The 115,343-nt window shown below is 43.9% G+C and carries 95 protein-coding genes, 2 pseudogenes and 1 riboswitch (1 of these 98 running past the window's edge); of the genes and pseudogenes, 29 read left to right on the top strand and 68 right to left on the bottom strand.

The window, feature by feature from the left end:
* Positions 1-154, bottom strand: partial view of a transcriptional repressor LexA gene (gene lexA / locus B3V56_RS14680; protein ID WP_286305153.1) — the beginning only. Its footprint begins 458 nt before the window's first position; 154 of the gene's 612 nt are visible here — the first part of the coding sequence; it begins with the start codon at positions 152-154; its stop codon lies off the left edge, out of view.
* Positions 155-458: 304 nt separating this feature from the next.
* Here lexA and B3V56_RS14675 point away from each other — a divergent pair, with 304 nt between their 5' ends.
* Positions 459-1,991 carry a SulP family inorganic anion transporter gene (locus B3V56_RS14675; protein WP_286305154.1) on the top strand — a complete coding sequence of 511 codons (1,533 nt, stop codon included), beginning with the start codon at positions 459-461 and terminating at the stop codon, positions 1,989-1,991.
* Between the two features lie 474 nt (positions 1,992-2,465).
* Here the strand turns inward: B3V56_RS14675 and B3V56_RS14670 are convergent, their stop codons facing one another.
* The 14 genes from B3V56_RS14670 to lepA all read right to left on the bottom strand — a co-directional run bounded on the left by B3V56_RS14670 (position 2,466) and on the right by lepA (position 15,938).
* Positions 2,466-3,575 carry a DNA alkylation repair protein gene (locus B3V56_RS14670; RefSeq protein WP_289284470.1) on the bottom strand — a complete coding sequence of 370 codons (1,110 nt, stop codon included), beginning with the start codon at positions 3,573-3,575 and terminating at the stop codon, positions 2,466-2,468.
* A 54-nt stretch (positions 3,576-3,629) separates the two neighbouring features.
* Entirely contained in the window at positions 3,630-4,211 is a 582-nt protein-coding gene (locus B3V56_RS14665; protein WP_286305156.1) for a VPLPA-CTERM sorting domain-containing protein, read from the bottom strand.
* Positions 4,212-4,228: 17 nt separating this feature from the next.
* A riboswitch (cyclic di-GMP riboswitch) is annotated at positions 4,229-4,307 on the bottom strand.
* Between the two features lie 227 nt (positions 4,308-4,534).
* Positions 4,535-5,869, bottom strand: a complete 1,335-nt coding sequence (gene rlmD, locus B3V56_RS14660) for a 23S rRNA (uracil(1939)-C(5))-methyltransferase RlmD (protein WP_286305157.1) — start codon at positions 5,867-5,869, stop codon at positions 4,535-4,537.
* 83 nt (positions 5,870-5,952) lie between these two features.
* Positions 5,953-6,561 carry a YdbL family protein gene (locus tag B3V56_RS14655; RefSeq protein ID WP_289284469.1) on the bottom strand — a complete coding sequence of 203 codons (609 nt, stop codon included), beginning with the start codon at positions 6,559-6,561 and terminating at the stop codon, positions 5,953-5,955.
* Between the two features lie 9 nt (positions 6,562-6,570).
* A complete protein-coding gene (locus B3V56_RS14650) occupies positions 6,571-8,637 on the bottom strand; it encodes a hypothetical protein (protein WP_286305159.1) in 2,067 nt (688 codons plus the stop codon).
* Between the two features lie 2 nt (positions 8,638-8,639).
* Positions 8,640-9,524, bottom strand: a complete 885-nt coding sequence (gene cysM, locus B3V56_RS14645; RefSeq protein ID WP_286305160.1) for a cysteine synthase CysM — start codon at positions 9,522-9,524, stop codon at positions 8,640-8,642.
* The gene (gene acpS / locus B3V56_RS14640; protein ID WP_286305161.1) at positions 9,524-9,907 is read right to left on the bottom strand and encodes a holo-ACP synthase; all 384 of its coding nucleotides are present in this window, start codon (positions 9,905-9,907) and stop codon (positions 9,524-9,526) included. Before acpS ends, cysM begins: the two co-directional genes overlap by 1 nt.
* Entirely contained in the window at positions 9,904-10,635 is a 732-nt protein-coding gene (pdxJ, locus tag B3V56_RS14635; protein WP_289281483.1) for a pyridoxine 5'-phosphate synthase, read from the bottom strand. The genes acpS and pdxJ overlap by 4 nt, the downstream gene beginning before the upstream one ends.
* Positions 10,636-10,647: 12 nt before the next feature.
* The gene (gene recO, locus B3V56_RS14630) at positions 10,648-11,361 is read right to left on the bottom strand and encodes a DNA repair protein RecO (RefSeq protein ID WP_286305163.1); all 714 of its coding nucleotides are present in this window, start codon (positions 11,359-11,361) and stop codon (positions 10,648-10,650) included.
* A gap of 7 nt (positions 11,362-11,368) precedes the next feature.
* Positions 11,369-12,277 (bottom strand): GTPase Era, encoded by a 909-nt coding sequence (era, locus tag B3V56_RS14625; RefSeq protein ID WP_414673352.1) that lies wholly within the window; start codon positions 12,275-12,277, stop codon positions 11,369-11,371.
* Positions 12,274-12,954: a ribonuclease III gene (gene rnc, locus B3V56_RS14620; RefSeq protein WP_289243825.1), complete on the bottom strand. Its 681-nt coding sequence runs from the start codon at positions 12,952-12,954 to the stop codon at positions 12,274-12,276. The genes era and rnc overlap by 4 nt, the downstream gene beginning before the upstream one ends.
* On the bottom strand, positions 12,954-13,331 hold the full coding sequence (locus B3V56_RS14615; protein WP_286305166.1) for a DUF4845 domain-containing protein: 378 nt from the start codon (positions 13,329-13,331) through the stop codon (positions 12,954-12,956). The genes rnc and B3V56_RS14615 overlap by 1 nt, the downstream gene beginning before the upstream one ends.
* A 10-nt stretch (positions 13,332-13,341) precedes the next feature.
* On the bottom strand, positions 13,342-14,118 hold the full coding sequence (gene lepB / locus B3V56_RS14610) for a signal peptidase I (protein ID WP_286305167.1): 777 nt from the start codon (positions 14,116-14,118) through the stop codon (positions 13,342-13,344).
* Between the two features lie 23 nt (positions 14,119-14,141).
* Positions 14,142-15,938: a translation elongation factor 4 gene (gene lepA, locus B3V56_RS14605; protein ID WP_289243827.1), complete on the bottom strand. Its 1,797-nt coding sequence runs from the start codon at positions 15,936-15,938 to the stop codon at positions 14,142-14,144.
* A 293-nt stretch (positions 15,939-16,231) separates the two neighbouring features.
* On the opposite strand from lepA, the gene B3V56_RS14600 reads away from it, so the two are divergent.
* Positions 16,232-17,560 (top strand): MATE family efflux transporter, encoded by a 1,329-nt coding sequence (locus tag B3V56_RS14600; RefSeq protein ID WP_286305169.1) that lies wholly within the window; start codon positions 16,232-16,234, stop codon positions 17,558-17,560.
* A gap of 142 nt (positions 17,561-17,702) precedes the next feature.
* On the opposite strand, the gene B3V56_RS14595 is transcribed toward B3V56_RS14600, so the two are convergent.
* The 8 genes from B3V56_RS14595 to rpoE all read right to left on the bottom strand — a co-directional run bounded on the left by B3V56_RS14595 (position 17,703) and on the right by rpoE (position 25,914).
* Positions 17,703-19,685, bottom strand: coding sequence for a TonB-dependent receptor domain-containing protein (locus B3V56_RS14595; RefSeq protein WP_286305170.1), 1,983 nt, complete (start codon positions 19,683-19,685; stop codon positions 17,703-17,705).
* 102 nt (positions 19,686-19,787) lie between these two features.
* Positions 19,788-21,128, bottom strand: a complete 1,341-nt coding sequence (locus B3V56_RS14590; RefSeq protein ID WP_289284468.1) for a sensor histidine kinase — start codon at positions 21,126-21,128, stop codon at positions 19,788-19,790.
* Positions 21,125-21,808, bottom strand: a complete 684-nt coding sequence (locus B3V56_RS14585) for a response regulator transcription factor (protein ID WP_286305172.1) — start codon at positions 21,806-21,808, stop codon at positions 21,125-21,127. The genes B3V56_RS14590 and B3V56_RS14585 overlap by 4 nt, the downstream gene beginning before the upstream one ends.
* 143 nt (positions 21,809-21,951) lie before the next feature.
* The gene (locus B3V56_RS14580) at positions 21,952-23,367 is read right to left on the bottom strand and encodes a DegQ family serine endoprotease (RefSeq protein WP_286305173.1); all 1,416 of its coding nucleotides are present in this window, start codon (positions 23,365-23,367) and stop codon (positions 21,952-21,954) included.
* Positions 23,364-23,789 (bottom strand): SoxR reducing system RseC family protein, encoded by a 426-nt coding sequence (locus B3V56_RS14575; protein WP_289282243.1) that lies wholly within the window; start codon positions 23,787-23,789, stop codon positions 23,364-23,366. The genes B3V56_RS14580 and B3V56_RS14575 overlap by 4 nt, the downstream gene beginning before the upstream one ends.
* The gene (locus B3V56_RS14570; RefSeq protein WP_289284467.1) at positions 23,786-24,772 is read right to left on the bottom strand and encodes a MucB/RseB C-terminal domain-containing protein; all 987 of its coding nucleotides are present in this window, start codon (positions 24,770-24,772) and stop codon (positions 23,786-23,788) included. Before B3V56_RS14570 ends, B3V56_RS14575 begins: the two co-directional genes overlap by 4 nt.
* A 6-nt stretch (positions 24,773-24,778) precedes the next feature.
* Positions 24,779-25,339, bottom strand: a complete 561-nt coding sequence (locus B3V56_RS14565; protein WP_286305176.1) for a sigma-E factor negative regulatory protein — start codon at positions 25,337-25,339, stop codon at positions 24,779-24,781.
* Positions 25,336-25,914, bottom strand: coding sequence for an RNA polymerase sigma factor RpoE (gene rpoE / locus B3V56_RS14560; RefSeq protein ID WP_007145701.1), 579 nt, complete (start codon positions 25,912-25,914; stop codon positions 25,336-25,338). Before rpoE ends, B3V56_RS14565 begins: the two co-directional genes overlap by 4 nt.
* A gap of 127 nt (positions 25,915-26,041) precedes the next feature.
* Here rpoE and nadB point away from each other — a divergent pair, with 127 nt between their 5' ends.
* Positions 26,042-27,661: an L-aspartate oxidase gene (gene nadB / locus B3V56_RS14555; protein WP_289284466.1), complete on the top strand. Its 1,620-nt coding sequence runs from the start codon at positions 26,042-26,044 to the stop codon at positions 27,659-27,661.
* Here nadB and B3V56_RS14550 read toward each other — a convergent pair.
* Complete coding sequence (locus B3V56_RS14550) at positions 27,621-28,010, bottom strand: protein YgfX (protein ID WP_289284465.1); 390 nt, start codon at positions 28,008-28,010, stop codon at positions 27,621-27,623. The genes nadB and B3V56_RS14550 overlap by 41 nt on opposite strands.
* Positions 28,011-28,139: 129 nt before the next feature.
* Here B3V56_RS14550 and B3V56_RS14545 point away from each other — a divergent pair, with 129 nt between their 5' ends.
* Positions 28,140-29,081 (top strand): YgfZ/GcvT domain-containing protein, encoded by a 942-nt coding sequence (locus B3V56_RS14545; protein ID WP_289282976.1) that lies wholly within the window; start codon positions 28,140-28,142, stop codon positions 29,079-29,081.
* On the opposite strand, the gene B3V56_RS14540 is transcribed toward B3V56_RS14545, so the two are convergent.
* The 5 genes from B3V56_RS14540 to suhB all read right to left on the bottom strand — a co-directional run bounded on the left by B3V56_RS14540 (position 29,082) and on the right by suhB (position 34,995).
* A complete protein-coding gene (locus tag B3V56_RS14540; RefSeq protein ID WP_289243836.1) occupies positions 29,082-30,437 on the bottom strand; it encodes a sigma-54-dependent transcriptional regulator in 1,356 nt (451 codons plus the stop codon). It lies immediately after the preceding gene.
* 14 nt (positions 30,438-30,451) lie between these two features.
* Positions 30,452-32,038 (bottom strand): sensor histidine kinase, encoded by a 1,587-nt coding sequence (locus B3V56_RS14535; RefSeq protein ID WP_289284464.1) that lies wholly within the window; start codon positions 32,036-32,038, stop codon positions 30,452-30,454.
* The gene (locus tag B3V56_RS14530) at positions 32,035-32,253 is read right to left on the bottom strand and encodes a PP0621 family protein (protein WP_289284463.1); all 219 of its coding nucleotides are present in this window, start codon (positions 32,251-32,253) and stop codon (positions 32,035-32,037) included. The genes B3V56_RS14535 and B3V56_RS14530 overlap by 4 nt, the downstream gene beginning before the upstream one ends.
* 63 nt (positions 32,254-32,316) lie before the next feature.
* On the bottom strand, positions 32,317-34,146 hold the full coding sequence (gene typA, locus B3V56_RS14525) for a translational GTPase TypA (protein ID WP_289284462.1): 1,830 nt from the start codon (positions 34,144-34,146) through the stop codon (positions 32,317-32,319).
* Positions 34,147-34,203: 57 nt separating this feature from the next.
* Complete coding sequence (suhB, locus tag B3V56_RS14520) at positions 34,204-34,995, bottom strand: inositol-1-monophosphatase (protein ID WP_286305184.1); 792 nt, start codon at positions 34,993-34,995, stop codon at positions 34,204-34,206.
* A gap of 234 nt (positions 34,996-35,229) precedes the next feature.
* Here suhB and B3V56_RS14515 point away from each other — a divergent pair, with 234 nt between their 5' ends.
* Positions 35,230-35,529 (top strand): Lpp/OprI family alanine-zipper lipoprotein, encoded by a 300-nt coding sequence (locus B3V56_RS14515; RefSeq protein ID WP_007145710.1) that lies wholly within the window; start codon positions 35,230-35,232, stop codon positions 35,527-35,529.
* A gap of 75 nt (positions 35,530-35,604) precedes the next feature.
* Here B3V56_RS14515 and B3V56_RS14510 read toward each other — a convergent pair whose 3' ends face one another.
* Complete coding sequence (locus B3V56_RS14510) at positions 35,605-36,768, bottom strand: L,D-transpeptidase family protein (RefSeq protein ID WP_289282982.1); 1,164 nt, start codon at positions 36,766-36,768, stop codon at positions 35,605-35,607.
* 146 nt (positions 36,769-36,914) lie between these two features.
* Between B3V56_RS14510 and B3V56_RS14505 the strand changes: the two genes are divergently transcribed.
* Positions 36,915-37,700, top strand: coding sequence for an outer membrane protein assembly factor BamD (locus tag B3V56_RS14505; RefSeq protein WP_289284461.1), 786 nt, complete (start codon positions 36,915-36,917; stop codon positions 37,698-37,700).
* Between the two features lie 65 nt (positions 37,701-37,765).
* On the opposite strand, the gene B3V56_RS14500 is transcribed toward B3V56_RS14505, so the two are convergent.
* The 4 genes and pseudogenes from B3V56_RS14500 to sucC form a co-directional block, all read right to left on the bottom strand.
* Positions 37,766-38,104, bottom strand: coding sequence for a P-II family nitrogen regulator (locus B3V56_RS14500; RefSeq protein WP_289282985.1), 339 nt, complete (start codon positions 38,102-38,104; stop codon positions 37,766-37,768).
* Positions 38,105-38,113: 9 nt separating this feature from the next.
* Positions 38,114-39,754 (bottom strand): NAD+ synthase, encoded by a 1,641-nt coding sequence (locus B3V56_RS14495; protein ID WP_289282986.1) that lies wholly within the window; start codon positions 39,752-39,754, stop codon positions 38,114-38,116.
* Entirely contained in the window at positions 39,755-40,630 is an 876-nt protein-coding gene (sucD, locus tag B3V56_RS14490; RefSeq protein ID WP_286305189.1) for a succinate--CoA ligase subunit alpha, read from the bottom strand. It abuts the gene before it with no gap.
* Positions 40,627-41,805, bottom strand: a pseudogene (gene sucC, locus B3V56_RS14485) (ADP-forming succinate--CoA ligase subunit beta); the annotation flags it as partial. The pseudogene sucC and the gene sucD, both read right to left, overlap by 4 nt.
* Before the next feature lie 184 nt (positions 41,806-41,989).
* On the opposite strand from sucC, the gene pip reads away from it, so the two are divergent.
* The 3 genes from pip to B3V56_RS14470 are packed head-to-tail and all read left to right on the top strand — an operon-like array spanning position 41,990 to position 44,042.
* Positions 41,990-42,952, top strand: coding sequence for a prolyl aminopeptidase (gene pip / locus B3V56_RS14480; RefSeq protein WP_289282265.1), 963 nt, complete (start codon positions 41,990-41,992; stop codon positions 42,950-42,952).
* A complete protein-coding gene (dtd, locus tag B3V56_RS14475; RefSeq protein ID WP_286305191.1) occupies positions 42,952-43,389 on the top strand; it encodes a D-aminoacyl-tRNA deacylase in 438 nt (145 codons plus the stop codon). Before pip ends, dtd begins: the two co-directional genes overlap by 1 nt.
* A 23-nt stretch (positions 43,390-43,412) precedes the next feature.
* The gene (locus B3V56_RS14470) at positions 43,413-44,042 is read left to right on the top strand and encodes a lytic murein transglycosylase (RefSeq protein WP_286305192.1); all 630 of its coding nucleotides are present in this window, start codon (positions 43,413-43,415) and stop codon (positions 44,040-44,042) included.
* Here B3V56_RS14470 and B3V56_RS14465 read toward each other — a convergent pair.
* The 18 genes from B3V56_RS14465 to ileS all read right to left on the bottom strand — a co-directional run bounded on the left by B3V56_RS14465 (position 44,035) and on the right by ileS (position 65,833).
* On the bottom strand, positions 44,035-47,265 hold the full coding sequence (locus B3V56_RS14465; RefSeq protein ID WP_289282266.1) for an EAL domain-containing protein: 3,231 nt from the start codon (positions 47,263-47,265) through the stop codon (positions 44,035-44,037). The genes B3V56_RS14470 and B3V56_RS14465 overlap by 8 nt on opposite strands.
* 71 nt (positions 47,266-47,336) lie before the next feature.
* Positions 47,337-47,552, bottom strand: a complete 216-nt coding sequence (gene ccoS, locus B3V56_RS14460; protein ID WP_286305194.1) for a cbb3-type cytochrome oxidase assembly protein CcoS — start codon at positions 47,550-47,552, stop codon at positions 47,337-47,339.
* A gap of 95 nt (positions 47,553-47,647) precedes the next feature.
* Positions 47,648-50,080, bottom strand: coding sequence for a heavy metal translocating P-type ATPase (locus tag B3V56_RS14455; RefSeq protein WP_286305195.1), 2,433 nt, complete (start codon positions 50,078-50,080; stop codon positions 47,648-47,650).
* A 36-nt stretch (positions 50,081-50,116) separates the two neighbouring features.
* Positions 50,117-50,620 carry a FixH family protein gene (locus B3V56_RS14450; protein WP_286305196.1) on the bottom strand — a complete coding sequence of 168 codons (504 nt, stop codon included), beginning with the start codon at positions 50,618-50,620 and terminating at the stop codon, positions 50,117-50,119.
* A 12-nt stretch (positions 50,621-50,632) separates the two neighbouring features.
* Positions 50,633-52,057, bottom strand: coding sequence for a cytochrome c oxidase accessory protein CcoG (gene ccoG / locus B3V56_RS14445; RefSeq protein ID WP_286305197.1), 1,425 nt, complete (start codon positions 52,055-52,057; stop codon positions 50,633-50,635).
* A gap of 309 nt (positions 52,058-52,366) precedes the next feature.
* On the bottom strand, positions 52,367-53,296 hold the full coding sequence (gene ccoP, locus B3V56_RS14440) for a cytochrome-c oxidase, cbb3-type subunit III (protein ID WP_286305198.1): 930 nt from the start codon (positions 53,294-53,296) through the stop codon (positions 52,367-52,369).
* Entirely contained in the window at positions 53,296-53,454 is a 159-nt protein-coding gene (locus tag B3V56_RS14435; protein WP_007145726.1) for a cbb3-type cytochrome c oxidase subunit 3, read from the bottom strand. The genes ccoP and B3V56_RS14435 overlap by 1 nt, the downstream gene beginning before the upstream one ends.
* A gap of 34 nt (positions 53,455-53,488) precedes the next feature.
* On the bottom strand, positions 53,489-54,169 hold the full coding sequence (ccoO, locus tag B3V56_RS14430) for a cytochrome-c oxidase, cbb3-type subunit II (RefSeq protein WP_286305199.1): 681 nt from the start codon (positions 54,167-54,169) through the stop codon (positions 53,489-53,491).
* A gap of 10 nt (positions 54,170-54,179) precedes the next feature.
* Positions 54,180-55,601, bottom strand: a complete 1,422-nt coding sequence (gene ccoN, locus B3V56_RS14425) for a cytochrome-c oxidase, cbb3-type subunit I (RefSeq protein WP_286305200.1) — start codon at positions 55,599-55,601, stop codon at positions 54,180-54,182.
* Positions 55,602-55,990: 389 nt separating this feature from the next.
* On the bottom strand, positions 55,991-56,377 hold the full coding sequence (locus tag B3V56_RS14420; RefSeq protein WP_286305201.1) for an MTH938/NDUFAF3 family protein: 387 nt from the start codon (positions 56,375-56,377) through the stop codon (positions 55,991-55,993).
* Between the two features lie 5 nt (positions 56,378-56,382).
* On the bottom strand, positions 56,383-56,676 hold the full coding sequence (locus tag B3V56_RS14415; RefSeq protein ID WP_286305202.1) for an integration host factor subunit beta: 294 nt from the start codon (positions 56,674-56,676) through the stop codon (positions 56,383-56,385).
* Between the two features lie 122 nt (positions 56,677-56,798).
* A complete protein-coding gene (gene rpsA, locus B3V56_RS14410) occupies positions 56,799-58,472 on the bottom strand; it encodes a 30S ribosomal protein S1 (RefSeq protein ID WP_289284460.1) in 1,674 nt (557 codons plus the stop codon).
* A 110-nt stretch (positions 58,473-58,582) separates the two neighbouring features.
* Positions 58,583-59,248 (bottom strand): (d)CMP kinase, encoded by a 666-nt coding sequence (gene cmk, locus B3V56_RS14405; RefSeq protein ID WP_289282161.1) that lies wholly within the window; start codon positions 59,246-59,248, stop codon positions 58,583-58,585.
* Positions 59,241-60,560, bottom strand: coding sequence for a 3-phosphoshikimate 1-carboxyvinyltransferase (aroA, locus tag B3V56_RS14400; protein WP_286305205.1), 1,320 nt, complete (start codon positions 60,558-60,560; stop codon positions 59,241-59,243). The genes cmk and aroA overlap by 8 nt, the downstream gene beginning before the upstream one ends.
* A 17-nt stretch (positions 60,561-60,577) precedes the next feature.
* Positions 60,578-61,465, bottom strand: a complete 888-nt coding sequence (locus tag B3V56_RS14395; RefSeq protein WP_289282160.1) for a prephenate dehydrogenase — start codon at positions 61,463-61,465, stop codon at positions 60,578-60,580.
* Positions 61,465-62,559, bottom strand: coding sequence for a histidinol-phosphate transaminase (gene hisC, locus B3V56_RS14390; protein ID WP_289282159.1), 1,095 nt, complete (start codon positions 62,557-62,559; stop codon positions 61,465-61,467). The genes B3V56_RS14395 and hisC overlap by 1 nt, the downstream gene beginning before the upstream one ends.
* Positions 62,556-63,023, bottom strand: a complete 468-nt coding sequence (gene lspA / locus B3V56_RS14385; RefSeq protein WP_289282158.1) for a signal peptidase II — start codon at positions 63,021-63,023, stop codon at positions 62,556-62,558. Before lspA ends, hisC begins: the two co-directional genes overlap by 4 nt.
* Positions 63,024-63,028: 5 nt before the next feature.
* Complete coding sequence (gene ileS, locus B3V56_RS14380) at positions 63,029-65,833, bottom strand: isoleucine--tRNA ligase (RefSeq protein WP_289284459.1); 2,805 nt, start codon at positions 65,831-65,833, stop codon at positions 63,029-63,031.
* A 162-nt stretch (positions 65,834-65,995) separates the two neighbouring features.
* On the opposite strand from ileS, the gene B3V56_RS14375 reads away from it, so the two are divergent.
* Positions 65,996-66,289: a DUF3579 domain-containing protein gene (locus B3V56_RS14375; protein ID WP_286305210.1), complete on the top strand. Its 294-nt coding sequence runs from the start codon at positions 65,996-65,998 to the stop codon at positions 66,287-66,289.
* Here B3V56_RS14375 and B3V56_RS14370 read toward each other — a convergent pair.
* The 5 genes and pseudogenes from B3V56_RS14370 to B3V56_RS14350 all read right to left on the bottom strand — a co-directional run bounded on the left by B3V56_RS14370 (position 66,286) and on the right by B3V56_RS14350 (position 72,537).
* Positions 66,286-66,738 (bottom strand): CBS domain-containing protein, encoded by a 453-nt coding sequence (locus B3V56_RS14370; protein WP_286305211.1) that lies wholly within the window; start codon positions 66,736-66,738, stop codon positions 66,286-66,288. The genes B3V56_RS14375 and B3V56_RS14370 overlap by 4 nt on opposite strands.
* Positions 66,739-66,850: 112 nt before the next feature.
* Positions 66,851-69,289: pseudogene (locus tag B3V56_RS14365) on the bottom strand (TonB-dependent siderophore receptor).
* Positions 69,290-69,395: 106 nt separating this feature from the next.
* Positions 69,396-70,364: a FecR domain-containing protein gene (locus B3V56_RS14360; protein ID WP_289284458.1), complete on the bottom strand. Its 969-nt coding sequence runs from the start codon at positions 70,362-70,364 to the stop codon at positions 69,396-69,398.
* Between the two features lie 3 nt (positions 70,365-70,367).
* Positions 70,368-70,880 carry a sigma-70 family RNA polymerase sigma factor gene (locus B3V56_RS14355; protein ID WP_286305215.1) on the bottom strand — a complete coding sequence of 171 codons (513 nt, stop codon included), beginning with the start codon at positions 70,878-70,880 and terminating at the stop codon, positions 70,368-70,370.
* A 79-nt stretch (positions 70,881-70,959) separates the two neighbouring features.
* The gene (locus B3V56_RS14350) at positions 70,960-72,537 is read right to left on the bottom strand and encodes a peptide chain release factor 3 (RefSeq protein ID WP_286305216.1); all 1,578 of its coding nucleotides are present in this window, start codon (positions 72,535-72,537) and stop codon (positions 70,960-70,962) included.
* A gap of 165 nt (positions 72,538-72,702) precedes the next feature.
* On the opposite strand from B3V56_RS14350, the gene B3V56_RS14345 reads away from it, so the two are divergent.
* The 5 genes from B3V56_RS14345 (at position 72,703) to B3V56_RS14325 (ending at position 78,977) form a co-directional block, all read left to right on the top strand.
* On the top strand, positions 72,703-73,218 hold the full coding sequence (locus tag B3V56_RS14345) for a sigma-70 family RNA polymerase sigma factor (protein WP_289282152.1): 516 nt from the start codon (positions 72,703-72,705) through the stop codon (positions 73,216-73,218).
* A 2-nt stretch (positions 73,219-73,220) separates the two neighbouring features.
* Positions 73,221-74,195, top strand: a complete 975-nt coding sequence (locus B3V56_RS14340; RefSeq protein WP_289282151.1) for a FecR family protein — start codon at positions 73,221-73,223, stop codon at positions 74,193-74,195.
* 60 nt (positions 74,196-74,255) lie between these two features.
* The gene (locus tag B3V56_RS14335; protein WP_289282150.1) at positions 74,256-76,973 is read left to right on the top strand and encodes a TonB-dependent receptor; all 2,718 of its coding nucleotides are present in this window, start codon (positions 74,256-74,258) and stop codon (positions 76,971-76,973) included.
* An 8-nt stretch (positions 76,974-76,981) separates the two neighbouring features.
* A complete protein-coding gene (locus tag B3V56_RS14330) occupies positions 76,982-78,103 on the top strand; it encodes a cytochrome-c peroxidase (RefSeq protein WP_289284457.1) in 1,122 nt (373 codons plus the stop codon).
* Between the two features lie 103 nt (positions 78,104-78,206).
* Positions 78,207-78,977 carry a DeoR/GlpR family DNA-binding transcription regulator gene (locus B3V56_RS14325; RefSeq protein ID WP_289282148.1) on the top strand — a complete coding sequence of 257 codons (771 nt, stop codon included), beginning with the start codon at positions 78,207-78,209 and terminating at the stop codon, positions 78,975-78,977.
* Positions 78,978-79,004: 27 nt separating this feature from the next.
* Here the strand turns inward: B3V56_RS14325 and B3V56_RS14320 are convergent, their stop codons facing one another.
* The gene (locus B3V56_RS14320; RefSeq protein ID WP_289284456.1) at positions 79,005-81,323 is read right to left on the bottom strand and encodes an aminotransferase class III-fold pyridoxal phosphate-dependent enzyme; all 2,319 of its coding nucleotides are present in this window, start codon (positions 81,321-81,323) and stop codon (positions 79,005-79,007) included.
* A gap of 142 nt (positions 81,324-81,465) precedes the next feature.
* Between B3V56_RS14320 and fabG the strand changes: the two genes are divergently transcribed.
* Positions 81,466-82,245 (top strand): 3-oxoacyl-ACP reductase FabG, encoded by a 780-nt coding sequence (gene fabG, locus B3V56_RS14315; protein ID WP_289283575.1) that lies wholly within the window; start codon positions 81,466-81,468, stop codon positions 82,243-82,245.
* Positions 82,246-82,322: 77 nt separating this feature from the next.
* Here the strand turns inward: fabG and B3V56_RS14310 are convergent, their stop codons facing one another.
* Positions 82,323-84,644 (bottom strand): FdhF/YdeP family oxidoreductase, encoded by a 2,322-nt coding sequence (locus tag B3V56_RS14310; RefSeq protein ID WP_289283576.1) that lies wholly within the window; start codon positions 84,642-84,644, stop codon positions 82,323-82,325.
* 353 nt (positions 84,645-84,997) lie between these two features.
* Between B3V56_RS14310 and B3V56_RS14305 the strand changes: the two genes are divergently transcribed.
* The 7 genes from B3V56_RS14305 (at position 84,998) to B3V56_RS14275 (ending at position 94,423) form a co-directional block, all read left to right on the top strand.
* A complete protein-coding gene (locus tag B3V56_RS14305) occupies positions 84,998-85,513 on the top strand; it encodes a MarR family winged helix-turn-helix transcriptional regulator (RefSeq protein WP_289243869.1) in 516 nt (171 codons plus the stop codon).
* Positions 85,510-86,712 (top strand): multidrug effflux MFS transporter, encoded by a 1,203-nt coding sequence (locus B3V56_RS14300; protein ID WP_289283577.1) that lies wholly within the window; start codon positions 85,510-85,512, stop codon positions 86,710-86,712. Before B3V56_RS14305 ends, B3V56_RS14300 begins: the two co-directional genes overlap by 4 nt.
* Before the next feature lie 114 nt (positions 86,713-86,826).
* A complete protein-coding gene (locus B3V56_RS14295) occupies positions 86,827-88,161 on the top strand; it encodes a TolC family protein (protein WP_289283578.1) in 1,335 nt (444 codons plus the stop codon).
* Positions 88,158-89,327: an efflux RND transporter periplasmic adaptor subunit gene (locus B3V56_RS14290; RefSeq protein ID WP_289283579.1), complete on the top strand. Its 1,170-nt coding sequence runs from the start codon at positions 88,158-88,160 to the stop codon at positions 89,325-89,327. Before B3V56_RS14295 ends, B3V56_RS14290 begins: the two co-directional genes overlap by 4 nt.
* Complete coding sequence (locus B3V56_RS14285; RefSeq protein WP_289284455.1) at positions 89,324-92,452, top strand: efflux RND transporter permease subunit; 3,129 nt, start codon at positions 89,324-89,326, stop codon at positions 92,450-92,452. Before B3V56_RS14290 ends, B3V56_RS14285 begins: the two co-directional genes overlap by 4 nt.
* 2 nt (positions 92,453-92,454) lie before the next feature.
* On the top strand, positions 92,455-93,126 hold the full coding sequence (locus B3V56_RS14280; protein ID WP_289283529.1) for a response regulator transcription factor: 672 nt from the start codon (positions 92,455-92,457) through the stop codon (positions 93,124-93,126).
* A 70-nt stretch (positions 93,127-93,196) separates the two neighbouring features.
* A complete protein-coding gene (locus B3V56_RS14275; RefSeq protein WP_286305234.1) occupies positions 93,197-94,423 on the top strand; it encodes a sensor histidine kinase in 1,227 nt (408 codons plus the stop codon).
* On the opposite strand, the gene B3V56_RS14270 is transcribed toward B3V56_RS14275, so the two are convergent.
* On the bottom strand, positions 94,377-96,305 hold the full coding sequence (locus B3V56_RS14270; protein WP_289284454.1) for a sensor histidine kinase: 1,929 nt from the start codon (positions 96,303-96,305) through the stop codon (positions 94,377-94,379). The two genes, B3V56_RS14275 and B3V56_RS14270, sit on opposite strands and share 47 nt — an antisense overlap.
* Positions 96,284-97,207 carry an EAL domain-containing protein gene (locus B3V56_RS14265; RefSeq protein WP_289282483.1) on the bottom strand — a complete coding sequence of 308 codons (924 nt, stop codon included), beginning with the start codon at positions 97,205-97,207 and terminating at the stop codon, positions 96,284-96,286. Before B3V56_RS14265 ends, B3V56_RS14270 begins: the two co-directional genes overlap by 22 nt.
* A 164-nt stretch (positions 97,208-97,371) precedes the next feature.
* Here B3V56_RS14265 and B3V56_RS14260 point away from each other — a divergent pair, with 164 nt between their 5' ends.
* From B3V56_RS14260 to B3V56_RS14235, 6 genes are all read left to right on the top strand, one after another.
* Positions 97,372-99,399, top strand: a complete 2,028-nt coding sequence (locus tag B3V56_RS14260; RefSeq protein WP_289284453.1) for a type I restriction-modification system subunit M — start codon at positions 97,372-97,374, stop codon at positions 99,397-99,399.
* Complete coding sequence (locus B3V56_RS14255; protein ID WP_289282481.1) at positions 99,396-100,622, top strand: restriction endonuclease subunit S; 1,227 nt, start codon at positions 99,396-99,398, stop codon at positions 100,620-100,622. Before B3V56_RS14260 ends, B3V56_RS14255 begins: the two co-directional genes overlap by 4 nt.
* A complete protein-coding gene (locus B3V56_RS14250) occupies positions 100,619-103,861 on the top strand; it encodes a type I restriction endonuclease subunit R (RefSeq protein WP_289284452.1) in 3,243 nt (1,080 codons plus the stop codon). The genes B3V56_RS14255 and B3V56_RS14250 overlap by 4 nt, the downstream gene beginning before the upstream one ends.
* A 4-nt stretch (positions 103,862-103,865) precedes the next feature.
* A complete protein-coding gene (locus tag B3V56_RS14245; protein ID WP_289282477.1) occupies positions 103,866-105,134 on the top strand; it encodes an ISL3 family transposase in 1,269 nt (422 codons plus the stop codon).
* A 46-nt stretch (positions 105,135-105,180) separates the two neighbouring features.
* Positions 105,181-107,139: an AAA family ATPase gene (locus B3V56_RS14240; RefSeq protein ID WP_289284451.1), complete on the top strand. Its 1,959-nt coding sequence runs from the start codon at positions 105,181-105,183 to the stop codon at positions 107,137-107,139.
* A 105-nt stretch (positions 107,140-107,244) separates the two neighbouring features.
* Complete coding sequence (locus B3V56_RS14235) at positions 107,245-107,628, top strand: DUF6173 family protein (protein ID WP_289245433.1); 384 nt, start codon at positions 107,245-107,247, stop codon at positions 107,626-107,628.
* A gap of 505 nt (positions 107,629-108,133) precedes the next feature.
* On the opposite strand, the gene B3V56_RS14230 is transcribed toward B3V56_RS14235, so the two are convergent.
* The 7 genes from B3V56_RS14230 to B3V56_RS14200 all read right to left on the bottom strand — a co-directional run.
* Positions 108,134-109,018, bottom strand: coding sequence for an AraC family transcriptional regulator (locus B3V56_RS14230; RefSeq protein ID WP_289245434.1), 885 nt, complete (start codon positions 109,016-109,018; stop codon positions 108,134-108,136).
* A gap of 54 nt (positions 109,019-109,072) precedes the next feature.
* Positions 109,073-110,119: an NAD(P)-dependent alcohol dehydrogenase gene (locus B3V56_RS14225; protein ID WP_007145105.1), complete on the bottom strand. Its 1,047-nt coding sequence runs from the start codon at positions 110,117-110,119 to the stop codon at positions 109,073-109,075.
* A 209-nt stretch (positions 110,120-110,328) separates the two neighbouring features.
* The gene (locus tag B3V56_RS14220; RefSeq protein WP_289245435.1) at positions 110,329-112,305 is read right to left on the bottom strand and encodes a PhoX family protein; all 1,977 of its coding nucleotides are present in this window, start codon (positions 112,303-112,305) and stop codon (positions 110,329-110,331) included.
* Between the two features lie 16 nt (positions 112,306-112,321).
* Positions 112,322-113,149: a TonB family protein gene (locus B3V56_RS14215; protein ID WP_284722676.1), complete on the bottom strand. Its 828-nt coding sequence runs from the start codon at positions 113,147-113,149 to the stop codon at positions 112,322-112,324.
* Positions 113,142-113,591 (bottom strand): protein TolR, encoded by a 450-nt coding sequence (tolR, locus tag B3V56_RS14210; protein ID WP_284722677.1) that lies wholly within the window; start codon positions 113,589-113,591, stop codon positions 113,142-113,144. The genes B3V56_RS14215 and tolR overlap by 8 nt, the downstream gene beginning before the upstream one ends.
* Positions 113,592-113,598: 7 nt before the next feature.
* On the bottom strand, positions 113,599-114,300 hold the full coding sequence (gene tolQ / locus B3V56_RS14205; RefSeq protein ID WP_007145101.1) for a protein TolQ: 702 nt from the start codon (positions 114,298-114,300) through the stop codon (positions 113,599-113,601).
* A gap of 10 nt (positions 114,301-114,310) precedes the next feature.
* Positions 114,311-115,343, bottom strand: a 1,033-nt coding sequence (locus tag B3V56_RS14200) for a phytase (protein ID WP_289283161.1), incomplete at its 5' end; no start/stop codon positions are given.

The following is a 115,343-nucleotide window of genomic DNA, read 5'->3' as shown; positions in this document are numbered from 1 at the left end:
CATCCACCAATGCCTGGATATAACGATGGGTTGTGCCTTGAGACTTTATCCCTAAGCCCTTGGCAATCTCAGAAACCAGCGGTGAACGTCCCTGTTCATCTATGTATTGACGAATAAAATTCAATGTATCTTGTTCACGTTCGGTCAGCATCATCTCTTCCTTTTAGAGAAAATATTGAGAAGAGAAAATATAGAGAATTTATTCCATTTCAGCAAGTATTATTTTTAATCATATCCACATGAACAAGGCGAGCTTATATCTTTGTTATTAAAGGAGTAAATTCAAGGGATAACTAGACTTAATGCCGTGTTTCAGCGATAATTGTCGCCTTTTCAAGCCTTTCCCATCGAAGGCTTACCTCTCATGACTCAGTCAAAATCAAAATAAATTACTGCTAGCACCTTGCTATGCATGGTGTGTATGAGTCATAGCTCGGTTTGGTTTATAAAGGGATCCTATGTTTAATCTGTTACTGAAACGCCCACAAAACATAAAGAATGATGTGTTATCTGGACTGACTGTTGCCTTAGCGCTTGTGCCAGAAGCGGTGGCTTTTGCCTTTGTGGCTGGTGTTGAGCCTTTAGTCGGTTTATATGCCGCATTTCTTGTCGGACTTATCACCGCGGCGATTGGTGGCCGGCCAGGTATGATTTCAGGTGCGACAGGCGCGTTAGCGGTTGTTATGGTGGCATTGGTGGCACAACACGGTGTGGAATATTTATTTGCCACTGTCGTGTTAATGGGCATTCTGCAAATCCTGGCTGGGGTATTCCGGTTGGGTAAATTTATTCGTATTGTCCCACTTCCGGTTATGTTGGGGTTTGTAAATGGTCTGGCCATGGTCATCTTTCTGGCCCAACTCAAAGCCTTTAAAGTCACTGGTGAAAATGGTGAGGAACAATGGCTATCAGGTGAGCCATTATGGTGGATGTTAGGTCTGGTCGCTTTAACCATGGCGATTAGCTATTTCTTGCCTAAGTTAACTAAAGCTTTCCCATCCTCTTTGGCCGCTATTATTGTCGTTACTCTAGTGGCAATTGGCCTGCATCTTGATATTCGTAATGTAGGTGATATTGCTTCTATTGCCGGCGGTCTTCCAGAGTTCAGTATTCCGATGGTTCCCTTCAATCTGGAAACATTACTGATTATCGCGCCCTACTCCTTTATCTTAGCGTTTATTGGTTTAACAGAGTCCTTACTAACCCTCACTCTCATTGATGAAATCACAGAAACAACAGGCCGCCCAAATAAAGAATGTATTGGTCAAGGTGTAGCTAACACCGTAACAGGCTTTTTTGGCGGCATGGGCGGTTGTGCCATGATTGGTCAAAGTATGATCAATATTAACTCGGGTGGACGCGGTAGATTATCTGGTATCTCGGCAGCCTTATTCTTACTTTGTTTTATTTTATTTGCATCACCACTGATTGAAATCATCCCTATTGCGGCTTTAACGGGCGTGATGTTTATGGTGGTACTGGGTACCTTCGAATGGGCGAGTTTTCGCTTACTGGGCCGTATTCCATTACCGGATGCCATTATCGGTATTTCCGTCGCCGTGATTACTGTCTTTACTGATCTGGCTATCGCCGTGATTACCGGTATCATCATGTCTGCGTTGGTTTTCGCTTGGCAACATGCCAAACATATCTATCTGAAAAGTTATAAAAATGAACAAGGCTCTATTGTTCATGAGTTAAACGGACCGTTATTCTTTAGTTCGGTGCGTAACTTTAATGATTTATTTGATCCGAAAAATGATGATGCGGATGACGTCATTCTAGATTTCAAAAACTCGCGGGTTTATGACCATTCCGCTATTGAAGCTATTGATTCGTTGGCAGATCGTTATATCAAAGCTGGGAAAACACTGCATTTAAGGCATTTAAGTGAAGAATGTAAACAATTACTGAACAATGCAGCGGATCTGATTGAAGTCAATGTGATGGAAGATCCGCATTATCATATTGCTGATGACAAGCTGGCATAAAAGCCAAATAACTGCTATCTTTAGCGCCATAATAATAAGTTTAAAATTGTATAACCTATTGAACTACGAGAAAAAAACATGTTAAAAAAAATCGATAAATTGCTGATAGAAAAGTTTCCACATATTATTCTGGGCTTTACTGCATTTTGGCTGCTACTCATTGCTTACGGCCTTTATCACAACTAAGCCAATCAGCGTATTATTAAAAGGCCAGTCTTAGACTGGCTTTTTTTATGCCTATAAATTAGCATCGATTCAGCAAGTGATTGATTTTTGATCTAGGTCAATGCCCGATATCCACAGTAGATAAATAATAACCTCACGCTGTTTAGACAGCAGACTATTTTCAGAGGGGAGAACTATTATGGAAAAAATCGAACACTATATTCACGATAACTTTGCCGCATTAATCTGCGTGATGTCTGTTGCATGGCTAGCACTTGTTGCTTTCGGCCTAATCATGTCCTAATCCAGTTAAGGCATCAATAACTCAAAACTTGCCCGGGCAACACACTGGCCGTTTAATAAACACTCAACCTCATGTGTGCCCGGGTAATATTGTCTTGTCGAAATCTTCTTCAAGCTATGTCGTTTTTCCAACTGAAGATATTGTCCTTCACTTAAATGAATATTTTTCCATTTAAATACTTTTTCTCTGCTTATTTTCCCTCCCGCACCAACAAAGCGAATTTTGTAATCTAATACAAGGTATTGAATCTGTTTGCTCAGCATTCCCAATTCCAGCACGAGTGTTTCTCCAAGCTGTAATACTGACTGAGAAAGCCGAAGCTGTGCTTGTTCAATGTTAACCGAGTGACTAAAACCTAAAAGCGGATAGACATCTGTTATACCTTGTTTAACGAGACTTCTCATCGCATGGCGAATCACCCAACTCGTATTATCAGAAGCATTTTTTTGCCATTGAGAACAGACATCAATAACCATTTGAGGATGATCTTTACTCATATCATTGATGTTATTAGCCACAGACCGTCTCACATATAGACTCGAATCACTTTTTAACTTCTCAAGAAGCGGCCATATAAGAGCGGGATCATGACGTAGTTCAGCGAGTTGCGGTGCCCAGGGTAAACGCGGGCGAATGCCTTCAGAAGCTAATCTTCGTACATGTTCATCATCATGTTCAGCCCATAACAGCATTTGCTGATAGGTTTCATCAAAGTGAGCCTTCAGAAAAAAACGAATAGCAAACTCAGCTGTAAATAATGAAGTGAGTTTTTCGAGTGCAGCAAAAGAAACGTTGCGATGCTCCAGACCATATAAAGCAACATAATCAATTAATGGCCAGGCTAGGTAATGTGCCCACCCAGAAAAATGTTCATCTCTAAGAGACTCAGCCGCCTCTAATAAGATATTTATTGCATCAACATAATCGTGAGGTAGATAAACATGCAAACTCTTCGCAAGATAATCTGCACGCGTCTTGAGCTCCAGCTCATCTAGTTTGAGAGATGCAGTCTCAATAAAATCCGTTACAGCAAAATCAGGCCACACTGAATGAATCAGAGAGCCGATTTCCTTCACTGCAGGAATATGAAGTTTATTTTTGAGTTGTTCAGCCATAAAAAAAAGCCGCGATGGAATCGCGGCTTTTATCATACGGTATTCTGTCTTAGCTTAGGCAGTTTTTTTACGTCTGCGCATTGCTGTCATACCCATCAAACCAGAACCTAGTAACCATACAGCAGCAGGAACAGGTACTTCGCTAACAGGTGGGCAATATTCGCCATTCACTGTTAACTCAGCCCAGAAAACGTCTTCGCTCCATTTTGAAAACCAAGCCTTGAATGAGATGCCAGCAAGGATTTCGTCAAATAAGTCTGAGCTTAGGCTGAACATTTCAACACCGCCATCCAGAGAACCTAAGTAGCTCAAACCAGTACCATACCAGTTATCAGTATAAGCATATAAATCATCCCACCAACCATTTGCATTTGTCGAAATTTTTAGTGTGGCAGATGTAATGTCTAAATCTGCAGGGTCAGTGATAGCATCGAAATCCATATAACCAAACTCATAATAGTTCGATACTGAGGCAGTAAATGTTTCTGAGTATGTTTCAGGGTTATCACATAAAGATGAATCGTCCCCACAACCACCATGATGGTGGTGGTGACCATGGAAAAATGTTGCTGAAGCAACACTTGAAAAACCTAGCAACATAGCAGCTACTAAAATAGCCGATTTGTAAAATTTCATAGAATTATCCTTGTTTACTATGCAGCCCGGCCATCTTTAAAAAAAGACCCGTGGCTTTCCGTCACATGGCTCACACCAAGGTTGGCTTATCTGTTTATTATGCAATCACTATCTGCAAGATAGATATTAGTGAGTTGTAATGTGCCAAACAATTGTACTTTGGTACTAAAAAGTAAAATAAATCAGCTTATTACGACTCTACTTGTCCGATAACTTCACTGTTAACGGATAAATAAGTCCGACTCAACTTATTCCGGACGATTGCATAATATGAGGATATCTATGTCGGAACAATTGTACTTTGGTACAGTTTTTAATCTTTTTTAACGTTTTTTTACAAATACAGCAATAGACTCGACATGGGTGGTATGTGGGAACATATCCATAATGCCTGCCGATTCCATAATGTAGCCATGCTGGTTCACCAGTTCGCCAGCATCACGTGCTAGCGTTGCAGGATTACATGAGACATATACCAATCGCTCAGCACCTAACGCAGCTAATTGATGCAACACTTCAAATGCCCCACTTCTGGGAGGATCCAGTAAAATCTTATTAAACCCTTTTTGTGCCCAAGGATAATCTTTCAATTCTGTTTGGGTGAGATCCGCTTGCTCAAACTCGGCATTAGATAAGGCATTAAGTGCGGCATTATTTTTTGCGTGTTGTACCAGTGCAGCATCACCTTCAACGCCAACGACCTCTGTCACCCGTTTAGCTAAAGGCAAAGTAAAGTTGCCGAGCCCGCAGAACAAATCAAGAATACGATCTCCATCCTGAACATCCAGCAGCGTCATGGCCCTTTGAATCATTTTTTCGTTAATACCCGCATTCACCTGCGTAAAGTCACTCGGGTCAAACTGTAAGTTCAACCCCGGCTCTGGTGCGTAACTAAGCTGAGCAGACTCAGGCCATAATAAAGACACGGTATCCGGCCCACCTGGTTGCTGATAAATCCATAAATTATTGTTTTGTCCAAAGCTAATCAATGCATTTTTATCAGTCTCGGATAATTCATCCAGATTACGAAACACCAATGCGACATGTTCATCATCCATTGCCACTTCAATCTGAGCGATGCGGTTATAGGCTTCCAATCCACCAATTAATGAAGCTAAATCCGTTAAACGATGACCCACACGTGGATCTAACACTTCACATTGTTCAAGCATGGCAATGTACGGCGATGACTTTTCCCTAAAGCCCACTAAAACTTGTTCTTTTTTAGCGACGTATTTAACGCCGAGGCGTGCTTTACGACGATATCCCCATAATGGACCGGTTAAAGGTTCCAACCACTGTTCAGGGCTTAAGTTACCAAAATGAGTAAAGTGTTCAGCCAATGTGGCCTGTTTATGAGCCAACTGTGCTTCAGGTGACATATGCATCAAACTACAGCCGCCACAAATACTAAAATGCTGACATTTTGCCTCTACCCGATCATCAGCAGCAGACAAGACTTCTACCGTGCGCGCTTCATCATATTTTTTATGAACCCGACTATATTGAAAGTTCACTTTTTCTCCGGCTAATGCGCCATCTACAAAAACAGTTTTGCCTTCGATGCGAGCAATTCCCCTGCCATCATGTGATAATGACTCAATCTCTGCTGTCACAAGCTCTTGCGGTATTCTTTGTCTGCGGCTACGTCTTGCCATTGTTATCTCTTATCTCTGAAAAATAAAAATCCAGTGGTGTTTTCACACCACTGGATATCGTTATTATAATCAATCTGATGTAATTATTTTTGTTTCCAGCTGCCGCCTTGTTGATACCACCAGCCATTAGCAGCATTACTAATCCAACGTTGTGCAAATGTTTGCTGGATATCATTCTGCCATTCTGGATGACCATTGGCTCTGGCGATTTCAGCATATAACGCTTTACGATCATTATTTTCAGCGGCAATCAAGCTGTTTAACTGATTACGGTCTTTTAACGGTACCGACTTAGCATCACGCAATGTAATAAAACCATCATCAGTTAAACCTATTGCGCCACTATTATAGAAAGGCTTCAGGCTTTCATGGCGTGATTTCATATTCGACTGTAATGCATTGATAGCGGGTGAATTGATATTAATATCCGCGCCCGCCGCTTCAGCTTTCGGTACCATCCAGTTCAATATCGACATTGCCAGTGGCAACTTGGCATCTGATACTGAAGACTGCTTATCCTGATCATCAGATTTAATCGTATCAGCGGGGTTTGTATCTGGTCCCCACACATCTTCAATAATTCTATCTGCCGCTTTTTCAGCTGCCGCTGCTGGGAAGTAGATATTTATAGTCACGCACGAGACCAACATTAATCCCGACACCGTCCCCGTTAACCATTTCATGATTTGCATAACCTCTCCTTACTCAATTATCGGTCCAGAACTATTTTGTACCGCTTTGATACGCTCTAATAAATCTGCCCAGTCCACTCTTCGTGTATAACCAATCACATCAATCCATGGTGGTAAACCGCCACCACCTTTCACAATATAGTACCCCTGATCAGCATCTTCGATGCCAGCCATTTCACAGACATCATTTCGTAAATAACAAGACAGTCCTAAACGTTTGTAAGAAAAGTCATCAAAAAAACGTAAAAAACTTCTGGATATCATGCCTGTTGCACCACCGCCAACCTGCGTTAAATTATCTACGGCACGCTGACTGATAACACGTTTCCCCGGATTATCTTCAGACGTTTCTAATGTGGCATCAAACTGGACCGGTTTCCAATCAGACAATCGTAAGTTATGAACAGCTCCGGACACACGACCTGTAATTTTTCCCACATCAAACGTTTTGGTTAACAGTGCTAAATCTAACTCTGTGATATCAATATTGGCATACAGTTGTGGTAATACGCCAAGAGGATCCGTCAAACGCAAGTCGCGAATGACTGTCGTACCATCGAAGACTTTAACTTGTAATGCCCCATCGATAGTTAATTGCTGAGATTGGTATCGCACATGAGGAATAACGCCCGATAACTTACCATGCATTGTCGGCCAGTCCAGTGCCTGCGTTAAACTCTCCATGGATATCGGTAACAACAAGCCATCAAATGACCAGGTTATCTGTTTATCTTCTTGTTGCTGCAAACTCAGCTGATTTATTTGTAGCTCTCCATCCAATACGGGAATCGTCGTTTCTTCTACTAACTTAAAGCCATTTTTCACAGTTTGCGTATGCAGACTGCCGGCACCAATATCGACAGCATACAGTTTGGCTTGCTGCCAGGATAAATAACCATTTAAAGGCTTATCACTATTGGTCCAAACCAGTTCACCATTCAGCTTATCCGCCTTGTAACGCTGCTCACTATCCACCACACTGACGTTATTCAACGTGGCACTCAGCTGATGCTGCTTGTCAGACCAACTTATTGAGGATGAAACCTGACCTGACAATTGTAAATCAGCTGCGGCAGTGCCCACCATAAAAGGCTTTAGCCATGTTGAATAAAATGGTGATAGCGTTTTTACAGTCACATTCGCTTCAACCTTAGTCGGCATATTATCTGTTATTTCAGCAGTGGCCTCTAAAGTAAATTGTTCTGGTTGCGTTAACTTGATATCCGCTAAGGTCCAGTGATTTAAGCCTGATTCATACTTGCCTTCAATGCTTAACTCAATGGCAGAAGTAGATAAATCGACAAAGACAGGATCACTATAAACCTGGCCTGCAGTGAATGAAGATGCAGCAACAATATCCCAGGTATTGTCCGTATTATTTAAGGCGACATCTCCTTGCATTGTCACATTTTCCGCCACCTGACTTGCCGTCGTATTACTAAAACCCAAATCAGTGAATTGCCACTTTGCGGTGGCTGACGATACTCCCAGCAAGTTTCCATCAAAACGTGCTTGAACAGATATCTGACCTTGAGGCTGCCAGTTGTTGACCACATCAATGTATTGTTTATCCAAAAATTGAGGTAGCCATTTCTGTAGTGCTGATAAGGGAATATTCTGAGCATCAATATTCACGTCCCAACGCTGTTCATCAAGACTAATATCAAGGCTTACCGTACCACCATCCAGTCTCAGATTTTTTAGCTGGATATGATATTGTTCACCTTCGGTACTGACATCGAGACTAAATTGGATTTGTTGCTGCCCCAGCTCAGGATGAGAAAACTGTAAACTACCTGACTGACAATGAAAGGCATCCGTTAACCAAGCTGCTTTTGTACACTCAAATGTCACATTGCGTAATTGATTCAGTGGTTCAGCTAAGGTGATTTGAGCAGCGGTCCCTGATAGCTTCAGACCATCAGAAGTAAGTTGGACATAGGTCTTCAGCTCTTTCGCATCAAATTTTTCTGCCCAGCTATGTTCACTACTAATTTGAATCGTATTAATAGCGAATACCGGGAATGACCATAAACATAGCCATAAGAAAACTGACTTTGGCGTCAGATAGCTCATTATCAGGCAGGGAAAACGCCTGTTGAGATGTAACGATCGCCACGATCACAGACGATACTGACAATCACCGCATTTTCTACCTGCTCAGAGACCTTCATAGCTGCAGCTAATGCACCACCCGATGACACTCCGGCAAAAATACCTTCTTCAGCGGCCAGTCGTCGCATCATGCTTTCAGCTTCATCTTGAGTGACATCTATTGTTATATCAATGCGCTCTGGCTCGAAAATCTCAGGTAAATAAGCCTGCGGCCAACGGCGAATACCCGGAATACTGGCGCCCTCTGCCGGCTGCACACCCACCACTTGAATCGCTGGTTTTTGTTCTTTTAAATAACGCGATGTCCCCATAATTGTGCCGGTCGTGCCCATTGAACTCACGAAGTGGGTAACTTCGCCCTCGGTATCAGCCCATATTTCAGGCCCCGTAGATTCATAATGGGCCAGAGGATTATCAAAGTTTCCAAATTGATTTAGCACCTTGCCTTTGCCCTCTTTCTGCATTTGTAAGGCCAGATCCCTTGCGGACTCCATACCATCTGTCAGAACAAGTTCGGCACCATACGCTTTCATTGAAGCACGACGTTCAGCACTACTGTTTTCCGGCATAATCAGAATCATTCGATACCCTAGTATCGCCGTCACCATCGCCAAAGCAATACCAGTATTGCCACTGGTCGCTTCGATCAAGGTGTCGCCAGGCATGATATCACCGCGTAACTGCGCTTGTTGAATCATACTCACCACAGGTCGGTCTTTAACCGAGCCAGCTGGATTATTACCTTCCAGTTTCACCAGAATGGTATTACTCGACTCGCCGGGAATACGCTGTAATCTGACAAGCGGCGTGCGGCCAATAAACGCTTCAATCGTCGGGTAAGATTTCATCAATTTGCTTCCATTAACACAACATAAGCAATCGCATATTCATGATCGTCACTCAGGCTTAACATCGCCTTATCAATATGCATTTTTTCTTTCAGTTCCAGTCCCACTTTTTCGAACTGTAACTCAGGTTTACCTAGTGAATTATTTCTGACGCTGATGTGGCGCAAACTTAAACCATCCCGAAATCCTGTCCCCATGGCTTTAGCGGCGGCTTCTTTTGCTGCAAATCGTTTCGCTAAAAAATTAGCCGGTTTAAGTTGCAATTTAAACTCGCTGAACTCATGGGCACTGAGTATTCTTTCAGCAAACTTATCACCATGTTTATCGAGTAAGTCTTGCATTCGCGGAATATGAACAAGGTCTGTGCCAATGCCAATGATCATCCCCGGCGCGCGTCCTGCATCAATTGTTTCATCTCGCGAACCGCTGCCTGAAAGCCAGTAAACACCGAACGCGCCACAATCGCGTGGCCAATATTTAACTCCACCAGTTCCGGTATCGCCGCAATTTTCTGAGTATTGTGGTAATGCAGACCATGGCCAGCATTCACCTGTAATCCCCTTTCATGAGCCTGTTTTGCTGCATCAGCAATCACGGCAAGCTCTCTTTCGGCCTCTGCATCGGTTTCGGCATCAGCATAACGGCCAGTATGAAGTTCTACCACTGGTACACCGCAAGCCACTGCCGCTTCTATTTGAGCCAAATCAGGATCGATAAATAAAGAGACACGTACATTGGCCGCCGCAAGGCGCTGACACGCTTGCTGCATTCGAGACAACTGCCCCGCCACATCCAGACCACCTTCTGTTGTCAATTCCTCACGTTTCTCAGGTACTAAACAACAGTCTGCAGGACGATATTTTTCAGCCATCGCCAACATTTCTTCAGTGACCGCCATCTCAAGATTCATTTTTGTCTGCAAGATATCGCTCAACATCGCCACATCACGTTCCTGAATATGTCGACGATCTTCGCGTAAATGTAATGTGATACTGTCCGCTCCTGCTTGCTCTGCTTCAATCGCTGCCTGAATGGGGTCAGGATAACGTGTTCCACGAGCTTGACGCAGTGTGGCGATGTGATCGATGTTGACACCTAGATAAATAGACATGAATCTCCAAACTCAGTTTGTTTTTGTTGTAAATTGATTAAGCCCAGCAAATAACTGACGACTATGTAAAGGACGGCCGCCCAAGTAATAATTTATCACTGACCGCATCATATGTTTGATTTCTTTCAGGCTCACATCATCAAATTCCGCTTCCTGATCAAGATGACGTAAGCTGCGTCCAGATACCGTATTCTCAAGCTGTTGACCAAATACACGGCGTGGACCACTATCTGGATGGTAAATATACATGCCTTCATCTTCAATATTCTGACCAGAATCGACATCCACCGTTAATGCCAGACCATAGCCTAGATGGCTGAGCAGCGCTTTTTCAAATAATCGCAGGGTAATCTGTTCATTGCTTTTTTGTTGGAGTGAAGACAGCGCCTGACGGTAAGCCAGATAAATCTCTGGTTCCGCTTCATGAAGAGGTAATAACTTGACGAGCAACTCATTCATATAAAGGCCACAGAGGCTGGCATTACCAACAAGACGATAACTGGGTTCATCCACTTCGATGTGACTCAATGTCACTAAATCACCTTGGCCATACCAGCTGAGCCAGAGCGGTTGAAATATTTGTATCGATGAGCTGCGTTTCTTTTTTTGCCGTAAACCTCGAGCGACCAGACTCACTCGCCCATAATCCTGCGTTAACACATCGACCAGTGAACTGGTTTCACGATAGGGTCTATGGTGCAGAACAAAAGCAGACGTCAGCTCCACAAGCTACCTATAGGTCGTCGTTATAACCCAGGTTCTTTAACATGCGCTCATTATCTGACCAGCCTTCACGCACTTTGACCCATATCTGTAAAAACACTTTACAACCGAATAGCTGTTCCATTTCCAGCCGAGCATCCTGACCGATAAGCTTGAGCTGTTCGCCTTTTTTACCAATCACAATCGACTTCTGACCGCTTCGCTCAACATAAACAACAGCACCAATTCGATACATGCCTTCTTCTTCCTCGAACTGTTCAATTTCTACAGTGAGTGAATAAGGTAATTCCTGACCGAGATAACGGAATAATTTTTCACGTACGATTTCACCCGCCAAAAAGCGTGAACTGCGATCGGTTAATTGATCTTCATCAAAGATCATCTCGCCTTCAGGCATTAACTTGGCAATTTCCTGCTCCAGTACATCTGTATTCATACCTTTCCGTGCAGAAATAGGCACAACAGCCGCAAAATCATATTGTGGTGCAAGTGATTGTATCTGTGGTAATAAATCTGATTTGTCTGAGAGTTTATCGGCTTTATTTAACACTAAAATGACTGGAGAGCGTGCATCTTGTTGAATACGTTTCAAGACGCGCTGATCATCTTCCGTCCATTTCAGTCCTTCCACAACAAACAGCACCACATCCACATCGTCAATTGAAGCGGCAGCAGCGCGGTTCATATAACGATTCATCGCTTTTTTACCGTCGCTGTGCATACCCGGTGTATCAACGTAGATAAACTGGCCCTGGTCTGTGGTTTTAATACCTAGAATACGGTGGCGGGTCGTTTGTGGGCGACGTGAAGTAATACATAATTTCTGACCAAGAATACGGTTGATTAATGTGGACTTACCCACATTTGGACGCCCAATAATGGCAACGTAACCGGAACGAAATGGTGTGGTATTCATTATTTACCCTCTATTAGAGTTAAGGCACGTTCAGCGGCTTTTTTTTCAGCTTTTCGGTGACTACTGCCTTGAGCAACGACCACTTTGTCCAGCAAGGTAACCTGGCAGGATGCTTCAAAGACAGGCTGTTTCTTGTCTGTTTTTAATTCTTTAACACTATATAGCGGTAAAGGCTGTTTACGACTTTGTAATAATTCCTGCAAACGCGTTTTAGGATCCTTGACCGTTTCTGTCACATCAATAGACGCTATTCGCTCGGCAAATAGTCTTAAGATGAGCTCTTTGACAGGTGTCAGACCGCTATCAAGATAAAGTGCACCTAAAATAGCTTCTACCGCATCAGCCAGAATTGATTCCCGACGAAAACCACCACTTTTTAGTTCACCTGGCCCGAGGATTAATACATCCCCTAACTTTAACTCGCGCCCCAGCTCAGCTAAGGTTTCACCTTTGACCAGAGAAGCCCGTAGACGGCTTAATTTTCCTTCCTTAACTTGAGGGAAACGGTTGAATAACTCTTCCGCAATCACAAAACTCAAAATAGCATCACCGAGATATTCAAGACGCTCATTATTTTTGGGATCCGCACTGCGGTGCGTTAAGGCTTGTTGTAAAAATGCGGTATCTTTAAATTCTACTTTTAACTGTTTGCACAGGGCTTTTTGCCGCTGGGTTATCATTATAGCTGTGGCTCTACATCAATTTCTTTATGAAAATGCCCGACCAGATCGATCTGAGCAAAAAACGGTTTTCGCACTTCATAGTCGATAACGATTTTCGTTACGTAGGCGGTGTTTTTACCGCGGAAAACTTCGACATCATCGCGTTCGACACTACTGATATAGCCGATATTAAAGCGCTTAGAAAGCAGTGTCTGTACTTCATTTTTCGAGAGATTGTTATTACGTAGTTCTGTCTTCATATCTTCCATGATCTGGACGACACCGTAATACTCCTGATACATCGGCACCAAACGAATCGCTAATGTCACAAAAAAAGCAATCAAGGCCAACACAATGACCCAGCCAATTAATGTCATACCTCGCTGGTGTTTCATCACAATCTCCTTATTCAATAGACTGACCTAAACGATTCCAGACAATGCCGCCCTCATTCCAGTCCCAACTCATCCAAACTAAAAAGGCCTTACCGACCAAATTTTCTTCAGGGACGGTTCCCCAGTAACGACTATCATTACTGTTATCACGGTTATCCCCCATAACAAAATAGTGTCCTTCAGGCACCACGGTTTCACCTTCCACACGTTTAACACCCGGTTCAACCACGATTAGATGATTATGTTCACCGAGCTGTTCAGAACGTAACTCAGAGCCTGGAGCTGAAATATTAATCATGCTTTCAGGTTTTTCTTGTGGCTCTTGTGCAACCGGTTCGCCGTTAATATAAATCGTTTTATTGAAATAACCGACTTTATCTCCGGGAAGGCCTACCACACGTTTGATATAGTCAATATCAGGGTCACTTTTATTCTTCTTCACCGGGTAACGAAAAACTACCACATCACCTCGTTCAGGCTCGCCTGTCTCTAATATTTTTGTGTTGAGGACCGGTAAACGGATGCCATATGAGAATTTATTCACCAGAATAAAATCACCAATGTGCAGCGTAGGTACCATTGATGACGATGGGATACGGAAAGGTTCAGCGATAAAGGAGCGAATCACTAACACCAAAAGAATGATAGGAAAAAATGAGCGTGCATATTCAACCACGACAGGTTCTTTTGCATCGTTATCACGACCTGGTGCCCAAAACAGCTTGTCGATTAACCAAATCAAGCCGGTGACGGCTACCAGTAACACCATGATTGCGGGAAAACTCACTGTATAACGCTCCTTCCTACCTTTTATGAATTCTTTGACAGTTGTAATACGGCGAGGAAGGCTTCTTGTGGCACATCCACCTTACCAACAGACTTCATCCGTTTTTTACCTGCTTTTTGTTTTTCCAGCAATTTACGTTTACGAGAAACGTCACCGCCGTAACATTTAGCTAATACATTTTTACGCATCGCTTTGACGGTAGAACGAGCAATAATATGTCCGCCAATAGCCGCTTGAATAGCAATATCAAACATTTGACGCGGTATCAGCTCTTTCATTTTTTCGACTAGCAGTCTCCCGCGACTCACACTGCTATCCTTGTGCACGATGAGCGATAAGGCATCGACTCGTTCACCATTAATCATAATATCTAATTTCACCAGATTGGCTGGCTCGAACCGAACAAAGTGATAGTCAAGCGAGGCATAGCCACGGCTGACAGACTTCACACGGTCGAAGAAATCAATGACCACTTCATTCATAGGAAGTTCATAGGTTAACGCAACCTGTTTTCCCATATACTGCATATTCTTCTGCACACCACGTTTTTCAACGCATAAGGTAATCACAGCGCCTAAATGGTCTTGTGGCACCAGAATATCCGCTCTGACGATAGGTTCACGTATTTCTTCAATGGTGCCAACATCAGGTAGCGATGATGGATTTTCAACCCGTTCGACTTCGCCATTTTTCTTGAGAACTTCAAACACAACGGTCGGCGCTGTTGTGATCAGATCAAGATCGTATTCACGTTCCAATCGTTCCTGAATGATTTCCATATGCAACAGCCCCAGGAAACCACAACGGAAACCAAATCCTAAGGCTTGTGAGCTTTCAGGTTCATAAAATAATGAAGCATCATTTAGGCGTAATTTCGACAAGGCTTCACGGAAGTTTTCGTAATCATCACTGCTGACAGGGAAAATACCGGCATAGACTTGTGGGGTTACTTCTTTGAAACCGGGCAGCATTTTATCTGCACCATGGTGTGCGTGCGTTAAGGTGTCACCTACCGGTGCCCCATCAATTTCCTTGACCCCTGAAATGACGTAACCCACGTCACCACAATCCAGCACGTTACATGGTGTGCGTTTAGGTGTGAAAGTACCTACTTGATCGACTTGATATTCCTGCCCTGTCGACATGACTTTTATTTTATCTTTGTGCTTAAGTGAGCCATCGACAATACGTACCAATGAAATAACACCCACGTAGCTGTCAAACCAGGAATCAATAATGAGGGCTTTAAGAGGTGCGTCTGGATTACCTTTTGGCGCAGGGACTTTTGCCACCAGCTCTTCCAGTACGTCTTCAATACCAATACCAGTTTTGGCACTACAACGTACAGCATCCATAGCATCGACGCCGATAATGTCTTCAATTTCTTGGGCAACACGTTCCGGTTCTGCCGAAGGTAAATCAATTTTATTCAGAACTGGCAATACTTCTAAGCCTAAATCAATGGCGGTGTAGCAGTTCGCCACACTTTGTGCTTCCACACCCTGCGCCGCATCAACGACTAATAATGCCCCTTCACAAGCAGCAAGAGAGCGGGATACTTCATAAGAAAAGTCGACGTGTCCGGGTGTATCGATGAAATTCAGCTGATAAGTTTCCCCATCGCGTGCTTTGTATTCCAGTGATACGCTTTGCGCTTTGATGGTAATACCACGTTCGCGCTCAATATCCATAGAATCTAGCACTTGCTGGGACATTTCCCGGTCAGTCAGACCACCACAAATTTGAATAAACCGATCAGCAATGGTGGATTTACCATGATCGATATGTGCGATGATAGAAAAGTTACGTATATTGTTCATTTAGTTACATTTTCATTAGTGACGTCGGTGGCCATTCCGAACAGTTAACATAGATTTTGCATGACATGCATTGTTCCCGCTGGCAGATGATATAGGCCTTTGAGTCACGCGCTCAGCAAATGATCCCACATTATACGCATTTCACTATGACAAAACGATAATCTCGACACGCCTTAGATAAAAACGTGACTTCTGAATACCAGTCTGACACTCTGTCTTCGCTCATGGCTGAGAAGACTTCTGAGTCAGATCATCTCAATAGCAATACAGTACTTTTGTGGACAATAATTACCATGGATAAATCGGTCCTGACGGGTCCCATCATAAAAACCTTCTTAAGCTATGCCATCCCCTCCATTTTGGGCTTATTAGCCATCACTACGGCCAGTATCGTAGATGGTATTTTTGTCGGCCAATTTGTCAGTGCTCAGGGGCTCGCAGCCATCAATTTACTGATTCCCTATCTGTCTTTGATATTTGGACTGGCTTTAATGTTTTCCATTGGAGGAGCCGTTCGAGCGGGCTATTATATTGGTCAGAAACGTTTTCAATCAGCATCCGATGTCTTTAGCCAGTGCCTGCTTATTATTGTCGTTATTGGACTTGGTTTTCTGCTTTTTTCCTGGTTATTCACTGACGCTATATTGCTTTTTCTCGGCACGCCCACCTCCATACTAACGTTAATCAGGCCTTATTTTCTGATCATCAGTGCTGTATTGCTTATTCAGATTTCTACGATGGTGATGTATTACTTTATTCGTCAGGATAATGCTCAAACACTCGCTTCAGTTGCATTAATCAGCGGCGCCATCATTAATATTATTCTGGATGCTGTGTTTATTATCGTATTCGAATGGGGACTAAAAGGCGCTGCCGCTGCAACAGCCATTGCACAAACCATACAACTGATTATGTTAAGTCGTTATTTTTTACGATCTCAGAAAAAGTTAACTTTTTCATTCATCCAACATAATAAATCAGAAATAAAACCCGTAATGTTTAATGGCAGATCAGAGTTTATCAATGAAATCTCTGGGGGATTGGTCATCCTGGTATTGAACTGGATTTTAGTCAGTCGGCTTGATGTTGAGGGTATCGCGGCTTTTGCCGTCATTAATTACCTGATCTTTATCAGTCTGATGCTGTATTACGGCATATCTGATGCATTACATTTGGTGGTCAGTCAAAATCATGGGGCCCGAAATACCCAGCGAATCAGTCAGTTTATGCTAACAGCCATCATCGGTATTCTTTGCATCAGTATCAGTGTGACACTGTGCTTGCTCTATTTCCCAGAACACATCAGCAGCCTGTTTCTGGATAAAACAGCCGAACACACGATGCAATTATCCAAACACTTTATTTCTCTATTGTGGCCGTTATTTTTGATAAATGGTGTTAATGTGATTCTTTCTATTTATTTAACGGCCATCCAGCAACCGATTCCCTCTATGGCCATCGCGTTATCGAGAGGGTTATTCTTGCCTATTGCATTGTTACTCGTTTTGTCTTGGTTACTTCCAGAGCCTGAATTTCTTATTGCTTTACCACTCTCAGAATGGCTGACATTTTTACTCGCTATCCTCTTATTTATCCGATATCGCCCAAAAAAAATGAATTAAACATCGCTAAAGTATCTTTTTTAAAAACAGAAGAATGGCAACAAAATTCATATGTCATGAATCATCAGGCAAAAAAAAAGCCAGATAACATACATTATCTGGCTCATAGCAAAGTCTGAGAGTATTCAGACGGTTGGGGAAATTAGAACTGCCAAGCAACGCTCAGGCGAACATCACGACCAGGTTCTGCGAAACCACTGACGCCATCATTCACATCTGCAATATCAGCTACGCTGGCATGATCTAGATAATATTTATCAAAGACATTTCGAACAGTCAGTGTGATTGCGACATCTTCTGTACTAGAAGGACGCCACTGTGCATAAAAATCGTGTATGGCATAGCCTGGCTTATCTATTTTAGTGCCCTCTGGTAACCAGACAGGTGCATACAAATCAACATTGTCTTCTCTTTTCACAAACTGTGCATTCCAGCCGAATGTCCAGGTAGAATTCATCTGATAATCTAGGGTAGCAACCAAACTGTCACCAATGGTGTTAGCTTGTCCATTTGTTGAGTAGCCTCCCGCATCCTGGCCAGCAATTTCGATATCATTATGGTGATAACTCAAGCGACCCATCAATTTTTCCCAACGACGACCAATCTCCAGTACATAACCATCTGATTCCAGATCGCCCACATTTTCGAAGATTGTTCCAGCCGCCGCTCCTCCACCAACGCGATCAGCGATGATGTCATCAATGTTTGAACGATAAACTTTGGCAGATCCAAACCAAGTTCTTGATTCATAGGCGACACCAAATTCAGTATTGTCGGCATCTTCTGGTTTTAGGTCTGCATCATAGCTACCGAATAGCTTATAAGCATCCTGAGATGTAGGTCCTTTGAAAGCTTCCGAATAAGAGGCGAAAGCACTCCAGTTATCAGTAAAGTGATAGTTAATACCAATGTTATGACTGACTTCATCTTCCTCAAACTTTTGATTATCAGCATCATTCAGTTCATAGTCATCGTATCTCAGACCCGCACTTAAAAGTAGCGCATCGGTGATTTGAATATCATCCTGAATATAAACACCTTTAACTTTTACATTTTCCTTCAGTGCACGCTCGTCACTCGGAGGCCCTGCGTAAGTTTCATCCTCACGGTAATCAATACCGTAAGTCACTTTGTGCATCCCGAAGATCGAAGTATTTCTCAAATCGAGACCTTTGCTTTCACCTGTCCCGATGTAAGGATCTCGTTCACCAGTTCGCTTCAGTTCTGACTCGATGTTATACACAGTAAGGCCCAAATCAAGATATGGGTTATCAATAGGGTTCAATTCATAATTGAACGTGACGGTTTCGCGTTCCAGCTCTAGAGGAGCTAGTGGATTCCAGGAAAGAACAGGCCATTGCGGTCTGAATGGTCTTTCACCATCATCGGTACGTTTCTGATAACTCAGACGAACTGTCTGACTATCAGTCAGGTGACCAACAACTTTGGCAAAAAGAAAGTCCTGGTCGAATTTGCTGCCTTCAACTTCATCGCCATTACCATCCTCATAGGCATCAGCGTTGTAGTTGGTCGCAGAAACCATAGCACTCCAGTCATCAGTCAGACGACCAAACAGTGTGGTATTTGTTTTAAACGAATCTGTATTGCTGGAGAACATGCCTTTGACCAAGCCACCAAATTGCTCGCCCGGCTTCAGCATATCTTCAGGATCTTTAGTAACAAATTTGACTGAACCACCAAGTGCTCCAGCACCTGATAGCGCATTACCTGAGCCGGCATTCACTTCAACACGTTTAAGAAGTTCTGGCTCAATACTGATGCGCCCAGCATGGTGAAATAAACGTGTTGCCTGAACAGCGCCATCAATACTGATGCTCAGCAATTGGTCTTCAATACCTCGCACATAGAGTTTCTGAGCGATATCGACACCACCACCGACAGATATTTCTGGTGATTGACTGAATAAATCTTCCAAATCATTCGCCTGAACTTTTTCAATTTGTTCAGCGGTCACGCTGTTAAGTTCAGGAGTAATCGTGTTACCAGTCACCTCAACAGTGTCCAAGATTATTTCTTCAGCTATTGCAGCCTGTGAAAACATCGCGGCGAAAAGCGCGACAGAAAGTACAGTCCGATGACTAATTGGGTTTAAGCTTTTACTCACAACCACCTCGTTAATAATAATCATTATCAAATAAAACAAGATCGCATTCTAATGATTAAGCGAGATGATGAATATGAAATTTACAATTGTTACATTTCACCCCTAACTTGCAGGTAGGACCATGTTCATTCTTAAACCACCCGTCACTAAGTTCTCAGCGCTCAGTTGTCCTCCACACACTTCAATATGGCGTTTAGCCAGGCTCAAACCCACACCAAATCCACGATGAAGCTGACGCCCAGAATGAGCCAGCCTGAAAAAAGGTTTAAAGATATTGGTTAAATGGTGTGGTGCTATACCTGGGCCGAAGTCATCAATATAGATTTGGTATTGATCTGCCACTTTCTCAACGATGACTTTGACGGTTTGGCCATCGGGGGTATGTGCTAGTGCATTCCTGAGAATATTTTCAAAGGCGTGTCCTATAGCACGCGCACTGCTGTTTTCAATAATCGCGTGCTCTGGCATCGTCGCCTTGATTTCGCATTTGGGAAACTCAAACCTCGCATCCTCAATGATACTATCGATCAAATCAGTTAAGTCTAATGTTTCTTGACGTAAATCGGGACATTCGTTATCAAGCCACGCCAAAGTGAGTGTATCCTCAACCAATACACGCATTTGCTGACTTTCATATCGAATTCGTTCTATCAATTTCGGATCAAGATCCTGATTTTCAGCCCAGCTTAATGCTAATTCCACTCGTGCTAGCGGGGTTCTAAGTTCATGAGAGAGATCAGAAATGAGGTGACGCTGTGTTTGAATTAAGTGACCTATTCGCTCTGCCATCCCATCAAAGGTGTCACCCAAGGCGGTAATTTCGTCTTGACGTTTTGCCAAAGTTTTCCCGACACGCACATTGAAATTACCATCACTAAATTGCCTTGTTGCTTTTTCCAGTTGAGTAAGTGGTGACATGACATGGCGATAGATAATCAAGCTAATTAAGGTCATCAACAATAAAGGCAAGGCGATCTGTAACAGCAAGCTAGTCTGAAACCAGTATGCTCCTGGCCGCATTCGATCCGGTAAGGTGATGAGAAAATGTGTTTTACCGTCAGAAAAAGGCAAATCCATTGTCGGGTTTTCTTTGAAATAGAGATGTATTTTCCAGCTGATGTCACGACCAAGAGCAAATCTCTCCTGGTATTGTTCTGATATATAGCTATTTCCTACTGGTGCAACATTGGAAGAAACAACAGCTACCCAGGTATTTTCTTTTTCTTGAAGATGCTTTACCCACTCATTTAGCGATTGAATATCACCGTTTTCATGATATTTCTCCGCCAATTTGGCATACGCTTTCAATTCAGACTGGTAACGCTGATCAATGAAACTCATATGTTGCTCTGTGTGCAGTAGCAAAATATGTATCAGCCAAAAAAGTAAAATAGTGCCAATGACTATGGTTGCGACTAACTTCCATAGTAAGCGACGCTTCATAATAAAATATATCCTGTCCCATGCACGGTTTGTAGGTGATCAGCGGGTAGTCCCGCCGAGACTAACTTCCGCCTAACCCGGCTCATATGCATATCAAGACTTCTGTCATAACGACTAAACTCTTTTTCCAATACGAGACGATATAGTTGTGGTTTGCTGAGCGTTTGTTTGGGATTCTGCATCAGTGTCCACAAAAGTTTGAACTGTATAGGGGTAAATGGAATGGTTTGGCCCGCAAACGAAACGGTTTGTTTGTGTTTATTTAACTCAATACCGTGTCTGCTGAGATAATGATGATCATCGTCATTGATTTGTGGTGCTAAACGCCTGAGAATCGCTTCTATCCTTAATATCAACTCGGTGAAATTAAATGGTTTTGACAAATAATCATCTGCACCACTTTTTAATCCAAGAATACGTTCTTCCTCTGCACCATGTGCAGTTAGCATAATCACTGGCGTAACACGTGTTTGCCTGATTGTTTTTAAAATTTGGTAGCCATCTTTTTCTGGCAAAGACACATCCAATAAAATTAAATCCAACGACAAACTAATAGATTTTGTCAGACCATCATTACCATCATGTGCTACCACCGTATCAAAACCAGCATTCACAAGAAGCTGCTGTAATTGTTGGTTTAATGTGATGTCATCCTCAACTATAAGCACTCTAGGTGGCATGATTTGACGTTACCTTTAAAATCTTAATAACAATTGTTCGTATTATGAATAATAGCAGATAAGTCGTTATTTAACTGACATCGAAGGTAAAAAAAAGCCGTTGATATACATCAACGGCTTTTTTAGTTTGATTTAAAGAGAAGTTACTCTTTAATTTCTAACGCCAGGAATTGTGCTGAACCACCGCGTTGTACTAACACAGGAATCGGTTTATTAGCAGGCAGTTTTTTTGCCACCTCAATAAATTGATGAGGATCCTGGATATCAGTGTTGTTGATACTCAGAAGAATATCACCAGGTCTAATACCAGCTTTGATTGCGGGTCCTTGTTCAACCTTCATGACCATGACACCACCTTTTGCTACGTCAAACTGTTTACGTTGCTCCGGTGTGATATCAGCAACTTCCATTGATAAACGTGAATCGACAAACCGGCCAGGTTTTGAACTATTGTTGGTAAGGTCTTCATCTTTTGGTAGTTCTTCGATGGTGACTTTGAGTGTTTCGTGCTTATTATTACGCATCACCTCAACGTCTACTTCTTTACCTACTTTAGTTCTACCAACGATTGGTGGTAAATCAGAAGAGGTCTCTACTTCTTTACCATCAAAATCAAGAATCACGTCACCTGCTTTAAAGCCTGCTCGTGCTGCTGGGCTGTCGTCGACGACACGAGATATAAGTGCACCGCTTGGTTTAGATAAACCAAACGATTCGGCGAGTTCACGCGTTACATCTTGAATAACGACACCTAACCAGCCACGGCTGACATAGCCTTGTGATTTAATCTGATCCACCACATTCATGACGGTACCAATTGGGATAGCAAACGATACCCCCATAAAACCACCGGTACGGCTATAAATTTGTGAGTTGATACCAATCACTTCGCCGTCCAGATTAAATAGTGGGCCACCTGAGTTACCGGGATTAATAGCCACATCTGTTTGAATGAAGGGTACATAACTATCGCTAGGTAAACTACGGCCTAAGGCGCTGATAATGCCAGCGGTTGCAGAGTAGTCAAAGCCGAAAGGTGAGCCAATCGCTAACACCCACTCTCCCACTTTCAAATCATCTGAGTCACCGAGTTTGACGGCTTTTAAGTTTTTGGCATCGACTTTGATTAAGGCAACATCACTGCGTGCATCGCTACCTAATACTTTTGCCTCTAATTCAGTTCTATCACTGAAACGGACGATGATTTCATCAGCATCTTTGATAACATGATGATTAGTCAGAATGTAACCATCAGAAGACAAAACAAAACCAGAACCTAGAGATTCACTTTCTCTCGGCATTGGTGAGCCGCCCTGTTCACCAAAAAACTTTTTGAAGAACTCATCCATCCCTGAACCTTCAGGTAACTCCAAACCACGTGGTAGCATTGAAGTGGGAGTTTGCTCTGTTTTGTTATGAGTTCGGATGTTTACAACAGCATCACCATTGTCGGCAACGAGTTCGGTAAATTCTGGTAGTGACCGAGCCTGAACACTAACACTCAGCATTAGCCAAGTCATTAGCATTGCTAACGCCGTCCAATTTTTGTTTACTCTCATTTGAAGTCCTCATTTGGTTTGACATTGATACCGGCATCATGATGACTCATACGGTGCTTAACCCATACAAAGCCAGTAATCAGACCTAATAGACCAGACACAATTTGCAGCAGTTCCCCACCCCCCATTAAACGCACGGTAATTGCGATGGTAAATAGGAGAATAAGCGGCAACATGTACATCATGAAAGCCCCTGTTAACAAGGCTTCTTCAGGAATTGAAACGGTCACCTGTTGACCCACTCTCAACTCACCATCGTCCTTAACCGCTATACGAGAAAATTTTTTGCCGACATGCTTGGATAACAAGCCAGTACCACAGCCTTTACGTGCCTGGCATTGACCGCAAGTTGACTGGCGTTCGGCTTCTACCCAGACTTGTTCACCACTTCTACTGGCTACGGTCGCTTTTTGTTCAATCATTCCTGTTCGGCCTGACTGAAGGCGATAGCACTCCCGATCTTTTCAACAGTAACGGCAGGTACCTCACCCACTACGGTGACGAAATGTGCATTCATGATTGTGCCAAAAGCATTAATACCACCCACGTGCGAAGCACCATGCAGATGATTGTGTTTGGCACGAATTTTCTCAATAAAAACAGACACTGAGCTTAGGCCATCACTGTAAACACGTTGTTCAACATCGGCCCCATTACTGGATCTTAGGCGGTTCTGTAAAGCAACTAAAGCGAATCCGTCAGGCAACCAATTCACCTGCCATGCCAGTTCATGGTGGTGTTCTTCAATGTCGATAGGTTCTTGAGGTTCTGTCTTGTGCCAGACCATGTCATCTTCAGCTAGTAGTGACTCGAACTTATAATCTGGAATAGGTTCGCCTGTGCTAACTGATGAAAAAGAAAATGTTTCCAGCACATCACCATCTTGAGCTATAAGTTCTGACTTTAGAAGAAGGTATGTTTCAACATCAACCCACAAGCGATAGCCATAACGATAATTATCATTAGGCGTAATCAATAACTGATAGGCATCTTTACCAGCAACGCGTTTTTTTCCACCCATTTCAACTTCATAATACGGTGCTGCAGAGCTGAAACGTCGAGGTAAGTCACTTGGAAACCCTCCACTCAGTGGACGACGACTAACATTGATTTGTTTACCATCGGGACTGATGCACGTCACCATATCGTTACTACGAATAACTTCTCTGGCAGCACCATTCAGAGAAATCATTCTTTCGAGCTCACCATTGTCATCTGACCGATGGAAAATACGTATTGACTGTAAGTTTCTGCCAGACTGATAGTTAAATACCCCTTCGTAGGTCAATGTTTTTGCCGCGGAAGTCATTTTTTCAAGGATCTGCATTGCTCGCGGAGCATCAGCATGCGCCAGAGCAGAAAATGATAAAAATGTGACAACTAACAGGTGGAGCATGACGCGCATTAGAGTTTACTCCTCACCGTACGACACAACTCTTGCGTATGAGAATAAGCCTGATGCACCGGCATATTCATTGTGATCGACCAAGTAGTCGTTCAACCTGTCTTCGACTTCGGTCTCTCCCACTGTCCACCGATTTGTTTCGGCAACAGTCGTTTGTTGTTGCAACGGTTCAGATTGAGCCATATTAGTGGTAGGCATCACGGTCTGAGGTTGTGACATTAACCCCACTACAGCTAGCGCACCGAGTGATGCAGCCGCAGCCAGGCCAGCTGTTTGTCGCCAAAACCAATCAGGAAGTGCAAACACTTTTGCTGTTTTCGTTTTTTCAGTTGCATTGATATGCAAATCAGGCTCATCTGATAATGCCTGATGTATTCTGTCTGTTAAATCAACGTGATTATGATCAGTGACATAGCCATGTAGAAGATCACTCGAGAACTGATATCTCATGTAATCCACTTTGGCACTGTCATCTGTTTTCATCAATGCCAACAACTCATCAAGCTCTTGCTCATTAAGTTCGCCATCAACAAACGCTGACAATAGTTCTTGTTGCTTGATTGTCATAGTTCCTCTCCACCCATTACTGCTTTGACCTGTTTATCTATTGCCTCTCTGGCGCGAAAAATACGCGACCGTACGGTCCCAATTGGACAATCCATTGCCTGTGCAATTTCCTCATAGCTCAGACCTTCAAACTCCCGCAGTTTGATTGCCGTTGCCGTATCTTCAGGCAATTCCTGAATCGCATCATGAATTGCTTGTTGTAAGTCATCACTCATCAGACTACTTTCAGGCGTCTCAAATTCCTTCAATTCGGGCGCATCGTAGTAAATAGTTGCATCCATAGCGTCAACATCACTAACTGGTGGCCTTCTGGAGGCAGCGGTCAGATAGTTTTTTGATGTATTGATTGCAATACGATATAACCATGTATAGAAGGCACTATCGCCTCTGAAGCCGGGTAAAGCACGGTATGCTTTAATAAAGGCTTCTTGCGCAACATCCATCGCTTCAACAGGATCATGAACAAACCCTGTAATGACGTGAATGATTCTTTGCTGATACTTCATTATCAGCAAGTCAAACGCCTTTTTATCACCTGCTTGTACGCGCCGTACTAGCTCTTGATCCACATTCATCCTATCATCCGGCTTGAGTCGACACGTTCACTGCTTCAATTAATCCAGCTTGATTGACCATGTCGATTTAACTTTGTTCCACATTCAGTGCAAAATAAACTTTCTTATTGTACCTGTATAGAGATTTATGACCACAACGCATCATTACGATATTTTAATCATTGGCAGTGGCACCGCCGGACTGACCCTTGCTTTACATATGGCAAACGATGTCAAAGTCGCTGTAATATCAAAGGGTCAACTTGAAGAAGGCGCCTCTTTGTATGCTCAGGGTGGCATCTCTGTGGTCCTTGATAAAACCGACTCTATCCAGTCACATATTGATGATACTTTGCGGGCAGGTGCGGGACTATGCAATGAAAAGTCAGTCCGCTTTACCGTCGAGCATGCCCGCGAAAATATTGAGTGGCTTATCAATCAGGGAGTGACATTTACTCGCGATGGCATCACCTCAGAAACTTATCACCTTACACAGGAAGGTGGACACAGTCATCGACGTATTATTCATTCAGCTGATGCCACTGGAAGAGAAGTTGAAACAACTTTGCTCGATAAGGCTAAAGCACATCCTAATATCAAAATGCTGCCTTACCATATCGGCATCGATCTCATCAGTAGTAGTAAACAGCTTGGTGAAAAAGATAACCGTATCCTCGGTTGCTATGTACTTGATATCCAAAAAGATGAAGCCAAGACACTGTTGGCGCCCATTACTGTGCTGGCAACAGGTGGTGCAGGAAAAGTCTATCTTTACACCAGTAACCCTGATGTCTCGACTGGTGATGGCATAGCCATGGGCTGGCGTGCGGGTTGCCGTATTGCCAATATGGAATTTATTCAGTTCCATCCAACATGCCTGTTCCACCCCCAAGCAAAATCATTTTTGATCAGTGAGGCATTACGTGGTGAAGGCGCCAAGTTGGTATTAGCGAATGGTGAACAATTCATGGAACGATTTCATCCTCAAGCTGAACTCGCGCCAAGGGATGTTGTTGCCAGAGCTATTGATCACGAAATGAAACGCACAGGACATGATTGTGTATATCTTGATATCTCCCATAAACCCGCTTCATTCATCAAAGAACACTTTCCTACCATTTATCAACGTTGTTTAGAATTTGGTATAGATATCACCAAACAACCCATTCCTGTGGTACCCGCGGCACATTACACGTGCGGCGGCATTATGACTGACTTAAATGGCAGAACTGATGTGCCCGGCTTGTATGCCATTGGGGAAACAGCCCATACCGGGTTACATGGTGCCAACCGGATGGCCAGTAATTCGTTACTAGAATGTCTGGTATTCGCAAAATCAGCCGCTGAAGATATAAAAAAACAGCTACCACTGGTCACCTCTGCCATCGTGCCTCAATGGGATGCCAGTCAAGTACATCCAGCAAAAGAGGCTGTTGCGATTAGTCATAACTGGGATGAGTTACGACGGTGTATGTGGAACTATGTCGGCATAGTTCGCAAGACCGATCGTTTACTCAGAGCAAAGCAGCGCTTGCAAGTCCTGCAAGCTGAAATTCGTGATTTTTATACTAAACACCATATCAGTGCAGATTTACTGGAGCTGAGAAACCTCGCTGATGTAGCTGAACTCATCATTGAATCAGCTTTGCGTCGAAAAGAAAGCCGAGGCCTTCATTACATTCTGGATTATCCAGAGACCGATAACACGCACTCGGCTACTGAAACGATTATTGCTCCCAAGAATCAGGATGACGAAGCTCAGCTCTGAGTTTTCTCCAATCATTTTTTTCTACGGCATCTATCGGAATCATCAGCGTATGACCTCGTCCATGCCTAGATGGATTTAAATAGATGAATAAAACATAAGGTAATTGAGTGCTCGATTTCAGTGTATAAGGCCCTGACACAGAGCCATCGTTATAGTTTAGAAACCATTGTCTATCCTTGCTCATGCTGATTCCAGTCACAGACGCTTTTCCAGACACTCTCTTGTAGCGGCGTAACCAGATGACAAATCCCACACAAACAAAACTAATTAACACATCCGTCAGCAGAGGCCCCATGCTTGCTTTGTTAAGCAGCAGTAAACTGATGACAACGACATGCAGCCATGCCATATATCTAAACTCATACTGTGATTGACTGATCTCAACCTTCATCCTTGAATGCCCTTTATTTTCATCCCTGTTTTAGCATCGCTTATACAGTTAGAATAAAGTCTGTTCACAATAAATCGCAATATATCTATGAATTTTCAGACTCTTTCTCAATCCACACCCAGCGTCAATTATTTGTCCGAAGTTAGTCATGATACATCGCCCGTAGCAATGGCCTTGCCCTCGCTCTCTGTCATTCAAGTCTCGGGGGAAGAAGCAGACAGTTTTTTACAGAATCTACTGACGAATGATATCCGCACATTAACGAACAATACTGCTCAGCTAAGTGGTTTTTGTAACCCAAAAGGTCGCTTATTAAGCCTGTTCTACGTTGTTAAGCGTGAAAAAGATTTTCTGCTAATCACAGCCACAGATCTAGCTGATAGCATTGCTCAACGATTGACGATGTTTAAGCTGCGTAGCAAGGTAGATATTTCTGTGAGCGCTGAACTCAATACAATGGGATATATCAGTGAAGCTCCGCTTAAAGATCAAGCGAGTACATTCTGGTCAGCTAGTGAGCATGATGGACAGTTGAGTATATATCTGCCGGGCGATTTGCATCGATATTTAGTTATCACGCCAGTTGATAAAAGTATCATCGAAAACAGTCGTATCGGTTCAGAGAACCTATGGCAAAGTGCTGATATTACATCAGGCTTACCCAAGGTCAGTCTTTTAACTAAAGAACAATTTACTCCTCAGCAACTCAATTTGGATGTCATCGGTGGTGTCAGTTTCAAAAAAGGCTGTTATCCAGGTCAGGAAGTGGTGGCTCGACTGCACTATCTGGGAAAACCCAGTCGCCGCTTATTTTTAGCTGAAATAACAACATCACATCTTCCTGAGCCCAATACCGAAGTCATTGATGAAGCTGGCGATGTAGCTGGACATGTAGTTCAAGCCGCGATGAACCAGGCTGATAATGGCCTATGTCACCTCAGTATAAAATTATCAGCACAAGCAAAATCACTCTATATTGGTCAGGATAAAATCTCGACACTCACTGCCTTGGTTGATGATGCAGAGTGACTATTCCTCCAAAGCCAGTTTTTTGAGTTTGTAACGCAACGAGCGAAAACTGATACCCAGCTTTTTGGCGGCGGCAGTCTTATTCCACCGGGTTGATTCCAGTGCATCCACGATAAGCTGCCGCTCCTGATCTTCAAGATGCGATTCAAGATCCGTCTCTCCACTTAACTGTGGCAGATCAACATTGAACACGGCACTGTCGGCCCCGGTTGTGGCAGGTAGCATTAAATCATCTTTTTGAATGAGATTTCCTTCAGACCAGGTCATCGCTCGCTCTAGGATATTTTCAAGCTCACGGACGTTACCCGGGAAAGCATAGGCGCAAAGTGCTTCAATTGCAGCCGTCTCTATACCTGGTTTGTTCTCACCATTTTTGGTCGCAAGCTGACTCAGAATATGATCAACCAACATGGGTATATCTGCCTGTCGCTGACGCAAGGGAGGGACAGACAGCTCAATGACATTGAGACGATAAAACAAATCCTCCCGGAAATGCCCTTGTTTGACACATTCCGCTAGGTTTTTATGTGTTGCAGATAAAATGCGTACATCAACACTCATTTCTTCGTTGCCACCGACTGGTCGTATGGCTTTTTCCTGAATCGCTCTAAGCAACTTCACCTGCATCATCAGTGGTAAGTCGGCCACTTCATCTAAAAACAAGGTGCCACCATTGGCAGCCTGAAACAGTCCTTGCTTATCTGAGACAGCCCCCGTGAAAGCTCCCTTTTTATGCCCGAAGAATTCACTTTCTACTAATTCAGCTGGAATAGCGCCACAATTTATAGGCACAAAACTTTGCGACGAGCGACTGCCTAGTTCATGAATAAGACGTGCTACCAGTTCTTTGCCAGTTCCTGACTCACCGGTGATATACACCGGGGCCTGACTACGAGCCAATTTACTGATCTTACTTCTTAACGAACGTATGACATCGGTATCACCAAGTAATTTATCTCTGGAACGGCGTTCTTTATTTTCTGTTTTTAAAGGAGATAAATTTAATGCCGAATTGACGAGATCACGTAGCACTTTGAGTTTGAGAGGTTTTGAAACAAAATCAAAAGCACCCGACTTCAGTGCTTCAACAGCCAGGTCAACATTACCGTGGGCGGTAATCACGGCCACTGGACAGTTAGGATAAGATTTCTGAATCAGACGAACAATATCCAAACCATTGCCGTCCGGCAAACGCATATCCGTAAAACACAAATCAAATGACTGTTGTTTTAATGCTTGTGTCGCTTGAGCTACGTTTTCTGCTGTGACGCAATCGATAGACATGCCAGACAATGTCATGGTTAATAACTCAAGAATATCGGGCTCATCATCAATAACTAATGCTTGTCTATTCATTCTTTAATCATTTCCTACCATTCTCCCGGAAGGCTAATACGAAAAAAACCTGTATTAGACGTATCGTGAAGATAGTTCAAACGTGCTCGGTTAGCCTGACAGAGTTCTCTCGCTAAGTACAATCCCAAGCCTGTTCCTCCCTGACGAGCAGAATGAAACGGCTCAAATAAATGGGCCTGAACAGCCTCTGGAACCCCTGGGCCATTATCAATAATATCCAGAAAAATCTGTTTATCATTCTGTTCCAGTCGGATATGTATATAAGGCTTTTCTTCTCGCTTAGCATGAAACCAGGCATTATCCATTAAATTCCATACAACCTGATGTAGCTGTTCAGGATCCATTGCAATCTGAAGATTATCCGCTTTCATATCCAGAGTAATATCATCGTCATCAAGCTGTTTTGTTTCAGTAAATTCGTGAATAAATTTCTCTAGCCAGTCATTAAGCATAAACACAGCGGGTTCAGCTGTTTTTTTACGACTCATCTGCAAGATAGTTTCGATAATATTATTCACACGCTGAGTGTGTTTCAAGATGATGGCAGTCAGTTTCGTCATCATGTGATCTGCCGCATATTGCTCGGCCAATAATTCACCAGCATGGCTGATTGCACCGAGAGGATTTCGAATTTCGTGAGCAATGCTTGCCGTTAATCTTCCCAAAGAAGCCAGTTTTAATTGCTGTGCTTGTTGTGCAAGTGCTGACGTATTTTCAATATAAATCAGCGTTTCACCGCTATCCAGCTGAGTAGCGGAGACTTGAATTTCAGGCAAGTCAGCCCGTGCCTGAAATGGAAGAAAAGCATTCGGACTTTGCTGCTGCCACAGCCAGACCTGCTCGCCTAATTCAGGTACATACTCACGTAAGTTAAATCCAGGCTCAATATCTGCTATACCAAGCAATTGTCTTGCTGACGTATTCAGCATCGTTACGTTGCCATACGTGTCCAGAGCCAACACGCCAGTGTGCATTTGACTGATAATGTGCTGATTTAATACAGCTAGATTTTCAACATCTCTCGCCCGCTCTTCTGCCAGAACCTGCGAACTTTGTAATTTTTTAGATAGCCATTGTGCCAACCATGCTGTGACAAAAAATGTGGCTCCTAAGATACCTGCCTGACTATATTTAGTGACACCATCGCCAGCAATTTGTGAATAACTGACTTCGAGCAAAACGGCTAAGGTCGCTAATGCGGCTATAAATGCGGCCAAACGTCCCGGCATTAACGCACCACCCGCCACGACAACGACTAACATCAGTGATCCAAGCCCGGTATGTAATCCACCACTGGCATGAATAATAACGATCAGAGCAATGATATCTATCACAGCTTGAATTCGTATCTGTGTTTGTACATCTCGCCAATGATTCAGTGTTAATACCAATAAAAGAAAGGCACTTAACAGATACGACAGACTCACGACACTGTATAAACGTGGATCTGCTTCTCCCAGAAACTCAGGCGGTAGTCTCAAGTAAAAAACTAAGAAAAGGACCGTAGCGAGAAATAAGCGATAGCTGGCAAAAACGGTCAGCGCACGCCATGTAGCTGGATCTTGATAATACGGTTTATATGAATCCAAAGATGAACTCATTTCGACTCGTTAAAAGCCTCTAAATGTTGTGTGGAACAAAAATAATGATGGTTTTTTTGTATCGCTTCGTGCTCAGAAATATGTAATCCACACTGCTCGCAACGCACCATTTTTTCCATCCGTGCTTGTTCATCTTCTGCTTTAGCTTTGCGTAACAACGTCGTGATGATGATATATAGCAACAAGCCAATGGCAATTAAAATAAGAATTCGCATTTTTCACCTCAAAAAAAAGGGTATCGACATAGGATACCCTTTTTCTTTTATTTTTAGTGACGTTTAGCCACGAGAAGCACGTTTCCGTTCATGTTCCAGTAATAATTTTTTACGAACACGAATGGCTTTAGGTGTGACCTCAAGTAACTCATCATCACCGATAAATTCTAGTGCCTGCTCTAAGCTCATACGAATAGGCGGTACTAGAGTCACCGCTTCATCAGATCCAGATGCACGCATATTGGTTAACTGTTTACCTTTTAATGGGTTAACAACTAAATCATTGTCACGTGAGTGGATGCCAATCACCATACCTTCATAGACTTCATCACCATGTCCGATAAACATGCGACCACGGTCTTGCAAGTTAAAGATAGCAAAAGCAACCGCTTTACCCACACCATTTGCAATCAAAACACCATTGATACGTTTACCAAAACTACCGGTTTTCATCGGTGCATAATGATCAAATACACTGTAAATCAAACCTGTACCTTGGGTAGCCGTCAGAAATTCTGTACGGAAACCAATCAGGCCACGAGATGGAATAATAAAGTCTAAACGAATACGACCTTTACCATCGGGTACCATATTTTTCAGGTCAGCGCCCCGCTCACCCATTTTTTCCATGACAGTGCCTTGATGCTCATCTTCGATATCAATAGTGACAGCCTCAAAAGGCTCTTCTTTCACACCATCGACTTCACGGATAATCACTTCCGGACGAGAAACACCCAGTTCAAAACCTTCACGGCGCATATTTTCGATAAGCACAGACAAGTGCAACTCACCGCGACCTGACACTTTGAACTTATCAGGATCTGTTGGCACTTGATCCACACGTAACGCCACGTTATGAATTAATTCACGATCCAGACGCTCTTTGATTTGACGTGTAGTAATAAATTTTCCGTCTTTACCTGCAAACGGAGAATTATTAACCTGGAAGGTCATTGTCACGGTGGGTTCATCTACTGACAATGGTGGTAATGCTTCAACAGCATTTGGGTCACACAAGGTGTCAGAAATATTTAATGGATCTAGACCGGTAAACGCAATGATATCACCCGCTTGTGCCTCAGCCACTTCTTCACGTTGCAGACCTAAAAAGCCCATAACTTGCTGTACTCGACCGTTACGTTTTTTACCTTCACGGTCAACGACAGTGACAGGTGTATTCGTTTTCACACGGCCACGTTCGATACGACCAACACCGATAACACCCACATAACTGTTGTAGTCAAGTGATGACACCTGCATGCGGAAAGGACCTTCTGAATCGACATCAGGATGACTGACTTTGTCGACGATAAGCTGAAATAACGGTGTCATATCACCTTCACGAACAGTGTCTTCCATGCCTGCAAAGCCATTTAGTCCCGATGCATAAATGACATCAAAATCAAGCTGTTCATCTGTCGCATCCAAATTAACGAATAGATCAAAAGTTTGATCTAATACCCAATCTGGACGAGCTGATGGTTTATCAATCTTGTTAATAACAACAATAGGTTTGAGTCCTAATGCCAGCGCTTTCTGAGTCACAAAACGGGTTTGTGGCATCGGACCTTCAGCTGAATCTACCAGCAACAATACTGAATCAACCATCGACAGAACACGCTCAACTTCACCACCGAAATCAGCATGGCCTGGTGTATCCACGATGTTGATGTGGTAGTCATTCCAGCGAATCGCTGTATTTTTTGACAGGATGGTAATACCACGTTCACGTTCAAGATCGTTGGAGTCCATCACGCGTTCTGTCAATTCTTCATGCTCACCAAAGGTGCCAGACTGACGAAGGAGTTGGTCAACTAAGGTCGTTTTGCCATGGTCGACGTGGGCAATAATCGCTATATTGCGTAGCTTAGAAATATCTCGTTTATTTGTCATTAGTTTGAATTCTGTAAAAGCATGCCATGCATGCGAAAAAAATATGCCCTTAGGCGCTTATTTGGCTTTTGATAAATGTGGTTGCAGCGTGGTTAACATTAGATTGTGTACACCAAGACCTGCTGCAATGACATTACCTTTATTGAACAAATTATCGGTACCATCAAAGTCAGTGACAATGCCCCCAGCTTCTTCGACCAGAAGTAAGCCTGCCGCCATATCCCAATTCTCCAGCCCCATTTCCCAGTAACCATCAACACGGCCTGCGGCCACATAAGCAAGGTCCAACGCAGCTGAACCCGTACGACGGATATCTGCTACCTGAGGAAACAAGGCTTTAAAACTGTTGAAGTAAGCTTCATGAAAAGCTGGATATTTGAATGGGAAACCTGTTGCAAGTAGTGCACCTGCCAGCTCTCTGCGTTTGGTTACACGGAGTCGACGGTCATTCAGTTTGGCGCCTTCACCACGGCTTGCAGTGAACAATTCATCGCGCTGAGGGTCATAGATAACAGCATGTTCAACTCGTCCTTTTACTCTGACGGCGATGGATACACAGTAGTGCGGGAAACCATGAAGAAAATTTGTTGTGCCATCCAGTGGGTCAATAATCCAAACGGTTTCATTGTCACCTGAACGACCCGACTCTTCAGCCATAATGGCATGGTCAGGATAGGCTTTTTTGATGACGTTGATGACTTCTTGTTCCGCGAGTCGGTCAACGTCTGACACGTAATCATTACGACCTTTAGTCGTGACTTCAAGATGCTGAACGTGCTGCAGCGAGCGCATGATCAGAGAGCCAGCATTGCGGGCAGCTCTGATTGCTATATTGAGCATTGGATGCATAAACAAATTTTTCCAGAACGATAGGTACTTCAAGAGTGCATTGAAGAACAATGACTCATATTAAAGCCGATTATTATACCAACTATTTCTTTATGTATCTGTTGTAATATTAAAACGGTCCTTTTTAATAATGTTAATGGACAGCAAAAATATTTCTTGCTAGCGTATGTTTTATGTTGCTAATAAGCAATATAATATCCACGCCAATTTAACTGGTACTTTAAGGAGATAAAAATGAAATCATTAGCAAAACTGAGTGCTGTAATCCTGCCTTTAGCTATGTTGACTGCTTGTGCGAACACAGCTGAAATGGAAGCGCTGAAAGCCTCTGTAGAATCAGCTCAATCAACAGCTGATTCAGCTCTGGTCGCAGCCCGCAATGCTCAAAGCACTGCTGACACAGCGCAACGTACTGCAACTGACGCAGAACTGGCTGCCATGAACGCCCAGAAAGCTGCTGATGAAGCTCAATCAACTGTCGAAGAATGCTGTGCAAAAATCGACCGTATGTTTGAAAAAGCGATGAGCAAATAATCTAAATTTTAGATTTACTCATACAAAAAAGCCGGAACAATTGTTCCGGCTTTTTTTTATCTAGAGTATTTATCTTTAGAGCGTGTCACTCGATACTTGCGCAACCCATACAGAAATACCTGCTACTTCACTAATTTTGTCAGCCATCTCAGCGGCTTCTTGTTGTGAATTAAATGGGCCGATTAAGGTTTCCCCCACTGCGCCAGATTTCGCAGGCCAGAACAGATCATTCAATTGCAAAGTATTGATTGCCTGACGTGTTTTTTGTATCGCTTTCTGGCTTAGTCCGGCATGAACAAACCAAACATCTTCTACGATATCGAGTGGCTCTTCTCCTAGACGTTTAACGATACTATCCTGGGCTTCCACTAATCTTTCTGTAAATGCCCAGTCATCATCGGCAGGTAATTTATCTTGCGCCTCTAAAATGGCTGCTACCATCGGTGTCATGTTTAAACCTTGGCGTTTATCGATGTCGCTGTGTGGTTTATTGACTTCCAAATAGAGTTTGCCATCACGAACACCCGCTTTATCTGGCTGATAAATAATTTCTACAGGCGTATTCACTGATGCGATATTAAATAAGTGTTGGATATCTTCTGGGAAAAGTCGAATGCAGCCATGGCTCACACGCATACCCACACCAAAAGGCTTATTTGTACCATGCAATAAATAACCCGGCATCGATAACCGCATCGCATAAGCCCCTAATGGATTATCAGGCCCGGCCGCAACCACTCTTGGCAAAGGATCACCTTTTTCAAGATGCTCTTTTCTGATGGATTCTGGTGGTGTCCATGTTGGATCTTTTCTTTTCTGGGTAATCTTTGCTTTGCCCAATGGCGTGCCCCATCCTTCACGTCCGATACCGATTGGGTGGGTGATCACTTTCTGTGTTTCTCCCGCCTTTGTTTCTGGATAATAGTAAAGGCGTAACTCGGCAATATTGATCACGATGCCTTTTTGGCCAGCTTTAGGAAGAATGAAACGGCTTGGAATAATAACGCGTGTATTCTCACCCGGAAGCCATGGATCAACATCTGGATTGGCTTCGACAATGTCGCTGTACCCTAAATCAAATTGACGTCCAATATCGAGTAAGGTGTCTTTATCTGTGCTATAAACCACCATGTTGTGACCCACAACGGTTGAGCCAGCGGATTTAAGTTCAAAAGTAGTTGCCATAGAAGGTGCCGATATCGCAAGACCTACAGCAAGAGACAACAACCGTTTCAACATCGATGATTCCTGTTTATTAAAGAATAAAGCTGCATATTGTACTTGATTAAATATAATCTTCACATTCGCTAAAAGCGTGCTTTGAATCCGAAAAAGGGCTAAGATCAACCTTTACCTTAAACAGCAAGCTAGCGTACTCTACTTCAATGAAAAAATATTATTTGCCATTAATCATCGGTCTGACCTGTTTATCACTGTCTGGTTGTTCTTTTTTTCAAAAAGAAGAAGTTAAAGCAGATGAAAGCTGGAGTGTAGAAAGAATCTACAGTGAAGCTAAAGCCGCGCTGGATATCGCAGATTACAGTAAAGCCATCGCCTACTACGAACAACTGGAAGCGCGTTTTCCTTTTGGTGAATATGCTCAACAAGCATTACTTGAATCTGCTTATGCTCATTACAAATCAGATGATCCTGAAACCGCCATTGCCACCATTGATCGATTCATGCGGGTATACCCACTGAATCCGAACATCGACTACGCGATATACCTTCGTGGCCTGGTTAACTTCCACCGTGACATTGGTTTATTAGAAAAATATATTCCCCGTGATGAATCTCAGCGTGACCCAGGCGCTGCGGAGGATGCATTACGTGACTTCAATACATTGATTCAGCGTTTTCCTACCAGCCGTTATGCAGAAGATGCCGCTCAACGCATCGTCTATTTACGTAACCGTCTCGCACAACATGAAGTGAACGTTGCCAATTATTACATGCGTAGAGGCTCATACTTAGCGGCGCTCAATCGCGGTAAATATGTGATAGAAAACTATGACAGAACACCTGCGATGCCAGAGGCGCTAGTAGTGATGGCAAAAGCCTACAAAGTGTTGGGCATGCTTGAGCTGTCAGAAGACTCACTTCGTGTTCTTAGAATTAACTATCCCGGCCATCCTGGAATTGCGGAAGTAGCACAAACCGAAGTGCAGTAGTCAAAAACAAAAAAGCCCGTCGTTGAACATTCAGCGACGGGCTTTTTTTATGCATACAGCATCAACTAAATCGCGTCTTGATCCTGCTCACCTGTGCGAATTCGAATTGCTTGTTCTAATGGTGTAACAAAGATTTTGCCATCGCCTATACGACCAGTATTGGCGGCTTTAATGACGGCTTCAATCACGCCATCCACTTTATCGTCTGACACCGCGATTTCTAATTTTACCTTGGGTAAAAAATCCACAACATATTCAGCGCCACGGTAGAACTCAGTATGTCCTTTCTGGCGACCAAAGCCTTTAACTTCGGTAACAGTCATCCCAGTCACACCGATATCAGACAGTGCCTGGCGAACATCATCCAGCTTAAAAGGTTTAATTATCGCTTCAATTTTTTTCATCGTAGTTCCTTACTCTATAGTTGAAGTGACGGTGTAGCCTGACGTGATAGGATATCGGCGATCTCGGCCAAAAGCCCGGCTACTGATACGAATACCTGGAGGCGCCTGCCGCCTTTTATATTCATTACGATCCACCATTTTGATGACTCTTGCAACTACATCCGCGTCATAGCCCCCTTCAACCAAGTCTTCAAAGCACTGTTGATCCGCTATATAACGCTGCAGAATCTGATCTAAGACAGCATAGTCAGGCAAACTGTCTTGATCCAACTGCCCTTCTGCCAGTTCAGCTGACGGGGGACGTGTAATAATTCGCTCAGGAATAGCCGGGGACTGTTGATTTCGATGACGGCTTAACTGATATACCAGCGTTTTATATACATCTTTCAATGGCGAGTATCCACCAGCCATATCGCCGTACAATGTCGAGTAACCCACAGCCATTTCGCTTTTATTACCGGTCGATAGCACCATTGAGCCAGTTTTATTGGATAAGGCCATCAAAATAATGCCACGGCAACGTGCCTGTATATTTTCTTCCGTTGTATCGTTCGGCAGTCCTTTAAATTCATCGGCTAATGAGTCAATAAATGCATTGAAGGTGGGTTCTATCGAAATAATGCTGTACTTGACCCCGAGTCCTTCGGCCATTAATTTCGCATCATCCAGACTCATTTGAGAGGTATAACGCGACGGCATCATCACCGCATGCACTTTGTCTGCGCCAATGGCGTCAACAGCCAGTGCCATGGTTAACGCAGAGTCAATACCGCCTGATAAACCAAGCACGACACCGGGAAAATGATTTTTCTCGATATAGTCTTTCAGTCCAAGCGTTAGTGCTTTGTATATGGTAGACAACTCCTCTTCAGGCTCGCACAAGGCACCAGATAAGGATAAAGCCCCTGATGCATCCCGCTTGATGCTGACAGGGAATAAACCAAACTCTAATGCTGGCGCCTGAGCAACTTTTGTTCCTGCAGCATTGATTACAAAAGAATAACCATCAAATACCAGTTCGTCCTGACCACCATATTGGTTGACATAGATAACAGGCAGACCAGTTTCAGAGACACGCTTATTAACTTCAGCTTCACGTAGCGGCCATTTACCAACGTGATAAGGGGAAGCATTTAAGTTGACAATTAACTCAGCACCAGCGGCTTTTGCTCTGGCAGCGGGGTCTTTGAACCAGATATCCTCGCATATGGTAATGCCAATATTGATGCCACGAAAATCAAAGACAACCGCCTCATCACCTTCAACGAAATAACGCTTCTCATCAAACACACCATAATTGGGTAACTGCTGCTTGTGATAAGTACAAACCACCTTGCCATCATCAATTAACGAGGCAGAGTTATATAAACCCGATTCAACATCACCTGCTGGATGACCAACTAACACCGTTATATTATCCAGCTTACTCGCCAATGTGCTTAACGCTTTACGAACCCGCTTCAACAAACCGGGGCGGAGTAATAAATCTTCTGGAGGATATCCGCTCAGTGTCAATTCAGGAAACACCACTAAATCGGCATTATGCTGTTGTTTTGCCTGATTTGCAGACTCAATAATCCTGTTAACATTTCCTGCGACATCACCTACTACGGGATTGATTTGTCCCATCACCAGCGTGAGTGTTTGCATTTATTTTTTATCCATCATTGCCAGCATTATGTCGCCAATTTCAGCAGGCGATCGTGCAATACCACAGCCAGCAGCTTCAAGCGCTTTTAATTTCGCTTCAGCCGTGCCACTGCCGCCACTGATAATGGCGCCAGCATGGCCCATACGTTTGCCAGCAGGCGCAGTCAAACCAGCGATATAGGTCACAACCGGTTTAGAAACATGCGCTTGAATAAACTCGGCGGCATCTTCTTCGGCATGGCCACCAATCTCACCAACCATCACAATACCTTCTGTTTGGGGATCATTCTCAAACAACTCAAGACATTCGATAAAGTTCATACCATGAATAGGGTCACCACCAATACCGACGCACGTACTTTGCCCCAACCCATTCTGTGTTGTCTGATGAACCGCTTCATAGGTTAGCGTACCTGAACGTGAGACAATGCCGATTTTTCCTGGCTGGTGAATATTACCGGGCATGATGCCAATCTTGCATTCACCTGGTGTAATCAAGCCCGGACAATTTGGACCGATCAAATGTGCATCGTAACTATCTAGAGCATGTTTAACGCGTAACATATCTAGAACGGGAATACCTTCAGTGATACAGGCAATCACTTTAATACCGGCATCAGCTGCTTCCAGAATCGCATCGGCAGCAAATGCAGCAGGCACATAAATCATGGTGGCATCTGCACCTGTTTGTTCGACTGCTTCATGTACCGTGTTGAAAACAGGTTTATCTAAATGTGTTTGTCCACCTTTTCCTGGCGTCACACCACCGACAAACTGGGTGCCATAAGCAATGGCCTGCTCGGAGTGAAATGTACCTTGTTTGCCAGTAAAGCCCTGACAAATCACTTTGGTTTCACGATTGATTAAAATACTCATGCCTGCGACTCCTGGGCTGCCGCTACAGCTTGACGTGCAGCATCGGTTAAATCATCGGCAGCATATATACTCATTTCACTGTTTTTCAATAATTCACGACCTCGTTGGGCATTTGTGCCCTCAAGTCTGACAACAACGGGTAATGACAGACCGACTTCTTTCGCTGCCTGAATAATACCTTCGGCAATCAGATCACAACGAACAATACCACCGAAGATATTGACCAAAATCGACTTCACTTTTTTATCAGAAAGAATCAACTTAAATGCTTCAGCGACGCGAGCAGCTGTCGTACCACCACCGACATCTAAGAAGTTAGCAGGCTGCCCACCTTCTTTTTGAATTAAATCCATGGTGGCCATTGCCAGACCGGCGCCGTTGACCATACAAGCCACATTGCCATCCAAAGAGATATAGTTAAGGCCAAATTCACGAGCGATAACTTCTGCATCGTCTTCCTGACTGGGATCAAACATCTCTGCCAACTCGGCATGGCGGAATAAACCGTTATCATCCAGATTAATTTTGGCATCCACAGCAAGTAAATCACCCTCATCAGTAACAACGAGCGGGTTCACTTCCACCAGACTGGCATCATTTTCTGTAAACAATTGATACAGATTTTGCATCACGGACTGTAGCTGTTTGAAGCTATTGCCAGTCAAGCCAAGAAAAAAGGCTGCACGGCGACATTGATATCCCTGTAAGCCAACAACAGGATCCACATATAAATTCAGTATCGCCTCAGGTTGTTCTTCCGCCACGGCTTCGATATCCATACCGCCTTCTGCTGAGACCATAAAAACAATACGTTGTGAACTTCGGTCAACCAGTACGGCCAGATAAATTTCACGACTGATATTGGTCGGTCTTTCTACCAGTACCTGGTGTACGGGCAGGCCTTCAGCTGTAGTTTGATGGGTGACAATATGTGTACCTAACATGCCGGCTGCGGCGGATTCTACATCATCCAGAGAATTCACCACTTTGACACCACCCGCTTTGCCGCGACCACCGGCATGAACTTGTGCCTTAACGACCCAACGCTCGCCTGCTAGTAACTCAGCGGCTTGTCGAGCTTGAGCGGGTTCAGCAACGGATTGACCTTGAGGTGTAGGCACACCGTATCGATTAAATAATTGTTTGGCCTGAAATTCATGCAGATTCATTGTATGTTCTTGCCTTACTTGGTTGTCTTTTCAACGCCAGCGACAGTTATCTTTTAATAATCTGCGATTTGTTGATAAAAACAAGATCTTAATTCAATGTCGAAAACGTTATATTTTCTCGCAATAGCGCAATAATTACCATCACTACACATGATATAGTTCACGCTGAATGCCTTAAACGAGTTTTTAGATGTTAACGCTATACCCAGAAATAGAACCTTATCAAACCCATTTACTTGAGAGAGAGACCTTATCTTCTGGAAAGAAACACGAAATTTATGTCGAAGAATGCGGCAATCCTGATGGGATTCCAGTTGTTTTTCTGCATGGTGGCCCTGGCTCAGGGTGTCGTCCACAACATCGTCAATATTTCGATCCTGAAAAATATCGTATTGTGTTGTTTGATCAACGTGGCTGCGGACGTTCTAAGCCCAGCGGTGAGCTTGAAAACAATACCACCGCGCATTTAGTCAGTGATATGGAGTATATCCGCACCCAGCTCGGTATAAATACATGGGTGATTTTTGGCGGTTCGTGGGGAGCGACATTGGCGTTGTGTTATGCAAGAGATCACGCTGACAACGTCATACACATGATATTGCGTGGTACATTTCTGGGGCGCCAGCAAGATATTGATTGGGTTTATGCTGCAGGAGGCGCTTCAAAGCTATTTCCGGAAGCATGGCATCGCTTAACGCATATGCTAGATGACTCGGAACAACTAAGACCACTGAAGGCTTACTATACTCGGCTAACCGATCCTGATGAGTCACTGCAATTATCAGCGGCTGCCATTCTTAACAGTTGGGAGGCGACGATTGTGACCATGCGAGATCATGAGTACGAAGCCGATTTAACTGAAGCGCCCGGCCCATTGGCCCACTCACGTATTCAGTTACATTATGCATTGAACCAATGTTTTATCGAAAACCGGCCTATCTTGAGCGAAATTGACTCATTACGTCATATTCCTACCCATATTATTCATGGTCGTTATGATATTGTTTGCCCATTACAGCAATCCTGGGAACTACACCAGGCATGGCCTGAAACAAGCTTAACGGTGTTACCTCTTGCGGGACATGCTGCGGGCGAACCTGCAGTGGTCGATGCCTTAGTCAAGGCTACCGATGCGTTCGCGGATGAACTGTAGTGATAGCCTTATTGCAGCGTGTGAAACAGGCTTCGGTTGAAGTCAATAATCAATGTATTGCTGAGATCGATCATGGCCTGCTGGTATTTGTGGGGTTTGAAAAAGACGACTCATCGGCGATGATTGAACGTCTGGTGGAGCGAGTGATCAATTACCGCCTGTTTGCTGATGTGGATGACAAGATGAATCTCTCCGTGAAAGATATTAATGGCGGATTACTGCTTGTCCCGCAATTTACCCTGGCAGCAAACACGCAAAAAGGCCTACGTCCCAGCTTTGCTTCTGCTGCATCGCCTGACATAGGATATCAACTGTTTAATGAGTTTGTTGATGCCGCTAATAAGCAGCATCCTAAAGTTTGTACCGGTCAGTTTGGTGCTGACATGCAGGTTAAACTCATTAACGACGGGCCAGTGACTTTCTGGCTTCAGAGCTAAACTACTGTTACAGGATTTTTTGAATGCGCATTATCAGAAACTTTATTGTCGGGCTGTTATTGGTATTGGTTGGCATTGCCGCCATCATGCTTATCCCATCGCCTCAACCGCCTGCCAGTAAACCATGGGAAGTGACTGTGATGCCTGACAATAATGTCCAAGTATTTGGCATTCATTTAGGTAAAACTGATTATAAAACGGCTCAACAAGCACTCCGTGTGTTTGGCAAAACAGCCATCTTTACAGATCCGGATAATAAAGCCACGGTTGAAGCCTATTTTGATAGTGTGAACTTAGGTGGTTTATCAGCCAAAATGGTGCTGAATCTCGTCGTAGATGAAGACAAAATCGCTGATATGTTGGAGCGAGCATCAGCAGGAAAACTACAACCTAGTGGCGCGCATCAGCATGAATTGGCAGAAGAAGATAAACAGTTTTTATTGTCATCACCTGTTGCAGCGATTACCTATATACCCAGTGTTCGTTTAGATGAAGAAATGATTCAAGAACGCTTTGGTGCGCCTGATAGCACTAATACAGGATTACCAGATGATGAAGGTAACGCAGACATAATTTGGCTTTATCAGAAGCTTAATCTCACGGTTATTTTTAGCAGCAATAATAAGACGCTATTAATTTATCAAACTAAATAAGCGTCTCTTTTTCTGCCAGTTCATAGAAGGCTTCTTCGCTAACAGGCTTACTGAATAAATAGCCTTGTGCACACTGGCAAGTATGCTGTCTTAGATAATTGAGTTGCTCGTTGGTTTCCACACCCTCCGCAACGACTATCAAGCCCAGGCTTTCCGTCATTGCCAGAATTGCATTGACGATGGCGGCATCGTCTTTGTCGGTGGTGACATCCCGTATGAAACTGCTATCAATTTTAAGTACATTCAATGGAAACTGTTTCAAATATGACAAGGAAGAATAGCCCGTACCGAAATCATCAATAGCTAAGCTAATACCCATTTTACTGAGCTCAGATAATGTTAAGGTTGCCAGCTCAGGATCTTCCATTAACATGGTTTCCGTAATTTCCAGCTCCAGATTTTTAGTCGGCATACCTGTCTCCGCAAGAATATAGCGGATACGACTGGCAAGATTACCGCCTTTAAATTGGCGGCCAGATAAGTTAACGGCTAATTTGAAGTCTTCCGCTAGCTTATGCTTAATATTTAAAAAGCACTGACACGCCTGTTTCAGCACCCACTCACCGACAGATTCAATCATGCCAGTATCTTCAAGAATGGGTATAAAATCTGCGGGTGAGACTAAGCCCCACTGTGTACTATTCCAGCGCAATAGCACTTCTGCACCGTTCATTTTTCCAGTATCGAGATCAATTTGTGGCTGTAAATGAATGAAGAATTCTTCTTGCTCGACGGCTCGTCTTAAAGCCGTTTCCATAGCAAGTCTTAATGAGGCTTGTGCGTTCATATCCGCAGAATAGAACTGGAAATTATTTCGCCCCGTTTTTTTTGCGTGATACATGGCGGCATCCGCATTTCTGATCAGCATGTCAACATCACGACCATCCGCTGGATAGAGGCTCACACCAATACTTGGGCTAATATTGATTTCAACACCATCAATAAAATAAGGTTGTGACATGGCATGAATTATTTTTTCAGCCACTTTCCCTACATATTGTGCAGATCGAATATTCTCCAGAATAACAGTAAATTCATCGCCGCCTAATCTGGCTACCGTATCACCTTCACGAATCGTCTCTTTAATTCGTTTCGCTACCTCTTTTAAAAGACTGTCACCTGCTTTGTGCCCTAAAGAGTCGTTAATATGTTTAAAGTGATCCAGATCGAGAAAGCAGACAGCAAGTCGGCCAGAGTCACGGTGCGCTTTGTGAATTGCATGCTCAAGCCGATCATTAAAGACATTTCTATTGGGTAAGCCTGTGAGACTATCTATACTCGCCAGATTGGTTAACCTTTCCTCATTTTGGCGCTGTGTTGTTACATCTTCAAATAACCATATCGATCCGTTTTGCGGGGCATCAGCTTCAATCGATTTGCCAGCCATAGCGCACCAGAACCTATCTCCATTTTTGCGAACTAATTCCAGCTGAGCTTCATAACTCTCCCCCACTGAGAGATATTGAGACACATGTTCGCCAAATTGTTCGTAGGCGATTTGGCTTGGATAGATAAATCGTGTTTTTTGTCCTTCAATCTCTTCACGACTATATTGGAATAATTCTTCAAACTTCTGATTAACTCGTATCACTCTTCTGTCACGAATAAAAGCGATCCCCACCATCGCGTTTTCTAAAATGGTGTTCAACTCTGATGTCATCTGATGCAATTGCTGATTCGTTTTCTTCCATTTCGTGATATCCGCTATGACACAGACCCAGACAAAGTCATCACTACCACTGATTATCCTGCTGACGGAAATCCATAATGAGAAAGCCGTACCGTCCATGCGAAGACCTTCATACTCACCACTCGACTCATCATCCAGCTCTAAATCATCAATTGATTCAGGCTTATTTGCTTCAGCAAAAAACTGTAATAAGTGCTGACCAAGAAGATCCTCAATAGCACCACCGAACATGCTGGCACCAGCAGGGTTTATATCAATGATATAACCTTCTTCATTAAGAGATAGAATGGCTTCTGGGACACTATTTAATACTGCTCTGAGTTGCTGCTTTTTATGCTGCATGGTGACTTTAGCTTTGCTGTAATCAGCAATAAGATTCTGGGTCACCTCAGCAAAGTGATTAAAATCTTTAGCCAGCATAGAGACTTCATTTTGAGTGGATGTCACTGATATTCTTGTCTCAAACCGCCCCTCAGAAAGTGACCGGATAGAGTCTTTGATGAGCACTAAAGGCTGGTTGATCCTATTGAATAAAATATACGCAAATATCATGACAGCACTCATGATAAAGACACTTACAACGATAATTTGCCACCATGAGTAATTGGCCGAAGTAACGTCATCACTGATCTCAGCATAATTTTGTAAATTGATATGTTTTATTAACTGATTGAGTTGCGTTGTTAAGCTCGACATCAGCTTGATAGAAACACTTTGCTCTCTGACTAACGCTGACTGTGTAGCTGTGCTCTCTTCTTCTATCGCTATCAATCCAGTTTCACCACCCATCAATACCCTGAGTGCTTCCACTTGCCTTTCTATGGCTTGTAACGTTTCAGACACATACATCAACTCAAAAGTCTGACTAGAGAAAGCATTAATATCCTGTTCGATCTGAGCAAAAACAGTATTAAACTGTTTTTTTGATTGAGAAAAATCAGATATATAGCCTGTTCGCAGAAACAACTTATAGTTGAGTAAACGAAGCTCATTGATATGACTTTTAAGAGGATTGGCTAAGTTTAGAAGCGAGACGAGGTTATCATTGCGCAGGCGTTTTTCGAGATCATCCATCAAATTTAGCAATGAGGCAGAAACACGCTCATTGCCAGCCTGCTTGGCTTTGATGTCACTGGCTAATTCAAGATGACGTTTTTTTAACTGGAAAAGCTTGCTATCAAGCACTAGATAATCTTGATATGTTGTTGATAAAGACTCTAATAAGCGGTGAGCCTCCTGCTGGTTATCCAAAGCCTCAGATAACAGCTGCGCATTTTCCTGGAACATGAGTTCAATTGCTGCTCTATCAGCAAATTCAGGTAATGCAGACACATCAGAAACACTAAGAAACTGTTGCTGTCGTTGTGCAAAAAGTAAAGCAGCTTGACTAAGCTGACGGCTGTTAGCTTCTATCGGCAGTAGATGCTCAATGAAAATAGACTGTGTCTCGGACATCAAATTATTGGCGTAATTAGCCATAATGCCCATAACAATAACAGCCACTAAGGTGATGGCTGCCCACAGTTGGAGCATATGTTTAATACTCCAGTTTTTAAACATTGAATGAATAACCGTATTGATTGAACATTTAGCCTTCCATAGCCTCAATCTTTACTCTCATCGTTATTTTCGGCTTCAGTCTGTTTTTGTTTTTCTTTGGGTGCTGAAGAAGATGACATATCATCGTCATCCATCAGTACCCGATTGGCAGCACCATCCATATCATCATATTGACCATTTCTGACTGCCCAGAAAAACACAGCAACACCGATAATACCAAGTAGTAACATACCTGGGAGCAAACCATAGATGACTTCCATCACATACTCCAAACTCTTCATTCATGACGACGAGGCGATGAAAAGAAAAAGAAAGACAATCCTGGCACAGTGAAGTTTAACTGGCTTTGTTCTATTTATTTCTTCACAAGTCTTCCGATTCTGGCAGAGTTTCCGATAACCAACAATGAACTAATCGGCATTGTGATGGCGGCAACTAACGGATTAACCCATGCACACATCGCTAATGGCACCATGATAACGTTATAGCTGATAGAAAGCATTATGTTCTGTCGAATGATGCGTAAGGTTGTACTGGCCAGCAATTTTGCTTCTGCCACTTTTATCAGCTCCTGATGTGATAAAACGACATCTGCACTCTCAACTGATACATCAGTCCCTGATGCTAATGCAATACCTACATCAGCTTGAATTAATGCAGGGGCATCATTGACACCATCACCGACCATAGCCACGATGTCACCTTGAGCTTGCATTGACTTCACAACAGCAGATTTATCCTGCGGTAATACTTCTGCAAACCGTTGTATATCTGAAAATGACTGGGTTACAGCATTGACCACTTCCAGACGGTCACCACTGAGTACCGTGACCTTGGTACCCATCGACTGTAACAACTGGATCGTCGATAGCGCATCCGGACGTAGCGAATCAGTCAATCCAATAATTCCCTTTATAGAGCCATCTACCGCAACGGAGACACAACTAATCCCTTGCTTCTCGTATTGAGACATTTTTTCGGTCAGATGCTCAGGGAAGTGAATATCCTGTGAGTTCAACCACTGACGTGTGCCTACAAGTATCAATTTATCGTCTATATAAGCCGTTACTCCCCGCCCGGGTATGGTTGTAAATTTTGTTATCGGAAGAAGTTTCAATGCAGATGAAGCGGCTGTTTCACATATTGCTGTTGCGATAGTGTGTTCTGAATTCTGTTCTACAGATGCGGCCAACTGAAGCAGTTCAGATTCGGTTAATTCTGCACAAGGTTCAACCATGTGAACATTTAACTGACCTGTTGTTAACGTCCCTGTTTTATCAAACACAAAATGATTGACTGAAGATAGGCGTTCGAGTGTTTCTCCTTGCTTCACCAGCACACCACGTTGTGCCCCCACTCCTGTAGCCACCGCAACAGACATTGGGGTGGCCAAGCCAAATGCACATGGACACGTCACCACTAATACTGACACCGCAGCCAGTAGTGCGACCTCAAAGTCAGACTGGAACCAATAAAGAAAGGTTAAAGAAGCCAGCGTTAATGTGATCAATACAAACCACGGCACAATTCTGTCGGCCAATGTTTGAATTGGTGCTTTGGACGCTTGGGCCTCATCCATCAGTGCAACGATTTTTGCTAAAGCGGTATTGCGTAATACCTGTTCAACACGTACCTGAAACGCACCTTCACCATTGATGCTTCCAGCAACGACCGTATCACCGACCTGCTTAACCACAGGAACAGATTCACCAGTCAGCATGGACTCGTCAACCGCACTCTCACCGTCAATGATAATTCCATCGACAGGAATACTTTCACCCGGTCTAACCAGTACCGTTTGCCCAATCTGTACTGCACGTATCGGCACAACTTCAGACGTATCATCAACTAAAACCGTTGCAAACTTAGGCTGTAACTCCAGCATTCGCCTGGTGGCCGAAAGCGCTTTCTTTTTCGAGATAGCTTCAAGGTAACGCCCCACCAGAATCACGAATAAGAAATTTACCACCGTGTCAAAGTAAACATGTCCGGTATCTAACTTATTAATGGTGGCATAGGTTGAATACAAATAAGTTGTCGTTGCACCGATCGCAATGGGTAGATCCATCGTCAGATAACGCTGTTTCAAACCACTGAGTGCACTACGGATAAAGGGATAGCCTGAATAGAGCAAGGTTGGTGTCGCTATCACAAAACCTATCCAGTGAAACCACTGACGAAACTCACCATCACTTGCGCCGCTGTATAATGCAATAGAAACCCACATCATATTCATCATTGCAAAACCAGCAAAGGCCATTCGATACAGCAAGCCTCTATGGCGCTTAGCTAGCGCTCCTTCAGCTGTTTCAGGATCAAATGGCACAGCAGAGTAGCCTATTTCAGCTAAACGATTCAATGCCGTTGATAGTGGAATAATTGAATTATCCCAGTGCAGTTTCAATCTTCGCGCGGTTAAATTCACTTCAGCATTGAGCACGCCAGGCAAAGCTGAAAGTGCATTTTCAATAAGCCAAACACACGCCGCGCAATGAATACCTTCTACCAATAGATGAATGGTTCTATCATTCTGACTGGTATCCGTAAAATCAGATTGAACTTCATCTAAATCATAGGCTGAGAGATCTCCCAGCATATCAGGTGGTGGCGAGAGTAAATCTGTTTCAGCCGCTTTTGTGTAAAAGCTTTGTAAGCCGGCACCGTATATTGTCTCGCAAACGGTTTGACAGGCATGACAACAAAAGACACGCTCCTCCCCGCCTATTTCTGTTTTGAATTCGTTCGGGTCTTTAACGGGTAGACCGCAATGATAACAAGATATTGCCAAAACTAATCCTGCGTTTCAGATACTGAATATGAATATTTAAGGATTAATTTGAATCCGACGTGTTAGCACATATTTATCGTCACCACGGTGAGCTTCGATGATAATGTCCCAGCTTCCAGGTAAAGCAAAACTGACATCAGTCACAAAACTTCCATGGCCTGATGGGTGCATCTCTGCCGAGAAGTCTTGACGCTTATCGGATGGTCTATAAGCAAAGAACTTAACTGAATCCAGCATCAGGCCAGCTGAGTTCTGTCCGGTAATCACTGCTTCATAGGTTTGGACTTGATTGACTCTAGAGGAAGTTGGCATCAATAAAACGCCTGACCAACCAAGGCTTTTTTCTTTTGCAATTTCTTCTTCAGTTTTGGCGTATGCCTGACCTTTTTCATAAAAGTCTTCAATGACAAGGTTTGGCGGAGATTTAAACGCTAAATAGATAAATACAGCGTTAGCGCTCAGAAAAACCACTAAAAATACTAACATCCCCAGTACCCATGGGTTTTTCATTGCTTGGCTATTTTCTTGGGAAATTTGCATTCTCTTCCTCATCTACTCAGGTGCCATGAACATACTTTCATATGAAGTTGATATGGCTGAATTATTGATTACTTCAGCTTTAAATTCTATAGGCATCAAGCCTTTAGTTACTTTATCATCGGGTACGCGAACCAAGGCTGTTACGGGCACCACTTTACCCGGCTCAACCGTAATTTTATCACTCATTCCATGCAAGGTCGCACCCTCAAGTCCAAGTACATCGTATCGGACTTCTATTGGAGTTTTTGTTTTGTTTAACATTTTTAATGTGTATTTATTCTGAATACCACCATCACTCAGACGAACATATAATGGCTGACGATCATGAATTACTTGGAACTCTGTTGGTGATAATGTAAAAAAGCCATAAATCACTCCAGATAACGCTGTCAGTAAAATTAAGCTATAAATAATGACACGTGGACGTTTATACATCGGTAAAACGTTCTTATCGTGATGTAATTCCTTGTATGACGCATAACGAATCAGACCTCGCGGTTGATTGGTTTTATCCATAATGCTGTCACAAGCATCTATACACATACCGCAAGTGATACAGCCTTCTTGCTGCCCTTTTCTAATATCGATCCCTGTCGGACAGACAGCAACACACACTTTACAGTCGATACAACTGCCTTTAGATTCATCTTCAAGCTGACCCTTTTTCAATTTACCTCGGGGTTCACCACGTTCAGCATCATAGGCAGGCAGAATGGTGTCTTGATCGTACATGACACCTTGAAGACGAGCATATGGACACAGCCAAAAGCAAACTTGCTCGCGCATAAAACCGGCGAAAACGTAGGTAAACACACCAAAAACGGCCATCGATATCCAGACAGGAAGAGGCGCTTGTAGGGTGAAAATATCAGGCCACAATTGATAAGCATCAGTAAACCAGGCAGCAAATGAAATACCTGTTATCAGTGCAATCGCAATCCATAAGGTATGTTTTGTCAGCACCCTAGTCACTTTATCTATAGACCAAGGGGCTTGTTTAAACTTCATGACTTTTTGAGGACTGTCTCCCTCCAGCTTCGTCTCTATGAATGTATAGATATCAGTCCAAACGGTCTGGAAGCAGAAGTAACCGCAAAATACACGGCCAGCGATACTGGTCACGGCAGCGAGTAAAATAGCAAAAAACAGTAAGGTTAACGACAACATCCAGATATCTTGTGGATAGATCGTTAACTGAAAGAAATTAAACTCACGTTCTGGAATATCAAACAAAATTGCCTGTTGACCATTCCAGCGTAAGTATGGTCCCAAGAAAAATATCAGCCAAACAGACATGCCAATCCACTTTCTTAATCTGAAACGCCCTTTAACACGCTTAGCAACGACCTTCTGGTCACCGGTATTAACGTGCCAATCAGACACTTCTTCGTAGATTTGGGTGACATCATCATTGACGTTTGATTGTGTTTGACTCATATCATCTCCGGAAAAAGATTTAGCTCGTGTATTTTAACACACGCCCAATATTATATTAGTATTTACTGATATTAATTCGTTATAAAAAAGCCGACGTTTGTCGGCTTTTTTTCGTTTAAACGAATGTCGGATAAAATTATTTATCGTCTAAGTTTTTCATGATTCTGTAACCGATAACACCTATCACAACAATGGTCAGTACAACGGATACGATCGCTCCAATAACAACTGCGTCAATATGCATATCTCTTTTCTCCTGAAAAAGACTATCAAAACTCCCAGTCACTCCACTGGGAGTTTTAATATTAATTATTGACCACCACCTAACTGATGGACATAAACAGCTAATTTCTTAATTTCAGTCACAGATAAACGTTCTGTTTCATCACCTTCGTATTCAGGCTCTTCATCCCATTTCTCTGCTTCAATTTTCACTGCAAGCTTCTCATTCCAAGCAGGCATGATAGCAACACGGGTTAAAGGATCAGATGGGTCGTTAACACCGTGCAAAATGGTGTAACGAATTTCTTCTGGATCCCCTGAAAAACGCCAGATTTTGTCGGTTAAGTTTGCTGAGCCAAGTTCATGAATACCTTTTGCATCAGCACCATGACAACCAACACAGCCTTTCGCGTTATACAGTTTCCAGCCTGCTTCAGTCGCTTCTCCGTTAGATAAATTCACAACAAACTTAACTAAGCTATCTACTTCTTCAGGTTTTAGAGTCTTTTGATGAGACATCATCATGCCATGACGTCCTGCTGCTAGAGAAGCGACGATAGTGTTGATATCACCGCCATATAGCCAATCATCATCAGCAAGAATTGGATAACCAGAGTTTGGCGCTGGCACACCACCAGTACCATGACAAGCGGCACAATTATCACCGAATAACACTTTACTTGAACCAACTGCATAGTTACGCATTTCAGTGTCAGCAAGAATTTCTTCAGCTGTCATTGATGCCAGTTTTTCTTCAAACGGTGCTCTAACATCTTGAACCTTAGCTAAATCTTCTTTGTATTCTTTGATTTGAGTCCAGCCCAACAGTCCTTTAGTACTGTCATTAATCAACGGCAGTGATGGATAAAGGATAAAGTAAACCAATACTAACAAACCACTTAAATACAGGGCATTTGTCCACCAGCGTGGTGGTGGGTTTTCTAACTCTCTGATGCCATCCCATTCATGCCCTGTGTCAGGCACTTCATTAGGATTCTTTTTATTATCAGCCATCATTATTTCTCCGAATTTGTATCGTCATCGTCCTGCAGCATGGTGCGGTGAGACTCTATTTTATCTTTGTTTTTTGGATTCAGAACCCAAAAATAGAGCACCACCATCAGTACAAAAATAACTACTGTAAACACCAAGCCAAACCAGTCGGTTGCTGTCATTTCGCTCCAATTAGTATGAAAATACTCTTGAAGTTTACTCACGATATGACCTGCCGGGTTCAAAGTTGACCATTGTTCCCAATACTTGAAGATAAGCCACTAAGGCCTGCATTTCAGTCTTGCCTTCAACTGCTGCTGCCGCATTATTAATTTGCTCATCAGTGTAAGGAACACCCAATACCTTCATAGCACGTAAGCGTTTTTCAATCCCAGGACCATCGATAGTGGCATCATCAAGCCATGGATAGCTTGGCATGACAGATTCAGGAACGACTGAACGTGGATCACGAAGATGCTGAATCTGCCATGCATCGGAGTATTTACCACCAACACGAGCAAGATCAGGTCCAGTACGTTTTGATCCCCATTGGAATGGATGGTCGTATTTTGATTCAACAGCCAGAGAATAATGACCATAACGGTCTTTTTCATCACGGAAAGGACGAATCATTTGCGAATGACACAGATAACAACCTTCACGTTGATAAATATCACGACCCGCTAACTCAAGTGCAGAATATGGACGAACTGTTTTCAATTCTTCATAGTCAGGATGCACTTGATCTTCAAAGGTTGTTTTGAGATAGAATAAAGGCACGATTTCTACGATACCACCCACTGAGACCACAAGTGCTGTTGCTAATACAAGGGCCCAGATATTTTTTTCCAGTTTCTCTTGGAAGGTAACTGGTTTATTAGAATTATGATCAGACATTCCAGTCTCCTTAAATGTTAGCAGCAGTAGCCATTGCAGCCGAAGGCTTAGCAATTGCTCGACGAATAGTCACTGTGACATTGAATAACATGATACAGGCACCTGAGAAGAAGATAAGTCCGCCAACGGCGCGCATCGCATAGTAAGGATGCATTTGAGCCACAGACTCAACAAAGGTGTAGGCCAAGTTACCGTAGTCATCATATGCACGCCACATCAGACCTTGCATGATGCCTGATACCCACATGGCTGTGATGTAAACCGCTGTACCAATCGTAGCCATCCAGAAGTGCAGGTTGACCAAACGAATTGAGTACATAGTCGTTCCCCACATACGTTCTACCATGTGATACAGCGCACCAATAGATACCATCGCGACCCAACCTAATGCGCCCGAGTGAACGTGACCAATAGTCCAGTCAGTGTAGTGTGACAATGCGTTTACTGTTTTTGCGGCCATAACAGGGCCTTCAAATGTTGACATCGCATAGAATGCTAAAGAGACAATCAAGAAACGTAAGATATAGTCAGTACGTAGTTTGTCCCAGGCACCACTTAATGTGAACATACCGTTGATTGCACCACCCCATGAAGGAATGATCATCGCCAATGAAATAGCTGCACCCAATGATCCAGTCCAGTCAGGTAAAGCAGTATATTGAAGATGGTGAGCCCCTAACCAAACGTAACCGAAAACTAAGGCCCAGAAATGGATAACAGATAAACGGTATGAATAAACAGGACGATTCGCTTGCTTAGGTACAAAGTAATACATGATCCCCAAGAAACCAGCAGTCAGGAAGAAACCTACCGCATTGTGTCCCCACCACCATTGAATCATCGCATCTTGCACACCAGCAAACAGTGAATAAGATTTAAACAACTCAACAGGTATAGCCAAACTGTTCACAACGTGGAGATATGTGATCATGACCATCATCGCAATAAAGAACCAGTTTGCTACATAGATATGCGAAACCTTGCGAATTGAAATCGTCATGATGAAATTAAATGTGTAGGCCAGCCAGACTACAGCAATCAAAATATCAATTGGCCATTCTAATTCAGCATATTCTTTAGATTGAGTATAACCAAGAGGTAAGGTAATGACAGCGCTGAGAATAACGAGATTCCAGCCCCAGAATGTAAACCAGGCTAATTTATTGCTCCATAACGGTGTACGGCAGGTGCGTTGCACAATATAGAACGCTGTAGCCATTAATGTAGAACCACCAAAAGCAAAAATAACCGCATTAGTATGTAAAGGACGTAAACGACCAAAACTGATATATGGATTATCAAAATTCAGGACTGGCCAAGCCAGTTCTGAGGCGATATAAACACCGATACCGGTGCCAACGACCAAGTATACGCATGCCATATAGGCAAACCACTTGACCACTTGATAGTTATATTGTTGTTCCGCTTGCATAGCGACCACACCTTCTCTCTTTGGAAAACTCTCTCTCAATTTTGTTGTCAATCACTCAACAAAATTAGGACCCTTTTCTACGTGCCTCAATGAACATCGAAAGCAGTTAGAATTTTACATCAATCAGCTGATTTGCTTCACACCAAAACATTGATCTAGATCAAACGTAGTGTGATAAAGCACAGTGTGCTGTGAAATGCCTCACCCGCACGTAACATGGAATTTTCCTAAGATCAAAATCTCTGGTCAAGTTAATCAGTCTTAACGCCCATAACCAAGCATGATTTTGTATTAAAAAAACAATTAGTTATGTACTTCCATCAAAAAAAAAGAAATATCGGTGACGTCAAGATGAGGGGGGATTGCGGCTTATTATTTTATGTGTGGCTTCAAGGACTAACAATGAGTATTACAGAACGTTCTTCTATCAATAGTAAATTGTATGTATGACAGGCAGAAGATCGTGACATAAACTCAGTACCAATACCTTGTTTATTAAAATATTCGGCCATTTGTAATAACGGAAAAGAGAGGCTGGCATCCGAGGTAAATATAATGACTTCCGGAGCCAGCTCTTTAAGTGCAGACAGAGTGTCTGCTGATAAGTTTTTGATATCACTGACGTCTATATTTTCTAATATTTGGTTTGGCGTCAGTACAAACGCTGCGTCGTATGACGTCAATGTCTGTGTGTTTTTATGTCGAACAGTCACTGACTGTTCTGTATATGAGTGGATTTGGTTATATTCGTGAACCGCTTCCTGACTCAGTTTCATCTGTGTTACTGATATCCTGCCGCGTCGTTAACACGGTCACGCAACTCTTTACCAGGTTTGAAATGCGGCACGTATTTCTCATCCAGCTGAACTGATTCACCGCTTTTTGGATTACGTCCGACACGTGGTGGTCGATGATGTAAGGTAAAACTACCAAACCCGCGAATTTCAATTCTATCTCCTTGTGACAAACTATCACTCATCTGTTCTAAGATGAGTTTAACTGCAAGCTCAACGTCACGATAATTCAATAGAGATTGTTTTTCAGATAAAACTTCAATCAAATCTGATTTGGTCATGTCTTTAAAATTCCTGGAATAATGCGCTAAACACCAATATGAAGTATTGGTTTTAATCTTCTGAATCTATTAGAGAAAAACCCCTGAAAAATTCAGGGGTTCATCTTTAATATGAAAAACGATTAGTTGTCTTTCTGATCCATTTGTTCTTTCAGCAAATCACCCAGTGTTGTGTTGCCTGCAGAAACATTACTGTACTCTTTCACAGCTTCAGATTCTTCTTGATCATCTTTCGCTTTGATAGACAGAGTTAAGGTGCGGTCTTTACGTGACATACCAGTAAATTTCGCTTCGACGTCATCACCTACAGCCAGAATTTTGCTTGCGTCTTCAACACGTTCACGAGCGATATCCGCAGCACGAACATAACCTTCAACGCCTTCAGCTAATTCAATAGTTGCACCACGAGCATCAACAGCAGTCACTTTACCGTTAACAATACTTCCACGTGGGTTTTCAGCTAAATAAGCTGAGAACGGATCGTCTTGTAATTGTTTAATACCTAAAGAGATACGCTCACGTTCTGGATCGATTGCTAAAACAACAGCTTCAACATCATCACCTTTCTTGAAGTCACGAATTAATTCTTCGTTGTCTTCTTCCCAAGAGATATCAGACAAGTGAATCAAGCCATCGATACCACCGTCTAAACCGATGAAGATACCGAAATCAGTGATTGACTTGATAGCGCCACTGACTTTGTCACCCTTATTATGAGTCATTGCAAACTCTTCCCAAGGATTAGTCTGGCATTGTTTGATACCCAGTGAAATACGGCGACGTTCTGCATCAATATCCAGAACCATTACTTCAACTTCATCACCTAATTGAACCAGTTTAGATGGGTGAACGTTTTTGTTAGTCCAGTCCATTTCAGACATGTGAACTAAACCTTCAACGCCATCTTCGATTTCAACGAAGCAACCGTAGTCAGCAATGTTAGTGACTTTACCGTGAATACGTGTGCTGTTTGGATAACGGCGAGCGATATCTTTCCAAGGATCATCACCCATTTGTTTCAGACCCAGAGAAACACGTTCACGTTCTTTATCAAATTTCAGTACTTGAACTTCGATTTCGTCACCGATAGCAACAACTTCAGATGGATGTTTAACACGTTTCCATGCCATATCAGTGATATGTAACAGACCATCGATGCCGCCCAGATCAACGAACGCACCGTAGTCAGTCAGGTTCTTAACAATACCTTTAACCACTTTGCCTTCTTCCAGCGTTTCTAGTAACGCTTCGCGTTCTGCACTGTTTTCTTCTTCCATAATCGCACGACGTGAAACAACAATGTTGTTACGTGGACGATCAAGTTTAATCAGTTTGAATTCGAGTTCTTTATTTTCCAGGTGAGTCGTATCACGGATTGGACGAACATCAACCAAAGAACCAGGAAGGAATGCACGGATATTTTCCAGATCGACGGTGAAACCACCTTTGACCTTACCAGAAATGATACCCATAACGGTTTCACCCGCTTCAAACGCGTGTTCCAATTTAGTCCATGCTTCGGCAGCTTTCGCTTTATCACGTGACAGTTGTGTTGCACCAAAACCATCTTCTAATGATTCCAGCGATACGTCGACTAAGTCACCAACAGAAACAGTCACTTCACCATTTTCGTTCAGAAATTCTGAAACAGGGATAGCGCCTTCTGATTTAAGACCGGCATTGACCATAACAACATCAGGACCTACATTGACTACCGTACCGGTAACAATTTTGCCTGGTTGCATTGGAGTTGAATTTAGACTCTCTTCAAAGAGATCAGCAAAGCTTTCGCTCATTGTTAAATATCCTTGACCCTGTTGAGGAAACAAGATCACCTAATTAATCACTCGCTGATGCGAGATCGTTAAACATCCCATTCGACAAGAATCGAACAGGCACCAAAAATTTAAATTGCACAATAACTGCGCACTTTTTCGTATACTGCAGTAATACCTAATTCGGTAGAATCCAGTATCAAAGCATCCTTAGCAGGTAATAACGGCGCGACTTTGCGTTCACTATCGCGTTTGTCACGCTCCGAGATTTCTGCAATGAGATCGGAAAGGTTACTCTCAATTCCTTTCTCTTTCAACTGCTTATGACGTCTTAACGCCCTTTCTTCTGCACTTGCCGTTAGAAACACTTTAAATTGTGCGTCAGGGAAGACCACAGTACCCATATCACGACCATCTGTGACCAGACCTGGAGCTTGGGCAAAATCACGTTGGCGTTGTAATAAAGCCGCTCTGACAGATGGGATAACGGCCACTTTCGATGCGGCATTACCCGCTTTTTCTGTTCGAATTTGTTGACTGACTTCTTGCCCTTCTAAAAGTACTTTTAGTCCATTTTCATCAAGTTCAAATTGAAGATCTAAGTGTTGCGCTAACTTCATAAGGGCGCCTTCGTGAGAAGCTGGAATCTGGTGTTTTAAACTAGCAAATGCCAATACCCGATATATCGCACCACTATCTAGATAATGCCAACCTAATTCTCTGGCCATCATTTGAGCAATGGTGCCCTTACCAGAACCACTCGGTCCATCAATGGTTAAAATAGGCATATCAGTCATCAATTTCTTCAACCTGCAGGCCGACTTTATTCGCTAACTCGACAAAGCCCGGAAATGAGGTAACCACATTGGCACAATCATTAATCTGAATAGAGCCGCCCGCTTGCAGCCCTGCAATAGCAAACGACATAGCAATTCGATGATCACTATGACTATCCACTTCACCACTACCAATGACACCACCATTGATAACAATGCCGTCAGCTGTGGGTTGTGCATCAATACCCAAAGTTGTTAGGCCATCAGCCATAACTTGTATACGATCGCTCTCTTTTACTCTTAACTCTTCAGCACCGGTGAGGACTGTCTGCCCCTCAGCACAGGCAGCTGCAATAAATAAAGCAGGAAACTCATCAATGGCTAAAGGCACTTGATCTTCAGGAATTTGAATGCCTTTTAGTGGCGCATATTGAATACGAATATCTGCTACAGGTTCACCACCAGTGACTTTTTCATTACTGAGCGTAATGTTGGCCCCCATCTCACGTAAGATATTGATAACACCGATCCGAGTAGGATTAACCCCGACATGCTCCAGGGTAATATCTGACTCTGGAGCGATGGCAGCCGCTACCATAAAAAAGGTGGCTGACGAGATATCTGCGGGTACATCTATTTTTGTTGCTTGTAACTTACCACCACCGACAACTGAAACTGTGCGGCCTTGCTTCTCAACCTGATAGCCCATACCTTGCAACATTCTTTCTGTATGGTCACGTGTTGGTGCAGGTTCTGTTACTGAAGTTTTACCTTCAGCATACAAGCCAGCGAGAAGTAAACACGATTTCACCTGCGCACTGGCCATGGGTAAATCATAGTCGATGCCTTTCAAATGACTGGTCTTATGCAAAGTCAAAGGCGGCTTACCTTCAGTGGTATCGATATTGGCTCCCATTAGAGCAAGCGGATCCGTCACACGCTTCATCGGTCTCGATGACAATGATTTATCTCCCGTCATCGTGACATCAAAGCCTTGACCAGCCAATAGACCTGAGAGCAAACGCATGGATGTGCCACTGTTGCCGAGGTTTAATGCTGTTTCTGGTACTTTGAGGCCGTGCATGCCCACACCATGAATAGTCACATTACCCTTCTCTGGACCGATAATATCGACGCCCATACCACGGAAAGCGGCCAGTGTTGCCAGTGCATCTTCACCTTCTAAAAAACCAGTTACTTCCGTGGTGCCCTCAGCGATGGAACCAAGCATAATCGAGCGATGAGAAATCGACTTATCACCAGGTACTCTTACCTGACCTGTGATTTTACCGCCAGGGTGCACAATATATCGTTTATTAGTTTCACTAGACACGTCAGTTGGTTCCACGTTTATACTTCACTATTATCGATCAAATCAGGATCGGCAAAACGGCTATCTCGCGCTTTCTTTGCCCGTTCGAATACCTCAACCAGATACTCGCCGTCATCCTCTTTAATCGCTTGTTCGATTTTATTGATCCCTTGATGAAACTCATCAAGTAAATCCAGAATAGCTTGTTTGTTAGCTAAACAAATATCTCGCCACATCACTGCATCGCTTGATGCAATTCGGGAAAAATCACGAAAGCCACCGGCGGCATAACGCAAGACTTCATCACAATCATCACGTTGTGCAAGCATCCCCACCAAATTGAAGGCAAGCACATGAGGTAGATGACTGGTAGCGGCTAACACGGTGTCATGATGCTCAACATCCATTTCAAAGACTTCTGCCCCTGTTAGTTGCCACATCATTTTAATTTTTGCTGTTGCTGCTGAGTCTGTTTCACTGACAGGTGTCAGGACAATACGGTGATTTTCATACAAAGTAGCAAATGCAGCCGCTGGTCCGCTTTTTTCTGTACCAGCAATCGGGTGACCGGGAACGAATTGTTTGAATTTATCGCCCAAAGCCTCTCGCGCTGATGAGACGACTTGTGCTTTGGCACTACCACCATCAGTAATGATGGCTTCAGGTCTGATGTGCTCACTCATCTCTGCAAAGACAGATGCCATAGCGCCCATAGGCACGGCAACAAAGACCACATCGGCATCAACAACAGCCTCAGCAATCGAGTCTGCAGCCTTATCTATAATACCTAAAGAGAGCGCCTCTTGTCGGGCTTCATCACTACGTGAATAACCGACAACTTCATTAACGGCCCCTTTTGATTTCAAGGATAAAGCGAGAGAACCACCGATCAGCCCAACGCCTATGACAGCAAGCCGATTAATCATTAACCACGACCCAGAATAGTGGATAGCGCATCAAGAAAACGTTGATTTTCTTCGGCTAAGCCGATGCTCACACGCAGGTGTTGTGGTAAGCCATAGTTAGCCACAGGTCGAACGATGACACCTTCATATAGCAGCTCATCGTAAACTTCAAACGCATTTGTATGAACATTGACTGTAATGAAATTGGCTCGGGAAGGAATGTATTGCAGACCCATTTTTTCAAAGCCAGCAATAAGCTGTTTCATACCCGCTTCATTCACATCACGACTTTGTTGGAGATAAGCTTCATCACCTAGAGCAGCCACTGCCGCTGCTTGAGCTAAATGGCTAACATTAAAAGGCTGTCTGACACGATTGATAAGATCGGCAACTTCGGGGTGTGATAAGGAATAGCCCACGCGTAAACCTGCTAGTCCATATGCTTTAGAAAATGTTCGAGTAATGATGAGGTTATGAAAATCCTGAAGCCAAGGCACTGAATTCTCTTCCATATTCAGATACTCGACATAGGCTTCGTCGAGCACGACCAGTACCTTTTCCGGCACTTTCTCTAGAAATAATTTAATTTTTTCAGGCTCTAACCACGTGCCAGTCGGGTTGTTAGGGTTGGCGATAAAAATAATTTTGGTACGCGGACTAATGGCTTTATGAATAGCGTCCAGATCATAACCATAATCTTTCGCTGGCGTTACCACAGCAGTCGCACCAATAACCTGAGTAACAATAGCGTAGACAGCAAAGGCATGCTCTGAAAATATAATTTCATCACCAGCACCTGCAAAAGCACGCGCAATCAACTCTAAGACATCATTAGAACCATTCCCTAGGGTGATTTGCTCAGGTGCCACTTGATGTTTTTCAGCTAATGCCAGCTTTAATGCGTAACCATTACCATCCGGGTAGCGGGCCATATCTTTTGCAGCCATCGCTACCGCTGCCACAGCTGCTTTAGGAGGGCCGAGCGGGTTTTCATTTGAGGCTAATTTAATGACATTGCGGACACCATATTGACGCTGTAACTCTTCAATCGGTTTGCCCGGAATATAGGGTTGCAGATGCGCCACCCCACTTACTGCAAGATCACAAAAACTCATTTCTGCTCCGTTTTATTTCTGAAGCTATCGAGAATTAACAAAATAGCGCCTACACAAATCGCTGAATCAGCCACATTGAATGCAGGCCAATGATATGTGCCATAGTAGACATCAAGAAAATCAATAACATAACCATGAATAACACGATCAATCACATTACCTAAAGCCCCACCCAGTATTAAAGCAAGAGAGATAGCTTCCAGTTTTGCATCTGCTTTCAGGCGTTTCAGCCAAAACAACAAAACAATACTAACGACGACAGCTAAGCCAGTGAAAAACCATCGCTGCCAACCGCTCTCGCTGGCTAAAAAGCTGAATGCAGCGCCGTGGTTATAAGCCAATGTAATATTGAAGAAGGGCAAAACAGCAATAGACTGATAAAGCTCCAATGCGCTGTTTGCCCACCACTTGCTGAGTTGATCGAACACAATCACCAAAGCAGAAAGATTCAACCATTTCAGCATAATTTCTAGGCGAACTGTCTTTGTTCACCGTCTCCTTCGATATTATCAATACAACGACTACATAGTTCAGGATGGTCAGCATTTTCTCCAACAGAATCCACCTGATGCCAGCAACGTTCACAACGTTTGTGTTCAGACGCTTTAATAGCCACCAAAATCCCAGGCATACTCGTCGAGACTGCTTGCTCGGCTGCTTTATCATCTAAACGGTGAAGACTGACTTTGGATGTAATCAATACAAACTTTAATTCATCCTCTAGCTTGCTCAATAACGCCATAAGACTGTCATCAACGAACAAACTAATTTCAGCCGTTAGACCACCTTTGATGTTACCGGCGTTACGCTGGTTCTCAAGCTCTTTGGCGACGACTTCTCTGACATTGAATACTTGATTCCAAAATGGCAGATCAAACGCTGTTTCCTTATCTAATGGTGCTAATGCATCACTCCAAAGATTAAGTAATACAGACTCATTATGCTCGCCAGGCAGATATCCCCATAATTCATCAGCTGTAAAACTTAAAATCGGGGCGATCCAGCGAACCATCGCTTCCAGGATAAGATACATAGCCGTTTGAGATGAGCGTCGACCTAAGCTATCTGTCTGCATGGTGTACTGGCGATCTTTAGTAATATCCAGATACAAACTACCCATCTCATTCGCACAGAAATTATGAAGCTTTTGATAAATCACATGGAACTGATAGCTCTCATAAGCAGCAAGAATGTCTTGTTGTAAATGATATGCACGATCCAATGCCCATCTATCTAATGGTAGTAAATCATTCACGGCCACCATATTTGTTGCGGGGTCAAAATCATCAAGGTTCGATAATAAGTAGCGAGCGGTATTACGAATACGGCGATATGAGTCAGCTGTGCGTTTTAGTATTTCATCCGATACGGTCATTTCACCACTGTAATCAGCTGAAGCGACCCACAGACGAATAATATCCGCACCGAGATTGTTCATCACTTTCTGTGGAGAAACCGTATTCCCCAGTGATTTAGACATTTTTTTACCATTAGCATCTACAGTGAAGCCATGGGTTAATGCCGCTTTGTAAGGCGCTCCACCGGTTGTTGCCACTGAGGTCAACAATGAAGATTGGAACCAACCACGATGTTGATCGCTGCCTTCCAGGTATAAATCAGCAGGACGGTTTAGGTAATCACGGCGAGCTAAAACACATGCATGAGACACGCCGGAATCAAACCAGACATCCAAAGTATCACTGACCTTTTCATAGTCAGCAGCTTCCGCCCCCAGTAATGCTTCTGGCTCCAAATCAAACCAGGCATCAATCCCCTCTTGCTCTACTTTTTGAGCAACGGTTTCCATCAACTGTTCAGTATCAGGATGTAATTCCCCTGTTTGCTGATGTACAAATAATGGAATAGGCACACCCCAAGTGCGCTGACGAGAAATACACCAATCCGGGCGACCTTCCACCATATTTTCAATGCGTTTTTGGCCCCAAGCGGGCATCCAATCCGTATCAGCAATCGCTTTCATGGCGGCTTGTCGTAAACCATTCTGGTCCATACTGACAAACCACTGTGGCGTGGCACGGAAAATAATCGGTGTTTTATGACGCCAGCAGTGCGGATAGCTATGCTGAATGTCGATATGTGCCAACAAAGCGCCTTTCTCTTTTAAAAGGGCAATAACTTCTGGATTCGCTTTAAATACAGATTGGCCTGCAAAAATTGGCGTGTCAGGTAAAAACACACCATTGCCGCCAACAGGGTTATCAACTTTTAAGTTGTATTTCTGACCAACAACAAAGTCATCTTGACCATGGCCTGGCGCAGTATGCACAGCACCTGTACCCGCATCGGCTGTCACATGATCACCCAAAATAACCGGCACTTGGCAATCATAAAATGGGTGCTGTAACTGCAAACCTTCCAGTTGTTCACCTTTAAAACGTGTGACAACTTCAGCTTCAATTCCATAGCGCTGAAGCGCCGCTTCGTACAAAGACTCAGCCAATACTAACTGCTCACCTTCGGCTTGCAAAAGTACGTAAGTAAACTCAGGGTTAACAGACACGGCTTGGTTGGCAGGCAGCGTCCAAGGTGTTGTCGTCCAGATAGGTAAGCTGACCTTACCCTGTCCTGACTCCCCAACGGCTTGCTCGAAAGCGGCCTGGTCAATGAACTGAAAGCGTACATCGATTGCTGGCGATGTTTTATCTTCGTATTCGACTTCTGCTTCAGCTAACGCCGAACCGCAATCCACACACCAGTGAACAGGTTTCACCCCTTTATGCAGGTGACCTTGTTTGATGATTTCACCCAGAGTACGAATAATGTCAGCTTCAAAGCTGTAATCCATAGTGAGATATGGGTTATCCCATTCTCCCAAGACGCCTAAACGTTTAAAGTCTTCACGCTGACCATCAACCTGTTTCGCCGCGTAGTCACGGCATGCTTGACGGAATTCTTTTGCGGTGACTTTGACACCGGGTTTACCCACTTTCTTCTCGACATTCAGCTCGATAGGTAAGCCATGACAATCCCAGCCTGGAACATAAGGCGCGTCAAAACCACTCAGCGTTTTCGACTTGATAATAATATCTTTCAGAATCTTGTTTACCGCATGCCCGATATGAATATCACCGTTTGCGTAAGGAGGACCATCATGCAATATGAACTGTGGTCTACCTTTAGCTTGCTCACGAATTTTTTCGTAAAGGTTCATTGTTTGCCAATGTTCCAGCATTTGTGGTTCACGATTAGGCAAACCAGCTTTCATTGGAAATTTGGTCGCAGGTAAATTTAGCGTTTGTTTGTAGTCAGCCACAAGATTCTCGTAGAGTAGGAAAACTAAAAGCGGAGATTATACGGATTTTTATTGCCGACCTAAATCATTGAAAGCACTTTTATTTACACTCAGTGCTTATGCAAACAAGATTATTTGCAGTAGAATGCCGCTTTTAACCCATCACAATTGAGCTGACGCTTTATGTCCATATCAGAAAAGGTGATCATCCGCGGGATTACTCTGGACGGAGGAAAGTTTCGTCCAAGTGATTGGGCCGAACGCTTATGCGGAGCAGTTGCCTCGTATGGCCCTGGGCGTCGCATCATCTTTCACCCTAATGTCAGGCTAGCGACTCTTGACGGAATCAAATGTGTCGTCGTGGATGCATCATTGGAAAGTACAGATGAAATGCTGTTCGAGTTTTTGATGGATTTTGCTAAAGACAATAAGCTGCAGATTGATCGCACAACCAATTTTCCACCTGAGCCAAATTAGATTTCCTGTTCGGCATCCGGCCAGTTCTGGATATAATTTTTTAAAAGCTTATTCTCGAACTTCGCTTTTTTCAGCAACTCTTCCACAATATCAGTGATAGATAACATCCCTTCCAGTTTGCCTTTGTATACCACTGGCAAGTGACGAATATTATGCTCCACCATTTTATTCATGACTTCTTCAAGCGTATTATCCGGCTCGCAGGTATAGGGATTTGGGGTCATGGCATCACTCACCACCATCTGACTCCACTGTTCTGGATGAGTGTCCAGTATTTTAAGAATGTCCCGCTCAGATAAAATGCCCACCATCGCACCTGTTGGCTCAGTGATGATTAATGAACCGATTCGGTGCTCCATTAACATCGCCACCGCTTTATTCAAGCTATCTGTTGGCGATAAGCCAATGACAGGTTTACCTTTATTTTTGGTAATCGATCTGACTTTCATGGTCCTGCCCCTCTTCTCTGAAGTGCTCAGGACTATTCTGCTTGAGTCAGTAAGTGTTTGGCAACAAATAAGAAAAAAGGGTGGCACGATAAGTCATGCCACCCGTTGAAAACTACCAGTTGTAGGTCGCTGAAGCTATTACGCGACGGCCATCACCAAAGTAGCAGACTAAGTCGGTACACGTCGTCGTGTATTCGCGATCAAATAAATTACTGACATTCAGTGCCAGTCTGACATCATCGAAGTCATAGCGGATACTGGCATCCGTTAATGTGTAACCACCAGTTTCAATATCCACCGTAGATGTGCTCAAACTATCCGTACCTATATACGTGCTCTCCCCTACATAACGAACACCAGCGCCCATTCCTAAACCTTTCAATACACCCGTTGTTTGTGTGTAATCCAACCATAAGCTTGCTGTTTATCGAGGCTGATTTGGAATAAGGCTATCTTTTTCCCAGCTATTGGGGCTCTCAGTAATTCGGGCATCGACATAGCTATATGCGGCTGAGAGTTTTAGTTGTTCTGACAGTTCTAAGCCAGCTTCAATCTCAACCCCTGTCGAATTAACCTCACCTACCTGACGAGACACACCATTAGAATTGAATGCATCATATTCTGTAATCACATAATCATCTTTGGTCAAATCAAATAAGGCAAGACTAATAAAACCATCCATATTTTGGGGTTCATACTTCACGCCCACTTCATACTGCTTGGCTTTTTCTGGGTCAAATAAATTACCTTCCGCATCAGTGCTGGCTACTAAGTTAAATGATTCGCTATAACTGACATAAGGTGAAAGACCATTATCAAATTTATATACCAGACCAACCCGCCCCGAAAAATCTTCCGCAGACTTATCTGCATCATTTGCATTGTTTGGGAAATTTACATCAACATCATTCTTGACCCAGTCATATCGCCCACCGATCAGTAATCGCCAGTTTTTATAAGCGAGTTGATCTTGAATATAAATCCCCGTTTGACGTGAATAGATATCCTTATCGCTACTAAGAGACAAATTACCAACAGTTGAGCCATACACTGGGTTTAAGTAATTAATGGCTGAGGCTGTTCCAGTGAAGTTCTTTTCTGTTTTATCGGAATAACGCCAATCAAGACCAATCAGTATGTCATGAGTTAGCTTTCCACTATCAAAATGAGCTAATAACTGATTATCTACAGCAAAAGCATTTAACTCTTCCTTCTTACGGGATGCCTCTCTTCCCTGTATTCCTCTTGTTAAGTCGGTTGCAAATACATTTTGACTGATACCAAGCGCTTTGAAATCCAAATCGACTTCGTCATAACGTGTGTTTTGTCTGAATGACCAAGTGTCATTAAATGCATGCGAAAACTCATACCCGACCGATCGATAATCGCGATCAAAATTATTAAAATCTTCCTCGCCATCGAAAAAACCAAATTCACGGTCGTACACCTTCGCTCCACCATTAAAATCACTAAATGTTTTCAATAATGCTGGTGAGAAATGGCTATTAAAGCTATAAATTTGCTCATCGTGCTGCTCAACAGCCAATACGGTTAATTGTGTGGCATCACTGATATTCCAAGTTAATGATGGTACCACCATCTTACGTTTAGCATCGTTATAATCGACTTCAGAATTGGCATCATTTCCGACAAAGGCCAGTCGATAAAGAAGCTTACCTTCATCATCAACCTTGCCACTAAAATCCCCTGCTAACTCAAAAAAGTCATCGCTGCCGGCTGATAGACGTAACTCACGTAAGGTGTCTTCTGTAGGTCGCTTGCTAACTAAGTTCACCAAACCACCCGGTTGCGCTTGCCCATAAGTGACAGAACTCGGGCCACGAATGACTTCAACCCGCTCCAGTGCGTAGCTATCTGCTCTCGGTAAGCCATAGGTACTCGTTGGTATTAAAAGACCATCACGATATACCTGCGATTTAGCATCAAACCCACGCAAGCTAAACCAGTCGTAACGCGTGTCATAACCAAATGGCACACTCAAGCTTGGCATATATTGCAAGGCTTGTGTCACGGTTTTCACACCGCGATTAACTAACTGCTTCTGTGTGACCACCGAGATGGACTGTGGGGTATCAAAAATGGATGCATTCGTTTTTGTCGCACTAGCGCTCCTCTCCGCATTGTAACTTTCTATCGGGTCATACGCTGAAAATGAAGTTTGCTGTCCAGTGACAGTCACGACGGGTAAATCGGCTGATTTATCATTGCTTTTAGTCAGCCGATAACTGGTTTCTGATTGTTGAACGACGGACAAAGGCGTACCTCGCAATAAGGTTTGCAGTCCCTCATTAATCGGATAGTTACCTTTCAGTCCTGAGGTTTTATAAGCTGCCGTAAGTTCAGGTGAAAAGCTGAGTAATATGCCAGCTTGTCGTCCAAACTGATTCAGAGCCGTGGCCAAATCACCTGCCGAAACATTAAAGCTTATTTTTTTATCACTCTGCGCCGAAGTCTGTTCCGCAGCCAGCACAGGTGTGGTGGATAAAAGGGTCACGCCAGCTGTAGCGAGCAAAGCAGTGGTTAGCGTCATTGCGCTTAATAAAGCGGGTTTATTGAACATGAGAGTCCTCACTTTCCATTAACAAATAGGTATCTATTTGTTGTGTCACGTGAGAATGAAAAACAGACCAAAAAATTTAAATTTTCTGCTGTGGTTTGAGTGTAATCCAATAGCGTGTTCTATAGACCAACTCAATCTGAAGTGTTGCCGCTAAAGCTTTTAGAACTTGATCTATATTACTTAGAGGGTAAGTACCAGACACCCGACGGTCTGCTATTGAAGGGTCACAGCGTAGCCAGCCATGATGATAATTTTGTAACTGAGTCACTATCTCAGCTAGAGGCATGTTATCAGCCACTAGCATATATTGTTGCCAAGCGAGCATGCTTTCCTGTGCGGACATAACGCTTCCCAGCTCAGTGGCATTAAAGCTGATCTGTTGCCCTGCCTTCACTCTTAATAGTGGCAGATGGTTTCCCCGGATAAAATCGACAGCACCTTCATAAACAGCCAACAATGCCGTGTTGTCTCGCTGCCTGACATAAAAACGCGTGCCTACTGGCTTGAGATCAGCCCAGTCCGTTTTCAATAAAAAAGGTCTGGTATCTTTCGCGGTCGTGATCATAATGTCACCGCTGATTAAGGTCAGGTGTCGTTGGTTTTCTGAATACGCAATAGAAAAGGCACTATTGGCATTCATGTCCACTTGGGTACCATCTGAGAGTGTCACCGAACGGGTTTCACCAATTCCAGTCCGGTAATCAGCCAGTAACGGGAGTAAGAAAGTCTCATTCTTAAAATAAACCCAGCTGCCACCACTCATAACCGCTATGCCGACCAGCGAGCGTAAGACATGTCGCCGACTTTTATCTGTTTTGAACAGCGTTTTTTCCGTAATAGCGCGTGATAATGGCGTAGGTAAGGTATTAAGTCCATGATTGACTTGTTCAATTCTTGACCAAGCTAACTGATGCTGAGGATCGGCTGCCAACCACGACTGCCATTGCTGATACAAGAGCTTGTCGTCCGTCTGTTCGGATAACGCCAGATACCACTCAATAGTCTCTAATGCGATTTTTTGTTCAACCTGTATTGCGTCTGGCATGGATTATTTGACGGTGATTGCAAAATAACATTGCGCTGCTGCCCGAGTTAAGTATCGCTTAACAGTGGACACCGACACCGCTAATTTTTCAGCTATTTCCTGTTGCTTCATGCCATCCAATTGCGCATAGAGGAAAGCGCGCTTTACATCCAACGGTAAGCCCTGCAAACGCCGGTTTATATCCACTATGGTTTCGACAATGATGGCGCGTTCTTCTTCTGATGGTTGGAGACTTTCAGGCATATCGGTAATGGCTTCCAAATACGCTTTTTCTACTTGTTGACGTCGCCAGTGATTAGCCACACTTCGCTTTGCCAATGTTGTCAAAAAGGCGCGTGGTTCTGTGAGTAAGAGTTGCTCTTCACGCGCCAGTAATGTGACAAAAATATCATGGGAAATGTCCGCCGCAGACTCGGTAGATTCCACTTTGCCGCGTAACCACCGAAACAGCCAAGTATGATGTTGACGATAGAGATTAGATATCGTTTGTTGCTCTGACTCCTGAAAAACGGACATAGCTTGCCTGACGGGTTAAATAAATGAGAATCATTATCATATAATATCCAACCTCAATCAGGCAATAGCTATTCAGCCATCAGAGATGTTCGCGTGTGGAACGGAAATCGATATCTGGCCAGCGTTCCATCGTCAGGTCAAGATTCACCCGCGTTGGTGCAATATAAGTCAGGTTTCCGGCACCATCTAATGCCAGGTTTTGCGACGCTTTCTTTTTAAACTCTTCCAGTTTGCGGACATCATCACAATAGACCCAGCGGGCGGTGTATACCTGAACCGCTTCATAAGCACATTCCACGTTATATTCACCTTTCAAACGATGAACCACCACGTCAAACTGAAGCACACCCACCGCACCCAGAATGAGATCATTATTATCAAGTGGGCGGAATAACTGTGTTGCCCCTTCCTCACTCAATTGCTGCAAGCCTTTCAATAAGGCTTTATTTTTAAGCGGATCTTTCAATCTGACACGACGAAATAACTCTGGTGCGAAATAAGGAATGCCGGTGAACTGAAGATCTTCACCCTGAGTAAATGTATCGCCAATCTGAATCGTGCCATGATTGTGCATACCCAAAATATCACCAGGATAAGCTTCCTCGGCTTGTTCGCGTTCCGCCGCCATAAATGTCACGGCGTTCGCGATAGTCACATCTTTACCAATACGAGTCTGATGCAACTTCATACCTTTAGTGTATTTACCTGAACACACGCGTAAGAAAGCAATCCGGTCACGATGCTTTGGATCCATATTCGCCTGAATCTTAAATACAAAGCCACTAAAGTTCTCTTCACCAGACTCAACAACGCGTGTTTTTGTCTCACGAGATTGTGGCGGTGGCGCATATTTCACAAAGGAATCCAATAACTCTGTAATACCAAAGTTATTCATCGCTGAGCCAAAAAACACAGGTGACAACTCGCCAGCTAAAAACAGCTCCAAATCAAATTCATTACTGGCACCACGCACCAACTCAATCTCCATGCGTAAGTCTTCCGCCAGCCCACCGAATAGCTCATCTAAGCGAGGGTTATCAAGCCCTTCTATGACTTCACCCGCTTCTTTGGCATGCGCTTCGAACAAATGAACATTATCATCTAATAAGTGATAAATCCCCTTGAAGCCTTTACCCATGCCAATAGGCCATGTGATCGGCGCACAGCCTATATTTAGAATCGTTTCGATTTCATCCAACAATTCAACAGGCTCACGACCTTCCCTATCTAATTTGTTAATAAAGGTCAGAATCGGCGTATCACGCAGACGACAGACTTCCATCAACTTAATAGTCCGTTCTTCAACACCTTTGGCACTATCAATTACCATTAAGGCTGAATCCACAGCGGTCAATGTGCGATAAGTATCTTCCGAGAAATCAGCATGGCCCGGTGTATCAAGCAGATTCACAATCTCATCACGCCATGGAAACTGCATCACTGATGAGGTGACAGAAATGCCCCGCTCCTTCTCCATTTCCATCCAGTCAGAAGTGGCATGTTTATCAGTCTTGCGAGATTTAACACTGCCCGCGGATTGGATCATGCCACTGAAATAGAGGAGTTTTTCAGTGATGGTCGTTTTACCGGCATCAGGATGCGAAATAATCGCAAAAGTGCGGCGCTTTGAAGCCGCTTTTTGGACTGGGCTAGACATAATTTAATCACTTTCAAGAGTTTCAGTATCGTCATCGACGACAAACGAGCCATTTTCTCGCATCAATGCCTGTTTCTCAAATATAAATTCTTCCACTTTACAGTTGCTCCGCAACAAATGATAATAAGAAACATTATCATTATCATCTATAAAAATATCTCTTGAATGAAACATACTAGTTCACAACAACACGCTTCTAAGCAGATTGAAATGTTGTATATCCATAATCAACAGTGGCTGCGAAGTTGGCTGTATAAACAATTGGGTTGCAACCATCTGGCTGCTGACTTACTACACGATACCTTTGAGCGCTTGTTAAAACGGGTAAAAAACGATGTTATTGAAGATAGTGATGCTTATTTAAAAACGGTTGCTCGCCACCTATTGACCGATCATTGGCGTAAAAAGAACATTGAAACGGCTTATCAGCAATGCGTTAGCGAACTTGAGCCAGATTTAGCGCCATCAGCTGAAGAGCAAGTGGAGCATTTAGAGTTATTAATTCAGGTGGATAACCGACTAAGACAACTGAAAACAGATGTTCGTCAGACATTTATCGCCGTTCAGCTGGAAGGCTTAAATTATGCCGACACAGCCAATAGACTCGCTATATCCATCAGCACCGTGAAGCGCCATTTGAAGCAAGCCATGTTGAGTTGTTGTTTTAATTTGTCAGTATAACGATGCGATCACTCAACGAAAGTACAATCCCACTCACCATTGCAGAAGAAGCGGCCGATTGGTGGTTGGAGCTACAAAATTCTGTTAATCACACTTTAACTCAACAACGCATCAGTTCATGGCGACAGCAATCATCGGTTCATGATGAAGCCTGGCAGAAGATTGCTGCTTTTGACATGATGCTTAATGATATTAACGCGCCACAGCGTCGTCCAATCAGCCAACACGTTCTCAGTCAGCCATCTCCCGGACCTCGCCGACAGTTGCTTAAATCTCTATTTGGTATTGCGGTGATTGGCTCAACCCCATGGTTTATCGGTTCACCTGTCACCCATCAACAAAATAAGACACTCGCCACCAAAGTAGGTGAACACCGTAGCTGGACACTGGCAAATGGTGTTGAAGTCCACCTCAATACTGACACCATCATTGAGATAGACGAAACGAATACATTGATGACTCTCGTACTCAAGCAAGGTGAAGTAGCGATCATCACCCATGCCGAACAGCACCCTCAACAACAGCTGAAAGTGACAACAGCTATCGGAGATATCACACCGATAGGCACCCACTTTGTCGTCACACAATACCCTGAACTGATACAAGTCACACTATTTGAAGGCCAAGTAACCGTGACCGAGAAGCACTATCTGACATCATGGACACTTCAGGAAAACCAGGCATTGACATTGACTGCGTCAGGAGAAATGTCGATGTTCAAGGCCAATACACAAACGCTTGCCTGGCAAACAGGCATGTTAATCGTATCTGATATGCCCTTGAACAGCTTTGTCTCTGAACTCAGTCGATACCATCATGCCTTTATCCGCTATGAACCACAGATTGCTAATTTGAGAGTCTCAGGCTCATACCCAACCGACGATTTAGCAGCAGTTATGAATGCTGTTAGTAGAGCGCTCAACCTAAATTACACAAAACGTTTTGGCATCTGGTTTCATTTATCTGAAAAAAAATGAGCTGATTTTTTTCCTGGTTCGTCCTGAGTAATAACAACAGAACAAACCACGGAATCCATTATGAATCGAACTTATTTATCTTCGACAATACTCAATATTCTCCTGCTATCCAGCACAAGTATCGTCTTTCCCTCCGTCAGCTTCGCAGACGATACTTCATCAAAGCGCACTAGCGTGACCGAATCAAAGCAAATTTCCATACCTGCTGGGTCTTTAGAGACTGCCCTTAACCAACTCGGTCAACAAACAGGGTTACTGATTAGTTTTTCAGCAGATTTAGTTAGGGATCAATCAAGCCCAGGTGCTAAGCAGGCTCGCAGCATTTATCAGGCTTTAGACCAAATATTGGCGCACAGTGGGCTAAGATACGTCAAAAATGGTGAATTAAGTTACACCATCCTTCCTATTCAGAGTGCGGATCAATCAGGCGTAGATTTACCACAACTGAATATTGAAGCATTACCTCATAACCCAGAAATAAAAACCCTCACCTCTATCGAAATGCGCCAATCACTTAGGTCAGATCTGGCAGAAGCACTGAGCCTTATCCCTTCAGTACGTGTCGATGACACGGCCAGCTCAAGCCTGCAACAAGGTGATATCAAACCAGCAGAGTTTTCCATTCGTGGTGCAGCTCCATATCAAAATAAATTAATGCTTGATGGGGCTAGTATTGACAGTCGGCTGGATCCTGCTCTTGAAGAAAGTGCTTCGAACTACACACGGGTTGCCGGACACTCTCAAGGTTTATTTGTTGACCCCACTTTTCTGGATAATTTAACTGTCATTGATGTGAATGCTTCAGCCAGTGAAGGAGGATTTGTTGGTGGTGTCGTCAAAGCAGAAACCAAAGCATATTCAGGACGAGACGAATTTCAAATCAAACACCGTAAAACCCAAGACAGCTGGACGGAATTTCATGTTGATGAGTCTCAAGAAGGTGAGTTTTTTGAAGATGGGGCAAGACAATTACCAACTGGCTTGCCCGGAGATTATCATCCTAAGTTCCGTAAATCAGAGACAGCTCTGCAAGGCGCGACACGAATAGGTGATATAGGTGTTTTTGCAGGTTATAGTGAAAAAGAATCACATATTTCCCAAAAGCAACTGGTGAAATTAGATTTTGATTACTTTGCTGACACAGGGCGTATATTTAAACCTTCCGATGAAAAAACCCTAGATAAAGAATCACGATACGGCGTGGTTAGATTTGACCTGCTCGAACGTGATTATGATCTCAATGCCTCAGTCGCCTACAGCGATTATTACGAAGACAGTTTCCTGATTAACTACATTGGTTCAGACTTTGAAGGACAACATCAAGGTCTGAATGCGAGTGTTAATTTTGGGAAACAATTCGCTGACACTCGTATGGATCTTAATCTCAATGCAGGTACCGATGCCGATCAACGTGAGTTTGAAAGCAACACCATTGATCAATATAAATACACCAGTATCTATGAAGCGGGGATTTTTGGCGGATATGGTGATTTAGCCAACCGTCAATATACGATTGGTTCAACACTTAACTTTACCACCTCACTGAATGAGTCCCATGTATGGCGCTATGGTACCGAGCTGAAATGGGCTCGTTACATGCAGGATCGCGGAAATGACTTTACCTTCAATGAATACACCTTAGACTTCACTCAGCCACTCCCTCCTCAAACCTCACCGGGCTCATGGGCGCCTAGCGATCAGTTTCATAGCCGGGAAGTCATTTACCAGGCGGGGAAAATTGCCTTTGATAATATGGATATTTCTGCGTTTACTGAATTAAACGGTGACTACCAGCATGTCTTTTGGCGTGCTGGTGTGCGAGTGGAACATGATGATTGGTTAGACAATGTCAATTTAGCACCAAGAATTCAAGCAGGTGTCTATTTAAACAACACGCAAACAGCACGTATTACCGTTGGTGCAAACCGTTACTACGGTAAGTCCTTTTTATCTTATCGCTTACGAGAAGAAGAACGTAGTCGCATGAGCATTCGTGAACGCGATAGTGCAAGTGACAATTGGACCACTATTGATCCAACACAAGAGTGGGAGTTTCGCGACCTCGATACACCTTATGATGATGAATACAGCGTAGGACTCTATGCTGAAGTATTAAGTGGGCAAGCAGGCCTCCAATACGTAGAACGCCAGGGACGTAAACAAATTCGAACCCATTATGATTCTACTTCCGAAGTCAGTTGGTTTGAAAACTCAGGCAGCAGTAATACACAACAAGTCGATCTGTTCTGGCGTTCTTCACCTTTCCGATTTGCTGGTATGAAATGGTTAGTTAATTCAACCGTGAGTTGGATGGATAAAGACACTGATGCTCGCTATGGTGATAGTGGCGGTTATCTATCTAGTGTCGATGCGAATGAACAGGTCATATTTGAAGGTAATCAAGTCGCTCGCCGAGCATTACCTGCCGGTGACTTCGCCACACCAGTGACAGCTAATCTGGACATTATCATGCAGGCATTTGATGATCGTTTACTGGTTAAAAATAGCTGGGCCTTTACCAACGGTTATAAATATTTAAAAAGTTTAGGTAAAGATGATGATACCGGCCTGGATAGTTATGAAACAGAAAATCAAGGACGAACCACGCGCTGGGATATCAGTGTTGAATACGCGCTACTTTCACGCCCCTCCTCACCTTACATTCGAGCCGATATCATTAACGTCTCAGATAAGCGAAATGTGGTGACGACGGAATCGGGCACCCAATTATTTGGTTTAGGCCGTCAGTTCTGGTTCGAAATTGGGTATCGCTACTGATGTCGACGATGAACTATATAAACAGCCAGCTGCTGGTATTAGTCCTGATGATAATAATGCCAAGAATGGCGTTTGCAGAAAATGACACAATGACGCTCATCGAGCAATACAGGCAAGGTGTCACACACTGGCCCGAAGCCAAACTTGATGCTGGGGTTGAGGTGCAACCACTCATGCCTTTACCCCAGCAGATTGAGTTTCCACTCGACAATCCCTTTTCTGAGGAAAAGCAACAGCTCGGTAAACATCTTTTTTTCGACAGACGTTTATCACAATCACAGCAGATTGCTTGCGCCTCTTGTCATGATCCAGATTTAGCCTGGGCTGATGGCAGAAGAAAAGCGATTGGACATAATCGTATTCAAGGTGACATCAACTCACCCTCTATCGTTGATACTGGCTTTCTCAAGCAATTGTTTTGGGATGGCAGAGTCAACAGTCTGGAAGAACAAACGCTGGCAAGTTGGACCAACCCGATTGAGATGGCAGCGAATCCTGAGAATGCAGCAAAACGACTGGCGAAGACCGCATCCTATCCTGCTCTTTTCAAAACCGCTTTTGGTGACGAAAACATCACGCCTGAACGTATCGTTCAGGCTATTGCCACTTTTGTGCGAACAGTTCGCTCATCGCCATCAGACTTTGATCGCTTTATGGAAGGTAAACAAACGGCACTCACCGACCAGCAAATTAGAGGCCTACACTTATTCCGCACAAAAGCGCGTTGTATCCATTGCCACAATGGCCCCTTACTCAGTGATAATCAATTCCATCACTTGGGTACATCATTTGACCAAGTCGGTAATTTCCAGGGCCGCTATAAAATGACGGGAAAAGCAGAAGATGTCGGTGCCTTTAGAACACCTGCATTACGGACAGGTATCGCTTCGCCACCCTATATGCACAATGGCCTCGTTACGGATTTGGATATGCTGCTAGCTATGTACAATATGGGGTGGTGGCAAAATGCGAAACTCGATGATAAAACCGATGACATTCCCACCGCTCAATTATCGCCACTAATAAAACCCTTGGATCTGTCAAAACAAGAACTGGCCGATCTGAAAGCATTTTTACTCGGCTTATCCAGTCATCTACCACAGCCAGTTCTTCCAGAAGAACTACCCTAGAAATGCCTTTCCATTCACTCGCTCGATAAAAAAACCTTGTAACAGAGATGTTGGCCATCAGTAATTTTATGATAACTTCTAGGTTCTTCATAAGGCTGTAACCATGTCACGGAAAAAAATCGCAAGACACAAGGCAATCATTGACGAGCTCACCATCAATCCTTCTATGCGGGTGAGTGAATTAGCAAAAACCCTGAAAGTTACGACAGAAACGATTCGTCGTGATTTAGAAGAGTTGGCAGAACAAAACCTGATTAGTCGTACTTATGGTGGCGCCTTACTGAGACAGGCAGCAGAACCTGTATTAAATGAGCGACATAAAGCCAATCTGGCCGAACGCACCGCCATTGCCAAAAAAGCAGCGCCCATGTTGAAAGGTGCCAAAGTCTTGATGATAGGTTCGGGGGTGACCACCGTCGAAGTCGCCAAGCGCATAGCCTATGAAATGAACAATATTACGGTCATCACCCATGCCTTTGGTGTGGCAACCGTATTGTCGTTTAACCCGACTATTAACGTGATTATGGCACCCGGTGTCTATCATGGTGAAGAAGGCGCGACACATGGTTCACAAACCTGTCAGTTTTTATCCGATTACACGGCGGACTGGGCCATTCTAGGTGCTAGCAGCTTGGCACCAACTGGCCCTGCTGACGCGCTTACCGATGCTGCTGATGTTTATAAGCAGATGATTCGCCAAAGTGCCAACAATATGGTGGTCGCTGATCACAGTAAATTCGATCGCATGGCCACGGCGCGTTATGCCAGGTGGAATGAGATCGATCATTTAGTCACTGACCGCCAACCCAGTGGTCCCTTAAAGAAAGCATTGAGTGATGATAAGGTCGGCCTCATTGAGGCATCAACAAGTTAACTGACCTCAATGAGTATGCTAGTGAGGCTAGACCTGCTTTGATAAAGCGTCTAAGAAGAAATCAGCCTCATATCGCGATAAGGTTAGCAAAGGACGTAACTTCAAGGTAGCGCCGTACTTGCCTGCTGCACCAATCAATACCCCTGCTTGTTTTAAACCGTTAATAATATGTCGTGTCTTGGTGGGATTAGGGTTATGTTTATTATCCTTTTCACCAATATCAATACCCAAAAATAAGCCTTGGCCACGAACATCAGCAATATAAGACGATTGTTGCGCTATAAACTGGAGTTGTTGCTTGAGGTAGTCCCCCATCTTACGTGCATTTTCCTGCAAATTTTCCTGTTGAATGGTATCGAGTACAGCTTGACCGGCAGCCGCCGCAACCGGATTGCCACCAAAGGTATTAAAATAGCCAACATCAGCACAGAAGGACTGTAAATAATCGGGTCGCGTCGCCACCGCAGCCATGGGGAATCCATTCCCCATCGGCTTGCCCATGGTGACGATATCGGGAATGATCCCATGAAAATCGAAGCCCCAGAAGGTTTCTCCCATTCTGGCAAATCCAGGCTGAACTTCATCAGCAATAAACACGCCGCCAGCGTTGCGGACAACCTCAACAGCTTGTTTCAAAAAGCCACGAGGTTCGGAAAAAATACCATCTGAAGAAAAAATGGTATCTACCAACAGTGCCGCCACTTTGATACCACGCTGTTGTAAGGTGTCAATTGCCTCCGCGACTTTTGCAGCAAAACCGGCAGCTATGTCTCCTTCGTACACAGACGATGATGGCGCCGGAATAGCTACCACATTATCGGGCAAACTCCCTTGCTTGATAATGGAGGGTGAGACGGTTGTCACCAGACTGGTATTACCATGGTAGGCATCTTCCGTCACAATAAAGCCTGTTCCGCCTGAAGCCTGCTCAGCCAAACGCATCGCTAAATCATTGGCTTCACTACCCGAGCAGGTCATCACGACATTAGATACTGACTCGGGTAGCGTCGCTTTCAGTGACTCCAGATAGTCATCCACCACACTGACCAAATAGCGTGTATGTACATTCAATGTCGCAATTTGTTTTGACACCGCAGCAACGACACTCGGGTGACAATGACCAAGACAAGGCACATTATTATAAAAATCCAGATAACGTTTACCATCAGCGGCTTGCATCCAGGCACCTTGTGCAGACACCATTTCAATAGGCTCTTGGTAAAACAAAACCGAAGCAGCACCAAGATTATCAAGACGCCGTGTGACGTTCTCCTTGTGCTGACCCGATTTAGCCTCAAAAGCGTTCATATCGAGAATACGTTTTTCACTTAGCGGTGATGTGTCTTGCTGTTCATTTTCGGCAAGATATCGCTTTGCTAACTCAATAGTGCCTTGCGTGTACTGATCAAACCCGGCTTCTGCTGCTGTTTCTGTTTCAGGGTGACTTGCCACCCAGGCAGTGAGTAATAATCGACGGAACATCACAAATGTGGATATCATCGCTTCATCTTCTGCTGATAGAGGTGAGATGGATTTATAGCCTCGAACCCAGGCTCGTTCTAATTCCGGCAACAATGGCGACAACTCAAGAAACGAGACGGCTGAAGCAAAGTCATACATAAACCAGCTAAAACCACAATCATCAAAATCGATCACACCAAGATCATGGCCGTCTGCTAATAAATTCGCTAAACGCAGATCTGCATGAACTAAGCCGAAGCGGTCTGCTCCCTCACCATAGGCCTCTAACTGTGACTCGAGTAGCTGACATAATTGCTCAAGTACCACTTTCCCCTGTTCATCCAAGCCAAGCGCTTCTCGCCAATCCCCCCATAAAGGCTCAGGTCCAAAGGCACTCTCAAAATTCCATTTTTTACGTTCAAAGCCATCCGGCAGTGTCCAGTTTTTCGCATGTTGATGAAGTTTTGCTGAGGTGGCACCGAGTAATTCAAACCCTGCGACTAAAGATTCATCCTCATTTGGTTGATCCCCAGGAAGAAACTCAAAGGCCACCACGTACCTAGCTGCCCCCTCATCGTCAAATTCTGCCACTAAACTGCCATCTGTCATTGTTAATGGCTCGGGTGTATTCAAGACTTGCTGATGACGTAGTGATTGAATCCACATCAGTTCAGACAGGATCTCTTTTTTAGAATGATAATTAGGTCTGTGAACGCGAATAATGAAACGCTGATTTCGTGCCTCATCTTGAATCAGAAATGTGGCGTTTTCAGACACAGTCAGTAAGGAAATGTTGGCCTTTTCTGAGACATCCCACATTGGAAGCAAGCCTTTCACACCGCGTGTTAGGCGTTGAACAAACTGGGAATTATATAAACCTGCCATAAAGATAACCTCTGTAACTGTGTCAATTAGCCACATTTATAACTTCATTTTTACTGACTTGCAATATTTTTGTTGCAAAGTAACAGATTTGTGTTAAAAATACAGTCACACCATTATTCACTAACTCTCGGGAGAATTGCGCATGCTCACTTCTATTAAAAATAAATCTGTCATCGTTACAGGTGGCTCAAAAGGCATTGGCAAAGGCATTGCCAGTGTATTTGCGAAACAAGGGGCCAAAGTGATGATTGCCGCTCGTGGAGAAGAGGCGGCTAAGCAGACTGTTGATGAAATCAATACCCACGGTGGTACTGCAGATTACTATTTATGCGACGTATCCAGTTGGGAACAAGTTCAGGCTTTAGTGAAATACACGGAAGACACGTTTGGTAGTGTCGATATTCTCTGTGCCAATGCCGGTACGTTCCCACAGAAAAAAATCATCGACTTAACACCTGAAGACTGGGATGAGATTATGTCAGCCAATCTTAAGAGTACTTTTCTATGTGTCAAAGCGTGTATCCCTCAATTTGAGAAACAAGGCAAAGGTCGCGTTGTGGTGACCTCTTCTATCACTGGCCCAATCACAGGCTATCCTGGCTGGTCGCACTACGGAGCAACTAAGGCTGGTCAGTTAGGTTTTATGAAAACAGCCGCGATGGAACTGGCTCGTTATAACACCACCATTAATGCCGTGATGCCCGGTAATATTTACACTGAGGGCTTAGCTGATTTAGGTGAAGAATATCTCAATAGTATGGCGGCTGCGATACCGTTAAAACGCTTGGGTGCCGTCGAGGATATTGCCAATGCGGCTTTATTCTTTGCTGCTGATGAAGCGGCTTATATCACTGGACAGCAGATCGTGGTTGATGGTGGTCAGACATTACCTGAGTGTATGGAAGCCGTCGATGAGATCTAGTCAGCCATAACACTCCCCGTTCACATACAAAAAAGGCACTGTATTAACAGTGCCTTTTTTTATTATCGAAGTTTTGTTTAAGCCACCGAGGAGCGGACAACGTCACCCGCTTCATTTGCACTCGCTATCATTTTAATCGCAATGAATTTCGAGGTCGGTGTAAAGGTTTTATCGCCATAACTTTCCAGTGGGACTAATGGGTTAGTTTCTGGATAGTATGCAGCAGCCTGCCCTTGAGGGATGTCATAACTTAACAAGGTGAAGTTGGATACTTTTCGTTCTTTACCATCTTCCCACACGGTAATCATATCTACTTTCTGCCCGTGTTCCAGGCCAAGGCGTTTGATATCAGCTTCGTTAGCAAAAACGACATCACGCATGCCATACACACCTCGATAACGATCGTTCATGCTGTAAACCGTCGTGTTGTATTGATCATGAGAACGCATGGTTTGCAAAATCAGATCGGGAGACTGCCCGTTCTTGGTAACCTGGTCCTGAAGCAATGTCTTAGGTAAAGGATTCGCAATAAAGTTAGCTTTACCTGTATTGGTGTTCCATTGATACTCTGCTGCTGGGTTACCCAAATAAAAGCCACCAGGATTCTGTATTTTCTTACTGAAATTATCAAAGCCTGGAATAACATCTGCAATCAGATCACGAATGCGGTCATAGTCTTCTACCAACCATTCCCAATCCACCGGTTTATTACCTAGGGTCGCTTTAGCAATGCCAGCAATAATCGAGGCTTCAGAGCGTAATAAAGGTGAGAAAGGTTTTAGCTGACCATAAGAGATATGAACCATGCTGAAAGTATCTTCGACGGTTACACCTTGAAGGCCTGCTTTCTGGAAATCTTTTTCAGTACGACCCAGACACGGTAAAATCAGTGCCTCTTTACCGGTAACAAGGTGACTACGGTTCAGTTTTGTTGAAATCTGCACAGTCAAATCACAGTTACGCATAGCTTTATGTGAACGCTCGGTATCCGGTGTGGCCTGAACAAAGTTACCACCTAGCCCAAAGAAGACTTTCGCTTGACCTTTTTCCATCGCATCAATGGCTTGAACCGTGGTATGTCCATGTTCACGAGGCACTTTAAAATCAAAGCGCTGTTCAATGGCATCCAGTAACCATTCTGGTGGCTGCTCATCAATACCCATGGTGCGGTCACCCTGCACATTACTGTGACCACGCACAGGTGATAAACCTGCGCCAGGACGGCCAATATTGCCACGCAATAATTGCAGGTTCACAATTTCCTGAACAGTCGGCACAGAATGAAGATGCTGGGTTACACCCATCGCCCAGCACATAATGACACGGTCAGCTTTACAATAAATCTTAGCCGCCATTTCGATTTCAGCCAGACTCAGGCCTGATTGTGATTCAATCAAATCCCAAGGCGTATTATCGATTTCGGCGAAGTAGTCATCCATACCATGCGTCTGTTGCTGAATAAATGCATGGTCTAATACCGCCGGTTTACCTTTTTCTTGTGCTTCGCGATCCCATTGCAATAAGAACTTCGCCATACCGCGAATAGCGGCCATATCACCACCTAAAGCAGGTCTGAAATAAGCACTATTAGTTGGCTCAGACTCATTAGTGAGCATTTCCATCGGGCTTTGTGGATGCTGAAAACGTTCCAAACCACGTTCTTTAAGTGGATTAAAACACACGACATGTGCACCACGTTTCACTGCTTCACTCAGCGGTTCCAACATACGTGGGTGATTGGTACCTGGATTCTGACCAATGACAAAAATCGCATCCGCTTCAGCAAAGTCTTCAAAGGTAACAGTGCCTTTGCCCACACCCAGTGTTTCAGACATACCAATACCACTGGCTTCGTGGCACATATTGGAACAGTCTGGGAAATTATTGGTACCGAAGGCACGGACAAAAAGCTGGTATAGAAAAGCGGCTTCGTTACTGGCTCGACCAGAGGTATAAAATTCTGCTTGATCGGGTGAGTCAAGCTGGTTTAAGTGTTTGGCAACCGTATCAAACGCTTCTTGCCATGTGACGGTTTCGTAATGATCAGTGTCGGCGTTATAACGCATCGGATGAGTGATACGCCCCTGTGACTCTAGCCAAAAGTCACTTTCTTTTAACAACTCAGCGTTACTGTGCTTCGCAAAAAATGCCGGGGTGACTTTACGGCCTGTCGCTTCCCAGTTAACCGCTTTGGCACCATTTTCACAAAATTTAATCATGCCCTTTTCAGGCGTTTCTCCCCAGGCACACCCTGGACAATCAAGACCATGATCCTGATTCGTTTTCAGCATCGCACGGATATTGGAAATAGCATTTCTGCTACCCAGCCAGTTACGAGTAACACTGACAAGTGCACCCCAACCAGCAGCTGGACCATTGTAGGGCTTGTAATGACTCACTAGGACATCTCTCCGGACAAGATAATAAAAACAGCTAATAACCAAGCTCTAACACAAGCAAATGCTCGTATGCTAAGTTGCTTGTTGTCATAGCCGAATACGGTAAGTGAGATCAGAACGGCATGTTCTGCGTGATGAAACACGATTATAATTTAATCCTGTCATCCTTCTGATCATTGCGATCAACATTATTATAGTTGGCTTGGATACCTTGCATCAATACAGACGCCAATTTCAGGAAAAAATTCCCAGCACAACCACTGAGATTCTTCTTTAAAAACAGTGGAATAAATTATCTTAACATTAATTATCTTTATGTTAAGATAAAATTACATTCTGAATCGGATACACCCATGTCGGGAAAAAAATTTGATGAAGTCGACCTCATCATGGCTCAGTGGCAGCAGTTAGGTCTTCATACTGACTTGGATGCCATTAAAATTATCGGTCGTGTTTTACGTCTGGCGAAAACAATCGAACAGCAAGTCGGCGAACTTCACCGCGAATTTGCGCTCAAACCTGGCGAGTTTGATGTTCTTGCTACCTTGAAACGCGAAAATAAACGCTACCTGACACCTTCAGAGCTCTACCAAAGTATGTTGCTCACCTCAGGTGCGATGACAAGTCGTCTTGATAAGCTGGAAGAAAAAGCCCTTATACAGCGCCAACACTGTCAGCAGGACCGAAGAAAAGTACTGGTGAGCCTAACCCCTCATGGCAAGAAACTCATTAATAAAGTGTATCCGGCACACTTTTCATTGCTGGAAACATTATTAGCCTCTGTTTCAGGCAAAGATAAAACCTTATTGGCGAACTTACTTAAAACAACGCTTGCCTCTGTAGACTCACCAACAACTGAACAATCATGAACCAAACAGTATCACCAACAAAGGCACTGATTTTATTATTGGCAGCACTAACGGCGCTAACGCCTCTTGCTATCGATGCCTATTTGCCTGCGATCCCGCAAATGGCTTCGGATTTAGCCACCAGCATTCATGATACTGAAATATCATTGAGCCTCTATTTGGCAGGTTTTGCCATCGGCCAAATTTTTGGTGGACCGTTTTCTGATCATTTTGGACGTCGAGCAGCGACAGGGAGTGGTTTAAGCATTTTTTGTGTCGGCACACTTGGCATTATTTTCAGTCAGGATATTCACAGCGTTTGGCTGTTTCGGGTTATCCAGGCTATCGGCGGTGGTGTGGCTGTGGTGAATGCTGCCGCTGTTATTCGTGATTTAAGTCATGGCAAAGACAGTGCCCGACACTTGTCTAATATGGCGGTGATCATGATGCTCGCACCGTTATTGGCCCCGCTTATTGGCATGATCATTCTGCATCTCAGTGGTTGGCGGCTTATTTTTGTCTTTTTACTGGTCTATGGCTTGAGCATTGGTACAGCCTTGTTCTTGCGACTTCCTGAAACACGGAAAAAAGCCACCGAACGAACCAGTATGTTCAAACGCTACGCTATGGTACTTAGTCATCGATGTGCACTGGGATTTATCTTTTCTCAGTGTTTTGCCTTAGCGGGTATGTTTGCATTTATCACCGGCTCACCATCAGTTTACATGGGCTACTTTGATATCAGCGAGACCGTTTATCCATTTCTGTTTGGTTTGAATGTGATTGGCATGATGCTGGCGAACCGTCTCAATATTCGTTTATTACACTATTACAGACCACAATTTTTATTAAGCTTAGGACAAGCGGTACAAGTCCTGACCAGCCTGATTTTATTATCCTATGTCAGCCTGGCAACAGAACCCAACCTAGTGATTATGGTGATTTTATTAATTTTATTTATCGCTTCAATGGGCTTAATTGTCTCCAATGCAACCTCAAGCACGGTAGAGTTTTTTCCACAAAACAGCGCCACCGCGACAGCTTTACTGGGTTCCATTGGTTTTGCAGCCGGTGCATTAAGTGGCTCATTAGTGGGTTTACTCGGTGATGGTACACCATGGCCTATGGTGGTCATTATGTTTGCCTGTGCGCTCATAGGTCCTCTCGTCAGAACCATGCTGCAATACGGTCAGCCATCACCAACACATAACCATTCTTAACCCAGCGTTAACTGACAGCCGTTTATGCTTTTGCTAACGCTAGCTTAGTTATGCAGTAAATTAATCATCTCCGAGGTATACGTGAAGTCAGTTCGTAACAGACAATGCATCCTAATGACACTCTTGAATGCAGTATTGCTGCTGTCAGGCTGTGCATCTATGTCTGCCAGCCCTGATTACCAAACAAAGATACAACAAGAGCAAACTCTGCCCGCCTGGTCACAATCTGATGAGGCTGAGTCCGTTATATCATTGAACAGCCTGATTGCTTCAGCGCAACTTAATCAGTTGGTAGAAACAGCTATCCAACATAACCCCACCCTGCAACAAACCTGGTTAACACTGCGAATTCGTCAGACGCAATTGCAGCAAACCGATGCAGCTCGTCAACCACAAATCAGTGCTGCAGCAGGCGCAACGCGCAGCGAGAACGCTGATGATAATTTTACCAGTCGTATCGATATCAGCTGGCAAGCTGATTTATGGGGTAAGTTAAAAGCCAATAGCCAGGCAGCCACTCAGGACGTGAACGAGCAAGCCCTGCTCTATCAAGCAGCTCGTGATAGTTTAAGTGCAGAGGTCATGAAAGCCTGGCTAAACCTCACCGCAACGTCACATGCCATCACCATAGAAAAGCAGCGTTTGAATACCTTGGAACAAAATGAACGCTATATCTTACAACGTTACAGAAACGGTATTGGCACATTGGAAGATTTAGATAATGCCCGTAGCTCCAGTGCCCAATCAAGGGCCAACCTTGCTGCCTTTCAGGAAGATTATCGTCAGCAACAACGAGACTTAAAGACACTATTAGGACAGACCAACACTGCCGATATTGAGGCGCCAGCCAGCTATCCAGAAGTCAAACTGGCCTGGGCTGATTTACCCGAACAAACTTTAGCACGTCGCCCCGACTTACAGGCGGCCTACATCGCTATTGAAGCAGACCAGCTACGCACTGAAGTGGCCTATAAAGAACTTTTACCAAGCCTGGACATTGGTGCCGCTCTTGAAGATGCGGCCTCTTCTCCTCATCAGGCATTAATGGGGTCACCACTCTGGTCATTACTCGCTCAGTTGACAGCGCCTATTTACCAAGGTGGGCAATTACGTGCAGCAGCTAAGGAAGCCGAATTAAATGAGGCCTATAGCTATCAGCGTTATCGTGAAACCTTATTAACAGCCGTTAATGAAGTCGAGCAATATCTTAGTCTGGAGCAAAATCTGTTAACCCGCCAGCAGCACATTGCGGATGCATTAAAAAGTGCACAAAACAGCTTAGAGCAGTATCAGACAAGTTATCGAACGGGGTTGGTCGATATTCTGGATTTACTGACTGTACAGCAACAAACTTACAATCTGGAAGCCACTCTGGATAACCTTATTTATCAACGCCTGATTAACCGGATTAATCTTGGCTTAGCACTCGGCCTGAGAACCACACCATGAAGCGTCATTTCCCCAAAATCATTCTGTTCATCCTGGCTTGTGGCATTCTGTTTGTCACTGTTTTAGTGGTCAAACATCTGTCAGCAGCACAGGCCAATAGGCCAATGCCTGTGCAAAAAGAACCACTGCCCAGCCCCGATGTATCCGTGATGATGGCGACACCAGGCAGTTATGCATCAGCAGTGCGTGCTTTTGGTGCGGCCAGTCCGCACTTCAATATCACGCTTACAGCCCAGGTAAGCGGTCAGATTGATGATATATCCCAACAATTTGAAAGTGGTCGACGTTTAAAAAAAGGGACCTTGCTGGCCCAGCTTGAAAATAGTGATTATCAGGCCGCTGTGGAGAGTGCGCGGCAAGCCTTAAGCTCTGCCCAAGTCAGTTTATTAGAAGAACAACGTCAAGGTCTGCAAGCCTTGAGTGAGTGGCAATCTTCAGGACTTGAAGGAGAACCAGACTCAGACTTGGTGCTGCGTAAGCCACAACTGGCTGCCGCCAAAGCGGCGGTGAAAGAAGCCGAGGCCAATCTCAAGGCGGCTGAAAAGGATCTGGCTCAAACAACCATTAAAGCGCCCTTTGACGCACTTATTATTGAACGTTTAGTGTCCCCTGGCAGTTATGTTCAGACTGGCACTGAAGTCGCGACCTTATACAGTACCGATCACGTAGAAATCTCTGTGGCTTTATCTGCTCAAGAATGGAGCAATCTCCCCAGTTTGTCTGTGCTGAATAGTGGTAAATGGCCGGTCACGGTGACGAGTGTTGAGAATTCGTATTCCTGGCAAGGTTATGTACTTAGAGCGGAACAAAGTCTTAATCAGGAAACTCGTCAACGCAGTTTGATCATTGCCGTCGATAAACCTTTAGATATTGAACCAGCCTTGTTTCCCGGCACGTTTGTAGAGGCCCACATTGAAGGTCGTGATATTGCAGGCGTGTGGAAACTGCCAACCAGCGCCTTAAGTCAACGCGGTGAAGTCTGGTATGTATCAGCTGATAACACCCTGAAAAAATTCAGTACCAGCCCGCTCTTTTCAAGCCGCGGTTCTATCTATATCGCGCCTCCTGAGTCACTAGCAAATGCCACGGTTCCTGTACTTGTCAGCCCTTTAAATAGTTATCTTGAAGGCATGGCTGTGACAGCTGTTGAGGTGTCACAGTCATGATAAAGAAATCCTATTCAAGCAGCATCATCGCTTGGTTTACGGCCAATCCTGTGGCCGCGAATTTATTAATGATTCTGGTCATTATGTTGGGTGTGCTTGAATCTGGTCAGTTGCGAAAAGAAGCCTTTCCAAGCATGGATCCCCGCTCACTGACCATTTCAGTCTCCTACGACAGTGGTTCAGCCAAACAGTCTGAAGAAGGTTTGGCCATCAAAATAGAAGAGCAACTGGAAGATGTTATTGGTATTAAACGGATTACCAGTACATCAACGGGCACCGGCGTAACAGTCACCGTTGAAAAGCAGAGTGAGTATGATTTAGACACACTTCTTCGTGATGTCAAAACGAAAGTGGATGCCATATCGACTTTCCCCGCCGATGCCAAAAACCCGGTTATTGAGAAAGCCCAACGGGAAGAGCATTCACTATGGCTGCAACTCTACGGTGATACCGACAGGCATAGCCTGCAACAACTTGCCTATAACTTAAAAACGGATCTGATAGCTAACCCTAATATCAGTTCTGTCAACATTTCCGGTTGGCTGGATCCGATGATGGCCATCGAAGTAGATGATGGCAAACTGCAATCCTATGGGCTGACTCTATCGGATGTTGAACAAGCGATAAATGCAGGTTCTTCCAATACGATGACCGCTGTTCTGCGTAATAAAGCGGTTTATCTACAGCTAAAAGCATCTGAACAGGCTTATTTGAAAGAAGATTTTGCCGATATCCCTCTATTAACACTCGCCAATGGTAATCAGTTGCTGCTGGGTGAAGTCGCCAAAATTAATGACACCTATGATGACACCACATCCGTCTTAGCTCGCTTTCAGGGTCGAGACAGCATTGCTTTACAGGTCATAACCACCGGCCTGGATGACATCACTAACACGGTGGAGGCGGCTGAAAAAGTCGCTAAATCATGGCAGGAAGATGGCAAGCTACCCGATAACGTGAAGCTTGAAGCTTGGTATGACCGGAGCGAATCCATACAACAGCGCTTGGAATTATTAGTTAAAAATGCGTTTACCGGCATCGTGATGGTGTTTATCTTGCTGGCATTATTCCTGAATTTGACCGTTGCTTTCTGGGTGGCCATGGGCTTGCCCTTTATTTTCTTTGGCACCCTTTACTTTATGGGGGATGCGTTTATGGGACTGTCCCTCAACGAGTTCACCACGTTTGGCTTTCTATTAGCCTTAGGCATCGTGGTCGATGATGCGGTTGTAGTGGGTGAATCCGTTTACGATGTCAGGTCCAAGGAAGGCGACACCATAGAAAATACGATAAAAGGCACGATGATTGTTGCTGTCCCCACATTATTTGGTGTGTTCACTACAGTTGCTGCGTTTTACGCCCTCTCACAATTAGAAGGCGGTTTAGGCAGACTCTACGCTCAGTTTGCAGCCGTAGTGACTATCTGCCTGATTTTATCGATTATCGAATCCAAATTAATTTTGCCTGCTCACCTGGCTCATCTGAACACACGCCGACAAGTAAGCAAACATGGCTTACTCAAAATCTGGCATAAGATTCAACATACCATGGACAGTGGTTTGCAGTGGTTTAATCAGACCTGCTATCGCCCCACCATCAATTATGCACTTGAACAACGCTATGCGGTGGCGGTGTTATTTATCGCCTTATTTATCTTTGTTATGTCGATGCCCATGACAGGCATGGTGAGAATGAGCTTTTTCCCATCCATCCCAGGCGATACCGTTCGTGCTCAGCTGACCATGCAGAATGATGCGAGCTATGGTCTGACGCATAACGATCTGGCCTTGATGGAACAACTCGCCTACCAGGCCGACAAAGAACTTGGCGGGAATGGTGATATCGCCAATCTGCAGATTTTGTCTTCCAGCGACCAGGCCGGCACTGTCACTGTTGAACTCAAACCCAGTGCGCCTTATGACATTACGACGTTCAGCCGTCATTGGCAGCAACTCGTTGGGACACCTGAAGGCGCCAAAACAGTCAGTGTGAGAACCCGACATGGTCCTGTTGATGATCTGCGAATTGAGTTACGGGCGAATGATGATCAGATTCTGGAAATGGCTGGGAACGAGATTAAACGTACGATAGAAAGCATTCCTGCGATCAGTGGTATAGATGATAATCTCGAACCAGGCCAACCACAGCTACATATGTCGTTAAATCAACAAGGGCGTGCATTAGGCATGACGACAAACGATCTGGCGATACAAATATTACAAGGCTTCAGTGGGCAAGTGGTACAGCGCTATCAGCGCAATAGTGACGAGATAGAAGTCAAAGTACGTTATCCCGAAGATGAGCGTCAGAATGCCGCCGATGTATTAAACTCGCGTGTTAGAACGCCCAATGGTGATGTGGTGCCTTTATCCAGTGTCGCTAATGTCAGCTATGGCTTTACACGGGATTCCATCACTCGTATTGATAAAAAACGAGCCGTTTATATTTCGGCAGATGTGAATAAAGACAGCTTATCTACCACTGAGCTGGTCGCTCAACTACAGAGTAATATGGTGCCTGATCTGGTCAGAAAATATCCTGGATTAGATATCCATTTTGCCGGAGAGGCTGAAGAGCAGGCTGAGACAGAGTCATCGATGGTCCATGTATCATTGATTGCCTTATTAGTTATTTATATGTTGCTAGCAATTCCGCTTCGCTCTTATCTCCAGCCTATGTTGATTATGACCGCGATTCCTTTTGGTATTGTGGGTGCCATTCTAGGACACTGGATGAACGATCTGACCTTGGGCATTTTATCGCTCAACGGCATCATTGCCTTAAGTGGCGTAGTGGTGAATGATAGTTTGTTATTGGTCTCCCGCTTTAACGATATTCGCCACGATTATGATGATATTAAACAAGCCATCAGTATTGCTTGTAGGAGTCGCTTGCGAGCCGTGTTATTAACCTCGGTCACGACTTTTGCCGGATTAATGCCCTTGCTCAGTGAAACATCTCGCCAGGCACAATTTCTAATTCCTGCAGCCGTTTCTTTAGGCTACGGCATTATGTTTGCCACCGTCATCACATTGATTTTGATACCCAGTTTATTACTGATTCAACATGACGTTATACACGTATTTAAGCGAAAAGCTGTCACAAAAGCAGCCGGAGTAAACTAGCCATGTTGCATGTGTTATTAGTCGAAGATGATCTGGATCTGGCAGAAACAGTGATTGATTATCTCAGCCTTGAAAATATTGAATGTGATCATGCCAGCAATGGCCTTGCCGGCTTAGAATTTAGTCAACAACATCAATACGATGTGCTGTTACTGGATTTAAACCTACCCAGAATGGATGGATTGACGGTCTGTGAAAAGTTACGTGAACAAGGCTATGACGTGCCGATTCTTATGCTAACCGCCCGTGATCAGCTCAGTGACAAAATCACAGGGTTTAATGCCGGTACTGACGATTATCTGGTCAAACCATTTGAACTGGATGAACTGATTGTGCGCATTCAAGCCTTATCACGACGTCGTAGTGGCCAAGTACAACGCTTACAGTGTGATGATCTCATCATGGACCTTCAGACAAAAACGGTGACACGTAGTGGACAGAGTTTGAAATTGTCGCCCACTAGCTGGCAGTTATTGGAAGCATTGATGCGCGCTTATCCCGATGTAGTGGCTAAACAAAAGTTGGAAGCGGCTGTCTGGGGCGATACACCACCAGATAGTGATAGCCTGAAAGTGCATATGTTTCACTTAAGAAAAGCTGTTGATGCACCGTTTGAAAAAAATTTAATTCACACCATTCCCGGTCACGGATTTGCCTTAAGAAATGAAACTTAAACTGAGTCTTAAATTTTACATTGCATTAGCCTTCCTCGTTCTGGGGATAACGATAGTGGCAGGATATTCTATGCTCAGTATCCAGTTCTTTTTCAGAGGCATGGATAATATTATTTCAGCCAATATGGAAAATGCTGCAGAAGAGTATGTACGTGCTCAACAGAATAGTCACCAGGCGCCTTATGCTGATGGTTATACCATTACTCGCAGTTGGGAGGCGCAATCTCCTACGATCAAGCAATATTTCAATAAGCCAAAGCGTTATGCAGCTTTGCAGAAACATTACCAACGTGGCGAGACAGGGCGCGGCTCTGGCGTGATGTACTTTCTTATTAAGTTAAAAATTCAGAACCAAGACTATTTTATCAGCCGCCCCTTTACCAAAGCGGATGCTTCTCCTTTGGTTGGAAAAAATGCCAGACAAAACCGCCAGTTTATTATTACCTTGAGTATCGGGATCACCCTACTTCTGGCCTTATTGACCTGGTTGTTGATGAAGCGTTTATCACAGCCTGTATCCCGGCTGACCACATGGACACATGAACTGACCCCAGAGACATTAAAACGCCCGCCTCCTGACTTTGCTTATCCCGAACTCAACGAGATGGCCGCCTTAATTCAAGGGTCATTATCATCCGTTAATGAGGCTATGGAGCGAGAACAAAACTTCTTGCGTTATACCAGTCATGAATTACGCACCCCCATCAGTGTTATTCGTAACAATATTGAATTAATACATAAACTGCAGCAGAAACAGCCCGCTGACCTCAACGAAAAACAACAAGACATTATTGAACGCATCGATCGTGCTAGCCTCACTATGCAACATCTATGTGAAACCCTGTTATGGCTGAACCGAGAAGAAACAGAGTCTCTGGCAAAACAAGATTTCCGTCTCGATGAGCTGATTCATAGTCTTGTTGATGAAATGCGTTATTTGCTGAAGAACAAACCCGTTGATGTCAAAGTTGAAACGACTGAATCGACGCTATATGCATCATCCGCGGCAGCCAGAATCATTATCGGTAACTTAATAAGAAATGCGTTCCAGCATACCTGGGATGGTCATGTGGTAATTCATCAACACAAACATACAGTCACTATCCGTAACCAAAGCTCGCCATCTGACAAGGAGAGTGTTGAAAATGATCAAGGGTTTGGTCTAGGCCTGCAGCTAACGCAGCAACTGTGTAAAAAATTGGACTGGCCATATCAAAACCAAGTGAATCCTGACGGACACTATGTGACCCTTACGATTGTGACGATGAATCCACATCAACAGGAAGTAACACAATAAACGTCGTACCCTGACCAGGTTCAGAACTCACGCTAATCGATCCCTTTAACACCTGGGTCACCCACTGATGACAGAGATGTAACCCTAATCCTGTATGACCGGCTCCCCTCGCCCCTGTCACAAAGGGATCAAAAATCGTTGTCAGCTGCTCGACATCAATCCCATGACCATCATCAGACACACTGACAGATTTATCATTCATAGACGTCTGTATGACTTCAATGTGGATATGTCCATTATTACGTCCAGCAAACCCATGTGAAATGGCATTGCTAATAAGGTTTTCGAATAACTGCGAAACAATACCAGCGTAACTCTGTATCACTAACTGTTTCGGTCCCACGATATCCAGATGGATGTGCTGCTGTTTCAATCTATGCTTAGACGTGGTGGCGACATCATTTATCACCGTCATCAAATCAAATTCCGTTGGTTCATCCGTGTGTCTATCAACGGCTAAACGTTTAAAGCTCTTCACAAGTTCCGCCGCTTTAGCGATGTTTTTCCTGGCCAAGGCAATGGTCTCAGCTGAATGGGTCAGATAATCTTCTAATTCGCTCTTTCTCAAGCCATCGCTCATGGCCTGTTGTAATTGCTCACGTGCAGAGTCAAGGCTGGATAATGTCAGGGCAGCACCACCAAGCGGGGTATTAAGCTCATGTGCTAAACCGGCCACCATCATCCCCATTGACGATAGTTTACGTAGCTCAACCAGGGTATCCTGCATTTGCTGTTGTTGCTCATATGCCAGTTGCAGTTGCTGATTAGACTTGGCTAATGCTTCTTTCTCGACAGCCAGCTGTCTGAATAAATCATATTGCTTACGACCATCGTAAAGAAATCGCCCAATCAGAAATAACAGAACAACGAGCACTAAAACGGTCGGAATAAATACAATCAGGGCAACCCTGTATTTTAGGGAACCTAATAAATCAGGTGCAGAGCTATCAATAAAAAATAGACGATGCCGGTTATCTGGGCCATTTTCACCGATATCTATCACGCTATAGCTTATTAATCTTGAGCCGTGAATGAAGTTATGTAATTGCCGTTGATCAAGTATGCCCTTAATCACTGCCTGGCTTAATAGTCGTTCTGTTCTGACAAGATAGTCAGTATAGGACCGAAATGCCATCGAAGGGTTGGGGTGCATCACCCAATAACCTTCATTATCGATAATACGCAGTTTATTATCTTGCTTTTGATTCAATGACTCAAACATGTCATTCAACAGAAAATTAATGACAAGCACGCCATCATGTAGGCCATCCTGCTTACCTGTTCGCATGACGGCTCGGATTGTTTTTTCGAGAGGTAATACGATTTGTCCATTTTCAATATTTGGATTAATGGCAGAGATATAAACTTCATCCGGTTCCAATCTCATACCTGCCTTCACATATTGCCGTTTCGATTTATTTTGTAATGCTTCAGGAGCAACCTTAATCACCCCCTTATCAGATATGTTCATTCTCAGCTTTTCAACGCCCTTTTCATCGAGCCATCTCAATTGACTAATATGAGAAGAAGCGTTGGAAAAATCAGTAAACACATTTTCCAATGACTGATAATCAATCGACATACCAGCTTGCAATGCTTTTTCAAACTGTTGGTTGTAACGAAGTAAGCGAATCAGCTGATGGATATGGCCCAGCTCTCGCGAGAAAGTATTCACAGCATTGTCCAATCTGCTTTGCTGTGATTCAAAATAAGGCTGGTAGTTGGACTCAAAAATATGCCAATAAATGTGATAACTGAAAAAACCAGCAAGCCCCAAAATAGGAATATAAATAAGGATTAAGCTGCGCCATACATATCTGAAAACATATGGCACACGAAAAGAGGCCGATTCATTCGTGGCTAAGAATTCGCCATTGCCCATTTAACTGCCTCATCAATGGGCATAGGCCGAGCATAGAAATAGCCTTGTCCAATGGTGCAGCCTAACTCAATAAGCTTATCTCTTTGTAATGCTGTTTCCACCCCTTCAGCAATGACTTTCATACCAAAGCGTGTAGCTACCCGAATGATCATATCCACGATATGTTCAGAAGAAGATTTTTCACCGAGATACTGCACAAAAGATTTATCAATCTTAAGTGTGGTGGCTGCTAATTCTGTGACATGTGACAGGGATGAAAATCCAGTACCGAAATCGTCAATACTGACATCCATGCCTAGCTGGATCAGCTTGCGTAATGTGGCGGAAACCTCTTCATAATTTATCATTGCCAAGGTTTCGGTAATCTCCATATCTACTTGCTGTGGAGCCACATTTTCGGCGGCTAAAACCTCGAGGATGGAACTGGAAAAATCACTTAATAATAGTTCATGACATGAGACATTAAAGGAGATGGGTACCTGAATTCCGGCCGCTTCTAACTGTTTTATGGCTGAACAGGATTTTAATAAGATAACTCTATCGAGTTGCTCAACCAATCCTGAAGCCTCTGCGATAGGAATAAAAACACCAGGTGGCACCATCTCACCATTCGGTTTAAACCAGCGTGCCAAGGCTTCAAAGCCAACCAGTTTTCCTGTGTTCATATTGACTTTAGGCTGTAGATAAGCCTGTACTTCATCTCTGGTGAGACCAAGATTAAACTCATTTAACAAACGGATATGCTTTGAAAATATGGCCTCATTATCGAGAGAGACATGGTGGAAATGGCTACTACTTGTGGTGCGTAAACGTAATAAATGACTCTCCAACTGACCTAATAAACGCTCAGGACTGTGATTTAATGAGGGCGTGAGCTGCGCGGATACCGCCTGAGCAATCACTTTATGCTCAAGGTGTTGGATATGATTTTTTGGCTATTTGCAATATAAGGTTGGACTGAGTATTTAAGTGAAAAATGGAACTGCCTCTGTTTTGTGCAAAACATGGTTGACAATTATCGTTTATGTAATGTACCGTTTTGTGCAAAACATGGTTGGAGGCCAAAATGTCAGAGTTTGCAGGTTCGGCTGCATCGCAAGCAGATTTTATTTGGAAAAATGCAGAAGATCTCTGGGGGGATTTTAAGCATACTGATTTCGGTAAGATCATTCTGCCATTTACTTTATTGCGTCGATTGGAGTGTGCTCTTGAATCTACTAGAGATGCGGTAAGAGAAGCTTACGATAACTTCAAGGATGCTGAAGTAGAGCTTGATCCGATATTACGTCAAACCGCAGGCTACCCATTCTACAATACATCTGAGTATTCGCTTTCAACACTTGGCAGCACGAAAACACGCCGAAATCTTGAAGATTACATCACACTCTTTTCCGATAATGCCAGAGCGATTTTTGAAGAGTTTGAGTTTGGTAACACAATAATTCGGCTTGAGAAAGCGGGATTGTTATACACCATTTGTAAGAACTTTGCAGGTATTGATTTGCACCCTAATGCCGTGCCTGACCGGGTGATGAGTAACATCTACGAGCATCTCATTCGCCGTTTCGGTGCGGAGGTTAACGAAGGTGCTGAAGACTTCATGACGCCTCGCGACATCGTACATTTAGCTACCGCGTTATTACTTGATCCTGATGATGCCTTGTTTGAGGAAAGCCCTGGCCTTATCCGCACTCTTTACGATCCTACTTGTGGTACAGGCGGATTTTTGACCGATGCTATGAACCATGCAGCCGATTACGGTAGTCATTATAAAATCCCACCTGTATTAGTTCCACATGGCCAAGAGCTAGAGCCGGAAACTCATGCTGTTTGTGTCGCGGGCATGTTGATCCGCCGACTTGAATCAGATCCTGGCCGTGACCTTTCTCAAAACATTCGTCAAGGTAGCACACTTTCTAATGATAAGTTCGTTGGTGAGCGCTTCCATTACTGCTTGTCCAATCCACCGTTTGGTAAAAAATGGGAAAAGGATAAGTCGGCTGTTGAACGAGAACATAAGCAAGGTGCATTAGGCCGTTTTGGGCCAGGATTACCACGTATTAACGACGGCTCTATGCTGTTTCTCATGCACCTAGCCAGCAAGCTAGAGCTACCCAAAAATGGCGGTGGACGCGCCGCTATCGTTTTATCCGGTTCTCCGTTATTTAATGGTGGCGCTGGCTCTGGCGAGTCTGAAATACGCCGCTGGTTGCTAGAAAATGACCTTGTTGAAGCAATTGTGGCACTACCAACGGATATTTTCTTTAGAACCAATATCGCTACATACCTGTGGATTTTATCCAATAAGAAAACCGAGAACCGTAAAGGTAAGGTCCAACTTATCAATGCAACCAATCTTTGGACGCCCATTAAAAACGAAGGCAACAAGCGCCGCATAGTGAGTGACGACCAGCGCCGTCAAATCTTGGATATTTATGCTGCGGCTGAAAATGACGAGCTTTCAAAAATGGTCGATTACCGCATATTTGGCTATCGTCGAATTAAAGTGCTGCGGCCACTGCGCATGAAACTGATGCTAGATAAACAAGGGCTATCAAATTTGGAATCTTCTGAGGTTTGGCAAAAACTATCGCCAGAACACCAATCATTTTGGCTTGCAGCCATTGAGCCGCATTTGAATGAAGCTAAGAAATATAGCTGGGCAGAAACCTTCGCAAAAGAAACAGTTAAAGACGCAGGAGCTAAATCGATGAAGGTTAAAGCTAACAAAACCTTTATCACTGCACTGGTAAACGCTTTTGGACAAAAAGATCCCGAAGCAGATCCTGTTATAAATGCTCAAGGTGAATTTGTTCCAGACACCGATTTAACTGATTACGAAAATGTGCCGTACTTAGATTCGATTCAAGATTACTTTGTCCGCGAAGTAATGCCGCATGTGCCGGACGCCTATATTGACGAAAGCTATACCGATGACAAGGACAAGCAGCTCGGTCGTGTAGGTTATGAAATCAACTTTAACCGCTTCTTCTACCAGTATCAGCCGCCTCGTAAGCTGCATGACATTGATGCTGAGTTGAAAAAGGTTGAAAACGAAATCGCAGCACTATTGGCTGAGGTGGCAACCGAATGAGTCACTACAAACCATACACTGCGTATAAAGAATCTGGCGTTGGATGGATTGAACCGATTCCAAAACATTGGGACATAGTTCGGATCAAAAGATTTACAACACTAAACACGGCGAGAACTTCTGAAGCTAGAGATAACATTCCCTATATAGGGTTAGAAGATGTTGAATCTGGATCTGGTAAATACGCACCAACAGAGAGTAACTCCCGGCAGTCTGATACCTCTACTGTAGGCGTTTTTTCTAAGGGCCAAGTTTTGTATGGAAAGCTAAGACCTTACCTTCGAAAAGCAATAATTACTGATTTTGACGGAGTGTGTTCTACTGAATTTCTTGCTTTACAACCTGATAGGGTTCTGCCTGAACTGCTTCAAAACTGGCTTCTATCACCCCATGTAACTCAGCAGATCGAGTCGACGTGTGAAGGCGCGAAGATGCCCCGTGCGGACTGGGAAGGTATTGGTAATATACTAATGCCTTTGCCACCGGTTGAAGAACAAATTGTAATTCGTGATAGAACCAGAGCAGAAGCCTCTCGTATTGACACACTCATTTCTAAGAAAGCTCGCTTCATTGAATTACTCAAAGAAAAGCGTCAGGCACTGATCACCCATGCAGTTACAAAAGGGCTGAACTCTGATGTGAAGATGAAGGATTCTGGCGTTGAATGGATTGGTGAAATACCGGAGCACTGGAAAATAGCTCAATTCAGGCGATTAGTATCCATTAAAAATGGTTCTGATCACAAAGATATAGAGGCTGAAAAAGGATTTCCTGTATACGGCTCTGGCGGTGTGTTTTCATACGCAACTAATTATATCTATGATGGTGAGTCGGTTTTATTAGGCAGGAAAGGCACAATAGACAAGCCACTGTATGTTAATGAAAAATTCTGGACTGTGGATACCATGTATTGGACACAAATCATGCCTAATGTAAACGGTAAGTTTTGTTATTACATTGCCAAGACAATTCCATTCGACTATTACGCTACAAACACTGCTCGTCCAAGTATGACGCAAACAGATTTAGGGTCACATTTGGTTGCATTTCCAGATCGCTCAGAGCAATCCCGTATAGCATCAGCGCTCGACTTCGAAACCACCCGAATCGACGAACTTATAAGTAAAACTCAAAAAAGCATAGACTTGCTCAAAGAGCGTCGTTCAGCTTTTATCACAGCGGCAGTGACTGGACAGATAGATTTACAAGGAGAACCCGCATGAACTCATCGGCTCATCAGGAAAAGCACTTTCAAAGCTATATCGTTGATCGGCTGGTCGAGCAAGGTTGGAAACTGGGTCATGCCAAATACTATGATAGCGATAGGGCGCTCTATCCTGAAGACCTTGAAAGCTGGATAAAGACTAGCGGCCAAGATGACAAGTGGGAAAAACTAGAGCGCTTAAACGGCACCAAAACTCTTGATGTTGTGATGGAGCGTCTAACCAAAGCACTGGAACAGCAAGGAACCGTTCAGGTACTGCGCCAAGGTTTCTCAATTGCTGGTTGCGGCCTGATTGAAATGACTGAAACAGCGCCAGAAGATAAGCGTAATCAGGCCGTCATTGAACGTTACAAAGCCAATATTCTTCGTGTTGTGCCCGAGCTGAAATATCACCCTGCGCGTGAGTTTGCGATTGATCTGGTTTTCTTCATCAATGGTCTGCCTGTGGCGACTGTTGAACTAAAGACTGACTTTACACAATCGGCTGAAGCTGCGATGGATCAGTATCGGCAAGATCGTTTGCCGCTTGACCCAAAAACCAAGCGTAAAGAGCCGTTATTAAGCTTTAAGCGAGGTGCAGTCGTGCACTTTGCTATGTCAGACTCCGAAATCATGATGGCTACCAAGCTAGATGGAGACAACACTTTCTTCCTTCCGTTCAATAAAGGCAACAATGGTCATGCAGGCAATCCACCTGGAGAAATCAAGCCCGATGGAACCCAAGAATATCCGGTGGCCTACTTCTGGGAGGATGTGTGCCAACCTGATGCCTGGCTAAGGGTCTTCCATAGCTTTGTGTATGTCGAAAAAAAGGATGCTGTGGATATTCAGGGAAATTGGTCCAAGAAGGAAACCTTGATCTTTCCACGTTTTCACCAATGGACAGCAGTGAATGAAATGCTGGCCGATGCTCGCACGAATGGTGCGGGAATGACTTATCTTGCCGACCATAGTGCTGGTTCTGGTAAAACCAGCACCATCTCATGGACGGCCCACGATTTGGTCAAGCTTCGGGAAGATAATGGCGATCCTGTGTTCAACAGCGTCATTATTGTGACCGACCGCAACGTGCTTGATAGCCAGCTCCAGGATGCGGTAAAACAAATCGATCATCAGTTTGGTGTGATTGCAGCGATTGACAGACAGAAGTCTTCCAAATCCAAAAGCAAGCAGCTCTCCGAAGCATTACTGGCTGGCACACCGATTATCGTGGTCACAATCCAGACATTTCCTTACGCGATGGAAGCCATCATCACCGACAAGAGCTTGAAGGGAAAGAGCTTTGCGGTGATTATTGATGAAGCACATAATTCTCAAACTGGTTCAACTGCAGCCAAGCTGCAAGCTGCTTTGGGTATGAGTGGGCATGGCAAAATGTCCAACATGACGGTGGATGAGTTATTGGAGCAACTGCAAAAGTCACGCGCTCGCCCTGATAATATTAGCTACTTTGCATTTACCGCCACACCAAAGCACTCCACTTTGATGTTGTTTGGTCGCCCTGCAGACCCTACCAAACCGCTGTCAGAGGACAATAAGCCGGAAGCCTTCCATACCTACACGATGCGGCAAGCTATCGAAGAGAAGTTTATTTTGGATGTGTTAAAAGGTTATGTGCCTTATAAGACGGCCTTCAATCTCTCCAAACAACTTGAAGACAACAAGCGGGTAAGCGGCAAGGCTGCCAAACGAGCCCTGGCCCAATGGATGGCATTACATCCGACCAATGTGACCCAGAAGGTACAGTTCATCATTGAACATTTCGTCAAGAACGTTGCACACCGTCTGGATAGCAAGGCTAAAGCAATGGTTGTCACCAGCTCCCGAGCTGCCGCCATTCGCTACAAAAAAGCCTTTGACCGCTATATTGAACAACATAGCGAGTATGGTTTTATCCATTCATTGGTTGCGTTCTCTGGCAAGATGACTAGCAAACAGGTCATGCATCAGGATGACGATGCTTTCAAAGATGATGTATTCATCGTGGATGAAAACGAGGAATTCACAGAGCAAAATATGAACCCGGAGGTACAAGGGCAGGATTTGCGCTTTGCTTTTGACCGCCCTGAATACAGGGTAATGCTGGTTGCCGACAAATTTCAGACCGGCTTTGACCAACCCAAGTTGGTGGCGATGTATGTCGATAAGAAAATCGCCAACCATGTAGAGATCGTGCAGACCTTTGCCCGCCTAAACCGAATGGCTCCTGGCAAGGATGAGGTTTTCATCATCGACTTTGTGAATGACCCTGAAAATGTCCGCCAAGCTTTTGCACTCTATGATGACGGCGCCCGCATTGACGAAGTGCAAGATCTCAACGTGGTTTATGAGATCAAAGATCGGCTCGATGAGCACGGACTTTATGATGCTAAGGATTTAGCCGCTTTCAAGGATGCACGTTTCAAGACCATCCGTGACATAACTCATACCAAATCGCCACAACACAAAGCCTTGTATGCAGCAACAAGCGGTGCGACCAACCTTTATAACGAAAAAATGAAGATGCTGCGTGACGGCATGGCAACATGGGAAGCAGCTTTTGAGAAGGCTCGCGCCAAAGGCGATGAAGCTGGCATGAAGTCTGCCGACCATCATCAAGATGAGTATGCCGAGCAAATCAAGGCTTTAATTGGATTCAAGTCTGACTTAGGCCGTTTCTGTCGTACCTACTCATACATCGCACAGCTTATTGATTTTGGAGATCCTGAACTGGAAAACTTCGCAGCATTCGCCAAATTGCTGCAAAAACGTCTGCTGCATGAAACACCAGAAAGTGTGGACTTGACTGGACTAGTTCTCACTGGATTTGACATCAAGTCCCGTCCTGATCAAGGAACTGATGATAATGAAACACCTGTGTTGAAACCAATTGGCCCTGGTAGTGGAGGTGTTACTGGAGATAAGCCGAAGTTCGTCAAAGAAATTATCGAACGGCTTAATAGTCTGTTTGGTGAGGCTACCCCCATACAAGATCAGGTAGCCTTCGTTAATCAAATTAAGTCGATTACTGGTGAAAGCGATGTGGTTATGGCCCAGGTGGAGAGTAATACCCGTGAACAAGCCATGAAAGGGAACTTGCCTGGTGCGGTTCAACAAGCTGTTGTTCGGGCACTCTCCAGTCATCAGAAACTAGCCACTCAAGTGCTTAAATCGGACCGTCAGGGCATGTCTGTGCTGGTTGACGTGGTTTATGAGATGCTGCGTGAAGGCAAAGACATAGACTTGGACATGGACTAAGTCGATGCTTGATCTGTTGAATCTGCCGGGAATCAAACCGGTAGATATGTACAAAGAAAGCAAGGCGCTCATTATTGTTGCGGTGCCAGAAGAGGTCGAAGTTCCCTTGTGCGAGGCCTGCAAGACTCCAATGCACAAACATGGAACACGCAAAAACAGATTCTCTGATACCCCGCTATATATGGAACCTGTTCGCCTTGAGATTCAGCGACCGCGCTTCCGATGTGAATCCTGCGGAAAGATGGCCATGCCAGAACTGAACTTTCTGGATGACAAGCGCAGATCCACCAAACGTCTGGTCGATGTAATCCGACAGCAATGTTTGAGCACTACTTTTCGGGCCTTGGCAGAGCAGACAGGCGTAGCAGTGAATACCGTAAAAAACGTTGCTCATGACCTGATTGAAGAACTTGAGCAGACTGTACGCTACGAAACTCCTGTAATTATGGGGATTGACGAAGTGAACCTGGCCGGTGGTTATCGATGCGTTATCACTAATCTGGCTACCAACAACGTCTTCGATATGCTTGAGCATCGTACCCAAGACCACCTGAAGCCGTTTTTTAAGGATTTGACAGATAGAGACAAGGTGGAATGGGTGTGCACAGATATGTGGCGTCCCTTTAAGCGCTCTTTTGCTCAGTACTTGCCCAATGCCAAGTTAGTTATCGACAAGTTCCATGTTGTCAAAATGGCATCAGAAGCCTTGGAGGATGAACGAAAAAAATACCAGGTCCAACTTGGTAAAAATGAACGAATTAACGTCAAAAAGTCCATACGGTGGCTTACTCTTAAACGTCCCCAGAATCTGACACCTGCCGAGCAGAAAGCCCTTATTATAGTTCGTGAACAAATACCAGAATTGGCAATTGCTTATGATTTTAAGGAAAGCTTCTTTGCAATCTATGATGAATTAGACAAACAGCAGGCTCAGAACGCTTTTGAAGCTTGGGAAAATAGCCTGCCTGACCAAGGTATGGAATCATTCAAAAAGTTGGTCAAGACGGTTCATAACCACTATGACGATATTTTTGCTTACTGGGATGCACCGTTCCCAATTACCAATGCCTACACCGAGGGTTTGAACGGACTGATCAAGATGTCCAACCGACTTGGTCGCGGCTATAGCTATGAGATCATTCGTGCAAAGACCCTGTATTCGGCAGAAGCTCGCAAGGTTGGTAGTGGCATTCGTTCAGGTCGTGGAAAGGTAGAATATGGGCCACATATTCCTACTCTCTTGAAGCAAGCAGAGAGTGGTGAACTTGATTAGGAGCATCCGAGCTAGAAATATTACTAAGAATTGATTTGGAGGCAACATGAAGCTGGTTAAGGTTCAAGCAACAAATTTTCGTTCCATAGAGGATAGTGGAGAATTCGAGGTTGGAGATTTAACCTGCCTTGTTGGAAAGAACGAGGCAGGTAAAACAGCTGTTTTACGGGCTATTCAAGGAATCCGGCCAACGGATTCATTTGAGTATGATCGTACTAGGGACTATCCGCGCCGTTACCTTAACAAGTTTGATGAGCGCCACCCTGACGGAGAATCTCCAGTCGCTCGAACTTGGTGGTCTCTGGATGATGATGACATAGCCGAGATTGAGGCTACGTTAGGGGATGATGTCCTTCAAAGCAGTCAAATTGAAGTTACCAGCTATATTGGTCGTAGCGGCAATACATGGTCAGTACATATTGACCAAAAAAAATGCCTTCGAAACCTTGAAGCTAGGAGCTCAATGAAAGCAGAAGATAAACTGCCAATTAAGGATTTCACAACAACCACAGACGCTCTTTCTACGCTCAAAGCGTTGGAGGAAAAAACAGAACCACAACAATCACTGATCACGATCTTGGAATCTTTCAGAGAAGGTTCAGCTATTCTCGCGGCAATTGATATTCTCTCTAAACGGATGCCTCGATTTTTTTACACATCCCACTTTGAGCGAATGTCTGGTGAACTGTCGCTTGACAAACTTGCTCAGGACAAAAAGCAAAACAATATTTCCGTAGGAGATCAGATCTTCCTAGATTTTCTTGAATATGCCGGTACCACTATTGAAGAGCTCCGAGATGCTCCAAAGTTGGAAGAGTTGATCGCTCAGTGTGAGGGGGCTTCCAATGATATAACAGACGAAATATTTGAGTTCTGGAGCCAAAACGAGGCTCTCGCGGTTGATATAACACTAAACGATGGACGACCGGATGATCCTCCACCTTTTAATTCTGGTCGGGTAGCAAAAATTCGTGTAGAGAACAAAAATCATCGAGTTACTGTTCCGCTCTCTGAGAGGAGCGCTGGATTTGTCTGGTTTTTCTCGTTTTTATCGCAGTTTAAGCAACTCAAGAAGCGAGCCGGAAAATCAATCATATTGCTCGACGAGCCGGGCTTAACTCTGCACGGTAAGGCACAATCTGATTTGCTACGTTATATTGAGAATAGGATTTTGCCGGATCACCAAGTTATCTACTCCACTCATTCCCCATTTATGGTTCCTGCCCAGCGCCTTTCTGATGTTCGAGTCGTAGAGGATGTTGTTGACTATTCTGACCCGCGCCGTCCTATTGTAAAAGGGACTAAGGTATCTGCCGATGTACTATCCGTAGATCGTGATACGCTTTTCCCGCTGCAGGCACATTTAGGCTATGAAATCACTCAGTCACTGTTTATTGGTAAGGATTGTGTTCTAGTCGAGGGACCATCCGACGTTGTTTATCTTCAAGTTATGTCACAGGCACTTCAGTCTCGAAATAGAGTGTATTTGGATCCGCGTTGGGCTATTTGCCCAACAGGTGGACTGGATAAAATCTCATCCTTTGCTTCGTTATTTGCCGGTAACAACCTCAACATAGTTGCTCTGTGTGATTATGGGAAGGGAGACAAGTCAAAGATAGAACGATTGCGGCAGAGTCAAATACTGACGACGGAGAAGGTACTCACAGCAGCTGATTTTACCGATAAATCCGAAAGCGACATTGAGGATCTTTTCGATGTGAATTTTTTCTGCAACCTTGTCAATTTAGCCCTTAACTTAAACAAGAAACAACAAATCTCGCCAAAGTCTGTCGCTGATGCAGAACCAAATACTGAGCGTCTAGTCAAGCAGGTAGAAGCAGCGTGTCGAACACTACCACCAGAAACTCCTGAATTCGGGCACTTTATTCCTGCAGATTGGTTACTACGCCATCCAGACCTACTTGATGGGGATACGCCAGAGGTTAATGAATCTTTAGATCGTTTTGAAGCCGCTTTCAAGGCGATCAACCAATTCTTGAGTTAGGTCGGGTGCTACCCCGATTCTACGGACGATTTAAAAACGGCTGCAAACTTAACATCGCGCCTTTGGCTCTATTTCATGAGCGCACATGCTACAAAGGATAAATTGATGGATATGGATGATTTGACACCCCGAATTACACCCGCACACTTAATGTCTTTCAAAGATCAGAATTTAGCAGATGAATTCCACCGTCGCTTGATAGAGTGGATAAATGATTTTCACCGGTCGTTAGATGATGAGCATGAGGTTGGAGCTAGGTTGGTCAACTTTGGCCAGTCTGTAACATTCCATATTGAAGATATTGGGTACTGGAATCCTTCGCTAATTTCATTCCAAGGAAAGAACGAGAATGGAGAACCTGTAGAGCTAGTTCAGCATGTTTCTCAGATCAGTATTTTGCTTATAGCTTTGAAGAGAGAGAATATAGAACAGCCCAAAAGACCTATTGGTTTCATGAGTTGGGAAGAATACGACGAGACGAAGTCATAACAAGCCTATACAGACGTACACTAACGCATCGGCTAATGAAACGTTGGGTCATACAGACAAATCTCATTTTAACGTTACTCAGTCTGGATTTAGCTCTTAATAATCCAACTCAGGCCGTGTACTAACATATTTTCATATTGACTAGTTTCTCATCACGTCTGGACATCGAATTTAAGCCAACCGAGACAGAGTTCCAACCAACCATGTTATCCCGTTGAATAGTTTTCTGACCTCAATTCCAACCTGAACATCAAGTGTGATGAATTATAAATTGGGAGTTATAAGACATGATTTCCAACCCTGTTTTGCAAATAGCCTTTATTTTGTGCATTAATTCAAAATAGCAGCGGATCACATGTTGTGAGTTAAGTTAATTTTATCTAAACTCAATCGCTCGCAATGGAGAGCACTCACAAAAGTACATTCAATTTTTTATTCTAAATTTATGTCGTCCACTTGTGAGTGCTTTCCGCCTTTTTACTCTACAGCTATAGCTTGTGTTATTTCAGACAGCCATCGAGTGAAGTTGAATATCTTTACTGGGCGGCTGACCAAAAAAGCGGCTGTATTCCCGACTAAATTGTGACACGCTGGAATAACCTACGTGCATACAAGCGGTGCTGACATCCATCATTTTTGACAGCATCAGATGTTTTGCCTCATACAGACGTAACTCTTTCTGAAACTGTAATGGGCTCATCGACGTTATTGCCTTAAAGTGATGATGGAATGACGATATGCTCATATTCACGCGCTCAGCCAGTTCATCGACTTTCATCGGTTCAGTAAAGTTTTCCTGCAACCAGGAAATGGCAGCCGAGACTTTTTGCAGATGGGAACCTGTAGTCGCAATCTGCACGACCAGTTTGCCGATATGACTTTGTAACAGGCGGATATAAATTTCTTCCATCACTAACGGAACCAGCAAGGTTGATACTTCTGTTTGAGCTGATAAACCAATTAAACGGGTAGCTGCTTCGATAATATGCGGATTAGCCTGACCAATAAAAATCGGTTTGGTGTGTGCGGTTTTAGGCAAACCGTAGGGAAACACCTTTAGTGCCGTTTCGGCCAGCTTTTGCTGATCCATATCGATAATCAAACACAAGTAGGGTTCATCTTCACTGGCCTGAATAATCTTGGCTGAGACCGGCACCTCCGTTGAATAAACAGCCATTCTGGAATCGTCATACTCGTAAACATCACTTCCGATAATGGCGCGTTTAGCGCCTTGAGCAATAATGCAGATACCGGGCTGGCTATTACCACGAACAGCGACTTCGTCAATTTTAGATACACGAAAAACGCGGACACCTGCGATAGGTAAATCAAACAAGCCATCGTGTGGAGCATAACGGCTAAGTAATTCAGCCAAAGGTTTTGTATTCATCAGGTCTATCTAAACAAGGAAAAGGGCAGCCAGAAACTGACTGCCCGTATAGGATTAGGCCGTTAATGATGCCATATCGATGACAAAACGGTAACGCACATCAGAACGTTCCATTCGCTCAAAGGCGGTATTAATTTCATCCATTTTGATCATTTCACATTCAGGCAGAATGTTCATTCGACCACAGAAATCCAGCATTTCCTGAGTTTCTTTGATACCACCAATTAATGAGCCCGCAATGCGGCGGCGACCGAAAACCATCGGCGCTGTGTTTGGCCCTTCAATAGGACCAATCTGACCGACCATAACCAGAGTGGCATCATTATCTAATAGTGGGATGTAAGGATTAAGATCATGATTTACTGGCACGGTATCGATAATCAGATCAAAACTGGAAGCGGCAGCCGCCATTGCGTCTTCATCTTTAGATACCAAGAAGTTATGAGCGCCCAGTTCTTGCGCATCGGCTTCTTTTTTCGGTGATGTACTGATGACTGTCACATCAGCACCTAAACCAACAGCGAGTTTAATGGCCATATGACCTAAACCGCCCATGCCAACGACACCTACACGGCTACCAGGTCCGACATTCCATTCTCTCAAAGGTGAATAAGTAGTGATACCTGCACATAATAATGGCGCGGCTTTAGCCAGATCCAGATTTTCTGGCAGGCGTAATACAAATTCTTCACGAACAACGATGTGTTTGGAGTAACCACCTTGTGTCATATCATTAGTAATACGGTCTGGTGAACCATATGTCAGTGTAAAAGTATTACGACAGTATTGTTCATGGTCGTTATGGCATTCATCACATTCCTGACAGCTATCGACCATACAGCCAACAGCGACATGATCACCGACGTTATATTTGCTGACATTGCTGCCAACGGCAGTCACACGGCCGACTATTTCATGACCTGGCACAACAGGGTATGAAGACCCACCCCAATCATTTCTGGCAACGTGTAAATCGGAGTGACACACACCGCAATAGAGGATTTCCATTGCTACATCATTATCGCGTAATTCTCTACGTTCAAAGTGATATGGGGCGAGCGGGGTATCGGAGGAATGAGCTGCGTAACCAACAGTTTTCATAGATGTAACTCCCTTAGATAAAAGAATTAGAGGTGAAAATACTATAGACGGAACGATGAGAAACCACTTGCCTAATACTACAGCCTTTATGTGTGTTTCTACGTAAATTAAATGCTATCGTTTTAGTCATCCCAGTAATAAACACGGGGTAACTTACCTGTGTATCTATAGTGACTCAGTCACATCCACAACGTTCCAGAAATGGACGTTTAGCTGCCGATAACACCACCATCATTTTTAGTAATCAGCACCGTTGTTGAGCGTGGGCGTGTTTTACCATCAGAAGCCGGGTAGCTTAATCCTGGATGCTGGATATTAACCCACATCGCTTTGTAATCAGGACTCCAGGTAATCCCGGTCAGTTCACAGCCTCTCGGTCCAACTAAAAAGCGTTTGATTTCCTGCGTTTGCGGGTTGGCACATAACACCTGATTACAGCCCATGTTTGCCATGAACGGATCGTCGTCATCATAGTCAGTCATAATCCACAAACGGCCATCCTGATCAAAGCCTAAACCATCAGGTGAGGAGAAAATATCTCCTTGAATATTACCGACTAAATGATCGGCTACTTTGTGACCTTCAGCATCAGTGGCGTCTGGCTTCTCACCTGCAATAACGAATAATGACCAGTTGAATGAGGTAGCTGCCGGATTGGCTTGCTCCTCCATGATTTTGATTATCTGACCATGACGATTATCAGGACGTGGGTTGGCGGCATTAACAGCAAATTCTTTGCCGCGTTTATTGTTGTTGGTCAGTGACACATAAACATCCAAATTGTGCGGATTCACTGTGGCCCATTCCGGACGGTCCATGGGTGTTGCACCTAATAGATCAGCCGCAGCCCGAGCATTAACTAAAACTTCAGCCTGGCTGGGGAAACCATTTTCTGCTGTTAGCCCTTCATTACCATGTACCAATGGTAACCAACGACCCGTGCCATCATCGTTAAAACGCCCCACATACAATGTGCCTTCATCCAATATGTCTTTATTATTGTGCATCTGGGTTTTATCAAAGCGTTGAGACGGTACGAATTTATAGACATATTCACCACGAGTATCGTCACCAGAGTAAAACGCCAACTGACCATTATCTGCCAGTGAAGGTGCTACACACTCGCGGCAGAAACGACCAAAGGCTGTGCGTTTAATGGGTTTGCTTTGCGGATCAAAAGGATCAATTTCGACGACCCAACCAAAACGATTAGGCTCGTTGACGTAACCCTGATGGGGCAGTGAAGCATCCGGTGTTGCATCAAAACGCGCATCAATCGTGCTCCAGCCATAATAATTGTCGTTTTTGTCATTAGAAATGCCATAACGGTGATGAGAGACACGAGACTGGTAATCTGTTTTGTCGTGATTGAAGAAATAGTTATGCCAATTTTCTTCACAGGCCAGATAGGTACCCCACGGAGTGAAACCATTCGAGCAATTATTCAAGGTGCCGATAATTTCATTGCCATCAGGATCAGCGACTGTTTTGAATAGGTCATGACCGGCTAAGGGACCGCTGGCCTGCATCGGTGTTAATGTTGAGATACGGCGGTTATAGAGTGAGGGGTAAACGCGTTGCCATTCACCGTGACTGTCTTTTTTCACTTCAATGACACTGACACCGTGAGCCGCTTGTTCTTTTTTGACATCGTCGGGCAAACGTTTGCCATTGCCATCATAAATCAATCCATCGGTATGGATGGTGGGATTAATGTATTCATGATTGATCACCATCAAGCCACGATTATTGTTGTCGGGAAAGGCAAAAAAGTGCATGCCATCATGGTTATCACCAGCCTGTTTCAGCTGTTCCTGCCAGGTATTACTGGCATCGGCTTTCCATTTTGTTGCTCCTGTTTCCACCGGATCACCCCAGGAGAAGAAGGCTTTTGCCTGATAGCCATCCGCGACCACGACTTCATCAAATAAGGGATCGGTACGTGGCTGAATAGGCTGAAAACCAATATATGGGGCTGGGGGGATGGCATTTTCACCGGCAAAGGCAAAACGACTACCCATGCTCAGTCCTAGAAAGCCTATAACGGCGGCATTTAAACTGCCTTTTAAAACATCACGGCGTGATAACGCCATTTTATCCAGGCTTTTTTGCTCGGTGCTGTTAATAATCTCATCATCATAAGATGCCAGGCGTTGATGAAAATCTGAGTGTGTCGGCTGTGTCATGGCGAGTTATCTTCTTTTAATGAATACGGTATTCAAAGGTGTTACGAACATTCGGTACAGGTACCGCTTTTCCGTTAACCATACGAGGCGCGTAACGAAAGGTTTTGGCAGCAGCTAATGATGGCCGTTCAAACATCGGATGACAGTCAGCCAATACCTCGGGAGACTCTACACGGCCTTGTTTGTTTACGGTATATCGAACAGTGCAATCACCTTCCAGACCTTTACGCAAAGCAGTTCTGGGATAGTCCGGTACCTGTTTTTCAATCGGTTTATAGTGTTCCACAGAAAATGTTTCAGTTGCTAGCTCGGATGGATTACTTTGTGTTTTTTGTGGCACATTTTGCTTATTACTACTTGTCAGTACTGGGCTGTCAGGCAACTTTTCTGCAGGTTTTTCTTGCTTTGTCGGTTGGCTGACAGGCGGAACCGGCTTGTCTTTAAGTGGTTTTATTTGCTTTTCTATTTTCTTTTTTACAGGTGTTTTTGGTGCGGGTTTTTCTATCGGTTTGGCTATGGGGTTTTCAACGCGTTTAAAGGCCAGTTCATTTTCAACAATACTTTGTTTAGGTTTAACTTTTGGCTCGATAACAGGTTCAGGTATAACCACCGGCTTTACCTCTTCGAACACGGCTTTTTTTACCGGCTGAGGAAGTTCGACCATGCGGATATTCACTGTTTTAACGACCGGTTCATGCTGAGTCACCGGTGTCCATGAGTGAAATAATAATGCGGCAATGGCAATATGAAACAAACCTACTTCAATTAATGCAGATTTGTTTATCTCAGAGGCAGTAAACGGTTTACTTAGATAAAGTGGATCACGCATAGCTAACTCAGGCATCGGGCGACTCCGTAATCAGGCCCACATCATCGATACCCACTTGCTGTAATGCGGCAATCGCTTTTACAACTGAAGCGTAATCCGTGGCTTTATCACCACGGATAAAAAATAGCAGCTTGTCATTCTGCTGTTTAATCTGCTCTATTTTTTCGACCATGTCATCCAAGCTGACTGCTTGATCTGAGCGGGATTGAATATCGACTTCTGAACCCACATTCCAGTAATAACTGCCATCAGCAACCACCGATAAAGTCAGAATCGTTTTCTGACTATCAGTGGGTAACGCTTCCGCTGCAACCTTAGGTAATTCAAGTTTAACGCCTTGTACCAGTAGCGGAGCTGTGACCATAAAAATCACTAACAACACCAGCATCACATCGATATAAGGCACCACATTCATTTCTGCCTTCAAGGCATGTTTAGCAACCGGTTTTCTTAGCATGACGACCTCACGCAGCCTTTGCCAATGGTGCTCTGTGCATCACTCGCTGTAATCGGGTGATGAACTCATTACCAAAATGATAATAAAGCGTACTGATAGCCCCGGCGCGTTTACTCAGCTGGTTATAAGCAACCACTGCCGGGATCGCTGCAAATAAGCCGATAGCGGTGGCAATCAGGGCTTCAGCAATACCCGGGGCCACGGTGTTTAATGTCGCTTGTTCAACCTGGGACAGGCCAATAAACGAGTTCATAATGCCCCAGACCGTACCGAACAAGCCGATGTAGGGGCTGACTGAACCAATGGTAGCCAGGTAAGAAAGACCTTTTTCAAGTTCGGCTTCCTGCTCGCCAATATTCACCAGCATGGCACGTTCTACATTTTCTACCTTTTCATCCTGCGGCATAGTGGCGATATGCTGATATTTCTCATACTCCTGCCAGCCAGCCTGAAATATGGCTGGAATCGCTTTGTGTAAAGTCGCTTTTGTTGTTGCTTCAGGTAATGACGTCATATCCGCCGTTTGTCTGAATTGCTGCTGAAACAGCTTATTTTGTTTCTCCAGACGACTTAATACATTTGAACGCCACAGGATCAGATACCAGCTTACCATCGATGCCAGTACTAAAATCAGCATCACAATTTTCACTAAAACGCTGGCATCACTGACCAGACCCCAAATAGTCATTTCATGCATTGCAGTTTCCATGATTGACTCCTTATTTGCTCAGTTTAGACAGGCCGAGTTGATCAGCAATCTCTGACCAGGGCACATATTTGAAGTTTTGATTTTCCAATGGCATGCGATTGCGTCCATCCTGAACAACTAACATGCCTTGCTGCCATGGTTGGCCAAAATTGACGCTACTGACATCCAGACCATCTGTTTCTGAAACACCATCAATGCCGGATGCTGTATTAAAGCCAATACGAAATACACCGCGATAAGTGAAGGGTGGCAGAGCATCAAGCACAACATAGCTATCATTGCCCTGACTGGATATCACTAGATAATCCTGTTTGTCGTTCTGATACAAACTGATCCCTTCGATATCGTCTTTCAGATGTTCACCGACAGGCATGACCTGAGTCATCACCGTAGATTGATCGGCACGGGCATCAAGTGTCCAGACTGCTCTGTTTTCTTCACCAATAAATAAACGATCATGTTTATCATCGGCCACACAGCCTTCAGGTTGCGTGGCAACTTTAAATTCACGGACCAGTTCACCGGCAATCTTGCCTTGTTTGTCCTGCATCTGATATTGGAAAAAGCGGCCGTCTTTATCATTCACAATGGTGTAGATATCACCTTGTTTATTTTTATACATACACAGGCCATAAATATCCTGTGCCGTGGTGCTAACTTCACCCATTTCAGTGACAAGACGACTTGCTGGATCGATGGCAAACACATGCAGTGAGTTATGATCACGATTGCTGGCAACCGCTAAATCAATCTGTTTACCATTGAAATGAAAACCATGACGGACATCGACATTATTCAGTCGTCCAACAGGCAAAAATTGCTGGGTTTTGCCTTTTAAATCATAAACAACTAAACCGCCTTGTTTATCCGTACCTAATACCAGACTTTGTTCCGGGTTGGCTTTGTTGACCCAGATAGCTGGATCATCAGCCGCATCGCCTAAGCTTGGTACAGCATCGGTTTGTATTGCTGGTTTAACCAGCGGGATAGGCGGGGGCGATGTCAGCGATGTATGCGTCCATGGGGTCCTAGGGATTTTGCCT

Source organism: Methylophaga sp. UBA2513 (assembly GCF_002341285.1).
GTDB lineage: Bacteria > Pseudomonadota > Gammaproteobacteria > Nitrosococcales > Methylophagaceae > Methylophaga > Methylophaga marina.
Note: the sequence above shows the minus strand (reverse complement) of the source record. Positions and strands in the feature narration are given on the sequence as shown.

Bases quoted from the DNA above. Each gene is read 5' to 3' on its own strand.
- B3V56_RS14550 (WP_289284465.1), bottom strand. From the start codon at position 28,010: ATGGCATGGCTGCATGTCGTTGTCATCAGTTTACTGCTGCTTAACAAA.
- B3V56_RS14250 (WP_289284452.1), top strand. From the start codon at position 100,619: ATGAACTCATCGGCTCATCAGGAAAAGCACTTTCAAAGCTATATCGTT.
- suhB (WP_286305184.1), bottom strand. From the start codon at position 34,995: ATGCATCCAATGCTCAATATAGCAATCAGAGCTGCCCGCAATGCTGGC.
- B3V56_RS14270 (WP_289284454.1), bottom strand. From the start codon at position 96,305: ATGGGCAATGGCGAATTCTTAGCCACGAATGAATCGGCCTCTTTTCGT.
- nadB (WP_289284466.1), top strand. From the start codon at position 26,042: ATGACCACAACGCATCATTACGATATTTTAATCATTGGCAGTGGCACC.
- B3V56_RS14255 (WP_289282481.1), top strand. From the start codon at position 99,396: ATGAGTCACTACAAACCATACACTGCGTATAAAGAATCTGGCGTTGGA.
- B3V56_RS14615 (WP_286305166.1), bottom strand. From the start codon at position 13,331: ATGAAACACCAGCGAGGTATGACATTAATTGGCTGGGTCATTGTGTTG.
- B3V56_RS14375 (WP_286305210.1), top strand. From the start codon at position 65,996: ATGTCCATATCAGAAAAGGTGATCATCCGCGGGATTACTCTGGACGGA.
- B3V56_RS14330 (WP_289284457.1), top strand. From the start codon at position 76,982: ATGAACTATATAAACAGCCAGCTGCTGGTATTAGTCCTGATGATAATA.
- B3V56_RS14515 (WP_007145710.1), top strand. From the start codon at position 35,230: ATGAAATCATTAGCAAAACTGAGTGCTGTAATCCTGCCTTTAGCTATG.
- ccoS (WP_286305194.1), bottom strand. From the start codon at position 47,552: ATGGAAGTCATCTATGGTTTGCTCCCAGGTATGTTACTACTTGGTATT.
- hisC (WP_289282159.1), bottom strand. From the start codon at position 62,559: ATGAGTTTTTGTGATCTTGCAGTAAGTGGGGTGGCGCATCTGCAACCC.
- B3V56_RS14350 (WP_286305216.1), bottom strand. From the start codon at position 72,537: ATGTCTAGCCCAGTCCAAAAAGCGGCTTCAAAGCGCCGCACTTTTGCG.
- B3V56_RS14510 (WP_289282982.1), bottom strand. From the start codon at position 36,768: ATGTTGAAACGGTTGTTGTCTCTTGCTGTAGGTCTTGCGATATCGGCA.
- B3V56_RS14665 (WP_286305156.1), bottom strand. From the start codon at position 4,211: ATGAAATTTTACAAATCGGCTATTTTAGTAGCTGCTATGTTGCTAGGT.
- B3V56_RS14240 (WP_289284451.1), top strand. From the start codon at position 105,181: ATGAAGCTGGTTAAGGTTCAAGCAACAAATTTTCGTTCCATAGAGGAT.
- B3V56_RS14585 (WP_286305172.1), bottom strand. From the start codon at position 21,808: ATGCCACCTAGAGTGCTTATAGTTGAGGATGACATCACATTAAACCAA.
- B3V56_RS14590 (WP_289284468.1), bottom strand. From the start codon at position 21,128: ATGAAGCGTCGCTTACTATGGAAGTTAGTCGCAACCATAGTCATTGGC.
- cysM (WP_286305160.1), bottom strand. From the start codon at position 9,524: ATGAAATCTTACCCGACGATTGAAGCGTTTATTGGCCGCACGCCGCTT.
- B3V56_RS14230 (WP_289245434.1), bottom strand. From the start codon at position 109,018: ATGAATACAAAACCTTTGGCTGAATTACTTAGCCGTTATGCTCCACAC.
- B3V56_RS14285 (WP_289284455.1), top strand. From the start codon at position 89,324: ATGATAAAGAAATCCTATTCAAGCAGCATCATCGCTTGGTTTACGGCC.
- B3V56_RS14500 (WP_289282985.1), bottom strand. From the start codon at position 38,104: ATGAAAAAAATTGAAGCGATAATTAAACCTTTTAAGCTGGATGATGTT.
- B3V56_RS14540 (WP_289243836.1), bottom strand. From the start codon at position 30,437: ATGAATAGACAAGCATTAGTTATTGATGATGAGCCCGATATTCTTGAG.
- tolR (WP_284722677.1), bottom strand. From the start codon at position 113,591: ATGCTAAGAAAACCGGTTGCTAAACATGCCTTGAAGGCAGAAATGAAT.
- B3V56_RS14305 (WP_289243869.1), top strand. From the start codon at position 84,998: ATGTCGGGAAAAAAATTTGATGAAGTCGACCTCATCATGGCTCAGTGG.
- sucD (WP_286305189.1), bottom strand. From the start codon at position 40,630: ATGAGTATTTTAATCAATCGTGAAACCAAAGTGATTTGTCAGGGCTTT.
- B3V56_RS14335 (WP_289282150.1), top strand. From the start codon at position 74,256: ATGAATCGAACTTATTTATCTTCGACAATACTCAATATTCTCCTGCTA.
- pdxJ (WP_289281483.1), bottom strand. From the start codon at position 10,635: ATGTCTATTTATCTAGGTGTCAACATCGATCACATCGCCACACTGCGT.
- B3V56_RS14535 (WP_289284464.1), bottom strand. From the start codon at position 32,038: ATGAGTTCATCTTTGGATTCATATAAACCGTATTATCAAGATCCAGCT.
- B3V56_RS14340 (WP_289282151.1), top strand. From the start codon at position 73,221: ATGCGATCACTCAACGAAAGTACAATCCCACTCACCATTGCAGAAGAA.
- typA (WP_289284462.1), bottom strand. From the start codon at position 34,146: ATGACAAATAAACGAGATATTTCTAAGCTACGCAATATAGCGATTATT.
- B3V56_RS14435 (WP_007145726.1), bottom strand. From the start codon at position 53,454: ATGACAGCAACCGACTGGTTTGGCTTGGTGTTTACAGTAGTTATTTTT.
- B3V56_RS14570 (WP_289284467.1), bottom strand. From the start codon at position 24,772: ATGCGCGTCATGCTCCACCTGTTAGTTGTCACATTTTTATCATTTTCT.
- B3V56_RS14575 (WP_289282243.1), bottom strand. From the start codon at position 23,789: ATGATTGAACAAAAAGCGACCGTAGCCAGTAGAAGTGGTGAACAAGTC.
- B3V56_RS14280 (WP_289283529.1), top strand. From the start codon at position 92,455: ATGTTGCATGTGTTATTAGTCGAAGATGATCTGGATCTGGCAGAAACA.
- ccoO (WP_286305199.1), bottom strand. From the start codon at position 54,169: ATGTCTGATCATAATTCTAATAAACCAGTTACCTTCCAAGAGAAACTG.
- B3V56_RS14325 (WP_289282148.1), top strand. From the start codon at position 78,207: ATGTCACGGAAAAAAATCGCAAGACACAAGGCAATCATTGACGAGCTC.
- B3V56_RS14565 (WP_286305176.1), bottom strand. From the start codon at position 25,339: ATGACAATCAAGCAACAAGAACTATTGTCAGCGTTTGTTGATGGCGAA.
- B3V56_RS14650 (WP_286305159.1), bottom strand. From the start codon at position 8,637: ATGAGCTATCTGACGCCAAAGTCAGTTTTCTTATGGCTATGTTTATGG.
- B3V56_RS14655 (WP_289284469.1), bottom strand. From the start codon at position 6,561: ATGCAAATCATGAAATGGTTAACGGGGACGGTGTCGGGATTAATGTTG.
- B3V56_RS14370 (WP_286305211.1), bottom strand. From the start codon at position 66,738: ATGAAAGTCAGATCGATTACCAAAAATAAAGGTAAACCTGTCATTGGC.
- ccoP (WP_286305198.1), bottom strand. From the start codon at position 53,296: ATGATGGCTGATAATAAAAAGAATCCTAATGAAGTGCCTGACACAGGG.
- ccoG (WP_286305197.1), bottom strand. From the start codon at position 52,057: ATGAGTCAAACACAATCAAACGTCAATGATGATGTCACCCAAATCTAC.
- B3V56_RS14470 (WP_286305192.1), top strand. From the start codon at position 43,413: ATGCGCATTATCAGAAACTTTATTGTCGGGCTGTTATTGGTATTGGTT.
- B3V56_RS14600 (WP_286305169.1), top strand. From the start codon at position 16,232: ATGGATAAATCGGTCCTGACGGGTCCCATCATAAAAACCTTCTTAAGC.
- ccoN (WP_286305200.1), bottom strand. From the start codon at position 55,601: ATGCAAGCGGAACAACAATATAACTATCAAGTGGTCAAGTGGTTTGCC.
- B3V56_RS14530 (WP_289284463.1), bottom strand. From the start codon at position 32,253: ATGCGAATTCTTATTTTAATTGCCATTGGCTTGTTGCTATATATCATC.
- B3V56_RS14220 (WP_289245435.1), bottom strand. From the start codon at position 112,305: ATGACACAGCCGACACACTCAGATTTTCATCAACGCCTGGCATCTTAT.
- B3V56_RS14495 (WP_289282986.1), bottom strand. From the start codon at position 39,754: ATGCAAACACTCACGCTGGTGATGGGACAAATCAATCCCGTAGTAGGT.
- rpoE (WP_007145701.1), bottom strand. From the start codon at position 25,914: ATGAATGTGGATCAAGAGCTAGTACGGCGCGTACAAGCAGGTGATAAA.
- B3V56_RS14505 (WP_289284461.1), top strand. From the start codon at position 36,915: ATGAAAAAATATTATTTGCCATTAATCATCGGTCTGACCTGTTTATCA.
- B3V56_RS14215 (WP_284722676.1), bottom strand. From the start codon at position 113,149: ATGCCTGAGTTAGCTATGCGTGATCCACTTTATCTAAGTAAACCGTTT.
- rnc (WP_289243825.1), bottom strand. From the start codon at position 12,954: ATGATAACCCAGCGGCAAAAAGCCCTGTGCAAACAGTTAAAAGTAGAA.
- lspA (WP_289282158.1), bottom strand. From the start codon at position 63,023: ATGCTGAAATGGTTGAATCTTTCTGCTTTGGTGATTGTGTTCGATCAA.
- B3V56_RS14225 (WP_007145105.1), bottom strand. From the start codon at position 110,119: ATGAAAACTGTTGGTTACGCAGCTCATTCCTCCGATACCCCGCTCGCC.
- B3V56_RS14290 (WP_289283579.1), top strand. From the start codon at position 88,158: ATGAAGCGTCATTTCCCCAAAATCATTCTGTTCATCCTGGCTTGTGGC.
- B3V56_RS14235 (WP_289245433.1), top strand. From the start codon at position 107,245: ATGGATATGGATGATTTGACACCCCGAATTACACCCGCACACTTAATG.
- acpS (WP_286305161.1), bottom strand. From the start codon at position 9,907: ATGATCATTGGCATTGGCACAGACCTTGTTCATATTCCGCGAATGCAA.
- lepA (WP_289243827.1), bottom strand. From the start codon at position 15,938: ATGAACAATATACGTAACTTTTCTATCATCGCACATATCGATCATGGT.
- B3V56_RS14355 (WP_286305215.1), bottom strand. From the start codon at position 70,880: ATGTCCGTTTTTCAGGAGTCAGAGCAACAAACGATATCTAATCTCTAT.
- B3V56_RS14420 (WP_286305201.1), bottom strand. From the start codon at position 56,377: ATGAAACTGAGTCAGGAAGCGGTTCACGAATATAACCAAATCCACTCA.
- B3V56_RS14260 (WP_289284453.1), top strand. From the start codon at position 97,372: ATGTCAGAGTTTGCAGGTTCGGCTGCATCGCAAGCAGATTTTATTTGG.
- fabG (WP_289283575.1), top strand. From the start codon at position 81,466: ATGCTCACTTCTATTAAAAATAAATCTGTCATCGTTACAGGTGGCTCA.
- B3V56_RS14275 (WP_286305234.1), top strand. From the start codon at position 93,197: ATGCTCAGTATCCAGTTCTTTTTCAGAGGCATGGATAATATTATTTCA.
- B3V56_RS14360 (WP_289284458.1), bottom strand. From the start codon at position 70,364: ATGCCAGACGCAATACAGGTTGAACAAAAAATCGCATTAGAGACTATT.
- rpsA (WP_289284460.1), bottom strand. From the start codon at position 58,472: ATGAGCGAAAGCTTTGCTGATCTCTTTGAAGAGAGTCTAAATTCAACT.
- B3V56_RS14580 (WP_286305173.1), bottom strand. From the start codon at position 23,367: ATGAGAGTAAACAAAAATTGGACGGCGTTAGCAATGCTAATGACTTGG.
- B3V56_RS14675 (WP_286305154.1), top strand. From the start codon at position 459: ATGTTTAATCTGTTACTGAAACGCCCACAAAACATAAAGAATGATGTG.
- B3V56_RS14465 (WP_289282266.1), bottom strand. From the start codon at position 47,265: ATGCTCCAACTGTGGGCAGCCATCACCTTAGTGGCTGTTATTGTTATG.
- rlmD (WP_286305157.1), bottom strand. From the start codon at position 5,869: ATGGCAAGACGTAGCCGCAGACAAAGAATACCGCAAGAGCTTGTGACA.
- B3V56_RS14415 (WP_286305202.1), bottom strand. From the start codon at position 56,676: ATGACCAAATCAGATTTGATTGAAGTTTTATCTGAAAAACAATCTCTA.
- B3V56_RS14345 (WP_289282152.1), top strand. From the start codon at position 72,703: ATGAAACATACTAGTTCACAACAACACGCTTCTAAGCAGATTGAAATG.
- pip (WP_289282265.1), top strand. From the start codon at position 41,990: ATGTTAACGCTATACCCAGAAATAGAACCTTATCAAACCCATTTACTT.
- B3V56_RS14300 (WP_289283577.1), top strand. From the start codon at position 85,510: ATGAACCAAACAGTATCACCAACAAAGGCACTGATTTTATTATTGGCA.
- B3V56_RS14295 (WP_289283578.1), top strand. From the start codon at position 86,827: ATGACACTCTTGAATGCAGTATTGCTGCTGTCAGGCTGTGCATCTATG.
- B3V56_RS14545 (WP_289282976.1), top strand. From the start codon at position 28,140: ATGAATTTTCAGACTCTTTCTCAATCCACACCCAGCGTCAATTATTTG.
- B3V56_RS14320 (WP_289284456.1), bottom strand. From the start codon at position 81,323: ATGGCAGGTTTATATAATTCCCAGTTTGTTCAACGCCTAACACGCGGT.
- B3V56_RS14450 (WP_286305196.1), bottom strand. From the start codon at position 50,620: ATGCAAATTTCCCAAGAAAATAGCCAAGCAATGAAAAACCCATGGGTA.
- tolQ (WP_007145101.1), bottom strand. From the start codon at position 114,300: ATGGAAACTGCAATGCATGAAATGACTATTTGGGGTCTGGTCAGTGAT.
- B3V56_RS14395 (WP_289282160.1), bottom strand. From the start codon at position 61,465: ATGATTAATCGGCTTGCTGTCATAGGCGTTGGGCTGATCGGTGGTTCT.
- cmk (WP_289282161.1), bottom strand. From the start codon at position 59,248: ATGACTGATATGCCTATTTTAACCATTGATGGACCGAGTGGTTCTGGT.
- B3V56_RS14670 (WP_289284470.1), bottom strand. From the start codon at position 3,575: ATGGCTGAACAACTCAAAAATAAACTTCATATTCCTGCAGTGAAGGAA.
- B3V56_RS14245 (WP_289282477.1), top strand. From the start codon at position 103,866: ATGCTTGATCTGTTGAATCTGCCGGGAATCAAACCGGTAGATATGTAC.